Raw genomic sequence first — 111,862 nt, 5'->3', positions numbered from 1 at the left:
GCGTTGCGGGAATCCGGCGGTTCTGGCCGGGGAGCCATGTTCGAGATCGCGAACAGGAACGCCCACATTGAACCGGTGGGTTCAATTTAGCGACCTTGTTGGTACGTTGGCGACGGGCTCGTCGAGGCGGGCCTCATCGGCGGCAGAGAGGTGCACAATGGACACTTCGCGGAAAAGGGATGATCGCCGAGGCAGTCGGGAGCCGCTGCGGTCGGGGTGATTTGCGCTTGGAATCCGCATCGGAAACCGGTGGATGCCCGGAGCAGGGGGCGTTGCTGTTGACATTGCCCGTCTGCGGACGAGACTGGAGGCGTGGTCAAGACGCTGCACCCGCAGAACTACAACGACGTTTACCACGTCGGTGATTACTTCCGCCAAGGCGTGCCTGTGGTGATGGACCTGACGAGCTTGCCGAAGGCGGAGGCGGTGCGGCTCATCGACTTCGCATCGGGCATGGTCATCGGGCGGGGCGGTGCCATCGACCGGGTGGCCCCCAAGGTCTTCCTGGACACCGCCGGGGGTCGAGGCAGGAGAGGTTCGGCCGGATCCCGCGGGCGTCCCCACCTGACGGGCACGACAAGCGCCGGATCCCAGAGGTGGTTCCCAGGGACCGGCGATGCGAGGTTCGTCAGTCCGCGACCGGCACCGCTGTGCTCAGCAGGTCCTGTGACAACGGCATTGGCTTCCCGAGGTCAAGTGGGGCGGACCGCAGCGCCTGGTCGACACCGACCGCAGGTGGGAACAAGCGCGCTGGCTGCTGCACGACGACACCCTCAAGCCCGAAGATCGCGTCGCCGGACTGCTCGTCCTGCTCTACGCCCAATGGCCTTCCACGGTCAGCCGCTTCACCCTCGACCACGTCGACATCGATGAGACGGCAGTACAGCTGCGCCTCAGACATGAGCCGGTAGGCCTTCCCGAACCGATGGCCAGCCTCGTCCGCCAACTCCTGGCCAGCCGCGTCCGCCGACTCCTGGCCAGGGCCGCTCCATCGCGCTGTTCCAGCTCGCCACCGACCTGCCCGCAGCCGTCCTCGCACGCATGCTCGGCATCCATATCAGCGTCGCTGTCGCCTGGCAACGCGCCAGCAGCGGCGACCAGGCCAACTACGCCGCCGACATCAGCCGCCGGAATCAGCTGTGATCCGACAACGGGGAAGGTCGACTCAGCATGCCCACGCGACGCGATCTCGACCTGCTTCAGCTCACCGATCCAGGCGCCATCACACCCACACTGAGGCGACAACTGATCGATTGCTGGATCGAGGTGGCCAACAACGGCGGTGCGGTTGGCTTCCCATTCCCGCCGGTTGATTCGCACCAGGTCGCCCCGGTAGCCGACGCACTCATCGACAGCCTGAATCCACACCAGAACCGCCTGCTCCTCGCGCTGCTCGACGGGGCTGTCGCCGGATGGGTGGCCCTCAACCGCGATCTCAACCCCCTTATCGAGCACTGGGGCATCGTCCGGCATCTCCAAACCCACCCCGCCCACCGCGACCACGGGCTCGGATCCGCAATGATGCAACGACTTCGGCAGATCGCACGCGAGGAAATGAGCCTCGAACAGCTCCACCTGGCAGCCCGAGGCGGCATCGGACTCGAAGACTTCTACCGACGGCTTGGCTGGCGCGAAGTCGGCCGCTGGCCCAACGCGCTCCGCCTCGCCATCGACGACACCCGCGACGAGGTCCTCATGATCCTCAGACCACTCTGACCAACCAAGGCTTCAGACACATCTGATACCTGACGTCGCCAGAGTCCGTGTTCAACGAGGATGCCGTGCACCATTACCAAGAATTCCTCGATCATCGCCGAAAGGCGCGACCGAAGAACGAGTGCAAACCTGTCACCGACACCGGGTTGTCCGAGTTTGAGGAACTGTTCGACCGGCCGAAAGTAGAATTGGGTGGCTGCTCGCGACCATACGGTTCTACCGGTGATCGAACTCGCTACCTAATGCGCCAATAGCAGTCCGGGTTGAGACAGCTCGCCGAGATCGACTATCGCCCCGGCGACACGCTTGAGCGCCCAGCGAACGAAATTCCCGCTCGCTGGCCGGTGAAGGGTCCTGTCCCGAAGAAAGGCCAATATTCGGTTGACAGGCATGCCACCCTCGACCTTTGTGAACGACCTCAACGTTGCCGCAATTCGAAACCTGGCAGGCTTGGCCACACCGATGGCTCTGCGTGTCGCAGTAACACTGGGCCTGACGGACCGGCTGCGTGGTGACGGCGCCGCCGTTGAGCAAGTCGCGACCGAGCTCAAAGTGTCACCGGTGGCGCTCGAACTCCTTTTGGGTCATCTTGCGGCCCTCGGAATCGTCGAGCGTGTATCCACGAGCTACCGGACCACTGTCTACGGAGCGACGCTCTGCAGCGACGCCGACAACGGCTTGACCAACTTCCTGCACCTGGACATGGCTGGCGGCCGCAGCGAGCTTGCGTTCGTCGAACTCCTGCACAGCATCACGACCGGCGAAGCGGGCTACTCACGCCGCTACGGACAGGATTTTTGGGCCGACCTAGATGATTGATTCCGTGAAGTTGGTGTTAGTGGTCGTAGGCAATGAGTGATCGTTTGCTGGTCACGCCGGTGGTCCAGTTGTGCCAGATGCCGGCTGCCATGGCGAGCAGGCGTTGGGCGACGCGGGTGAATACGCCGGCTGGGGTGCGGCCTCCGTGATGTTCGAGGCCGAGTTGGCCTTTGAGGGTCTGGTTGACTGACTCGATCCACTGGCGTACGCCACCGAGGTTGCCGTTGCGATAGGTCTCGTCCTTGCGGTCCGGGCGCAGCAGACGCACAGCCTTTTCCTCGGTGAGTTCCTTGAAGGATTTGCCGGAGAATCCCTTGTCTGCCAAGAGGACTTGGCCGTCTCGGATGAGTGGGTGGTTGTGGTCGAGCAGCGCGGCGAGGACCTGGCGTTCGCCGATTTTGGGGTGGGCCAGGCACCACATGATCGGCATGCCGTCGCCGGTGCAGACGAGGTAGAGCTTGAGGCCCCAGTAGAACCGGGAGTGGGAGGCGCAGTAGCCGTAGCCGGCGTGCCCGGCCAGATCGGACCGTTTGACGGTTTCCCGGGACATGCCGCAGGGCACGGGGGTGGCATCGGTGATCCACAGATCGTCGAACCAGGACGGGCAGCACGAGGCCAGTATGAGAATGGTTTTGCACAGCAACGGTTCCGCAGATTTGAGCCGTTTGTGATAGCCGGACTGTTTCGGCAGGAAGCGGAACATCGCCCGCCACTGCGGAGTGCTGTGGATATGCCGAATCCAGCGGCGTTCGCTGTGGTAACCCAGCAGTACCTGGGCCACCGCCAGGCACACGAGTTCGCTGTCGGTCAGTTCGGGTCGGCGACCACGGCCGGTACGGGCTGGCGCCACATGGTCGTCGACCAGCACGTACAGTGCGGTCAGGAGGGTGTCTAGGTCATTGCTCACACATTGATCTTGGACGCCCTCCTCCCATGTCCACATCCCGGCCCCACTTCACATGATCTTCACGGAATCAATCATCTAGCCCGATATCCTCGCCTGCGCGAGTCGTTCGACCAGCAAATGACGCACCGATTCCGCGAACAGATCCCGCAGATCGTCGGCGGCTACGACTGGGACCGCTTCGCCACCATCGTTGACGTCGGCGGCGGTCACGGTAGCCTCCTCGCCGCGATTCTGGCCGCTCATCCTCGGGTCCGCGGCCACCTGGTCGACCTCGAACCCACCGCGACCGAGGCCGGCCGCACTTTCTGCGCGCACCATGTCGAGGACCGAGCCCAAGTGACCGCGGGTAGCTTCTTCGACCCTCTTCCAGAAGGGGCGCAAGCCTACTTGCTGTGCGACGTCCTGCACGATTGGGGCGATGAACACGCAAACCGGATTCTTGGCCGCTGCGTTGAGGCCGTCCGCCCCACCGGCCGCGTTCTGGTCATCGAACCGGTCGGCGGACGACGCGCCGAAACGGAGTTCGATCTGGCCATGCTCGTGATCTTCGGCGGTCGCGAACGCCGGGTCGACGAGTTTCGTACGCTCGCCTCGGCCCACGGACTGGTCCTCGACACCGTGACCGACCTGACTGACCAGCGCTGCCTTCTGGAGTTTCGCCTTGCCGCCCCCAGCTGACCCTTGACCCGAGCGTAGAGCCGCAAACCCCCAGGCGGTCAAAGCCCAACCCCTCGTTGATTCTCGTGCGCGCGCACTGGATCTTGAGTCGGAGTACTGGCGTCTGCTGGCCTGTGGGGTAGGCACTGTCGAGGCGTGTCAGCTGTTGGGGATCGGTCGTAAGACCGGGTATTTGTGGCGAGCGGAGAACGGCGGACCCCCGCCCGTGTCCTTGGCTGAGGACGCTCGGTTGAGCCGGTTCCTGTCGCAGCTGGAACGGCAACGGATCGCCACGCTGCGCCGGCAGGGCTTGGGTGTTCGGGAGATGGCGTCGCGCCTGCCGACGAGAGGCGGAACGCATCCAGGCTGCGATTGACGCTGGCACAAACGATTTCGCTGAAGCTGAAGGCTGAGGAAGCCGAGGGGGGCTCGGAACGCGGTCGGCGCATCGGGCACCGATCCACTTTCAACCGTGAGTTAGTCCGGAAAAGCTGCCAGTCGCGCGCCGGGCCGTGGCAGGTGGTGTGCGGGCTGTTCCGGCTGCGGGGCGGCGGCAGCGCTCTTAGCCTGCGGTTATGCTCGTTCAGCGATTGCAGGCGGTGGCGCTCTTCCTCGGACCGGTGATCTTCGCTGCATCGCCATTCTTCTGGGTCGACGGCCATTATGGGGTGACCGGCGGAATGCTGATCGCATTGTCCACGGTGCCGTGGGTGTACGGGCTGATCGGCGAGTACGAGCGGTTTCGGGAGCGTGTGCCCGTCCTGGCCGGACTGTGGCTGTTGCTGCTGCTGGTCGGGATGTTCGGGAGCATCGCCTTCGGGCTGCAGGGCTTCTTCGAGGGGGTGTTCGGCATCAGCGACCGGGCATCCCTGGCCGCGCTGGACGACTACCCGCCGCAGAGCCTGTTCGTGCTGTGGCTGCCAGGGCCGAGCTTCCCGCTGGCCCTGCTGGCGTTCGGCGCGATCCTCGGATGGACCCGGATGTCGCCGCGGTGGGTCGCGGTCCTGCTCTGCCTTGCTGCGATCATCTTCCCGCTGGCCCGGGTACTCCGGCTCGACTGGGTCGCGTACATCGCCGACCTGCTGATGGTGCTGCCGTTTTGCCGCCTCGCCTGGCATGCCTGGCAGCGGCCGGTAGCGGCCGACATGTCGGCTTAGCTCAAGGCGCGGAGCACCACGCCGCAGTCATCACCCACGACCGGAACACCCATACCGTCCTTGCTTCGAAAGGACGGTATGGAAGTCACCGCCGCCGCGTCGTGGCTGAGTTCCGCCGCAGCCGAACCTGCTGATCATCGTCGTCACCGGGATCATCGCCATCGCTCTGCTGTTCGTCGCCGTGCTGATGGGATGACGCGCGTGTGCCACGGGGCAGTGAGTCTGTCCGGCAGCCAAAGCAACCAAAAAGACTCACAGCCCCGGCAAGGCAGTCCGGCGAGCGGTGGTGCCTGCGAGGTCAACGCCTTTCGTCGGAGTTCCCCTCCTCGAACTCACGCTGCTCGCGAGCGCCCGGTCGGTCGGAACTGTCCCTTTCCTGGGACTGCGCCGTGCGGGGCGGCAGGAACGGGGCCGCACCGAAGGGCATTTGGGACTGGGATCCGTAGGACGCCTGGGCCGACGCCGAGCCGGGTACCGTCGATCCCGCCTGGGGCACCTGCGACGGTGCATGGGCCTGCGACGACGGCAGGTGCGGCAACGGGGACGCACCCCCCGCGTACGACGCTTGGGCCGCTGCGGTGAAGGACGCCTGGGGCGTTGCCGAGTCGGGCAGCGCCTGGGGCTGCGCCACGCCGGACACGCTCGACGGCTGGCCAGGGCTCCCGCCCGATCCCGCCGCGGACGTCGGCTTCCCGGACGTTTCGGTGCTCGCCTGGCAGCGCTCGCTGATCTGCGAGATCTTGTCGGTCAGCTTCGCCACGGCCTGTGCCGTCGAGTTGACGTGCGTCATCAGGCTCTGGCTGCTGGACAACAGGTTCTGCATGTGCCCGAGGATCCGCCCGCCGTATTCGACGGCGACCTGCACGGCCTGCGGGATCGCGGCCGCGATGCTCGCGCCGAAGGTTGCCTGGGCCGCGGCTAGGGCCTGGTTGATGATCATGATGATCTTCGCGGTCGCCTCGTTGACCAGGGTCGTGACCTCTTGGAGCGTCTTCGCGACCGCCTCGCCCGCGCCGGCCGCCGCTTCGGCCAACGCGACGCTCGCCTGGCCGAGCCCGTTGATTCCGTCCACCAGCTCCGCGCCGGTCTTCAGGTACTCCGAAGCCGCAGCACCCGACCATCCGCTGGTCTGCGAGCCGGCCGATTCCCGGTACGAGTCGGAGATCGAGGAGACGGCCTGTCCGGCGGCCTGGAAGCCCTGGGCTCCCGACGAGACCGAACTCGGGTCACCGGCCAGCTGCTGCAACGGTTCCGCCAGGAACGACACGGCTTCCGTGATGAAGCCGAAACCGGCCCCGGACAGCGCCGACAGCGGGTCGGGCACCGAGGCGATGATCTGCAGCCCCGGGCTCGCACCGCCGAAGTCACCGGACAGCCAGGACTTGCCCTGCACCGCCTGCGTGGTCGACTTCAGGTCGTCGACGACCTGGGACATGCTCGACTGCCCCAGACCCGGCTGGTTCGTCGCAACTGTAGTCACCGCAAGTCCTTCCCGAGCAGCAGAGCGGCGTTGTGCTCATCAGCGCGCTGGTAGTCCTCGGCGGTCCGCACGAGCGCTGCACTTACATCGTCCACAGCCGACGCCGCCAGCGCGATGGCGTCTGTGGCCTGGGTCATCGCGGTGCCCAACCCGGCCGTGAGGAACTGGACGAACGTACCGAGCGCGTTCTCGGCCGGTTCGCCCGGCAGGCCTCCGGCGGCGGAGGAAAGCCCGCCCGCGATACCGGAGACCGTGTTGGCGTGCTCCCGGATCTGCGCCGGATCGACCTGGAAGTTGTTGGGTGCGCTCATCAGACGATCACCCGCGGGTTCGCGAAGTAGTCCTCGTCGTTGTCGGTCGGGCGCGCACCCGACGTTGCGTCGACCCCGGTGGCGGGCGGCATGTTCTGCTTGACGAAGTCAAGCGCGGGGCCGTCGCCGACGTAATCGGTCATGATCTCGACGACCTGGGAGCCGACCGAGCGCTGCGCTTCCTGCGCGGTGGCCAGGATGAGCTTCGCGAGCTGCTCGACCTCCATCGCGCGGGCCGCCGGCGTCAGCCGGATGTCCTCCAGCGCTCCGCTGGGGCCGACCTGCACCGCAACTTCGCCGCGTGGGGAAGTGGCGGTGCCGCTCATCCGGCTCAGGGTTTCGCTCGCGGCCTTGGCGTTGGCCGCCGCCCGCACGAGCTTCTGGTCGTAGCTCGCCAGCCACTGTGCTGCTGAATCCACGGTGTTTCCTCCGACTCGTCCTGAACAGTTCGCGCTATCGCGGCCTGCGTGCGATTCCGGCCAGGTCCTCCAGCGCGAACCGGAAGTCGTCCCTTCGCAAGGGGTTGATGCTCATCCAGCCGTTTCGGGCGGGGTTGACCCGCACCCTCCCGCGCGGACCGTCCAGCCAGGACAGTTCGGTACCGGCACGAACGCTGTCGTCGCCGTCCCGGCGCGTCGCGCCGAGCTGGCCCCGACCGGTCAGCGACGAGAGCAGCCCGGCGAGGTGGTCGAGCACGTCCGGATCACCGCCGCAGTCGCGAACGAGCTCGCGCAGCAGCCTTTCTTTCGCCGCGTCGTCCGCCACGTCGCTGATCAGGTCCGGCGCGGTGCTGATCGCGCGTTCGGGCAGCGAGATCGGCATCGACCTGGCCGCCGCCACATCGGGCACCATCGCGAGCAGCGAGTCGGTCAGCGCGTTCGCCACCACCCGGCGGATCCGAACCGGGCTGGCCGGGTCGTTGTCCAGCGGTTGCTCGCAGATCAGCGCCCAGGAGCGGTAGACCATCGCCACGATGGCGGTCGCCCCGTCGCCGTCCACCAGCACGAGGTAAACGGTGCCACGGTGCTCGCGCAGCGCCGTGGCCAACTCGGCCGCGGCACCGGCCGGTCCATCCTCGTCGGCGAGACCACGGGCCTGGAGGGTCTGCCCAGCCGCAGCGAGCAGCACCTCGCGCTCACCGGCGATCCGACCGAACGACGGCACGCGGAGCGGGACCGGGAAGGGCACGCCGACGTGGGTGGCGATCAGGTCGAGCTCGATCTGTCCGAAGTGGATTCCTTCGGGGGTCTCGCGCCGTGGAGTGCGCGTAGTCGCGGCCGTCATTTCGCGGCACCGCCCGTGTTCCGCAGCGCCTGCGCGCTGTCGTCGTCGGTTTGGAGGTATCCGGTGACGGTCGCCTGCAGCGCGGTGTGGAAGCTGTTCAGCTCGGTGTCGGCGGCGCTGATCTCACCGGTGAGCCCGGAGGCGCCGGCTGCCTCGCGCAGCCGATTCGCCAGGTGCAGCGCGGGCGGCGCGGTGCCGAGCATCGGCATCCGCCCGGCCAGCTCGCCGGCGGACGTCACCAGGCCGTTGGTCCGCTCGCCGATCCCGGACAACGCCGTGACCTGCGACGCGAGGTCTTGCGGCGCGACCTGGTAGCCGCGCCCGGGGTTTCCTTCGGAGGTCAAGGTTCTCACTCCTGTCCTGCTCAGATTCCGATGACCGGGGCGCTGGCCGGCCTGTCGTCGGCGAACAACTTCTGGTCGACGGTGGGCATGCGGTTCTGGTGCACCTGGTCTTCTTCTTCCTCCGCGCCGCGCCGCGCGCCGTGCGGCATCATGCTTCCGCTGCCCGCGCCGCGTCCGGCGAGACCGGACGTGCCGCCGGCCGGTGCCATCAGCGCACCTCCGAGTGCGCCGCCGCGCAGTCCCGCGCCCAACGGGTCGGCGCCGCCGACCAGCTTCCCCCAGGGCACCCCGCCGCCCGCCGCACCTCCGCCACCGAATCCGGCCGCGGAGGTTTGCGCCGGTGCAGTGCCGAAGGTCTCGGCCACGGTCGACCCGGCCGGCGCAATCGACCCGGCCGGCGCGATCGCTCGGCTGCTGTTGCGGAGGCTCGCCTCGTAGCGCTGCATCACGTGCACCGCCTCCGCCTTCTTCTGGGCGGCATCGACGTTGGCCAGGAACAGGCTGCCGCCGCCGGCGGCTACGGCACCGATGGCGGCCCCCATCAAGGCGCCCGGGCCGGCGCCGATCCCGCCCGCGCCCGCACCGATGATGCCCCCGATGACCGCACCCGCACCGGCGCCGGCCGCGGCGCTGGACAGGGCCATCCCGGTCGGATCACCGGGCGGCGGCGGCATCGTGTTGCGCGCGACGGAGAGCGCGTCGCCGGCGTCCTGGGTGGCTTGCTGGACGGTGCTCGCGCGGGTGCCGATGTCGGAGGTCCGGTCCCCGATCTCGCCGAGCCGGTTCGTCGCCAGGTCCGCCGCCGCGCTGCTCCAGTGCGACTGCATGACGCCCCGCTGCTGGCGCATCGAGTCCGCTTGGTCGGTCAGCTCGGTACTGTGCCGCCCCCATTCGGCGGCGACCGTGCTGACCTCACCGACGTCGGCGTTCTCCCACAGCATCTGGTGGAGCTGTTCGTGGGTGTAGGCGTTCCAGTTCGTGCCGTCGGGCGGGATCGGCGAACCGAAGTATCCCTCCCACACGTTGCGCAGCGCGTTCACGACGGGCTGCGCCAGCGCGCCGGCCGGCCCGGCCTGGTCCAGCACGGAGGTGGCGGCGCCCGCCAGTTCCTGGACACCGGCGGACGCCGTGTCAACGAGATTCGCTGTTCCGGAGTCGTCGATCATTCCCGGTCTTCTGCCTTCCAATCGGTGCGCCGGCTCGCCGGCGCACCACCATCACGAGCATTTCCTGTGGTCAAGGGTGTTTCAGCCGTGCCACCGGACTTCACGGTGAACGTGAAGGTGCGCGCCGCGTCGTCCGCCCAGACCGGCTCGCTGACGACGGTGAGGCCGAAGCCGTCCTCGAAGCGTGGGGGCGCGCGCTCGCCGCGGGCACCGCAGACACGGCCGTTCCCGACGCGGCGACGAGGCCGACAAGTGCGGCGACCCAGCCGCGCAGCACGGACCTGCGCAGGAGGTTCATGCGGTGTTCCACCTTCGATGTCGGGCCCGCTTCCCCTCGGCAGGCGCCGTACAAAGATCATCAGAACCGGCCCGCAGAATCATCAGCAACATTGCTGATGTTGTCGGTATGACATGGGTACGTCGCGTTGATGTCGCCCGATTCGCCCACGTTGTGGCCGGTTGCGCGGAATGGTCGCCCAGGTTGTGCGAGCTGCTGCGACGAGCGCGCTCAACGTCGGGGCGAGGATTTTCGATGCCACCGGCATCGGTGGCGGGCATTCGGCGCTGGTGGTGGGCTCAGCCACGCTGCTCGAATCCGAGCACGATCTCGACCCGCGACGAGTAGCCGAGCTTGGCGAGGATCCGCGACACGTGCGAATCGACCGTTCGGACCGAAACGACCAGTCGTTCGGCGACCTCCCGGTTGGTGAGGCCTTGCGCGACGAGCTCCGCGACGCGCCGCTCCGCGGCGGTCAGGCTGTCCCAGCCGTGCTTCGGGCGGCGGCGGGGCCCCGTCGCGCCGCGCCGGACGCCGTAGGCGCGCAGCGCCGCGTCGGCTCGCTGGATGGCGCCGGTGGCCGTAAGCGCGGCGTACCGGTCGATCGCGGTCTGGTAGGCAGCCCGCGCATCGGTGGGTCTGCCAGAAGCGGCCAGGATCCGCGCCGCGTCCTCCGCCGCGCTCGCGGCGGAGATCGGCGATCCGTTCTGGGCGAATCCTTCGGCGGCGGTCAGCAGCAGGTCGACGTCGCTGTCGACCAAGCCCTGGCAGTACATCAGCGCATTGCGCTCGCCGGCGGATTCGCCGGCGCACAACTCCCGCATCTGCGCGAGCAGCCGGGCAGCCAGGTCGTGGTCGCCGCCCGCGACCGCTATGCGCACGATCCGGGCGCCGACGGTCGAGACCGCGTGGCCGTGGTGGACCCCAACGGCGCCGTCGGCGAGGCTGCGCACGAGCTCCAGCGCCCGCTGCGCGTCGCCTTCCGCGTCGGCGACGACAGCGCGCGACAGCACGGTGATCTGCTCGTAGAACACGGCGGCCCCGCGGCTGACGGACTGCTCGGCGAGCTCGACGTGGACGCGAGCACCGGGCAGGTCACCGCGGTTCAGCAGGATCGACGAGGCCACCCCGTGCAGCGGCCCGCCCATCCCGTACAGGTCGGGCAGGGACATGGCCGCGTCGATCTCGTCGAGCGCTCGATCCCACATCCCGTTGTTGAACGAGGCCAGCGCCGCGATGGTGTGCAGCCAGGCCAGCAGCCCCGCGCCGAACACCCGCGCGAGCGGACGAGCTTCCTCGACTGTCTGCAGCGCCGTCCGGTCCTGGCGCAGGTCTTGGACGACCGCGCGCAGCAGGCGCGACATCAACCATTGGCCCCGGTCGGAGACCGAGATGTCGAGCAGTGCGTCCGCCTGGTCCAGCAGCTCCAGCGCCCCGGCGAGGTTGCGGAACACGAAAAGACAGCAGGTACACCTCGATGAGCGGGTCGTGCGCGGCTTCGGGTGCCGCGACTTCGACGGCGCGCTCCGTGCCCTCCAGATCGCCGGCCAGCAGGCAAGCGGCGGCGTCGATCGCGGCGAGCCGTCCGGGGAGTGCCCCGTGCACCCGTTCAGGATCGAGGGCCGTGGCAGCGCCTTCGGGATCCATCTCCCGGATGCAGCTCAGGGCGAGCACCGCGCGCAGCCGGTGCCTGATCGGCGGGTCCGGATGCGCGGCCAGACTGGTGTTGGCGGCGCGCAGCGCCTCATCAATGCGGCCCGACCACATCAGCGCCTCGGCCAGCGCGGCCCGCAACGGGTGCAGGCGCGAATTTCCGGGCGGGAGCCAGGAAACGGCGCGGTCGAGCAGCTCCACGACCGCCGGGGTCGGCTGGGTGGCGAGGCGGTCGGCGTGGGCGTCGAGCCAAGCCAGGGTCCAGGCGTCCATCGGTGTGTGCGCGAGCTGTTCGGCGACTGCGGCGGGTGCGGCGCCGCGGCCCGCGAGCGTCCGCGCCGCGGAACCGCGCAAACCCACCGACGTCGCCGCCACGTCGTGGCGCACCACCGGATGCCGGAACCGCACCAGCCCGGCCTGCTCTTCGACCAGCCCGAGCGCGGCGAGCCGCGCGACCCCGGCCAGCACGTCCACCGGTGCCCTTTCGGCGACGGCGGCCAATTCGTCGACCGACGCGGGTTCGTTCAGGATCGCGGCGAAACGCAGCAGAGCGCCGTCGCCGCCCGCCAGGTCGGTCGCCCAAGCGGTCACCGCCGAAGCACGGTCGTCATCGGTGAGGCGGGTCAACAGCCACGGGTTGCCGCGTGCCTCGTCCGCAAGCCGCAGCAACGATTCCGGCGGCTCCCCACCGGTTACATCGTGGAGGACGGCGCTGACAGCGTCGTCCTCCACCGGGAGGAGGTCATGTACGACCGCCATTCGGTCGAGTCGCTCAAACCGGGCGGGAGAAGTACCGCGATGCCGCCCGGTGACGACCAGCAGCGAGCGGTCGTGGAGTCCTTCGGCGAGCTCATGCAGCGCCAGCAGCGTCGCGTCGTCCGCGCGGTGTAGATCGTCGATCACGACCACGGCGGGCTCGGTCCACTCGGGCAGACCGGTCGACAACTCCGTGCATCCGCTGGGCGGTAGCACGACAATCCGGTGCGTCCGCATGCCGATGCCGCGCGCCGTGGCAGAGTGGGCGTCCAGCAGGGCGGTCATGCCGAGACCGGGATTTGCGCGCAGCATGATGAGCCCGCCGCGTCCGGCCCGCGCTTGCGCCGCGGCGTTAGCGAGCAGGCACAACGATTCGTCTCGTCCGAATAGGTCCACCATCGTTCTCCGGCGGGAGCTTACTATCGGTGGATCTTGCTCCGGGTCGAAATGCGTAAGTTGGGCTAGCCGCAGCAACACGAGGTTGCTCGGTCCGGAATGTCGGCGGTGTGCGCCAAAATGCTGGGCATGGGAGTGCCGAGCGGTAAGTTCATGCGGATGGTGGACCGTCTCGCCGAGGTCGAGCGCGCGGAGGCGAGGGACTACACGTCGTTTAGCGTGCGCGGCAAGCGGTTCGGCTACTACTGGCCGCGAACGGAGACGGTCGGCCTGAAGCAGACGCTGTCCGAGCAGATCGCACTGGTCGCCGAGCGCCCGGACGTGTTCGAGGTGCAGTTCACGGCAGGCGGATTCGGCTGGGTGGTCGTGCATCTGCGGGGGATCGACGCCGACGAACTCAAGGAGCTCGTGTACGAGGCATGGCGGCTGTCGGCCCCTGAACCCCTCGTCGAGGAGCATCCGACTCCGTAGCCCGGGGGCCGGTCACGGGCGTGGTCTGCCCACCGAGTCGCGGTGCTTCGGCTCCGGTGCGATCAGCTTGCGCCGGCTGCGCCGGTTCTTGTCGACCGCTTTGAGCACGCGCTCGACGACCGCGTCGACGACGGTCTGCACGTCCCAGCGGTAGGTGGACAGCGCCGGTGTCAGCAGCCGGGACACCGGGTGGTCGTCGTAGCCGAGGACCGACAGGTCCGCGGGGATGGCCAGGCCGAGATCGCGAGCTGCCTCGTAGACGCCGTAGGCCATCGAGTCGGTGAGGCAGAACGCCGCGGTGGGCCGGGGTTCCTCGGCGAGCGCGGTCCGCGCCACCTCGGCCGCGCCGGTCAAGTCGTTGGGGCAGGCCAGGACGCGCAAGCTCATCCGCAGTTCGCGCGCGACCTCGTGGACGACCTTCTCGGCCGGGCGTTGGCGCATTAGGCGCGGTCCCGGCGTCAGCACCAGGACCTCGTCGTGCCCGGCGGCGCTGAGGGTCTTCAGCGCGTCGGTGACGCCCAGGCTGTTGTCGAAGACCACCTCAGCGGCGGTGGACGCCCCGGGCAGCGGGTCGCCGATCGCGACGAGCATGGTCCGCGCGGCGGCTTCCGGCCAGTGCGGGGAAGTCGGGTCGACCGGGATCGTGACGACCGCGTCGACCCGCTGGTCGAGGAGGTTCTTGGCGAGCAGGGCCTCGCGCGCGGGATCGGCGGCGGAGTCCATGAACAGCGTGTTGCGGTCCGCGGCGAGGAAGCGCCTGCCGAGCGTGGTGGCGAAGTTCTGCTGCCACAGGTCCTCGAGCGAACTGCACAGCACGCCGACCATCCCGGTGCGCCCGCTGGCCAGCGCGCGGGCGACCGGATCGGCCTCGTAGCCGAGGCGGTCGGCGACCTCCCGCACGCGCTGCTGCGTTTCCGGGGGGACCTGCAGGCCGCGGAGCGCGTATGACACCGCGGCAGGGGAGAGCCCCGTCTCCGCCGCGATGTCCTTGATCGTGGGGCGCTTGCGGCGTTGCACCTGGAAAGCCTAGCGCGTGGCGGATGGACGCGTTCGGCCCTTGACCGAACGCCCGCTGAGGCGGTTCACTGAAGCCGTTCACTGAAACGCTTCACTAAGGCGTTGCCTTGCCCGGATTGATGATCGACGTGCACCAGCACCTGTGGCCTGCGGAATTCGTCGACGCGTTGCGCGCACGGGCGAATCCGCCGCTGCTGCGCGGCTGGACCCTGCACGTGGCGGGCGAGCCGCCGTTCGAGGTGGACCCTGCCGACCACGAACCGGCGAAGCGCGCGGCCCGGGAAGACGGGATTGCGGTCGTTTCGCTGTCCAGCCCGCTCGCCATCGAATGGCTCCCGCCGGAGGACGCTGGCCCGCTGCTGGACGCATGGCATCGCGGGGCGTTGGAGCTGCCCGATCCGTTCCGGGTGTGGGCCGCGGCCAACGTGCTGGAACCCGATGCCGGGCTGGTGCGGGACGCGCTCGGCAGCGGATGCGTCGGCCTGCAGATCCCGGCCGATGCCATGCGGAAACCCGCTGATGTGGAACGCATCGCCCCGCTGCTCGCGGTGTGCGAGCAGCACGACCGACCGGTCATGGTGCACCCCGGCGCAGCGACTTGCCCGCCTGGCGTGCCCGGGTGGTGGCCGCCGGTCGTCGACTACGTGGCGCAGATGCAGGCGGCGTGGTGGTCCTGGCACGTCGCGGGCCGCGCGCTGCTGCCGGATTTGCGGATCTGCTTCGCCGCCGGAGCGGGGCTGGCACCCGTGCACCACGAGCGCCTGGTGGCCAGGGGCGGAGCGTTCGACCGCATCGACCCGGACGCCTTCGTCGACACGTCATCGTACGGGCCGCGCGGGGTGGACGCGCTGATCCGGGTGCTCGGGATCGACCCGGTCGTCCTCGGCAGCGACCGCCCCTACGCCGAGCCGACCGATCCCGGCCTGGGGGAAGCCGCCTCCCGGGCCATCCGCTGTTCGAACCCGCGTCGCCTGCTCGAAGGAGGACTACCGTGATCGGCGAATCTCATGCGGCTGTCGAGGTGCCCGCCCGGCGAGCGCTCCCGATCGGTGAGGTACCAACCGGTTTCACCCTCGAAACCCTGCCCGGCCGCTGCCTGGACCCGCGCGAGCTGCTCGGCCTGGTCGCGGACCTGGCGCGCCGACCGGAGCTGTGGCGGCACCACGTCGCTTTCAACGACGACAAGCGGCATTACGCATCGCTGCACCGGGACGCGCACGTCGACGTGTGGGTGCTGTGCTGGATGCCGGAGAACGACACGGGCTGGCATGACCACGACATCTCCTCGTTCGCGGTCGCGGTGGCCGGGGGTGCGCTCGTCGAGCACAACCTGGCGGTGGCCGGGCCGAGCTTGGCGACCGAGGTCGGCGCCGGCTTCGTGTTCGGCTGCGGCCCTGAGCACATCCACCGGCTCACGGGCAAGGAACGCAAGAGCGTCTCGATCCACGCGTACTCCCCACCGCTGTGGCGGATGGGGCAGTACGCCGTGTCCGGCGGCGTGATCCGGCGCGTTTCCGTCTCGTACGCCGAGGAGCTGCGTCCCATCAACGACACAGCCCGCATCTGACGCTGCGGGTGGAGGGAGGAGTCGTGACTGCCATTCAGGGTGCGGTGCGCGCCGGAAATCCCGTGCTCCTCGGCGGACCTGAACTGTCCGGTGAGGACGTGGTCCGGATCGCGGACGGCCTTGGGGTCGGCGCGTCACCGGCCGCGTTGGACCGCCTCCGAAAGCGTTGGCTGAACGCGCGGAAGCCCGTGCCGCAACCGGTGTACGGTCGCACCACCGGCGTCGGTGCCAACCGTGGCGAAGTGGTGCCCGGAAGCGCGGCGCACGGGATGCGGCTGCTTCGCAGCCATGCCAGCGGAATCGGGAACCTGCTGCCCGAACGAGACGTTCGGGCGATGCTGGCGGTCCGGGTGAACCAGGTCCTGCGCGGTGGCGCGCTGCAACCCGCTATCGCCGAAGCAATGGTCACCGCACTCAACGCCGGTACCTGTCCGGAGGTGCACGAGCACGGCGCCGTCGGGACCGGCGATCTCGGCCCGTTGGCCGAACTCGGAGTCGCTCTCGCGGGAGAAGCGAGCTGGGCCGGTGGGGGACGGCCGCCGGATCCGGTCATCATGACCGACGGCGACGCCCTGGCGTTGATCAGCAGCAACGCCCTGACCATCGCCCAGGCGGCGCTGGCGGCGGAGGAGGTGCGCGGGCTTCTTGATGCGACCGCGCCGATCGCCGCGCTGACCTTGCTCGCCGTCGATGGGTCGACCGAGCCGTTCGCGCCCGAGGTGCACGCCGGGCGGCCGCACGCCGGAGCGGCCCGGGTCGCCGCCGACATGCTGGCATTGCTCGGCGGGGCGGTGACGGCTGGGTGCAGGATCCAGGACCCGTTCGGTCTGCGGTGCTTTCCCCAGGTCCACGGCCCCGCGTTGGAGGCCTTGGCCGACGTCGACTCGGTCTTGGCCGTGGAACTCAACGCCGCCAGCGAGAATCCGCTGATCACCGACCAGCAGGTTCGCCACCACGGCGGGTTCCACGCCGCCCAGCTCGTCCTCGCGCTGGACCGGTTGCGGCTGGCGATGCTCTCGACCGCGCAACTCTCGGCAGGGAGGCTGTCGCTGCTCACCGATCCCGAGATGACCTGCCTGCGCCCGTTCCTGGCCACCGGCCCGCCGGGCAGCTCGGGAATCATGGTGCTCGAGTACGGCGTTGGTTCCGTCTTGGCCGAGCTGCGCAACGCCGCCTATCCCGCGACGTTGGGCCATGTGGTGCTTTCCAGGGGCGCCGAAGAACACGCGAGTTTCGCCTCGCAGGCGGCCAGGCAGTCCGGCCGCGCGGCGGAGGCGTACCGGCTCGTCCTGGCTTGCGAACTGGTGGCCGCGATCCGCGCGCTCCGGTTGAGCGGGCCTGGCCCTGCGCAACCGGTCCGGGCGGTTTACCGACGGGCTTGCGGCGCACTCGATCCGGATGCCCGGGATCGCCCGTTGTCCGCCGATGTCTCGGCCGCGGCCGCGATCATCGACGAGATCGCCCGGATCGGCCGCCGGCTCGTTCGGGCAGGAGCCGGTGCGGACTGACCGCCCGGATGCGGAAAGCCCTAGTCCGGCAACGGGTTTCAGTCGGTGTCGGTCTTGGCGAGCCGGTCCAGGACTTCGGCGGGTGCTAGCCCTCTCGCCGAGGCGCGGGAAATCTTCTCGAGCGTTCCCAGCAGTCCGGTAACGCCGACCAGCGCGGTGCCCACCAGGTACAGCGCCGTCACCAGACAGGCCGCCTGCGCGGGCGGAGACCCGAACGCAGCGCCGATCGGGATTCAGGGCCACGGCGAGCATCGACGAGTTGATCAGGTTCAGGATCGAGCCCAGCAGCACAGGGGTGATCGGCTTGCGGTCGAATCCGCCGCGCTGCGACCCCTCGGAACGCGCCGCCTGCCTCGTCACGACTGGGCCACGTCATCCAGCAATGCCAACGCCTCGATGATCATCAGCCGCTGCTCCTCGGTGCATCGCTCTTGCAACGCCCTCGCCAGCGACGCCTGACGAGCCTGCCGGTCGCCGGTTCTGAACAGCTCAGGCTGTCTTACTTCTGGTTTCGGCAGCTTCCTCGTTCGTCAGCCCTGGTTCCAGCGGGGCGGCGCGGGCGGCCACCACCTGGCCGATGAACAGGTCGTAGACGACGGCGCCGATGACGGCCCCGACGAGCGGCCCGACGATCGGGATCCAGAAGTAGTTGCTGAACCACTGGTAGCTCCCGGGTAGCGCGATATCGCCCCAGCCGGTGATGAACGTCCACAGCCGAGGCCCGAAGTCGCGCGCCGGGTTGATCGCGTAACCGGCGTTCGGGCCGAAGGTCAGACCGATCGTGGTGACGACCATGCCGATCATGAACGGCCCCATGTTGGCGGACGGAGCGGTGTTGCGCGTGTCGATGAGCGCGAATATGAGCAGCACCAGAACCGCAGTCCCGACGATCTGGTCCAGCAACGGTCCCCACCACGATCCGTCGAAGTACTTGGCGGGGAACGTCGCGAAGATCGCGAACGTGTCCAAGGACTGGTTGCGGGCGAGGCCGGCCTTGGCGTTGAACGCGTCGATCGCCCAGCTGTAGACGGAGTACACCACCGCTGCGGCCAGGAACGCGCCCACGAACTGGGCCGCCACGTACGGTACGACCTTCCGCCACGGGAAGGCCCGCCGCACCGTGAAGGCGAGTGTGACCGCTGGGTTGATGTGCGCACCGCTGACGCCGCCGGCGACGTAGACGCCGAACACCACGGCGAATCCCCAGCCGAACGCGATGATGAGCCAGTTCCCCGGCCCGAAGGCGTCGGACTGGCGTCCCGAACCGGGCAGGCCCGCGACCGCGACGGCGACCGAAGCGCACCCGAACAAGATCAGGACGAAGGTGCCCAGGAGCTCGGCTAGCAACTCGCCGCCGAGCCCTTCCCGGTAGCCGTGACGACGTTGGTTTTCCTCGGACATCGGCGACCCCAACCCGAGTCGATTTCCCCCCCATCGCGCGATCCGGTCGAAGCGTCGCGGTGGAATCGATATTCCGAGTGTAGGACCCGGGACCTGAACGTGCCGGACGCGAATGCGCTGTGCGCAACGCGGCGAACTCGAACACCCTGGCGTGGGCAGGGCCGGACCCGATGGGCCGCGCGTGATCAGTTGGGGGTTTTCGAAGACGAGTTTTCGGCATACCGTAATCTCTTGGTCGTCGAGCCGAACTACGGCTCGCGCGGGCATGTGGGACGACAGGAGGCAGTCATCAACGGGCAGGAAGCCGGGACGGCAGCACGGGTGGATCAATGGGCATGACCAAGATCGATACGGAACGGGGCCCGCGACCGGCCGTCGGGCAGGTGCTCGGACGAGGCCGGGTGCGCGGCGCACTCGCCATGTTGGGGCCGGCCTTCATCGCGGCGATCGCGTACGTCGACCCCGGCAACTTCTCGACGAACATCGGCGCCGGCGCGGAATTCGGTTACGCGCTGGTGTGGGTCGTCGTGCTGGCGAACCTGATGGCGATGCCGGTGCAGTTCCTGTCCGCCAAGATCGGCGTCGTCACCGGCAAGACCCTTCCCGAGGTTTGCCGGGAGCGGTATCCCCGGCCGATGCGGTGGGGGCTCTGGTTACAGGCGGAGATCGTCGCCATGTCCACCGACCTGGCCGAGTTCGTCGGCGCGGCCCTCGGCCTGTACCTGCTCTTCGGCATCCCGATGATGCCGGCGGCGCTGATCACCGCGGTGGTCGCGTTCGCGCTGCTGGGCCTGCAGGCGCTGGGCTACCGGCCCTTCGAGCGGGCGATCGCCGGTTTGCTGCTGCTGATCATCGCCGGTTTCGCCTACGAGCTGCTGCAGATCGGCCCGGAACCGGCCCAGGCCATCTCCGGGCTGGTGCCGGCGCTGCCCAGCGGCAGCGCCTACCTCGCGGTGGGGATCGTCGGCGCCACCGTGATGCCGCACGTCGTCTACCTGCACTCGGCGCTGATGAGCCGCCGGGTGGCGTGCTCGAACGACGACGACCGCCGCCGGGTGCTGCGCTTCGAGCGCTGGGACGTGGCCGTCGCGCTCGGCCTCGCCGGGATGATCAACCTGTCGATGCTGCTGGTCGCCGCGAAGCTCTTCCACGACACCGGGAACACGGGCATCAGCACCATCGAGGACGCGCACGCGGGCCTCGCCACGCTCGCCGGTGGTGCCGCCGCCCTGGTGTTCGCGGTCGCCCTGCTCGCGTCCGGGATCTCCTCGTCCGGCGTCGGCACCTTCGCCGGGCAGGTCGTCATGGCGGGGTTCATCAACTTCCGGATCCCGTTGCTGCTGCGCCGGTTGATCACGATGGTGCCCGCGCTCTTGGTCATCGCGCTCGGCATGAACACCACCGACGTCCTCAACTTCAGCCAGGTCGTGCTGAGCTTCGGCATCCCCTTCGCGCTGATCCCGCTGGTGCTGGTGACCCGGGACCGCGCGGTGATGGGGGAGTTCGCCAACCCGCGCTGGCTGACGACGGTGATGACCCTGATCGCCATCCTGATCGTCGGCCTGAACTGCTACCTCCTCTACGACCAGTTCGTCGGCTGACGCGACGGTTGACATTATGCAGGCATTTGCCTGCATAATGCCGGGTGTGCCCGCTGAGCTGGAGAAGGTCTTCAAGGCGCTCGCCGATCCGACTCGGCGGTACCTGCTGGACACGCTCCACGAGCGCAACGGGCAGACGCTGGGCGAGCTGTGCGAGCAGCTGGACATGGCACGCCAGTCGGTGACCCAGCACGTGGCCGTCCTCGAAGCGGCCAACCTGATCAGCACGGTCCGGCGCGGTCGGGAGAAGTTCCACTACCTCAATCCCGTTCCCCTCGGCGAGATCCAGGACAGGTGGATCCACAAGTTCGAGCGCCCGCGCGTCCAAGCGCTGAGCGAGCTGAAGCGGCGAGCGGAGGAGGCCCGCATGAGCGACAAACCTGATTTCGTGTACGTGATCTACATCGACAGCACGCCGGAGGAGGTCTGGAACGCGCTGACCGACCCCGACCTGACGGCGCGGTTCTGGGGCCACAGCAACGTGTCCGACTGGGCGGTCGGTTCGCAGTGGGAGCACCAACGAACGGATGGCACGCGCACCGCCGATGTCGTCGGCACCGTCGTGGAGAGCTCGCCGCCGACCAGGCTCGTGCTCACGGCGGCCATGCCGGGCCAGGACCGTCCGAACGGGCCGTCCCGGATCACGTTCGAGATCCGGCCGCACGGCGAGATCGTCCGGCTCACCGTCACCGAGGAGAACTTCGCCGACGATTCCGAGCGGGACGAGGCGGCTGGTGGGTGGGCGGCAGTGCTGTCCAACCTGAAGTCCCTGCTGGAGACGGGCAGTCCGCTCCCGCAAGAGCCGTGGCTGGAACCGGAGCAGCGGTGAAGCGTCAGGTTCTAGGCGCGGATTCAGTTGCTGTGGTGCGGAGTTCGCGGACTTCGGTGCGGAGTTCGCGGATCTCCGCGATGAGTTGTTGGACCGCTTCGCCCTCGGCGGTGTCTTCACTGCTCTCGCGCTCGCGGCCCACTTGGGACTCCATCGCGGACACGGCGACGGCGATGAAGAGGTTCAGGACCGTGAACGTCGTGATGGCGATGTAGCCGATGAAGAAGACCCAGGCGAAGGGTTCCTCGGTCATCACGGTGCGGGCGACCTCGGACCAGGCCTCGCCGGTCATCACCTGGAACAGGGTGAACAGGGAGTCGCCGAGGTCGCCGAAGTAGTCCGGCGCGACCGCGCTGAACAGCTTGGTGGCGATCACGGCTCCGACGTAGAGGATCAGCACCAGCAGGGCGGCGATGGAAGCCATACCGGGCACGGCGGTGAGCAGCGCGCCGACCACGCGGCGCATGCTGGGGACCACCGAGATCAGCCGCAGTGCGCGGAGGATGCGCAGGGTCCGCAGGACGCCGAAGGCTCCGGTGGTGGGCAGCAGCGCGATGCCGACGATGATGGCGTCGAAGCAGTTCCACGGGTCGCGGAAGAACCGCCAGCCGTAGGCGTGGCAGCGTGCGGCGAGTTCGAGCGTGAACATCGCCAGCACGGCCCGGTCCACCGCGTGCAGCAGCCAGCCGTAGGAGGCCACCAGGTCGGGGGATGTCTCGCAGCCGAGGGTGACGGCGTTGATGAGGATGATCGTGATGATCAGCCGTTGGGAAAGTGGCGCGTCGACCAGCGCGCGGACGCATTCACGCGTGCTCACCAAGACTCCCGGTAGACGGTCCCCGAACAAGATGTTGATCAATCTAGCGGGTGATCTCGGCGGCCGATGACCGGACCATCGCGCGGCGCGCGCCGGGAACGGATTCCCGGCGCCCGCCTGCCACGGTGATCAGAATTCTTCTTCGTCGCCCTCGAAGACCTCTTCCATGATCTCGCCCGCGACCATGCCGCCGAGGAATCCGGCGCCGGCGCCGAGCGCGGCGCCGGCGACCATGCCGCCCATCCCGGAACCGCGCCGATGGTGCTCTTCGTGGTGGCCGTGCGGGTGGTGGCCGTAGCCCTGGTGGTCGTAGCCGCCCATGTGGTGACCCATGCCGCCGCGTCGTTCGACGGCCTGCTCCAGCCAGCCGCGGATCTGCCCCGCCCAGTCGGTGGTGAGCGCTTCCTCGTGGGTGACGTGGAAGCGACCGAAGGCGTCCTGGCTCGGCGCGAAGAACCCCCCGCGTTTGTCGGCCTCCAGCACCACGTCCAGCCCGTGCGGGCTGGCGACGAAGGTCAGCTCGACCTCGTTGATGCGCCCGGCGAACTGCGGCGGCGGGAAGAACTCGATCTCCTGGAAGAACGGCAGTTCCTGGCGGACGCCGTGCAGGTGGCCGTGCTCCAGGTCGGCGCTCTTGAAGTGAAAACCGAGCTGGGAGAAGGCTTCGAGCACCTTCTCCTGCGCGGGCAGGGGTTCCACGATGACCGGGTCGAGGTCGCCCTTGTCCGCGACCTTGGCGATGGCCAGTTCGGTGCGCACGCCGAGCGTCATGCCGTGCAGGTGCTGGCCGTAGACGCTGGTGATCGGCGTTTCCCACGGCACGGGCAGCTCGAACGGGATGGTCTTGTTCTCGCCCTCGCGCAGCGCGAAGTGCCCGGCAACCACGGCGCGGTGGAACTCCACCCCGGCGTGTCCGTCGCGGCCGCCGTGCTCGGTCTCGATGCGGGTGATGAAGCCGAGCGCGACGTGCTCGACGTTGACGTCCTGGTTGCCGCCGGTGATGCGGACCTCGCCGACGAGGTTCTCGCCCGGGCGGATGTGGGGGTGCTGCAGCACGGTGTCCACCGACGGGCCGCCGACACCGAGCGCGCCCAGGAGCTTCTTGAAGACCATTCTGCTGGCCCTTCCTTCTCTCTTCGCTGTCAGTTGATTGCGGTGCGTGTTCTCGAATGGGTAGCGGGTGATGCGGCTCCTCAGTCGATCGGAGATTCGGCGCGGCCCGGTCAGCGTGGTTTTGCGGGGCCGCGAGCCTGCGCGATGCGCTTCGGAGCTTCCGCGTTCGACGTCCCGGCAGGCCGAGGGGGCATGCGGGGGCGCAGGAAGGGGGAGTTGGTCGTCCGGGGGAGGAGCGCTCGCCGGTTCTCGGCTGCACGGCGCGGAAGCGCGCAGAACTCGACTCTCCCCAGTGGCCCGAAGTGGATGATGTCCAGGTCCGTGGGTGACGTTGGCTTTCGGACGTGTGGTGGCGCGGCTCCGCGCAGCCTGTCGGCTTGCGGTGGCGTCAGCGTCCTCGTGGGGTCCGTGCTCCTCGAACTGCGAGGAGCACGGCCGGGACTGTCAGGATCATCGTCCATGTCCATTGGAACGGAACAGTAGAGCAGCGAGTTCCGGACAAACACCCCAAAAATCGTGATCAACACAACATCGCCTGTTCGGTCGAGTCGGCGCAGTTCGTGTATCTGCGCGGACTCGGTCGGCTGGGCGCGACGGCCTGCGAACGCCCAACAGTGTGACCTCGATCTAGTTTGCTCGCTGGGGTGGTACTCCATTCGGGATATACTGCGTGTCCCTTTCCTCCCCTTTGTTTTGTCGAGGAGTGACATCTTCAGTGCGCGAAGCGCAATCTCCAGAGGGCAGTACCGGGCCGGGACGTAGTCCCGGCTTTCCGCGGCTGGTGGCCGATGCCCCGTTCTGGGGTGGTCGGTGATGGACATCCTGTTGGCCGTTCTCGGCCTTGTTTTCGTTGGCGTGTTGACGTTGGGCACCGGGTTGGCGGTTGCCGCGGAGTTCTCGCTGACGTCTCTGGAACGCAGCACGGTGGACGCGCATGTGCGTCAGGTCGGTGACCGGCGTGCGAGGGCGGTGCAGAAGGCGCACCGGACGCTGTCGTTCCAGCTTTCCGGTGCCCAGGTCGCGATCACGTTGACCACGCTGGTCACCGGGTACGTGGCGGAGCCGTTGGTCGGTGACCTGATCCGTCCGGGGCTGACCGCGCTGGGGCTGCCCGGTGAGGTGGCCGGGGCGGTGTCGCTGACGCTGGCGATCCTGCTGGCCACGACCCTGTCGATGGTCTTCGGGGAGATGGTGCCCAAGAACCTCGCCATCGCCCGCCCGCTGTCCACCGCCCGTGCCGTGTCGGGCTATCACGCCCGGTTCTCGCGGGTCTTCCGGTGGCTGATCGACGCGATGAACAACAGCGCCAACCGGGATCGAACCCCAGGAAGAGCTCCGATCCGCCCGTTCCCCCGAAGAACTCGGGTCGATCGTGCGCTCCAGCGCCGAACACGGAACGTTGGACGCGTCGACGGCGCAGTTGCTCGACCGGTCGTTGCGGTTTGGCGACCGCACCGCCGAGGAGTTGATGACCCCACGCGTCCGTGTGGAGTCCCTGACCGCCGGCGACAGCGTGATGGACCTGCTCGACGTCGCCCGCCGCACCGGGTTCTCCCGCTTTCCGGTGCACGGCGGTGATTTGGACGAGATCCACGGCGTTGTCCACGTCAAGCAAGCATTCGGGCTGCCAGCCGGGGAACGCGAACGGACCACCGTCGGATCACTCGTTCAGCCTGTTTCGACGGTGCCGGAGACCTTGGCCGGTGACGCGCTGTTGGAGACGTTGCGCGGATCGGGGTTGCAGTTGGCGGTGGTGGTCGACGAGTACGGCGGTAGCGCGGGCATCGTGACCCTGGAGGACGTCGTCGAGGAGATCATCGGCGACGTCCGTGACGAACACGACCGCCGCGAAATCGCCGCTGTTCGGCACATCGGCGACAACACCTGGATCATCTCCGGCCTGCTGCGCCCGGACGAACTCGTGGACGCAGTTGGGGCTCCGTTGCCGGACGGGGATTACGAGACTGTCGCGGGTTACGTGCTGGGTGAACTCGGCCGCATACCCGAGGTCGGCGACAAGCTGCTTCTGGATGGTTGGGTGCTGACGGTGACGCGGATGGATCGCAACCGCATCGCAGATCTCCGTCTCACTCGCGAACCCGGCAACACCGGGAGCGCCGAGGCCGTGGAGGAGGTTCGATGAGCGACGGTTTCGCGATCGTGCTGGGTGTTGTCCTGTTGCTGCTCAACGCGTTCTTCGTGGGCGCGGAGTTCTCCCTGCTGTCCTCCCGCCGGGACCGGCTGGAAGCACTGCTGGCCCAAGGCAAAACCCGCGCCCGAGTGGTGATCAAAGCCAGCCAGGAAGGCTCGCTGATGCTCACCAGCGCCCAACTCGGCATCACCCTCTGCTCCCTGGGCCTGGGCCGCCTCGGCGAACCCGCCGTCGCCCACCAACTCCAAACACCCTTCACCACCCTCGGCATCCCCGACACCATCACCCACGCCGTAGCGTTCACCATCGCACTAGCGATCGTGGTCGTACTCCACGTCCTCGTCGGCGAAATGGTCCCGAAAAACCTCGCCATCGCCGAACCCGAACGACTCGCCCTCTGGCTGGTCCCACCCCTGGTCGGCTTCGTCAAACTCGCCCGGCCACTGATCGCCGTGTTCAACATGATGGCCAACACCGCGCTCCGCCTACTACGCGTAGAACCCAAAGACGAACTCGACACCGCCTACACCTCCGCCGAACTCGCCGAACTCCTCGTCGAATCCCGCCGCGAAGGCCTCCTCGAACCAATCCGAACACCGCCGACTCGCCCAAACACTGTCCTCAGTGGAACACACCGTCGCAGACGTCCTCGTCCCCCTACCCGACCTCACCACACTCCCGCAACACCCCACCCTCGGCGACGTCGAACAAGCCGTCGCCCACACCGGATTCTCCCGATTCCCCCTCCGCCGCGACGACGGAACACTCACCGGCTACCTCCACATCAAAGACGTCCTCGACCAAGCCGGACACGACCCCACAACCCCCATCGCCCCCACCCGCATCCGACGACTCCCCACCGTCCCCGCCCACGCCCGCCTCGACCACGCCATGACCTCCCTACGCCGCACCGGCAGCCACCTCGCCACCGCAACCGACACCACCGGCCAACCCATCGGCATCGTCGCCCTCGAAGACCTCGTCGAGGAATACGTCGGCACCGTCCGCGACGCCACCCACGTCGAGTGATCCGAACAACCCGGCGATAGGTGGTGCGGACGTGCACGTCGACAGGCATGCCCGGCCGCACCACCGGTAGCCTCGAGACCGCTCGGGACGTTCCCGCCAGGGCCCTGACCCGGCCGGGTTCTCAAGGGGCCGGATCGGTCCGGCCGGGCCTACGCTGAGCCCGTGCCGCCGTCTGAAGTGCTGAAACGGTCGCTCGTCGGCCGACCGGTGCGCAGTGACCGGCTAGGGGAGACGCTGTTGCCGAAGCGGCTGGCGCTGCCGATCTCCGCCAGCGACCCGCTGTCCTCAGTCAGCTACGTCACCCAGGAGATCCTGCTGGTGCTGTCGCTGGGCGGGCTGGTGTGCCTGCACCTGACGCCCTGGGTCGGGCTCGCGGTGGTGGTGCTGTTGTCCTAGGGCCGCCGCGACTCGCCGCGCTTGCGCGCCTGAACCCAGCGCGAGGCGTTGTTGACCAGTCGTAGGGCCTTGCGCGCAGCCGGGTGCTGCGTGAGAACGTGCTGTTGGTAGCGCCAAGGCGGCTGCAAGCTGTTCCGGGAGGACATCGCGTAGCAGAAGTCCACGGCATTGCGATCCGTGTAGCGGTCGGCGTTCTCGAACCACGCCATGCTGGTGCGCGCCGAGGTCTGCGCCACGCGCAGCGCGGCGTGGCCTTCCAGGTCGAACTCCTTGAGCGCCGTGGCCACTTGCTCGCGCTCCAGCAGTTTCTGCGCGAGCACGACCGCATCGCTGATGGCCAGCCTGGTGCCGGAGCCGAGCGTGAAGTGCGTGGTGTGCGCGGCGTCGCCGATCAGGATCACGTTGTCGTGTCGCCAGGTCTCGTTGTAGACCTGCGTGAACCGGTGCCACGACGCGGGTTTTCCCCGAGACGAGCTGATCAGCGAGTGCCCGGCCAGCGGCGTGTCGAAGATGTCCTCCAGCAGCCGCATGCTCTCGTCGGCGCCGAGCTGGTCCAGGCCGAGCCCGTACCAGGTTTCCTCCTTGCATTCGACGATGAAGGTGCTGATCCCGGCGCTGGAAGGGTAGGCGTGGAACCAGATCCAGCCCTGCGGTGTCTCCTCGAAGTCGAAGGTGAACTTGTCGAAGACCCGGTCCGTGCCCAGCCATAGGTAGGGGTTGCGCCCCTGGGACACCTCGGTGCCGAACTCGTAGGCGTACTGCTGCCGGGTCCGGCTGTTGGCACCGTCGGCCACCACGATCAGATCCGCATCGGAGAATTCCGACAGGTCCTCCACGGCCCGCTCGTACTGGATGTCCACCCCGAGCATCGCGGCCCGATCGGCGAGTATCTCCAGCAGCGGCGCGCGGTTCATGCTGTAGCCGTACCCGCTGATGTAGGCGTGTTCGGTGCCGCGCAGTGAGACGACCTGTTCCTGCCAGAGCGTGGATGCGGCGCGGATCCGCTCCGCGCTCTCCCGGTCGTTGAGGTATAGCGTGTCCATACACGACGCCCCAGCCGTAGGTGGCGCCCGGTGGATCGCGTTCGATCACCGTGATGTCGTTGTCGGCGTCGCGCAGCTTCGCCGAGATGGCCAGGTAGAGGCCGGCAGGTCCGGCCCCGATGCACACGATCTTCATGAGCGTCTCCCACGAGCGGCGGAACGAGCGGTCAAGCCCGGTGGCCCCGTGCCGAATGCCCGTGAGGCACGAGCGGCCCAGCACCAGCGTGGGTCGGGTAGGCCTCCGTTGTACCCCGGCCGGAAGCTGGTCGCACCTGACACACGCCCACCCCAACGCTTCCACGTCATTGACGTGGCAGGACTAGGGACTTTGGGCCTGAATCACCTAGAGCGCGAGCGTTTCGGGCCGTTGCAGCGACCCGAAGCACTCACGGTCCCAGGACTCAGTCCGCGCGTAGTTCGACGACCCGCACGCCGTAGGCGGAGGGCGGATCTTGGAAAGGTCTTCACCGGTTTTGAGGTTGTGCAGTGAACATCCGCCCGTGAGCGTTCTGTAGCACGACGCCGAAACACCCGCGGATCGTCGACCGTGATCGGTCGTTCGACACCGGCGATCTCGGCTAGCGCCGAGTAGGTCCGGTGCGTGTCCTCCGGGTTGACGCGTGCGTTCCGCGCGGCGAAGTGCTCGACCGGATGCGGGCACGTCGGTGCACTTACAGCGATCGATGTCTACAGTGGACAGGGTTTCGGCGAACGCCGCCAGTTCGTGCAGAACGGCAGCGAGAACGCCAGGTAGGTGATGACCAGGCCGAGGTGGCTGCCGTGCAGCGCGATGCCGGTCACCTGGCCGACCGTGGCGTAGATCAGGGACAGCGGGAGCAGGAACAGGATGCCGGGGACGTCTGGGTCGACAGCACGACGATGCGGCAAAGGTTCCGGCCACGGAAGCGGAATCTGCGGATCGCGTACGCGGCGAACACGGCGATGGTTACCGGCAGCACCGCCGGGCCCAGAGCCACCTGACTGCGCTCAAGCGCGGTACGTGTGGAACCTCGCAGTGGAGCAGCACTCCGGCGCGACGAACGCGGTGAGGCGGTCCAGGTTCCAGCGTACTCGGCGTGGGTTTGTGCCTGTCGCACCGAACCGTGCGACGCGACGGCGCGCCGCTGATCCACTGTGGATCGCTGATCGACGCGCGGTGCGCAGTCGGGGCTCGTAGGCTTGTCTGGTGGCGAATCACAGCGGTGGCTTGGCCACACCCGGGGCACAGGCTGGTCGGCTGCCGCAGGGGCTGGTCGTGCTCTTGGGGATGGCCTCAGCGGTCGTGGTCGTCGCCGGGGTCAGGGCGGCCGCTTGGCTGATCGCGCCGACGTTCCTCGCGCTGGTCATCGTGATCGCAACGAACCCGGTTCCGGCGTGGCTGGTCCGGAAGGGCTGTCCACGCTGGCTGGCCACCGCGGTGCTGGTCGTTCTGGTTTACGCGGTGCTCATCACGTTCGCCCTGGTGGTGTTCGTCTCGGTGGCGCGCTTGGCGGAGGTCCTCCCACACTACGCGCAACGCGCCGACGCGCTCACCGCCGAAATCGCCCAGACGCTCGCGAAGTTCGGTATCGGGCCGGAGCAGATCAAGACCGCCGCGAGCAGGGTGAACTACACCGAGCTGGCCGGGTTCGTCGGCGGTCTGCTGTCCGGTGTGGCGAGCGTGAGCACCAACCTGGTGTTCCTTTTGGCGTTGCTGTTGTTCCTGGGCATCGAGACCAGCGGGGTCGGCCGCAGGCTCGGAATCGTTTCCGCCCGGCATCCGCGGATGGCCGAGGCGCTGGTCGGTTTCACCCGCGGCACCCGAAGCTACTTGGTGGTCTCCACAGTCTTCGGGCTGATCGTCGCGGTGCTGGACACCATCGCATTGGCGCTGCTCGGGGTGCCGCTGCCGGTGCTGTGGGGGCTGCTGGCGTTCGTCACCAACTACATCCCAAACGTCGGGTTCGTCATCGGACTGGTGCCGCCGGTCGTCCTCGCCCTGCTCCAAGGAGGTTGGCAGCTGGCTGTCGTCGTGGTCGCTGTCTACGCGGTGCTCAACTTCGTTGTGCAGAGCCTGGTGCAGCCGCGCTTCGTCGGCGACGCCGTTGGGCTTTCGGTCACCGTGACCTTGTTGTCCCTGGTGTTCTGGACATGGGCGGTCGGGCCGCTGGGGGCGGTGCTGGCCATCCCGTTGACGCTGCTGGTAAAAGCGCTGCTCGTGGACAGCGACCCGCGCGCGGAGTGGGCCAAAGCCTTCCTCGTCTCGGACCGGGTCAGCACAGAGGAAATCAACCGCCGGTAGCGAGGAGGAGGGAGATCAGGTAGAGCAACAGCGGCAGCGCGGCGAGGAGCGCCGAGCAGACCTGTCTTGAACGCGGTGTTCGGGTCGCCGACAGCTGTGTGCTGAGCCATTTCGGTTCCGCCGTCTTGCGCCCCAGGTGGTTCCGCACCGCGACCAGCACCAGCCGGGCGATGAGCTCGATCTGTTGCCTGCCTTGAGCGCTCGCCCTCCGGCGACTCGCCATCAACGGGCAGGCGCTGCCGAGCCGTGCAGCCGATACGCGAGCGTTCAGCACGCCGCCGGTCGTCGCCAGGACCATGCCGGTGAGGACGCGACGGACACCCGCACCGCGCGGGACTTGGTCGCGAACACGATCGCCGACATGATCTGCGGTCCCGCCATCATGGTGATGGCCAGGGGCAGGACTTGCAGGTGCACTGGTCGCCTCCCCGCCGCGGGATCCGCGGACTACCTGCGGCTGGCCTCTCGGCCGTGGGCGGCCAATGCGTAGATCACGATCACGTCGAGCACGATCACGACCGCAGACCACAGCGGATACGCCGTGAAGAAGGCGAGGTTGGCCAGCACGCTGATCAACGCCATGACGATGGCCACGGCGCGTGCCCAGGTGCGACCGCCGAACAGCCCGATTCCGGTGAGGACGAGCACGGCACCCGTGATCAGGAAGCTCCAGCCGACCCCGGCGTAGTTGATCTGGACCGCCCCGGCCGGCATCACGTACGTCGTGCCGGAGCGGGCGAACGCGATCACCCCGTTGATCACCTGGATGATTCCGGCCAGCAGCAGGACGACCGCCGCGAAGTACACCCATCCCACCCATCCGGTGTGCGTGCGTCGTGCTCCGTGCGTTGTCATGTCGCCGTCCCCTCCGCTCGCCCGGACTGCTCGGATCAGCAGGCCGACCAGGCATGCGCTCTGTCAGTAAGTCACCGTGCGGGAGCCGGAGCTGCCGGTTCCAGGGGCCAAAGGCCCCGGCTCGCAGATCGGGGACGGCGCAGAGTCGCCGTGCCGGGAAGCTGGTCCGATGCATCCAAGCGCCGAGGTGCCGATGCCGTGCGCCCCCGCCTCCAACGGGGCATGGCGGCCGACCGCGCCCGCACGCAGCAGCTCGGTGAGGCGTGGGCGAACCCGGGAGCGTGGCGGGGCACCTCCAACGGCGCCGGCGTGGACCTGCCGAACGAGGTCTGGGGCAAGATCGCGCTGACCGAGTTGGTCGTGCACGACTGGGACCTCGCCAAGGCCACCGGTCAGCCCTTCGGCCTGCCCGAAGAGACGCTGCGGGCCTGCTTTGACCACGTGGCCGAATTCGTCCCGAACGCCCCGGTCGAAGGCCTGTGGGGCGCTGCGGCGGAGGTTCCCGCCGACGCCCCGCGGCTCGACTGGATCGTGGACATCACCGGCCGCAACCCGAAGATCTGCCCCGACGGTCCCAGTAGGCCGCGGCCCGCTTCTGGAGCAGTTCTCGGTACTGGCGCGTGGTGTTCTCGTGCAGCTCGCCGGTTCCCCAATCGACGATCACGCCGTATCGCCTGATCGAATCGAGCATGTCCAGTTCGCCCGCGCGATACCGGCGGGCCACCACGTGCGGGTCCTCCGCCAACCAGCCCCGCCGCTCCGCGGCGATGGACCTCCGTAGCTCCTCGGTGGCGGCGATGTCCACTTCGTACCGGTCCAACTCGGGGTCGACCGGTTCGACGACGACGCCGTAATCCTTGGCCGCACGCTCGATCGAGACGTACCCGTCGATCACGTCTTCGACCACGAGAGCGGGATCCCGGGTCAGCGGATCCCCGTGGCCCCCGCCGCCGGCCGATGGCCGGGTGAACGCATCGCCGGGCTCGATCGCGACGTTCGAGAACGTCGCGCCGAGAAACCGCTCGTCCTCGGTGCCCTTGTTCAGCCAGACACCGTGCGGCAGCGAGGGCAGGCCACCGGCGATGCCCCAGGTGATCGACCGCGCGCGGTCGCAGCAGTACGACATCACGGTGCTCTCGCAGTCGGTGAGTACGCCGCCCTTCTCCAACCCGCAGCCGCCGCGATGGCGTCCCGGACCACCGGAGTCTGTCACGATGGTGTGCTCGGTGGTCAGCACGGGGGAGAGCCGTTCCTGGCCTTCGACGGGCTGCACGGCCAGGCCCGGCCCGAAGACGGGCGCCGTCGCTCCCGAGCCGTCTTTGGTCGCTCGGCCGCCCCAGCCGCCGGCCATCCAGTCGTACCACATGAAGTAGGGGCGGTCCGCCGTGCGGCCGTCCTTGCCGCCGACCAGCAGGTATTCGAGGTTGAACGCGCAAGCCATAGCCCGCTCGGGCATGACCTGCGACCAGATCTCGAACAGCGCGTTCATCAGCTTCTCGTAGGGGCCGGAGCAGAATCCGGTGACCGCGGTCGGCCAGCTGGCGTTGACGACTGTGCCCTCGGGGCCAAGTTCGGCGTGCACCACCCGGTACAGCCCGGAGTTGAGCGGCACGTCCGGGAAGAACGTCTTGGTTCCGGCGTACAGCGCAGAATGTGTTGTGCCGTAACCGGAATTGAGGAACGTGGACACCGCCGGCGCGCTGCCGGACAGGTCGTAGTGGATGCCGTCGTCGTCGATGCGCATCTTGACCGAGATCGGCACCAACCCTTCCGGCTTGCTGGGGTCGGCGTCGAGGTAGTCGACCGTTTCCCATTCGCCTTTGGGGAGTTCGGCCAGCTTGTGGCGGACGATGCGTTCGACGTAGTCCTGGGCGCCGCCCATCGCTGCCACGACGGTGTCCCGGCCGTAGTGGTCGACCAGGCGGAGGATTTCGCGCTCGCACACCGCCGTGGCTTCGGCCTGCGCGTTCAGGTCGCCCATGCAGCTGTACGGCGATCTCGTGTTGGACACCAGCAGCTGCGCCACGTCGCGGAGCTGGCGTCCCCGGTGCCACACCCGGACCGGGGTGATGCGGAGACCTTCGCTGAAGTGCTCCTTCGCGTTTACGTCGAAGGAACCGGGGACGTTGCCGCCGATGTCGGCCCAGTGGCCCTTGTTCTGGGCGAACCCGATGATCTCCGCTCCCACGAAGATCGGCCGGATGAAGCTCACGTCGTTGAAATGTGTGCCGCCTCGGTAGGGGTCGTTCACCGCGAAGACGTCACCGGGATTGATGTCGTCGCCGAACTCCTCCAGGACCGCCTTGCACTGGAAGTGCAGCGTGCCCACGTGCACGGCGATGTCGGCGCTGCCTTGCATCACGGTGTTCCCGTCGGCGTCGCACAGCGCGGAGGAGAAGTCGCGCGCGTAGATCACGAAGGAGTAGCAGGTGCGCATGATCTGCTCGCTCATCAGGTCGACCGCGGTGACGAAGGCGTTCTTCAGCACCTCGAAGGTCACCGGGTCGAGGCCCGCGGGGGTCACCGCGCCGGATGGCGCCGGCCGCTGGTCGGTCGTCATGGTTCAGGCCTCCGTCAGGTGGATGCGGATGTTCAGCCATTCGTCGATCTCCACCCGGGCATCCGGCGGTACGACGGTGGTGGAGTCCAACTGCTCGATGACCGCAGGCCCGGTGAGCCGGCACCCGGCGGGCAACGCGGCTCGGTCGTGGACGGGTGTGTCGACCCATCCCGTGCCTTCGAAGTACACCTTGCGGTTCTGCTGCGCTGTCGGCGCCGCACCGGGCGTGACCTCGTGCGGAGCGACCACCGGTTTGGGTGTGACGCCGATCGCGGTCAGCCCGAGCTGGTAGATCTGCACCGGCGTCTCGTCCCTGCGGAACGAGTACTCCCGCTCGTGCTGCTCGTGGAACAACTCGATCGCCTCGCGGAGGGCATCGGGCCCGCTGCCGCACTTCACGGTCAGGGACCGCCATTGGCCCAGGTAGCGCATCGAGACGGTGCGCTGCAGAACGCCGTCCTCGGCGTTGACGCCCTCGTGCCGCAGCCGGGCCGATGCCTCGGCTTCCAAACCGGCGAACGCGTTCTCGAACTCTTCGACGTCGGCCTCGTCACCAACGGCGTCGAACATCGCCGACAGGTCGTGCCGGATGTCGACCAGCAGGCACCCGAGCGCCGACGTCACACCCGGGTTCGGCGGGACGACGACGGTCGGGATGTTGAGCTCGCGCGCCACCTCGGCACCGTGCAACCCGCCCGCACCGCCGAAGGCGATCAGGGCGAAGTCGCGGGGGTCGTAGCCGCGCCGGATCGAGATCAGGCGGACCGCGTCGGCCATGTTGGCGTTGGCGACCCGCAGGACGGCGCTCGCCGACTCCTCGATGGTGAGCCCGAGCGGCTGGGCAACCTGGTCGCGGAGGGCGTTCTCGGCCAGTTCCGGGGACAGCACCTTCGCCCCGCCCGCCAGGGCGGTGCCGAGGCGGTTGAGCACCAGGTTCGCGTCCGAGTTGGTGGGCTCGGTGCCGCCCGTGCCGTAACACGCCGGGCCGGGCGAGGCACCGGCCGACTGGGGGCCGTTGCGCAGGGAGCCGGCCTCGTCGAGGTGGGCGATGGAGCCGCCGCCGGCGCCGATGGTCAGCACTTCGATCGACGGGAAGATGATCGGGTACCCGTACTCGACCGACCACTCCTTGGTGACCCGGAGCTCACCGCCGTGGACCAAGGCGATGTCGGTGCTGGTGCCGCCCATGTCCAAGCCGATGGCGTTGGCGTAGCCGCATTGGGCGGCGACGTGCCGGGCGGCGATGGCGCCCGCGGCGATGCCGGAGGCGGCCAGGCGGACCGGGTACCGCTCCACCATGCGCGGGGTCATCGACCCGCCGCCGGAGTGCAGCAGCAACAGGTCTCCGCGATAACCGCCCGCGCTCAGCTCTTCGGCCAGCCGGTTGACGTAGCCGCTGACGAGCGGTGCGAGGACGGCGTTCGCGACCGTGGTGTTGAACCGGTCGTGCTCGAAGATCTCCGGGAGGATTTCCGCGCTGGTGGAGATCGCGACCCCCGGCAGTTCCCTTTCGAGGATCTCCCTCATCCGGATCTCGTGGGCGGGATTGGCGTAGGAGTTGACGAAGCAGACGGCCACGGTCCGCGCCCCGCGCTTGCGGAGCAACGCCGCCACGCGCCGCGCCTCGGTCTCGTCGAGCGGTTTCACGACGTGGCCCGCGTAGTCGATGCGTTCGGGGACCTCGAAGCGATCCCGACGGCGGATGTACGGCGGGGACACGTCGTGGTAGGCGTCCCACAGGTCGTCCTTGGTCCCGTCGCGGATTTCGATCACGTCCCGGAAACCGGTCGTCGTGACCATCGCGGCGGGCTGGAAGTTCCTGGTGATCAGCGCATTGGTGGCGACCGTCGTCCCGTGCGAGAACAGCGACACCTCGGAGAGGTCGATGCCGCCGCGTTCTACGCCGCTCAGCACGGCGCGCATCGGGTCGTCCGGGGTGGACGGGACCTTGGTGACTCGGATGCTCCGGGCGTCCTCGTCGAACACGCACACGTCCGTGAACGTGCCGCCGACGTCGACGGCCACACGCTGCTTTGCCATGTGGAGATCTCCTCGAAAGTCGTGCGGGACGGGCTGTTATCCGCCGCTGGCTGCGGTTGGAAAAGAAGGTTGCCCCACGCTGTAGGCGCTGTCACTGTGAGAATTACAAATGCCGGGGAATTGATCTGTCCGGTAGCACAGTTCCTGTGCCTGGGCGTGGAGAGGACGCGGATGAGCACCGATAGCCGCGGCGGCTGGCCGCAGCTGACTCTTCGCGACCTCGTCGACGAGCCGAGCCTGCAGCTGACCGTGGAGGAACCCGGCGACCTTTCGGCGGTGGTCCGCTCTGCGCACTCGATCGAGATCGCCGACGCCGCGAGCTGGCTGCGCCCGCGCTCGATCGTGCTCACCACCGGCCTGCAGTTCGCGGCCGCCCCGGACGATCCCGCGCCGCAGAGGCGGCTGATCGCCGACCTCGTCTCGGCCGATGCGGCCGCCCTGCTGTTCGGCACGGGCGTCCACTTCGATCAGGTTCCGCGAGCTATCCGCGCCGCCGCGCGGGAGCGGAACTTCCCGCTGCTGAGCGTGGGAGGCGGGAGCCGGTTCGCCGCCATCGAGGACTTCATCAACCGCGGCGCGCTGTCCGCGGAGACCTACCTGCTGAAGCGGGCGGTCTGGCTGCAGAACGACCTGCTGCACGCGTTGTCGGCCGCAGACCCGGTGAGTGCACTCGTGGTCCGGCTCGGCACGCTGTGCAAGGGCGCAGCGGTCCTCTACGAGGGCGCGGGGCGGATCGTCGCCTCGACCGGCCACGGGCCCCTGCGGCTGGTTTGGGAGGAGATCAGCGCGCGCGAGCCAGGACCGCAGCGCTTCGTGGTCGGGCAGTGGATGGTCGCAACCCGGCCGTTTCGCCTCCGGGGATCCGGCTTCCAGTTGGCGGTGGCGTCGCGGAACAGGTCGCTGCTCGACGACATCAGCCCAGAACTGCTGGAAACGGCGGAACGGGTGCTCGCGGCGGCCAACGCCTCGCGGTCACTGGTGATCAGCCAAGAGCGAGCGGAGGCCGCCCGAATCGTGTCGGCGCTACGCGGTGGCGTGACCACCTCGCAGGTGCGCCAGACCTGGGACCGGTTGCGGGCGTTCGGTTTTCGGGTCGGCGACGCTCTCCGTCTCGTGGCCGCGAGCCCGATCGGCGACCGGGCCGCACGCGGGGCGGCGACCACCGCCGAAGCCCTCCTGGAAGCGGCCGAGGCCGAGGGCGTGCCGCTGGTCCTGTCCGACACCCGCGACGCCGAAGACCCGACGACCGGTCTGACGGCAGTCATCGCGGAGCGAGACGCCGCGGCTGCCTGGCTCGGGGTGCTCGCGCGCACCCATCTGGTCGGGGTGAGCGGCGCCTTCTGCGATCTCACGGTGGCGAGCCGATACGCACACGAGGCCGAGACGGCTTGGCACCTTGCCGGTCGCCGCCATGATCGGGGCAGTGACCAGACGATCGTTCGACTGGACGAGGTCGATTTCGCCGCATGGCTGCTCACGCGCCGTGACGACGCACAGGTGGCCGACCGGTTGGAAAGGCACTTCGGCGCCTTGATCAAGTCGCCGGATCTGCTCGAAACAGCGGTGCTCTACCTGGCTTGCGATCAGGACGTGAAGCGAACCGCCGAGTTGCTCTTCATCCACCCGAACACGGTGCGCTACCGCCTCCGCAACGTCGAACAGCTCGTCGGAGGCCGGATCACGTCCGCGCAGGTCGTCGCGAACCTCTACCTCGCCTTCCAGGACGACATCCTCGCCCGCACCGAGCGGGATCCCGGCCGACAACGACGATGAACGCCGCCGACGCCGCGGCCCGCGTCGGCCAACCATTCCGACGTGGACGGTCTACGCCGTGGTGGACGCCGTGTTGACCGAAGCTCCCGTCGCTCGTGACAGGAGCGGGAGGCCGTTTTCGAGGAGGATGATGAGTTCGGCTTCGGGGACCGGGCGGGCGAACAGGAAACCTTGGTAGACATCGATCCCGACGCCGCGGAGCAGTTCGAACTGCTCCGCGGTCTCGATGCCCTCGGCGATGCTCTGGCAGCCCAGCGCGCGGGCGAGGTCCGCCACCGCCCGGGCCACCGCCAGATCCCGGGAACCGGCGCCGAGGTCGGCGACGAAGCTGCGGTCGGCCTTGATGATCTGCGCTGGCAGGTCCTTGATCCGGGCCAGCGACGAGTAACCGGTGCCGAAGTCGTCGACGGCGAACTGGACGCCGCGCTCGACGAGGTCGAGCATGGCGCGGCGCGGTTGGGGCGGCAGGTCGACCAGCACCGTCTCGACCAGTTCGAGCACGACCCGGTTCGGATCGATGCCGGACTCGGCGATGGCGTCGGTCACCTCGGCGGTGAAGCCGTGGTCATCGGGCAGCAGCCCGGCGAGGTTGACGGCGATGCCCACCGGACGCCCGCCGACATCGGGCCAAGCGGCGGCGTGACGCAGTGCCGTGCGCAGCACCCACCGGTCCAGGTCGCGCATCAGTCCGCCCTGTTCGGCAACGGGCAGGAAGACGTCCGGGGGGAGCAGACCGTGTTCGGGATGCATCCAGCGGACTAGCGCCTCGGCAGACACGACGGTGCCCGCGGCGTCCACGACGGGCTGGTAGTGCAGCACGAGACCGTCGTTGTCGATGGCGTCGCGCAGCTCCACCTCGAGTCGCAGCTGCCGGTTGATGGACTCGGCCAGGCCTGGATCGGCCAGCGCCACGCGCCCCGGTCCGTGCCGCTTCGCCCGGTACATCGCGGCATCCGCGAAGCGGAGCAGGTCCTCGCCGTACGCCCCGGCACCGTCGAGCACCGCGCCGCCGACCGCTGCGGACACCTGGACCTGCTGGTTTTGGAGCCGCACCACGGTGCGCAGCAGGCCGGATACGGTCTCGGCCAGCGCTTCGAGCCCGCCCACCGCCTCGACGTCGGGGCAGACCACCACGAACTCGTCGCCGGAGAGCCGGGCCGGGGTGCACCCTGCGGGTACGCCGCCCTGCAGCCGTCGGGCCAGGCTCGCGACCAACTCGTCGCCGGCGTCGTGCCCCAGGGAGTCGTTGATCCGCTTGAAGTTGTCGATGTCGCAGAACAGCACGCCGACCCGGTCGGCGCGGGGACCGCGCACCAGTTCGTTCAGGAGCTCATTGACCGCGCGACGGTTGAACAGGCCGGTCAGCGAGTCGTGGGTAGCCTGATAGTGGAGTTCTTCGGCCCGCTGGTGCCGTTCGGTGATGTCCTGGAACGCCACCAGCCAGAACAACCGCCCATCGTCCTGCACGGCCGCGGTGCAGCGGAGGTCGCAGTGCACCGGATGGCTGTCGGTCCGCTTCAGCACGCGATGGGTGGGGGCGTCGGCGATCGGGGCCCGCGAGATCATCGGCTCCAACCGGTCCTGCGGGTGCAGCAGGTCGTTGGCCCGCGTGTCGTGCAGTTCGGAGATCCCTGCGCCGAGCAGGTCGCACAGCGCGTCGTTGGCCCGGGCCAGGCGGTGCGATTCGTCGAACAGCGCGATGCCCACCGGCGTCAGGCCCATCAGGTTGGTGAATCGCTCGCTGGAGCGCTCCAGCCGGGCGCGGGGTTCGGTGTCGTCCCTTACGACCTTCGCGTAGCCGCGCAGGCTTCCGTCGGACGACCGCAACGCGGCGGTGACCACGTGGGCCCAGAACCGGCTGCCGTCCTTCCGGACGCGCCACCCCTCGCCTTGGTGGTAGCCGGTGCGCGCAGCGTGCTCCAGCTCCCACTCCGGGGGTTTTTCGGCGAGCCGCTCGGGCGGGTAGAACACTGAGATGTGCTGCCCGATGATCTCGTCGCTGCGGTAGCCCTTCAAGCGCTCGGCGCCGGGGTTCCAGCTGGCCACGCGCCCGTCTAGGTCGACCATGAAGATCGCGTATTCGTTGATGGCGGTCGCCAGCAGGTCGAGCCCGACCTCTTGCGTCCGCAGGTGAGGAGGACCGGCATGCCCCGAACGGGTCAGCCCATCGCACGTCCGCAGGTTAATCACCTCCTGAATGCGCCCGGCGTCATGAGGTTGCCCCCACCGAGAGTAGCCATGACCCGGACCGGGTGACAGCCTTCGGGCGGCGTAACGCCCAGTAAACGTGTGCAACGACACTGTGCCAGGTCGGCTCCGCGTCTCGCCGATGGCCCGACGCCGCCGCGCGCTTGATCTACTGTGGACCTTGAGGCGGCGAATTGACCGCATTGCTCGTCGCGAGTGAATTCCCAGTGCTTTCTCAGCGTTTTCCAGCGGGACGGCGCGATGTCGCCGGTAGCTTGGAAGGCGCAAGCCCGGTGGGTGACGAGCGGCCGGATGGGCCGCGGCGCCGGAGTGAGGCAGGGCTTGGCGGGTTCCCCGGCGACCCGGAATTGGCAGCCATCGCGTGCGCGCGACGGCGAACCGGATCCGTCAGGAGAGTGACATGAACCAGCGCAGATTCGGTACGGCGGTGCCGCCTACGGAAGCTTTCCGCGACGTGCCGCCCGCTGCGATCCCCGCGGAGGCAGGCGTCGACACACCAGCACCACGTGCCGCAGCGGCCCCGACTGGTAGCAGCGCGGAGCTCGTAATCGCCCGCGGCCCGCAGGCGGGCACGGCCATCCCGGTCACGGGAACGCCGCTGACGGTTGGTCGTAGCCGGGATTGCGACATCACGCTCGACGCGCCGACCGTCTCCCACTTCCACGCCCAGATCTGCCAAGACGGCGAGCAGTGCACGATCACGGATTCCGGCTCATTGAACGGCACCTACGTCAACCACGCCCCGGTCGACCGGGCCGAACTGGCAGACGGGGACGAGGTCTGGATCGGAACCTTCCGTTTCACCTTCCGCACGAAGTAGGCGATGGCGATCTCGGGATCTGCGCGGACTTCGCACGGCTAGGCTCGGTGGAGTGGCTGATCATTCGATCTACCGAGAACACGCCGCAACTTACGCGACGTTCTCCGAACGCAGCGCCCCCAACGCCCACTACGACCGCCCCGCGATCCTGCGGTTGGCAGGCGATGTCGCCGGCAAGCGGGTATTGGAACTCGGGTGCGCCTCGGGCGTGCTCACCGCGCAGCTCGTCGAGCGCGGAGCCGACGTGCTCGGCCTGGATCGGGAGCCGCGGCTCGTCGAACTTGCCCAGCAACGACTGGGTGGGAGCGCCCGTGCGGAAGTGGCCGATCTGGAACGACCTCTGGACGTCGTGCCGACCGGCGGCATCGACGTCGTGGTCGCTTCGTTGGTCCTGCACTACATCGAGAACTGGGCACCGCTGCTCGCGGAGCTGCGCCGGTGTCTGGTGCCCGGCGGTGTGCTGGTCTTCTCGGTGCATCACCCCATCACGGGCTGGCTGTTGTCCGACAGGGCGGATTACCACCGCACCGAACTCGTCAGCGAGGACTGGGACTGGGGTGGGCAGTGCGTGACTGTTACCTTCTACCGGCGATCGTTGTCCTCGATCTTCGGTTCGCTGCGGAAAGCGGGGTTCGAGATCGACGTTGTGGACGAACCGCGGCCGGGGGAAGCCGCGAATGTCGCCCCGGAGCACGTCGAGGTGCTCAACACCCAACCGGTGTTCCTGTTCGTGAGGGCCCAGTCCGGCGCAGTGTTATGAACCCGTCACTCGCATACCGAGAAATGTCCACATTGGAATCTTGTGGCCGCTGGTTCGAGGAATGGCGCCACGCGGGCTCAACAACCACTTGTAACCGTGGAACGCGACGAAGTCCAGATTCGTTGCGTCGGGCAAGCTCAGCACTCCCCGCTTTGGGTTGCGTCGACGAACTGCTGCGCACCCACCTGCTTGCACCGCGGAGTCAGGAAGCGCACAGCCTGGCGCTGCAAACCTTTCTCGCGCCAGCGAAGAAGCAGGCGTCCGGCGAGGCGCTCGCGCTGGCCCACCGGACGGCCTGCTGGGGCAGGTCCTCGAGTGTTCAGTGGGCGCCGCTGGTCGCGACGTCGTCGGTGTTGCCGGAGTGGTCGGGTGCTGCCACCGGGATCATCGCGAGCAGCCCGATCAGCAGGATGAGGACGATGCCGCCCATGCCTGCGCGTTGGGTGCCGAACAGGGCGATGAAGCCGCTGAAGGCCAGTGGTCCGAGGAAGCTCACGGCTCGTCCGGTGGTGGCGTACAGGCCGAACACCTCGCCTTCCCGGCCGGGGGTGGCGATGCGGGCGAGGAAGGTCCGGCTGGCCGATTGCGTCGGTCCGAGGAAGATCGCCAGCAGCAGCCCGCCCACCCAGAACGACGGTTTGCCGGGCAGCGCCACCAGGGTGCTGCCGACCACGACCAGCCCGATCAGTGCGGCGAGGATGACGGTTTTCGGGCCGAACCGGTCGTCCGCACGCCCTCCCAGGAACGCGCCCAGGCCGGCCACGAGGTTCGCAGTGATCGCGAAGACCACCACCTCAGTGGCGGTGAAGCCGAAGGTGCCCGCCGCGATCACGCCGCCGAAGGTGAAGATCGCGGCCAGACCGTCCCGGTAGAGCGCACTGGCGACCAGGAACCCCAGGGTGCGCCGCTCGGTGCGCCACATCCGCGCCAGCCGTTTGCCGAGCACGATGTAGCTGCCGAGGATGGCGTGGCGTAGCGGCTCGCCGGACGACTCCGCCTCGGGGACGAAGAAGAAAAGCGGCAGCGCGAACACCGCGAACCACGCGGCCGCGAACACCGCGACGACGCGGATGTTCAGGCCGTCCTGGGAAGTCACGCCGAACAACCCGACTTCCGGTTGCACGAAGCCGATGAGCACGATCACCAGCGCGATGAGGCCCCCGAAGTAGCCCATGCCCCAGCCGAATCCCGAAACGCGGCCGATCGTCGCCGGCGTCGAGACCTGGAGCAGCATCGCGTTGTAGTTCACCGTCGCGAACTCGGAGAACACGCTGCCCACCGAGACCAGCACCAGCCCCAGCAGCAGGTACTGCGGGGCGTCATGGACGAAGAACAGTCCGGCGGTACTGGCCACGACCAGCGCGGTGTGCACCGCCAGCCACCTTTTGCGCCGTCCGCCGGCGTCGCTGCGCTGACCGGTCACCGGCGCCACCAGTGCGATGCACACGCCCGAGATCGTGAGCGCGAGGCCCAGGGCCTCCGACCCGCTCTTCGGATCGGAGGCCACGCTCTCGGTCAGGTACACCGTGAACACGAAGGTCAAGATCACGGTGTTGAACGCCGCGGAACCCCAGTCCCACAGCGCCCAGCTGATCACCCCACGCACGTCCCGCTGAGCTGCGGGCGGGGGATTCGCAGACATGCCCACGTCACGATCAGACCAGCAGACACCGGGCGCAGCCAGTCGAAACCCCGCCGGAACCCGGACCGCGCGACGGCCGACACGCCGATAACGGTTGAAAAGCATCCGGATGGTTGACCGGTGCGTGGCCCAGAACGCTCAGGAGTTCGACGACGCCGGTCAGCGTCGCAGTCCAGTGTGGATGGTGCGGTGTCACCGCCGGTCGGCAGGCGGTGGGAACAGCTCGCCGATCGGATATGGTTTGCCCAGGTGGTAGCCCTGCCCCTGGTCGCAGCCGAGATCGCGGATGATGGCGAGCTGGGCGGCCGTCTCGATGCCCTCAGCCACGACGTCGAGACCGACCGCGTGGGACATGGCGACGATGCCTGCGACGATGACCTCGACCTCGTCGCAGGTGCCGAGGTCGGTGACGAACGTCCGGTCGATCTTGAGGATGTCCACGGGCAGCCGCCGGAGCTGCGCCAGCGAGGAGTACCCGGTCCCGAAGTCGTCGATCGCCAGGAAGATGCCCAGCTCGCGCAGGGCGGTCAGGATGCGGGTCGCGGCGGTGGTGTCCTGCATGATCGCGTTCTCGGTGATCTCCAGGCACAGCGCGTGGGCCGGCAGCCCCGAATCCGCGAGCGCGTGCTGCACGTGGTCCAGTAGATCGGGATCTTCGAGCTGGCGCGGTGAGAGGTTCGCGTTGAGGTGCAGGTCGAGGTCGTGGCGCTCGCGTTCGGCGGCGATCTGGCGCGTCGCGAGGCGCAGCATGTGCGCGCCTATCGGGACGATCAGGTCGCTCTCCTCTGCCAGCGGGATGAATTCCCCCGGCGAGACCGTTCCGTGCAACGGGTGCGACCACCGGAGCAAGCCCTCCACTGCGACCATGCGGTCGCCGCGCAGATCGACGACGGGTTGGTAGGCCACCCAGAGCTCGTCGTTCGCCACGGCGTGGCGCAGGTCCTGCTCCAGCACCATGTGCCGCTGCACGCGTTCGCGCAGGTCGACGCCGAAGAACGCGCAGCGGCCGCCGCCATGCGCCTTGGCCTGGTACATGGCGACGTCGGCGTCGCGCAGGAGGTCCATCCCGGAGCGGGTGTCGCCGGGGCCGACCAGCACCACGCCGATGCTGCCGTTGACGTGCAGTTGCCTGCCCTGCACCCGAACCGGTTCGGTGAGGACAGCGAGCAGCCGTTGGACGAGCCTGTGGAGCACGGCGTGGTCGCTCTCGCCGTCGACCAGGACCACGAACTCGTCCCCGCCGAGGCGACCGACCAGCGCTCCGTCGGGCGTCGCGCGCACCAGGCGTTCCCCGGTTATCCGCAGCACTTCGTCACCGGTGCCGTGGCCCAGGGAATCGTTGATGCGCTTGAAGTTGTCCAGGTCTATGAACAGGACTGCCGTCGGGAGCGTTCGTCGCCGCGAGACCTCGAGGTGCCGCAGGACCAGCGTGCGGTTTGCCAGCCCGGTCAGCGGGTCGTGGGTGGCCTCGTGCTCCAGGCGTTCCCGGGCGGCCCGGCTCTCGGTGATGTCGGTGAACGAGGCGACGACTTTGTGCGGCGGGCGGTCCTGGGGGTTCAGCGGGCTGCACGTGACCCGCAGCCATGTCTTGCGGCCGTCCGGCAGGTCCACGCGGACCACTCGCGAGTTCTCCGGTTTCCCGGTCTGCCGGGGCATCACCGACGGGTGTTCCTCCGGTCGCAGCGTCACCCCGGACTCGTCGGACAACGGCCAGGAAGTCGGTGATTTGCCGACGATCTCGGCCGCGGGCACTCCGGTAATGCGCTCGGCGGCGGGGTTGGCGGACTCGACGACCCCCGTCCGCCCCATCACGATGACGCCTTCGTCCAGGGCGGCGACGACGGTCGCGAAGTCCTGCTCGGCCTGCCGCCGCGCAGTCTCGTCGGCGCACACCAGCACGTACCCGGAGTCCATCTCCGCCGCCGAGATCCGGATGATCAGGGCGGATCCGTCCTGGTGGCGGTGCACGGCCTCGGTGACCCCGCCGCCGGCGATCAGGGCTTCGGGGCGCAGCGGGGCGCCGACGAGCGTCGCGACGTGCCGCCCCAGTGCCTGGTCGGCGGCCACTCCGTAGACGGTTTCGGCGGCCGGGTTCCAGCTGGTGACCACCCCGTCGCGGCTGGTCGCGATGATCGCGTTGTTGACGTGCTGCACGAGCGCCGCTTGGTAGCGCAGCGCGGCTTCGGCCGCTTTTTGTGCGGTGACGTCCCGCCCGATGACCTGCACGGCCGGGTGTCCCTCCCAGGTGGTGTGCACCGCGACCAGCTCCACCGGGACCGGGGTGCCGTCCACCCGCCGCAGATCGGCCTGCGCTCGCGGCGTGGCGGTGCCGGCGGTCGTCAGCGACCGGATCCGCTCGTGCATCTCGGCGATCGAGTGCGGGGCGACGAAGTCGGCGACCGGCCGCCCCAACAGCTCTTTGCTGGACTCGGCGCCGACGATCGTGCTCATCGCGGCGTTGGCGTACTTGATGATTCCCTTCTGGTGGACGCAGATCGCCTCCGGGCTGAGCTCGACGAGCAGCCGGTACCGGCTGGCGAGGTCCGCCAGGGCCTGCCTGTCCCGGTGTTGATCGGTCACCTCCCGGACCAGCCCGATGAGGCCGGCGGCTTGCCAGCCGCCGAACGGGCGGGCGTGGAACTGCAGCAACCGCGTTCCGCCGTCGGCGGTGGTGATGGGTTGCTCCAGGTCGAGGTCCTGCCACTGCGTGGTGGTCTCCGCCGCCACGGTCCACGGCTCGATCAGCTCGGCCAGTCGGGCCCGCAGGGTGTCCTTGGGGGCACCGGACATGCCCAGGAGCGTGTCCAAGCCTGGTGTCCAGGTGATCCGCTGGTCGACGAAGTCGAACGTCCACCCGATCGCGCCCTGCGCGGACAGCGCGAGGTCCAGGAACTCATCGTTGAGGCCCGAACCGTTCGGGAACCCGCCCCCAGGATCGATCTCCATGATCCGTCCAATTAAGAGACCTCGCCCCGCCGCTCGCCGCGTGAGCCGCGCCCGTCGTGGCCACAGCGCCATTTTTTCCCATTCGACCTAGCAGTTCCCACAACTGCTGGCCACCAACCGCTCGTGCTGAGCAGCACGCACCGTGGCCGATGACGAGCGAGCCCCCGATCACGAGCGAGCAGCCACCTCAAATGCCAACACGAATTTAGGCGAAAAGTGCAGCCATTTCCGATCTTCATTCATCCGTGTGAAAAACCGGAGAGCCGAAACACATATCGTGGCGATCAATTGCATCGATCTTAACTCTTGTGGGTGTTGTTCGGGATCAATTTTCTCATGCGGTGAATGGTATTCGATCTGGACGCGCCGCGGTCCCGAGCGATTCACCACGACGGTCGTGGTGGCCGGTTCGGAGGAAGACGAGCAAATGGGCGCGCAGCACTGCGGAATCAATGGCATCGGCGCGGTGACCGGCTACGGCTGGGGCCGCGAGGCCTTATGGGACGGACTGGTCGGCGGCGAGGTGGCCGCGCGACCGATCGGCGGGCACGGCCCCGACCGGGACCAGGCGGCGTGGGTCGCGAACGTGCCGGACGGCGGCGACGAACTGGACGGTCCGAGCCGCTTCGCCAGGGCCATGCGAGCCGCTGCGCGCGAGGCGATCATCGACGCCGAGGGCCGGGGCTGGCGACCCGGGCGGCGGGTGGGGCTGCTGCATGCGGCCGTGCTCGGGGACCTGGAACTGTGGCGGAACTTCTACGCCACCCGGGGCGCGGACGTACCGGTGCGCGACTACCTGTCGCTGATGCCGTCGACCCCGGTGTCGACGTTCATGCAGGAGTTCGGCTTCCACGGCCCGGCGATGAACGTTTCGGCGACCTGCGCCTCCGGCAACGCGGGCCTGCTCTCCGCGAAGGCCTGGCTGGATGCCGATGTGGTCGACGACGTGGTCTTCGTGGCCACCGACCTGTCGTCCACGCCCGAGACCGTGCTGCACTTCAGCCGGCTCGGGGTCGCGATCACCGACGCCGAACCGCTGCAGGCCTGCCGACCGTTCCAGGAGGGCAGCCGCGGCTTCATCATGGGCGAGGGCTCGGTCGGGATGGTGCTGTCGAAGCGGTCGCCGAACCCGTACGCCCGCGTGCTCGGCGGCGCGATGTCGCACGATGCGCACCACGTGACCTCGGTCGACCCGAATCTGACCCAGCTGGTCCGCTGCTTCAGCGAGGCACTGGCCAACGCCGGTGCGGAGCCGTCGCAGGTGCGCTACCTCAACGCCCACGGGCCCGGCACCCGGCAGTGCGACCGGGCCGAGGCGGCCGTATTCGAAAAATTGCTCCCGACCGACGCCGAGCTCTACTCGGTCAAACCGCTGGTGGGCCACTGCATGGGAGCGGCCTCGGCGGCGGAGATCTCCGCGACCGCACTCGGGTACGACCGCGGCCTGATCCCCGCGCCGCCTAAGGTCGCGCCGGGCCACCCGAAGCTGCTGGACGGCCCGACTGCACCGGCCGACGGGCTCACGCTGAAGTCCTCGCTCGGGCTGGGCGGCCACAACTCAGCGGTGGTGCTCGCACCGCCGGCGTGACCGCCCCGGACCCCGGGCCGCCTACGGCTGACCAGCGCCGTGGCGCCCGTAGGGCACGGCACGCATCAAGGTCACCTGCACGGTCCCGCCGTTGGGGACGCAGTAGGTCCGCTGCTCTCCCTGCGTGGCACCGGACAGCGCGGCGCCGAGCGGTGAATCGGGCGAGTAGACGGTGAGCCCGTCGAGGTCGGAGCCATCACGCGCGCCGAGCAGGAACGTCTCCGTCTCGTCGTCGTCGAAGCGGACGGTGAGGACCATGCCGGGTTCCGCGACTCCGTCGTCCGGTGGTGCCTCGCCGACAACCGCGTTCCGGAGCAGTTCCTGGATCTCCCGGATGCGTCCGCGGCGACGACCCGCGTCCGCGGCGAAGTCCTGGTCGTTTGCCGTGCCTTCGGCGGAGCCGCCCTGGCGTCGGTCGAGCAGCTCGGCGAGCTCTTCCCGGAGCCGGTCGTGGGCGTGCTGGGTCAACCAGAGGCGTTGCGTCGTGGCCATGTGGCATGTCCTCGTGTCTGTTCATCGGTGGCGTCCCGGATCGGCGGATGCCGGGACCGTTCGGCGTATGGCGGCAGGGCGGCGAGCACGATTGCTGCGAGCGGGAGAACGCGGTCCGGGCTCCGCTAGGGCGACGATCGACTGCCCGAGATTCGAATGCGGTGCGGCAGCACGGCTAAACGGCGTGGCTCGCTCAGTGGGGTCGCTGGCGGCTACCGGCCTGCGTGGTCCCACGAGTCCGGGCCACCGCGTCGACCCGGACGACGGCGATTACGTCCAGAGCCACCGCGCTGCGGTGCGAGCGCAACCGGGCGCATCCGTCCGGACCTCGGTCACGGCCTGCGGATCACGGCTGTGACCTGTGCTCTCGCCGTCCACGACCAACCTCCGTGATTGGAACTGCCGAACCGTTCCAGACCGAGGATGGCCGACGGTCCGTCGGTACTGGTTGTCCGAACCGAACAAATCCGCTCCCGATCTTGTCCGGTTTTGTCAGTTCCACTCGCCGGAAGAGATGATCTCTCGGCTGATCGGCTTCACGGAATCTCCCCGCACGGGACAGCGAAGCGCGGGTGTGGAGGCTGCTGGAAGCCGCATGCCGGGGTGCTGGCTCCGGCAGGTCGGGCGGGGATGGACGTGTCGAGCGAGCACACTCGGTGCGAGGGCTAGCGCTCGGCGGCTTGGTGTCGGCCGTCAACCCCGGTCGGCTTGCCGCGCCACGTTTTCGAGCCGGTCCCGGTAGGCCTGCCACCACCCTTGGTCGCCCGGTGCCATGTTGTCGTTCTCCCGGCGCAGACCGGTGGCGCCGTCGATGAGCTCCCGGATGATGTCGGCATGGCCGGCGTGCCGGTGGGTCTCGGCGATCATGTGCACCAGGACCCGGTGCATCGTGATCCGCTTCCGGTCGTCCGGCCAGTGCGGTACCGTGCCCGCGTCATCCAGCGCCAGCTCGTCGATCGTGGCGTCCGAGTGCGCGCACACCCGGCGGTACAGCCCGACGATCTCCTCGCGCGATTCATCCGCGGTCGCCCACATGTCCACGTTGGGTTCGGCGTCGTGGGTCAGCCAGGGCAGCGGCTCGTCGAACGGGCGTCCGAAGGTGATGCCGAAGTACCCCAGCTCGCAGCCGGTCAGGTGCTTGATCAGCCCCAGCAGGTTGGTGCCGGTCGGTGTCAGCGGTCGGCGGATGTCGTACTCGGACAGCCCGTCCAGCTTCCACAGCAGGGCCTCGCGCGCGGACCGTAGGTAGAGGTGCAGGTCGGACTTCGGTCCCGGCTCGGCCATGCCGGCGAGAGTACCGCGAGGTAACCGGCGAACGGCCCGGAAACGGGAAGATCACCGCCAGCGGAATTCATGCCATCGGGCGGACTGCGGGACCGGTTGCTCGGTTACCCCCAGGAGAACAGCGGGAGACGCTGTTCTGGTTCGGGGGGAAACCAATGGACATGACGAGTCCGGCAGCAGGTGGTTTGATCAACTACGTGCGCACGGTGGCGGGCGACCTGGGCGACGACGTGTACGAGGTGGACGTCGACCTGGAAAGCGGGTTGGCCACGGCGATCATCCTCGTGCACTCCAAGGTGCCCACACTCGTGGACTTCCCGCTCCTGCTCACCTGGGACGAGGTCAGCGGCTGGGCGCTGCGGGTCGAGACCGACGGCCGGGGGGACACCACGGCCATCGAATTCATGGGTGAGGACATCCTGCCCGATCCCGGCTTGGTGCGGCACTTCCTGCAGGAGGCGATCAGCGGCCGCAACCCGGGCATGCTCCAGCCGCCGTCGTTTCGCATGCCGAACGCGGGCGACGACCTGGAGGACCGGCTCGCGCGCTTCGCAGCTTGACCGGGCGCGCGTGACGCAATGGGCAACTCCCGGAGTCGTCCGGTCCGTGGCAACCGCGTCAAGCGCGCGTGCGGTGGAAGATCAGGCGGTAGAGAAGCAGCAGGATCAGCGATCCTATGACCGCCCACACGAAACTCATCACGTTGAAACCGCTGATTCCCGCACCGCCTGCAAGGCGGGTTGAGATCCATCCGCCGAGCAGTCCACCGACGATCCCGATCACGATGGTCACGATGATTCCGCCGGGGTCGCGGCCCGGCAGGATGAACTTGGCGATCGCCCCGGCGATCAGGCCGAACAAGATCCAGCTGAGAATTCCCATGACGAAGTCACTCCCAAGCACGAGTTCAACATCCGACCCAGGTGTTCCCCGCGCGGGCACGGCTCAAAGGTGCGCTCGTCGCCAGGCCGGAATCGGATGAGCAATGTGGACGGTGTTGCCAGTGGGTCAGCTGTGGTCCAGTTGGAAGTGCCAGACGATCGTGGCCGGAACTCCCGCGTTGGCAGCCTCCGCCGCGTCGGGAACCAGGGCCGCGAGGGTCCAGCATCCAGGGCGACGCCAGTCGGCAGCGCTTCGATGATCTCGAGCACCGGCCCGTCGAAGTCGAACGCCGCGTTCGGCACCTCGTCGTACGTCGCCGACCAGGCGCGGTAGCCGTCGACCACGCCCATCCGGTCGACCTCCACAGCCGAGTTCGCCAGCGACTCCTCGTCGAGCAACCGCCGACCTCGGCGATGCGGGACTCGACGAACGTGCGGTCGAACTCCCCGGTGAACCCGCGCAGCAGCGCTATGCCTTCGAGCCCGAGCAGGTAGGCCAGCGGATGCTCGTAGATCATGTGTCATGAGGCTAGCGGCGCCCATCCGGCGGCAGCCACCGAATTCCCGCCGCTGCCCCTACCGCTCAGGCATTCGGGAAGGAGCCCGAGCGCGTTTCGGGTTTCTGGCCGCGCCTGCGCGGGTACGCCAAAAGCGCACCACTGTGACGAGGAGTTTCCGGTCGTGCGTCGGGGAATCGGATGTCGGTCGGCGCGGATCGGAAACGGTACAACGCAATTGGGATGATCCAGATGATCCGGGAGGAGAGCGCGGTGCGGACCGACGTCGAAAAATCCGGGGATGTACCGCCGACGGCCAGCAGCTCGGCTCCGGAACCACCCGAGGGCAACGACGAGGACGACGTGATCACCCTCGGCTATGACTGAAGGAAATCGCACGTCAGGGCCGGTCCCTGCCGTGCTGCCACATCGCCCGAACTGTCCTAAGAGGATCGTCGGGCTCGATTCCCGGAGGTCGGCCGGGCTACGCGCGGCGAGGTGCCCAGACATCGGCGCCGCGAGGAGGGGCGTGGCTAAGGTGCTTTCGCAGGGCTGCGAGTCCTGGATGGGCGTTCTCGGCCCGTCATGCGGCGGCTGAGGACGTCCACGCGCAAGGCGCGGCAGACCCGTCCGCGCGGATTGCCCAACCCCTGTCCGAGTGGACCATCAGCAGCGGCCTCACCGGTGCCGCGCTGACGTTTCTCTGGGGGCTGCTACCACGCCATAGGCACCCGCGTCGCCATCGCGATCGCCAGCGTGCTCATCCTGGGCATGCCGGTCCTGCTGCCCCGCCGGGAACACGCTGATCCACGCCCCGAGCTCTCCGGGGATCGCGCATGACCGGTCGAAGCTCGTGGAAGTCCAATGTTGCCAACGAATTCTGACCTCGTCTCAGCTGCGGGCGAACCTGCGCGCCGAGGTGCTCGCGCGTACTGGTAGCTGCAGGTGTTCGGCAACACCATGCATGCCTTCATGGCGCCGCAGGCGAACAGCCCGGAGCTGGGGATCCAGTACGACGAACGCTCCGCTGAACGCTCCTGGTCGGGGCTGAAACGATTCCTGACTGAGCGCCTGGCAGCTCCGTCGAAGTCGTGAGCGACCCGCGCCGTCAGGAAGTCCACATAGGACAACGGCGACTAGCCCGGGTAGCCGGGAGGCAGGGGAGTGGGCCGCAGCGCGCGGTCCACTCCGATGGCGATGAGTTCGGACACCACCGAACCGTGTGCTGCCGGAGCAGCATCCCCGTTCGGGGATCCGACGACTCTTCCAGGACCGCACGCCGTCGGGGAGGGGCTCGACCTGCAGATCGATTGGCTGGTGGTGCGCGAAGAGCTCCGCGAACAGCGGGTCGTGCTGGCGGATCGGGTCGCCCCGGTCCAGCCGCCACTTCATCCGATCGAGGTGGGTGCGGATGTGCTCGGCGACGTGCCGATCGGCGTTGGTGGTGGTCGTTCGGACCGCGTAGGAGAAGTGCTCCACCTTCCCGCGAGATGTCCCGGTGTTAGACGAGCAGCTCGTCGATCACTCGCTCGTCGCGCACGAAGTCGGGGTCGGCCGCCGGATCCGGGGTCAACATCCACGGCGGCGCACCCGTCGGGGTTTGCTGTCCGGCGACGGACTGCTTCGAGCACGCGGCCAGCGGCACTGCGACGGCGGCGTAGGCGAGGAACTGCCGTCGCGAGCATCCGCGGTGCTCATCGGTCATCTGCGGTCCTCGTCGCGCGGGCTTGGCCGGCGTGGTGGAGCAACTCGACGACTTCGGCATCGGGGGTCTGGGTGAAGTCCCGGTACCACTGGCCGATCGCCATGAACCAGCCCGGAGTCTCCAGGCAGACCTGCTCGTCGGTCACTTCCTCAAGTCGTTCCAGCGCTTGCGGCGGCGCCACGGGCACGGCCAAGACCACGCGGGCGGCGCCCTGCTCGCGGGCCACTCGGCAGGCCACGTGCGCGGTGGAGCCGGTGGCGATCCCGTCGTCGACGACGATCGCAGTTCTGCCGGTCACGTCCACGCGTCGGCGATCGACGCGGAACAGCCGCGCGCGCCGGTCGAGTTCGACCCGTTCGCGCCGCTCCACCTCGTCCAGTTCCCTCGCGCTGACCCCGGTCTTCCACAGCACCTCGTCGTTGATGATGCGAACGTCGCCTTCCCCGATGGCGCCCATGCCAAGCTCGGGATGGGTGGGCACGCCAAGCTTGCGAACCACGATCACGTCCAGCGGCGCGCGCAGCGCCTGCGCCACTTCGAACGCCACCGGCACCCCACCGCGCGGCAATCCGAGGACCACGACGTCCGCGCCGCGGAAGTGCCGCAACTGTTGCGCCAGCCGACGACCGGCGTCCCTCCGGTTCTGGAACGGCACGCCGAGCACCCCCTCACCAGCCCGCGCACCAAGAGTGGCTCAGATGTGAGGTGGCGGAACAGAGGCCATCGGCACTCGGTGTCGGTTCAGTCGCGAGTCGCGTCCGCTCGGGAACCTGTACGCCGACCGTGGTCGAGCATTCGCAAGGTCCGCCGCGGAGACATCGCCGAACAGGTCCGCAGCCTGATCAGCCTGGACGTGCATCATCATGGGCGCGGCGACGTAGCGGCCGTCCGCAAGGACGTCGGGCAGCGCGGTGGCGCTGCGCTGGAGTCACGGCGAGCGCGCGGGTTACATCCCGCTCGGGCGAGGATCCGCGCTGTTAGAGCTGCCGGAGCAGGTTCTCGCGTGCCCGGCCGGGACCGCGCTCGCACCCGTGACCTGGTGAGCTCGAGCGCGCTGATCTCAGGCGAGGTGGCCGAACACGATCAGGTTGTCCTCGTAGCTGCGGCGCGACTTGTCGAAATCCCCGCCGCACGTGATCAGCCGGATCTCCGGGCGGGGCACGTCGCCGTACACGGCGTCGGTGGGGAACTTGTCCTTCGGGAACCGCTCGATGCGGTCGACCAGGTAAGTGACCTGCGACCTGTCCCGGCGCTTGACCTGGATCCGGTCACCGGTGCGGAGATCGCGCAGCCCGTAAAACACCCCGGCCTCGGTGTAGGAGTCGACGTGGCCCAGCACGACGAACGGGCCGACCTCGCCCGCGCCCGGCCCGCCGTCGTACCAACCGGCCTGCCTGGGCGTCTCGATCGGGGGAACTTGGACCGAACCGTCCGCGTTCAACCCCAGCGGCACGAGGCTCGACGCCACCCGGATGGACGGGATGGCGATCCCGATCGGATGGGCATCGCCCGGCACCGACGTCGCCGGTACCACCGGCGCGGGGGCCGCGGCCGGCGGCGGTGCGGAATCCGCGCCCGCCGGGCCGAAGACCGCCGCGACCGCCGCGGACAGCAGCAAGGTGATCCACACGGCTAGAACTGCAGCTCTCACGTTCCACCTCCGTGCTTCCGCGACGCCGAGTTCCGCCTGTGTGCGGGCAGTCGTGCGGGATGGTGGTGTGCGCTTCCTGAGCGCACACCACCATCCCGGCTGGATCAGCGCTGCGACTCGGCACGCCGACGTCGGTGCGCGTAAGCGCCACCAGCCGCCAGGGCGACGACAGCCGCGCCGCCTGCTGCCAGCAGCGGGCCGGAGACGCCAGAGTCGTCCTGTGCCGTGGCCCCGCCACCCGCCGGAACGGCGCCGACCGGCTTCTGCACGACCTGCGGCGTCGGCGGGACGGTGGGCTTGGCCGTCGGGACGACCTGCGGCTTGGCCGATGTCGGCCTAGCCGACGGCCGCTGTGCTGGCGACTGCGCAGGTGGCACCGCTGCCGGTGGCACTGCTGCCGGTGGCACCGCTGGCGGCGGCACCGCTGCCGGTGGCACCGCTACTGGTGGTGCAATCGGAGGCGCGACCTCCTCCGGCGGGCAGTTCTCCACGCACGGAGGCGGGCACTCTTCGAAGTTGCACGGCAGCAGCGGCGGCGCTGGTGGGCAGACCCCAGGTTTATCGCACTTGTCGTCGGCCGTGCGGACCAGCGGTGGTGTCGCCGAATTCACTTCGGCGCTCCCCAGTGGAGCAAGACCGATCGAAGTACCCAACACGAAGGCGGCAATCCCGCCAAGGCGAACAAGCGTTGAGGACACTCGAGCCTCCTTTTGATCAATGCGCGAGAATCCCGCATTCGAGATCATTTTCCCCAAATCGCCTCGCGAGATCCGGAAGGCGACTATTCGTAACGGTAAACACGGTCTTTCCGGTCGGCAGCCGCAGGAATGCATGATCATACGATCGTGGTGCCGTTGATATGTCCAATTGGGAACACTACTCACTCAAGGTGAGATCGACACGTTCGCGGCGCCTCATGTGTCCCCTGTACGTTGATCGAGGATGCGAGATCAGGGGATGCAGTCACAGATCGTCACCATCGAAATTTTTCCAGGCGTGGCGATCGTCCACATAGCTAGATCGATCGCATTTGTGATCTGCCGCCTTCGGAGATCAATTGTTCAAGGTGCCTGAAAATGACTTTGAAAAAAATGATCGACGCCGTGATCGAATTGTTCGGAGAAATTCTCGATCAATTCGTCCGGGATGTCCTCGGGAGTGGCGGGCGAAAGTCGGAAAGGTGTCTGTAATCGGATCGCTAGGCCAGGCCGTGCCGCCAGATTTCGGCGGTGATCAGGTATCTGTGGTGCGGCCTGCCGTATTCGAAACATTCGCCGTGTGACCGGAATCCGAGCCTGTCGAGCACGCGCGCCGAGGCGGGGGTTCCGGGGATCGACGACCGCCGTCAGCTCCGGCAGGTGGAGTTGGTCGAATGCCGCGGCGAGGCAGAGGTGCCCGACCTCGGTGGCGAGGCCCTGACCCCACGACTGGCGGGCCAGCGTGTAGCCGAACTCGGCGCCGACGTCGCGCGCCTCGAACCCGGCGTCGCCGATGAGACGGTCCGTCGAGCGCTCGATCACTGCCCAGAACGCGTAGCCCCGTGCATGCGTTGGTGCCGGATGTAGTCGTCGACCATCGCCGCGCTCTCCGCCGTCGAGACCGCGTTGCCGTAGGCGACGTAGCGCATCACCTCGGGGTCGCCGTAGACCGCGTGGATCGCGGTGCGGTCCTCGGTTCGGAACGGGCGAACCTGCAGGCGAGCGCTCATCAGCGGGAACTGGATGGTCACGAGGTCAACTCTTTCCCGTCCACGTCCCGCTGGGCACGCCAATAACCGAGCTATAGTGACCGGAATCGACGCTCTGGTCACTACGAGGAGGTGTGGTCCGGTGCCGCGGCCGCTGATCCCCAACCGGGTGGGCGCGATCCTCGACGCCGCCGAAAGTCTGGTGCTGCGCGACGGTTTCGACGGAGTCACCGTCGAGCGGATCGCTCGCCGAGCGGGGATCGGCAAGGGAGCGATCTACCGCGAATTCGGGAGCAAGCGCGAGCTGATGGACGCGCTGCTCGCACGGTGCGCGCGGCGTCTGGTCGACCAGGTCCGCCAACGCGTCGTCGAAGCGTCGACGCCGGTCGGGTTGAGCGCCGCCTACCGGTTGGGGATCGTGGCGTTGCTTGACGATTCGCTGCTGACCGCGGCATTCCTGGACGACGAGGCGGTTCTCGGATCCCACATGCCCGCCGTCGGGGGCGACCGATACCGGCAGCGCTTCGCCTGGATCACCGAGTACGTCGAAGCCCTCCACGAAGCCGGATCGTTGGCATCCGACGCCGCCCCGGAGGCGATCTCCATCGCCCTCTCCTCTTTCACCATCGGCTTGCTGTCGGCGAGCTCCGTGCTCGGACCACTGACCCGGGACCAGCTCGCGGCGGCGCTGGACGTGGTTACCACCTTGATCGAGCGGGGATTGGAGTCGCTGCCGGATGCGGGCGCGCCCGCCGCGAACGACGCCCATCTGCTGCTCCTGGGGCGCATGGCCGGCCAGTTCGACGCCGATACGGAGGAGCACCGGTGAACGGCTTCGTCACTGCCACCGATCTAGACTTCGCCCGCGGACCGATGCGGCCGTACCCCGCGGGGGCTGAGGAGAACGAACCGGTCCTGCTCCTGCACGGCGGGGTGCTCGACACCGTCGAGCTCACCTGGCACCGCGTCCTCCCGGCGCTGGCCGACACGCACCGCATCTACGCGATCGACCTGCCGCGGCGCGGCGGTAGCCAGCCGTGGCAGCGGATGGTCGACCAGGAGCTGTCCGATCTCCTGGTGGACGAGCTCCTCGACCACCTGCTCGCTCCAACGGGTCGCGTTCGTCGGCCGCTACATGGCCAAGTCCGTCACCACGATCCGCAGGCCGATGGTGCGGAACCTCGCCGCTGGTTCGGCCACGGACAACTTCGACGGGCTCGTCGAGTTCGCCCGGGCCGAAGCGGAGGCCGAGGCACGGCATCGCGAAAATGCGCTCGACGACTGGCAGATCCTCGCCCGCGGGCCGTTTTCGATGCGGCTCGACTTCCTGCCGAGGGCTCGGAAGGCTGGCCGTTCCGGGCTTGTGGTTGCGGGGAGCGGACGATCCGCTGGTCGGCGACGGAAAGTGCGGCGGGCGGCTGCGGCAGCCCCTCGTGGGCGGTTGGAGGTCATCCCCGGTGCCGGGCACCTGCTGCCGTTCGACCGACCTGACGAGTTTCACCCGCCCACCCTCGACTTCTCGACCGAAGGCCGCTACTAGGGTCTGTTTCAGATGTCAGAGCCACTCGTTGATAGACGCGATGACCACCGTGGCCTCGTAACGGACAGCGAGTTTGTCGTACCGGGTGGCCACGGCCCGGTTCCGCTTGAGCCGGTTGATTCCGCATTCCACGGCATGACGCTGCTTGTAGATCTCCGTGTCGAACGCCGGCCGGCGACCACCGCGCGAACCTCGGTTCTTGCGGTGACGGATCTGGTCCGCTTTCTCGGGAATGGTGCACCGAATGCCCCGTCGCCGCAGGTACGAGCGATTGGCGCGCGAACCGTACGCCTTGTCGCCCAGCACCCGGTCCGGACGTGTCCGCGCCCGGCCCCGACCAGTGCGGGGCACGCTGATCCGCTCCAAGACCGGCTGGAACTGCGGCGAGTCACCCCGCTGCCCCGCCGTGACCACCAGCGACAACGGCTTCTGACCCTGCTCAGTGGCCATATGCAGCTTGGTGGTCAGCCCGCCCCGCGACCGGCCGATTCCGTGATCATCCGGTTCGGTGTCAACCCCGCCCGGCGGTTCCCGCTGTTCAGCCCCTTTTTTCGCGCACCGGCGGCGTGCTGGTGCGCGCGAGCGACAGTGGAATCCACGCTGACATCCCAGGTGATCAGGCCTTCGGCGTCGGCCTGGGCTTGCAGCCGCGTCAGGATTCGCTTCCAGGTCCCGTCGCGCTGCCAGCGCCGGAACAGCCCATACACGGTCTGCCACGGGCCGTATCGCTCCGGCAGGTCACGCCACTGCACACCCGTGCGCACCCGGAACCGGATACCGTTGATCAGCTGCCGTTTCGGATGCTTGGGCGGGCGGCCCGACTTCTTACCCTTGGGCAGCAACGGTTCCATCTTCGCCCACTGCTCGTTCGTCAGATCACCTCGACCCACACGAAGATCATCTCAAACCGAGATCAACTTCTGAAACAGGCCCTAGAAGCAGCATCGGCCTCGCCGTCAGAGCGGGCTGCCGGTGGTCGCCGCGTCGGTGCGTTGGGGGGCTCGGACCGGAATCATCGCGAGCAGGCCGATCAGCAGGATGAGGACGATCCCGGCCATGCCTGCGCGTTGGGTGCCGAACAGCGCGATGAAGCCGCTGAAGGCCAGCGGTCCGAGGAAGCTCACCGCCCGACCGGTGGTGGCGTAGAGGCCGAATGTTTCGCCTTCCCGCCCCGGCGGCGCAATGCGGGCGAGGAAGGTCCGGCTGGCCGATTCCGTGGGTCCCAGGAAGCCCGCCAGAAGTAGCCCGCACACCCAGAAAGCGGCCTTGTCGGGTAGCACCACCAACGAACTGCCCACCACGACAAGGCCGAACAGCGACGTGACGATGATGGGCTTCGGGCCGAACCGGTCGTCCGCACGACCACCCAGGAAAGCGCTGGCACCGGCGATCAGGTTCGCCGCGATCGCGAAGACCACCACCTCGCCGGGGCTGAAGCCGAAGGTGCCCGCCGCGATCACGCCGCCGAAGGTGAAGATCGCGGCCAGCCCATCCCGGTAGATCGCGCTGGCCGCCAGGTATCCCAACGTGCTCCGGTCGGTGCGCCACATACAGGCCAGCCGTTTGCCCAGCACGAGGTACCCGGTCAGGAAGGACCGCTGGACTTGATCCGCAGGCGACGGGGCCTCGGGAACGAAGATGAGCAATGGCAGCGCGAAGAGTGCGAACCACGTGGCCGCGAACAGCGCGACGACGCGGATGTTGAGTCCGTCCTCAGAGGTCACGCCGAACAGACCGATTTCGGGTTGCACGAACCCGAACAGGACGATCGCCAGTGCGACGAGACCCCCGAAGTAGCCCATCGCCCAGCCGAATCCCGAGATTCGGCCGATCGTCGCCGGCGTCGAGACCTGGAGCAGCATCGCGTTGTAGTTCACGCCCGCGAACTCCACGAACACGCTGCCGACGGCGACCAGCACGAGGCCCAGCAGCAGGGAGGACGGAACGTCCTGGACGAAGTACAGCCCGGCCGTGCTGACCACTACGAGGGCGGTGTGCAGCGCCAGCCACCGCTTGCGCCGTCCGCCGGCATCGCTGCGCTGCCCGGTCACCGGCGCGATCAGCGCGATGCACGCTCCGGCGATGGTGAGCGTGACACCGAGCGCTTTGGACCCGGTCTGCGGGTCGCTCGCCACCGAGCCCGTCAGGTACACGGTGAACACGAAGGTGAGGATCACGGTGTTGAACGCCGATGATCCCCAGCCCCAAAGCGCCCAGCAAATCACCGAACGCCAGTCCCACCGAGCCGCAGCAACCGGATTCGCAGCCACATCCATCCTGCGATCAGACCAGCTCGCCGCCACCCGAGCCACTCGAAAGCGCCGCGTTGGGGCCGAACTTAGCGGTGGTCTTCGGGTGGTCGAACGGCCGTCAATCGGGCAGATTGGGCGGCAGTCCAGGTTTCACGGCGCAGTCTTTGCCGTCGGCACGACCGGGGAAGACCTGTGCTTCGTTCTGCCGGTTGGCCCGGGTGCCTCGGCGGTCGGACCACCGAGGCACCCGGCGTTCACCCCTTGACGCAGACGACCTGCTTCAGGTGGGTCACCACCTCGACCAGGTCGGTTTGCGCGGCGATCACCGAATCGATGTCCTTGTAAGCGGCCGGGATCTCGTCGACCACGCCGGCATCCTTGCGGCACTCCACGCCGGCCGTCTGCGCTTCCAGGTCAGCGGCCGTGAAGGTCTTGCGGGCCTTGTTCCGCGACATTCGCCGGCCGGCGCCGTGCGAGGCGGACTGGAACGACCGCTCGTTGCCGAGGCCGCGCACGATGTACGAACCGGTGCCCATGCTGCCCGGGATGATGCCGAGATCACCCGCGCCCGCCCGGATCGCGCCCTTGCGGGTGACGAGCACCTCGACCCCGTCGTAGCTCTCCTCGGCCACGTAGTTGTGGTGGCACGAGATCGGCGTGTCGAACCTGGTCCCCGGCACCGTTTCGGCTAGCGCCCGCTGCACCAAGGCCAGCATCGTGGCGCGGTTGCGCGCCGCGTAGTCCTGCGCCCAGAACAGGTCCCGGCGGTAGGCCTGCATCTCCGGCGTGCCCGCGACGAACACCGCGAGGTCCGAGTCCGGCAGGTCCGCGTTGTGCGGGAGGCGCCGCGCGATGTCGATGTGCCGCTTCGCCAGCTCGTTGCCGATCCCGCGGGAACCGGAGTGCAGCATCAGCCACACGCGGTCGGCGTCCGGGCCGTCCTGCTCCAGGCAGACCTCGATGAAGTGGTTGCCGCCGCCGAGGCTGCCGATCTGCGCCCGCGCCCGGTCCTGGAGGTTCTGCACGCCCGGGTGCAGTTCCCCGAAGACGGACCAGAAGTCCTGCCAGCCGCCCAGCCCGGGTACGCGCGACGGGTTCACCGGGGTGCGGTGCATGGCGAAGCCGACCGGCACGGCCGATTCGATCCGGCCGCGCAGCACGCGCAGGTCGTCCGGCAGGTCGGCAGCGGTCAGGGACGTTCGCACGGCGCTCATCCCGCACCCGATGTCGACGCCGACCGCCGCCGGGGACACGGCGTTGCGCATGGCGATCACGCTGCCGACGGTGGCGCCCTTGCCGTAGTGCACGTCCGGCATCACGGCGAGTCCGTGCACCCACGGCAGGTTGGCGACGTTGTGCAATTGGCGCATGGCGGCGTCTTCGACCGACTGAGGGTCAGCCCACATCCGGATCGGCACCCTCGCACCTTCAACTGCCGCGTACATCGTTCTTCCTGCCTCTCGGTGACCTTGACGCAGCAATGATCTACGGTTTTCCCGCGCCACGCCACCGAATTAATCCAACTCGACGCACTCGGCCGCACTAGGCCCACGTTGGACGGTTGCGACCCGCTGCACGACACCACGGCGCGCGAAATCGTCCAATAAGGACAATTGTGCGCTGGATCCGACGTGGCTCGGGCAACGCGGGGCCGCCCCGGAGGTAATCCACCGGTGGGCAGCTCGGGCAAGTTGGCGAGGGTGGGGGTCCGAGGTCACGGAGGTGACGCGAACCGGTCGCCCCCGCGACACTGGTTTATAACCGCAGCGTTCTGAAATCGGCGGTAACCTCCTCTGCATGACGCGCAGGATCGAGTACCGGACCACCTACGAGTGGCCCACCGCTCGGGTGTTCGCAGCGCTGACCGGCCCCGACTGCCTCCGCGAGCGGCTGCGAGTGCTCGGCGGTGACAACGAGCTGGTCGAGCACGAGGCAACCGAAACCGGCGCGCGGTTCCGGATCCGGCAGGGCGTGCGCGCCGAGGTGATCCCCTCGGTAGCACGCGCAGTCGTCGGCGGGGACCTCTCGATCGACCGCAGGGAGATCTGGCGTCGTGAGGCCGATGGTAGTTACGCGGGCGAAGTGACGGCGGGTGCGTTGACCGTGCCGCAGGCGATCACGGCTTCGCAGCGGCTGCGGGACTTGCCGCCGGCGGGGTGCGAGTTCGTCGTAGAGGGCGATGTGAAGGTGGGCATCCCGCTGCTCGGTGGCAAACTGGAAGACCTCTTCGCGGGTGAGGTGCAAAGCCTCCTGGCGGCCGAGCACGAATTCACGGTCGACTGGTTGTCCCGGCACGGCTGACAACCTGGTTCTGCTTCCGCGTTCGGCCAACGGCGCGTCGACACCGCGCATCTCCCCGGCTGTACGGGGCGAGTTCTCGCAGTTCAAGGTCGAGCAAGTGATTCGTGCCCTTGAACGGGTGCGACCTTGACCCCAAGGCCGTGCCGCCAGGCGTCAGCTGTGCCGTCACGCGGCACAGATCGCTGGTGATCATGCCGCTCGCACGGGCTCTGTTGTCGGTGGAACACCCGACGGCGTTGGTGGGTACGTCCGGTGGCCTGCTCCGCAGCGGGATCTGGAGTATCGGCATGGCATGGCATGGCATGGTATGGCACGGGCGCTGGTTCGCGGTGAGGCGCGCGGCGAGCTTCGTCGCCCTCGCGCGCCATGAGGTGCACGGTTTCGTCATTCTTGCGGCGGAGTTCGTGCATGATCGCGGTGGAGACGTCGTGCACGCCGATGTCCGCGATGACGCGCTGTTCGATGTGGAGTGCTCTCGTGGTCAGCACCCAGCGGGTGACTTCCGTGCCTTCCGGGCGAATCCAGCCAGCCGTCCACAGTGTCCGGAGCGCGCGTCGCACCATGATCTTCGGCATCTTGGGCTTGGGCGCGAGTTCGCCGCCGCCAGCGGGCTGCGCTTAGGCCACTCCTTCGGACACGCGAAAGGCCGGAAATGCGGTCCGCATGCCCTCGCTCATGCCGGCATCACATCCAGCGCCGACCGGCGAGCCTGCCCGCCGAGCAGACAGGCCCCACCGATCTCACAGCTGGCCCGGCGCGACGAAAACGGTCCAGGTCAGCACCGGAGCGACCGCGAGCATGCTCATTAGGCCACCATCCCTGTTGCAGCCCGAACGGATAGAGTTGACCACTCGGTCCCGGTAGGTGCATGGCCTGATTCGCGAGCCGCTGGACGGTCGGCATGAGTATTGCCAGCCCACCGAGCCGAGGCCGCTTGACCGGGGAGCATGCCCGACCTGGTCGAGGGCCGATTAATGAGCTTCCGGTGGGCGTCCTCACGACCGAGCGGGTCCTTCTCCAGTGCAGAAGGAGCACCGCGCGCGTGTTCGCGGAATGGGACTGGGCCACCGGATCGCACGATGTGACCGTGATCGACCAGGCCGGGGCCAGGCAGGAGCAGGTGGGCGCTGGCCCACACCGAGACCGGGATTGCCGGCACTCCGGCCCGGCCACCGGAATGTCCCAGCCGGCCGCTGCCGGGCGAGGCGTTGTCCAGCAGCGGCCGGTCGGGTCAGCGTCCCGAATCCGCCGGCCGGTCGGCGAAGATCCCTTCGAGCATCCCAGTGGCCTGGCCGACCTCGATCAGGTAACCGTCGGGATCGCGCAGGTAGCAGCGGATCTCGGCCTTGCGGTCGATGGGTTCGGTGAGGAACTCGGCGCCCTTCCGGCGCGCCTCGGAGTGGAAGGCGGCGATGTCGGCCACGCGCACGTTCATGAAGGCCGACACCGTGGTGGGCCGATCCGGTGGCTCCAGGACGACGTCTGGTTTGTCGGGAGTGGGACCGCCACCCGGGTTCATGATGATCCACGAGTTGGCGACCTTGACGATCGCCGGGTTTTCCTCCAGCACGACCCGCCCGCCGAAGATGTCGGCGTAGAACTCCCGTGAGCGGGCGACGTCGCGCACGGTGAGGAAATGCGTGATGACGAGGCCTTCCTCGGGTGTCGGCCAGTCCTCTCGAAGCATGAGGCTCCTTTCAGGAGATCGGGTGCCGACCAGTACCTGAATCGGCATTCGGCTCCGCGAGCGGTGGGTGGACCCCGACCAACAATGGAACACCCGGTAGGCGGCGGACGCAGCGCGACCGCCGCCGATGCCTTCCCGTCTCGGGGATTCAACGCACTCCCAGGTCCAGGCGCGGTCTTCGCCTCGTGGTGCTGCCGAGGCCAATCGCGGAGGGTCGCGGGCGCGGATCTTCGAACCGTTCGTACCGGATGTGGTGGGCATCCGGTTGACCATCGCTGGCACGCTCGCTTCGTTCGTCACCTTCTCGGTCGGTTCCTCGCGCGACCGCTGGGTGATCGCCGGGCACATCGGGGACTGCTTCGGCCGCAAGCCGCCGCTGGTCGGTTCGATGGTTGGTCATGGGCGCCGTGACGTCCGCCATCGGTACCCTCCCGGGCTAGGCCTCGATCGGCATCTGGGCACCGGTGCTGCTGATGGTGTTCCGCCTCGTGTTGGGCCTCGGCGTCGATGCGCAGCGGGGCGGCGCGGCACTGCTGCTGGTCGAGCACGCGCCGCTGCAACGGCATGTTCCTCGTGCTGACCTGGACGTTGTCCGACGGCGCGTTCGAGAGCTGGGGCTGGCGGATCCCGTTGCTGTCCGGGCTGGCGCTGGCCGCGATCGGCATCTACGTCCAACTCCAGTACGTGGACGACGGCCGTGGGACGAACTCGCCGCCTTGTTCACCCCCGACGGCGTCTTCGTCGCGCTGTCCACGGCGCGCGGGCGGGACGAGCTGAGGGGGTTCTTCGCCGGACTCCAGGAAGGGGCGCTGACGGCCTGGTGGCACTTAAGCGCCAACGAAACCATCTCGATCGACGACGGCGACGACGCCGAAGGCGAGACCTGGCTGGACCAACCGTGGCGTCGTCAAAGGCGAACCGCACGTCGGGGCCGGCTGGTACCACGCCCTGACCTGGCGCCAGCCGGACGGATCGTGGCTGTTCGTCGAGCGCCAAGGTCAACTTCTTCTGGGGGCCGATGAGATTTGGCTGGGCCCCCGGCGGGTGGAGTGGCCACCGGCCGCCGACGCGCTCGAAACCCGCGCTATGCAAGGGTTTGACCGCGCCTCCGCCAGCTCGATGTCTGAAGTGGACAGCCAGCCGGTTGCTGCTTGATGTCGGCTCGCCGTCCACTTCGGCACCGCCCGGGCGTCCCCGGCTGGGCAGCGATCCGCAAAACCTGGTGGCACCGCCCGGAGCCCTGTTGCTACGGTGGAGTGGATTGCGAGTGAGGGAGATCAGACATGGTTGGTGACGACGACATCTCCGGGTGATACCCGGACGTGATCTGCCACCTGCAGGCGCTCGTGCGCGCTGCGGTCGTGGCCATGTAGTCGTTCCACCGTTCTCCTCCGGGCCACTTGGTGCGCCCGCATCACCCACGAGGACTCTCACACATGTCCGATGCGTTCATCACTTGCTCCAACTTGTCCTTCTCCTGGCCGGACGACACGCCGGTCTTCCAGGACCTCTCCTTCACCGTCGCTGGCGGCCGCACCGGCCTCGTGGCGCCGAACGGCGCGGGCAAGAGCACGCTGCTGAAGCTGATCGCCGGCGAGTACCGGCCCACCGGCGGTTCCGCGTCCGTCGAAGGTGTCCTCGGCTACCTTCCGCAGAGCTTGCCCTTGGACGGCGATCCGACCGTGGCCGAGCTCCTGGGCATCGCGCCGGTGCTCCGGGCTCTCGCCGCCATTGAGTCCGGGGATGCGAGCGAGGAGAACTTCGCCGTGGTCGGCAACGACTGGGACATCGAGGAACGCACCCGCGCCCAGCTGGAACGGCTTGGCCTCGGGGACGTCTCCTTGACCCGGCGCCTGCACACCCTCAGCGGCGGCCAGGTCGTCTCCCTCGGCCTGGCGGCACAGCTGCTGAAGCGGCCCGACGTGCTGCTGCTCGACGAACCGACCAACAACCTCGACGTCGACGCGCGCCGCAAGCTCTACGGCGTGCTCGAAGACTGGCAGGGCTGCCTGCTGCTGGTCAGCCACGACCGGACGCTGCTCGACCGCATGGACCGCATCGCCGAACTGGACCAGGGCGAGATCCGGTACTACGGCGGAAACTTCACGGTGTACGAGGAGACCGTGCGCGCAGAGCGAGAGGTCGCGGAGAAGAACATCCGCAGCGCGGAGCAAGAGGTCAAGCGCGAGCAGCGGGAGATGCAGCAGGCCCGCGAGCGGGCGCAGCGCCGGGCCAGCAACGCCGCCCGCAACATCGAGAGCGCTGGGCTGCCGAAGATCCTCGCCGGGGCGCGGAAGCGACGCGCCCAGGAGTCGGCGGGGAAGGCCGACGAGACGCACGCAGCGCGGCTCAACGAGGCCAAGGCGCGGCTCGACGAGGCCGAACGTGCGTTGCGCGATGAGCAGCGGATCGCGCTGCAGCTGCCCGGGACCAACGTTCCGGCCGGCCGCACGGTCTTCCTCGGCGAAGGGATGCGGATCCGCCGCGGGGAGCGAGACCTCTTCGCTGGCGAAGGCATCGACCTGGCGATCCGGGGGCCCGAGCGGATTGCGCTGACCGGGCCCAACGGCGCCGGGAAGTCCACGCTGCTGAGCGTGATCAACGGCGATCTGGAGGGCGGCAGCACGAAACGCGCCGATGGCCGTATCGCCTACCTCTCGCAACGGCTGGACCTGCTGGACCTCGACCGCACGGTGCTGGCGAACCTGGTCGCCTTCGCGCCGGAAATGCCGGAGTCGCAGCGGATGCACTTGCTCGCCCGATTCCTGTTCCGCAGCACCCGCGTGCATCTCCCGGTCGGGGTGCTCTCCGGTGGCGAGCGGCTGCGCGCGACCCTGGCCTGCGTCCTTTTCGCCGAACCGGCCCCCCAACTCCTGCTGCTCGACGAACCGACCAACAACCTCGACCTGGTGAGCGTCGGGCAACTCGAAAGTGCGCTCAACGCCTACGAAGGCGCGTTCGTGGTGGTGAGTCACGACGAGCTGTTCCTCGCGAACATCGGCGTGAACCGGTGGCTTCGCCTCGCCGACGGCAGCCTGGTGGAAACCGGCGCACCAGCCTGAAACGGGCGCTGGCAACGCCGACCGTGAGTCTTCTGGGTTGCCGTAGCAGTCCAGAAGACTCACGGCGCTACCAGCCGGCCGCGGTGTGGACGTCGGCGGCGAGGCTCGCTGGCGGCTCGTGGGAGGAGTCCAGGACGAGGTCGTCGAGTCCGGCCGCGTCGAGGATCTCGGCGAGTTCGTTCGTGCGGTCCAGGTGCCAGCGCAGGCTGGGTTCGTCGTCGGCGTGCCGGTCCCGGAGACGGTCGCGGGCCACGGAGGGTCGACGACGAGCCGGACCAGCAGGATGCCGGTCGAGTCCAACGCCGCCTGGTAGCGGCTGATGGCCGAACGCGCCGGGTGAACCCGCGCCGCGATGCGGGTGGCGGAAGAGCGCTGGAGCTACGCCGAGAAGATCTTGCGCCGATCGAGTTGGGCGTTGTCTCATGGGCCTCATGCGCAGAATGGACGCTATCGCGCTGATCGCCGCACTCGCCGCCGGATCGTTGATGTTGGGCAACTCCGGGGCCATCGGCCGGGAGTCCGCCTCCACGGTCGGGGCCGACCTCGGCACTGTGACGATTCCCGAACTCCAGGACTGGATGTCGAGCGGGTCGCTGACTTCGTCGGCGCTGACCGCCGCCTACCTGGGGCGGATCCGCGCCGTCGACCCCAAGCTCAACGCGGTGCTGCGCACCGACCCGACGGCGATGGTCCAGGCGGCCGCGAGCGACGTCCGGCACCGCCGGGGTGCGACCCTCGGGCCGCTCGACGGAATTCCCGTTCTGCTCAAGGACAACGTGAACACCCGGGATCTGCCGACGACGGCCGGGTCCCTGGCGCTGGCGGGGAGGCCGCCGCGCTCGGACGCTGCTGTGGTGAGCCGGCTGCGGGACGCGGGCGCGGTCATTCTCGGGAAGACGAACCTGTCCGAGTGGGCGAACTTCCGCGCGGATACGCCCACTTCCGGCTGGTCGGCGGTCGGCGGGCAGACCCGCAACCCGTACGTGCTGGACCGCAATCCGTGCGGTTCGTCGTCGGGTTCCGCCGCCGCGCTCGCCGCGTCATTGGCGCAGGTGGCGATCGGCACCGAAACCGACGGCTCCATCGTGTGCCCAGCCGGGATGAACGGGGTGGTCGGCCACAAGCCGAGCCTCGGCCTGGTCAGCCAGGAAGGCGTGGTGCCGATCTCGGCGGAGCAAGACACCGCGGGCCCGATGGCGCGCAACGTCATCGACACCGCGCTGACCCTGGCGGTGCTGCAGGGCGCGGACGGCGCCGCTGCGTTCTCGCCGCCGATGAACCTGCGCGGCAAGCGGATCGGCCTGTGGCGGCTGCCGGTGCTGGGACCGGAGGTCGACGCCGTGATGACCCGTGCGGAGGAGAGGCTCCGCGCCGCCGGCGCCGAGGTGCTGGAGGTGACCCCGTCCTACCAGGACCGGCTCGGCGAGCTGGAGTTCCCCGCGCTGCTGAGCGAGTTCCACCGTGACATCGACGCCTACCTCGCCACCCGCGAGGGCCCCCGGGATCTCGCCGAGTTGATCGAGTTCAACCGCCGGACGTCAGCGGAGCAGACCTGCTTCGCCGGCCAGGAGCTCTTCGAACAGGCGCTCGCCGCGCCGCCGACGACCGATCCGCAGTACCAGGCGATGCGCGCCGAGCTGGCGGATCTCTCGCGGCGTTCGATCGACGAGACCCTGGCCGCGCACCACTTGGACGCCATCGCTTCGCCGGCGAACCCGCCGGCGTGGACCACGGACTGCGAACGAGGTGACGACGACGTCATCCCGTCCTCGACCCCGGCGGCGGTGGCGGGCTTCCCATCGGTGTCGGTGCCCGCCGGTTCCGTCGGCGAGTTGCCAGTCGGGTTGCTGCTCATGGCGGGCTACCGGCAGGACGCCGAGCTGCTGTCGCTGGCGGCGGTCGCCGAGCGCGAGCTGAACGCCTGGCGGGCGCCGCGCTACCTGCCGACCGCCGGGCCCGGGCCCACTCCCTGACGCGCTCGGTCACGAGCCCAGCAGCCCCAGTTGTCACTTCCGAAGCACACGTCGCCGCCTGTCGTCCGATTCGGTAGCGGTGTCGGCCCGGGTGTCTCCGGACCCGGGCGGCATCGCATTTCCGGCGTTATGGTGCGCAAGTCCGTGGTGCTTCGCACCGCGTGCTTGGGGGAATCGAATGCTGGTTCGTCGTGCGCCGCCAGGTCGTCGAGACTCCCGTGGACGCGCCGTCCGCGCGTTCGCGGGCAGATTGCCCGAACGCGCATTCGAGTTGGCGTTTCACCTGGAAAGGAATGGATCGTCGTGACCGACGTCGCAGAGTTCGCGCTGTCCAGCCTCGCAACGGTGGTCCGGATCGAAAAGCCCTGGGGCTACGAGGAGATCTTCGCCGTCGTGGAAGGCCGCTACGTTGGCAAGGTGCTGCACATCCGCGCAGGTGAGGCACTTTCGCTGCAGTACCACGAGAAGAAGGAGGAGACGGTCGCCGTCCAGTCCGGCTTCGCGCTGCTCGACCTCGGGCCCAGCCGGACGTCGCTGGTCCGGATGGAACTGGGCCCCGGCCAGACGGCGAGCATCCCGTCCGGGGTGGTGCACCGGATCATCGCCGTGTCCGACGTGGTCCTGCTGGAAGCCTCCACCGCGGATCCGGGGTGGCAGGCGGACGTCGTCCGCCTGGAAGACCGCTACGGCCGCGCCGTAACCGCGTAGCCCGAAACGGTCAGGCCGGCACTTCGGAGCGGTCTGCTGCCCAGAGGGTGTGGAACGAGCCTTCGAGGTCGGTGCGGCGGTAGGTGTGGGCACCGAAGTAGTCGCGTTGGCCTTGGGTGAGTGCGGCCGGGAGCCGGTCCGCGCGCAGCGCGTCGTAGTAGGCGAGTGCCGCCGCGAATCCCGGTGTCGGCACGCCCTGGGTGGTGGCGGCGACCAGTACCGCCCGCCAGTCGTCCTGGGCGGCGGCGATCTCCTGCGCGAACGTCCGGTCGGAGAGCAGGCTCGGCAGGTCGGGGCGCGAATCATAAGCGGCGCGGATGCGGTCTAGGAACGCGGCGCGGATGATGCAGCCGCCGCGCCAGATCGAGGCGATCGCACCCAGGTCGATGTTCCAGTCGTATTCCGCGCTGCCTGCGGCGATCTCGTGGAAGCCCTGTGTGTAGGACACGATCTTGGACGCGTACAGCGCCTGCTCGACCTGGTCGGCGAACGCGGCCGCCTCGGAGCTGCCCAGCGGTTTCGCCGCGGGGCCCGCGAGCCCGCGGGAGGCTTCGCGCAGGGCGGTGTGACCGGACAGCGAGCGGGCGAAGACCGCTTCGGCGATGCCCGGGACCGGCACGCCCAGTTCGAGCGCGAGCTGCACGGTCCAGCGTCCGGTGCCCTTCTGCTCCGCCTGGTCGGCGACCACGTCCACGAACGGCTTGCCGGTCGCGGCGTCCACATGGGACAGGACTTCGGCGGTGATCTCGATCAGGTAGGAGTCGAGGCGGCCGGTGTTCCAGGTGCGGAAGACGTCGGCGATCTGGGCGGGGGAGAAGGCAGCGACCTCGCGGAGCAGCTGGTAGGCCTCACCGATCAGCTGCATGTCCGCGTATTCGATGCCGTTGTGCACCATCTTCACGAAATGGCCCGCCCCGTCGGGGCCGATGTGCGTCACGCAGGGTGCGCCGCCGGCGGCCTTCGCGGCGATCTTCTCCAGCATGGGTCCGAGGGAGTCGTAGGACCGCGTGGATCCGCCGGGCATGATGCTGGGCCCGTGCAGCGCGCCTTCTTCGCCGCCGGAGATGCCGGTACCGACGAAGTGGATGTCGTGCTCGCGCAGTTCGCGCTCGCGGCGTCGGGTGTCGGCGAAGTGCGCGTTGCCACCGTCGATGATCATGTCGCCTGGTTCCAGCAGGGGCGCGAACTCCTGGATGACGGCGTCGGTGGGATCACCGGCCTTGACCATGATCACGAGGCGGCGGGGGCGTTCCAGCGCGGCGACGAAATCGGCCGGGGTTTCGGTCGCGACGAAGTCGCCTTCGTGGCCGAATTTGTCCATGAGCGCGCGGGTCTTCGACGCGGTGCGGTTGTGCACGGCGACCGCGTAGCCGTTGCGCGCGAAATTGCGGGCGAGGTTGCGCCCCATGACGGCGAGCCCGGTGACGCCGATCTGCGCGGAAGTGCTCATGCGGATAGCTCCTGTCGGTAACGTCGTCGACGCGGCGCGGGTGTGGTGACCCCAATTCTCGAACAGCAGCCGACCCGGCGCAGGGTTCCCGACCGGGTGCTTCGCCGGGAGGCCCGGTTGCGAGTTCAGCTGCGGGAAAAGGGTTTCCGGATCTTGCGGGGTCACGGGCGGAGTTCTCCGAACATCTCCAGGCGGCGTTCGTGGTAGGCGACGTCTTCCGAGTCGTGGACGGTTCCCTGTAGCTCCTGCCGCTGGAACGATGGAGCCTCGCGGCGCAACTGGTGCCGGATCAGCTGGACGAGGGTTTCCTCTTCCAGGAGCCCGGCCGGGCCACCGGCCTCGGCGTACGCGTGCAGGAAGGGCCGCATCGGCGCCAAGCCGGTCGCGGATCCGCGCCCGGTCCACTCCAGCGCGGCGTAGCGGGAAAGCTGGTTAGCCTCCGTTGAGGCGCGGTTCGCGGATCACGCTTGCGGGTTGCCCGCGAGCAGACCCCGGGCCGCGAGGTTGGTCATCAGCGCGCGGATACCGAACGTCCAGTCCGGTGCGGCCTCCGCGGTGCTGACGACGTTGATCAAGGCTCCCAGTGCGGGGGAGGAGATGCATACGACGTCACCGGGCTTGTGGGTGAAGCCCTGGCCGGGGACGTCTCGGTCCTCGGTGGGGGCGAACATCGTGCCGGTGAACAGCACGAACCCGTCCGGGTACTGATGGTGGCGCCCGTGGGCGTGGTCGACGAGTTCGCGCACGTCGCGGCTGATCTCGCTGACCGGGCTGACCCCGTCCAGCCGGTAGCCGTCGGTGCCGGTGATCTCCAGGCCAATCTCCACGTTCCGCGCGTCGTCCAAGGTGAACTCGTCGTCGAACAGCCGGAGAAACGGGCCGATCGCGCAGGACGCGTTGTTGTCCTTGGCTTCGGTCAGCAGCAGCGCGCTGCGTCCCTCGAAGTCGCGGAGGTTGACGTCGTTGCCGAGCGTCGCCGCCACCGGCACACCGCGCGAGGTCACCGCGAGCACGAGTTCGGGCTCCGGGTTGTTCCACACCGAGCGCTCCAGCACACCGACCTCCGCGCCCGTGCCGACCGCGGACAGCACCGGGGCCTTGGTGAAAATCTCCGGGTCCGGGCCGATGCCGACCTCCAGGTACTGCGACCAGAGACCTTCCGCGACGAGGACCTCCTTGATCCGCCGCGCTTCCGCGGAACCCGGTCGGACCTGGGAGATCCGGCCTTCGATGACGCTGCCGAGCTTGGCGCGGATCTCCTCGGCCCGGCGGAGGTCGCCTTCGGCGCGCTCCTCGATCACCCGCTCCAGCATGCTCCGGACGAAGGTCACGCCCGCGGCCTTCACGACCTGCAGGTCGACAGGTGCCAGGAAGTGGGGCCGCGTGCGATCGTCGGCGAGCGTGGCGTCCAGGAGGTCGGACAGCTGCCAGCTCCGGCCGCCTTCGTGCGTTCGCGCGATGTGCACGGCGTCGGTGCGCTCGAGTAGCCCGGAAACCGTGGGCTCGACGCCGGTCAAGTCGACGACCGCCGACCCGCGCACCGCGGCGACGCACGGCCCTCCGCACACCGGGTCGAAGACGCGGGCGACCAGCGTCGATCGGACGACGTCGTCGGGGAGAACACGGTGGGAGTAGGAGGAGGGGTTCAACGTGCCTGCCTTCATTGGAGATGCGTTGCGGCTGAGGACTCCACGGTCGATCCAAGTCAGGCGCGACTACGGCTCGTCACCCGGTGTGACCAGGGATTCCTGTTGCGAGATCACGCGGTTCAGGTGCTGGCGCGAATTCCGGCGCGCTGCCGCTGCGTCGCCAGCAGTGATGGCATCGAGGATGGCGCGGTGCTCGGCGAAAGTCCTCGGGAGGCTCGCGAGGTAGGCGCGTTCGTTCTTGTAGGACTCGCGCAGGCAGGTGTTCACCGGAGCCATGAACCACGAGAAGAACGGGTTCCCGCAGGATCGCGTCACGATCTCGTGGAACCGAAAGTCCTCCCCGAGGCAGAGATGGTATTCGCCGGGGTGTCGTTCGGCGCTTCCAGCGACGCGTTGAGGTCGGCCAGGTTCTCGTCGGTGCGGCGCTCGGCGGCCAGGGCCGACTGGGCGTCGTTGCAGGCCCTGAAAGCCCCATCCAGGTGGACGCTGGGTCGAGACATTGTGGACGCTTCCCCAACTGGACGCCTTGGGCGGCCGGTGGAGAACAGCTTGCTCAGCGCGGCAACCCGAACGCGGATCGACATCAGACGGTGGCAGCAGCCCCAGCTCGTCGTAGAGCCGCAACGCCTTCGGCGGCAGGCCCGATGCCTGTGCGAAATCGCCGATGCTCAGCCTGGCCATGATGGCTCCCTCCCCGTCCCGGGCACCTCGCCCGGTGATCAGACCCTGCGGGTTGTCCCTGGGTGAAGGTCAAACCCCAGTCGACGACAGGCGGTCAGAAGCCGAACGTGGTGACCCGGGGGAGGGTGCCTGCGCACAGGTGCTGGAGGATGTACTGCTCGTGGGGCACTGTCGGATTCGGCGGTGCGTCCAGCGGGAACCACTGCAGATCGGCGGTCTTCTCAGGCTCGGCCCGTCTGGGCCTACCGGTCCAGCGGTGGCATTCGAAGAAGAAGTCCACCCGCTCGTTGATCGCCCGGTGGTCGCCCTGCGTTCGGTGCATGACCGACAGCGGTACGAGGTCTTCGGCGGAGATGTCGATGCCGAGTTCCTCGGTGGCTTCCCGGCACGCGGCGTCGATGACGGATTCACCGGATTCGACGTGGCCCGCCGCGGCCAGGGCCCAATGCCCGTCCATATATCCGGTGTTGCGGCGCAGCTGCAGCAGCACCTCCTCGCGGGCGTCCGACCTGCGAAGCGCGATGTAAACGGAAGGAACGACCTGAAACCGATCAACCATGGAACCGACCCTAGTCCCAAGATTTCGGGGCTGTTGGCGACGTCGGCCGCCCAGGAACATGCGGAAGCACGAGCCCGCTCGTCGCGGAGGTGGTCTGGTCGTCCTGGCCAAATGGCTTGTTTTTGGGGCTCTCCTGACGTATGTGTGGGTTAAGTGCGCCCGGGGAGGGTGAGTGTCGGGCCGCCGAGGTTGAGCATGACGAGGGCGATCAGGGCCTGGGGCGTGTGGAACCCGAAGGCCATGCGGGTGAAGAGTCTGATCTTGGTGTTAGTGGACTCGATCAGGCCCTGAGACAGCCCGTGCTCCAGGCTGGCCTCGATGGACGCGCGGATGCGGACCACGGACTTGCAGAGCTTCTGGATGGGTTCCAGGGTGCTGCGCCCGGCCTCTTTGATCCAGGCGTCGAGGATGCGTTTGCCCTGCTTACCCCTGGCTTGGAAGACGATGCGGAGTTTCTCTTTGAACGCGTAGGCCTCGTGGAGGCGGGGGCTGGAAGCCGTGATCCACTTCAGGGTGAGGCTTTGGTCCTGGGTGAGGTTGTCGGGATTTTTCAGCAGGGAGTAGCGGGCGTTTTTGAACTCCCTGGCCAGGTCCTGCCGTGGGGTTTCCGGCTTCGGATCATCGGCAGTGGGGCGGCCGACACGACGGTCCTGTTCTGCGCGTTCGGTGTCGGCGAGTGCTTTGAGGGCACGCCATTCCTGGCGGCGGACGGTATCGATGGCGTCGGTGGCCCAGGCCACGATGTGAAACGGGTCGGCGCACAAGATCGCTTGCGGGGCGCGTTGTGTGACCGTCGAGGCGATCCAGTGCGCCGCGTCAGCGCTGACGTGGGTCAAGGCCGCGGTGCGTTCGGGTCCGAGTTCGTCGAAGAACGTGCTCAACGTGGCGGCGCCCAGGCCCGGCGCGGCCCAGATGACCCGACCGGTGTCGTGGTCGACCACGATCGTCAGATAGCGATGGTTCTTCTTATAGGAAACCTCGTCGATCCCGATCTTGCGGACCCCGTCGAGCAGGTCGATCTCAGCGGAGATGTCGGCCCAGACCCGGTCGATGACCGACCCGACCGTTTTCCATGCGATTCGCAGCAACTCCCGCACGGTTGACTTCGAGGTTCGCACCGCCAGCCACGCCACCTGGGCGTCAAAGACAAGCGTGTGCCCGGCACCATGCCGAGCCCAGGGCACCCGAGCCACAGTCACCCCGTGCTCGGCACAGCGCACCCTGGGCGCGTCGGCTGCCAGCCACATCTGCGTCAGCCCGCAATCCACACTCCGCCACTCACGGCGCCTCCCGCCGTCGTATCCAGGGCTTCTCCGACCGCACCGGCCGCACCGGTCATGCTCGCCCTTACGGCGGCTGGGCCGCACATGCAGCACTACCCGCTCTGCGGCCAGGACGGCCTTCTTCGAAAGCCACACGCTCGATCACGGTCCTGTCGTCCAGACCCGCCATCGCGCGCCATACACTGACATCCGGCACGTCGTTCGCTCCCTGATCAGCTTGTTGATCTCGCAACCAACAACCTAGCCCGAAGCGAGGGCGTGCCTTCATCTTCCGGACCCAACCCCAGGCCACACGCCCACTAATCGATCACAAGAGCCGTTTTTGGTGGCCGATCGGCTGCGGGGCAGGGCTCGGCCTGACGGATGATCCGCGATGTGGGTGGTCGCGGCGATCCTGGTAACGATCGCACTCGGCGGTGGGCCGGGTGGGCTGCGATGTCAGGAGGAACACGTGTAAAGCTCAGCGGTCGGTGCTGGGGTGCTGAAGCCCTTGGTCGGTGACCGTGGTTCTCATGCGCCGGCAAGTGGTTCGCGGCGGTGGACTACTTCGAGAGCCGCGAGATCCCGTTCATCGTGCGGTCGCGGCTCTGCTGGGCGGGTCTCGGGCGCGCGGTGGAAACTCCCGAGGTCTGATACGTGATGTTCGGCAAGGCGCAGGGCGTGGTGGTCCCGAAGGGCGTGATGACCCCGCAGCAGCAGGCCGAGTTCGCGGACTTCGTCGCGCGGCTGCGGCCCGCCCCGGCCCGACGACCGGGCCCGCACATGTCCTTTCCCCGCACGGGTTTTCACCGCTGGCGCTAAGATCACCCGGTAACGTCACATTGGGCCAGATGGGATGGGGGTGGGTGCCTCGTGGGCGATGAGGGCGAGACGAACAACGAGCAGAGCGGCACGGTCAACGGGCCGGTTGCGCAGGTGGGTGCCGTCTACGGCGGTGTTCACTTCGGCGGACAGCACCAGGAGCCGGTGGTGCCGCGGCAGCTGCCGCAGGCCGTTGCCCCGTTCACCGGGCAGGCGGACGAACTAGCTGCGTTGCACGCCGTGCTGGCGGATTCCGCCAGGGCTGTGGTGATCTCGGCGGTCGAGGGCACCACGGGCATCGGCAAGACGGCCCTGGCGGTCCACTGGGCGAATCAGGTGGCGGACCGGTTCCCCGGCGGGCAGTTATACGCGGACCTGCGGGGTTCTGACCCTTCCGGCTGGCCGGCGCGACCCGGCGATGTGCTCCGGAGCTTCCTGGAAGCCTTGGGAGAAGACAGGATTCCGTCGGATGTTGCTGCTCAGGCGGCCCGGTACCGCACGTTGCTGGCCGACAAGCCGGTTCTGGTGGTGCTGGACGACGTCCGCGACGCCGAGCAGGTGCGCCCGCTGCTGCCCGGTGGTTCCAACTCCTTCATCGTGCTGACCAGCCGAAACCCGCTGACCGGCCTGATCGCCGAGGGCGCCCGCTCGCTGATGCTGGACGTGCTCAGCGCGGTCGAGGCGCGCGAGCTCCTAGTCCGCCGGTTGGGGGAGGACCGGCTGGCGGCCGAGCCGCAGGCCGCCGACGAGCTGATCGTCGTGGCGGCCAGCGCGGCGGGCGTGCCGTTTTCCGCGTTGGCAGCGGAGTTGCGGAACGCGGTCAGCCCGCCGGGCGTCGGCAACCTGTCGGCGAGGATGGCGGCGGTGCTCGACTGGGCCCGCGCGCGAACGGCGCCACCGCCGGTCGATGGGGACTGGCGCAGCCGTGTGCGGACTCCGGTGTGGCTCCGCAGCCCGAAGGTGCTTTTCGCGGCAGCCGCGGCGGTCGCGGCGACCACGTTGTTCGTTTCCACCCCGATGATCGCCGCTTCGAGTTTCCTGGGGCTCGGCTACTTCTTGATCCGGTTCGCCATGCTGTTCGCCGGGTTGGTGCTGATGGAGCGCCCCAGCGGACGAGGCGCGGTCGGTACCGGGCTGGTCGTCGCGAACGCGGTCTACTGCCTCGTGGACGCGCTCGCCTCGATCCACGCCGAGGCCGATGTGTGGGTCTGGCTGGAGTTCTTCTCCGTGATCGCCTTCACCGTCCTGCTGGTCATGCGGCTGGCGCCGTTCGACGTGCTGCCCCGGCGCGCCCGCATCGTGCCGCCGACCCGGCGGCCGCTCGCCTACGTCGTGGTGGGCGCAGCCGCCGCGCAGTTCATCCTGCTGTTCGCCGGGATCCCGCACGAATACGGCAGCATGACCGTGCTGGCCGGGGTGGGAGCGCTGGCGGCATTGCTGCCGGTGGTCGCTATCGGCGGGCTGTGCGCGGCCACCGCGCTCACGGAGCCCGGCGACGAATCCCAGCGGGCCTTCGTCGCCGCGACCGTCGCCGCATACCTCGGCCCGGAACTGCTGCTCCTGCTCGGCTCCCTGCTCCTAGGCCCCCGATTCACCTACCTCGGCAACGCCTTCTGGTCCGACGGCGCATATCAGGGTTCCTGGGGCACCTTCGCGGTTGCGCAAGCCGTCGCGGCGGCAGCGCTGCTTGCGTCGACATGGGTGCTGCTCCGGCGCGCAGCCGCGCGGGCCTGACCTGGACCAGCCTACGCTGAGCGATCCAGCCGTTCGGCGGCTTGGGTTGCCTTTTCCCTGGTTGCGCGACCGACTGTGTCGCCAACGCCCCCAGCGGAGCAGCGCCGAGCACGCGCGTCAGATCGACGCCCTCCTCCCACCGTGCGACGGTGAATGTCTTGACCTCGAGCAGCGTCTGCTTCGAGCCGGTCCGTCACCGCTGTCGTCCTGAAGTGTGAGATGTCTTCTGCGGTGGACTGTTCTTGCGTGCGCGGTGATCGGGGCCGTGCCATTCTCGGCGCCGCATGATCGTCTCGTCCGAGGAGTGGATCGGTGCCATCGGTTCGTGCATGTTCGGCTGTCGCGCTGGCGGGGGTGCTGGGTGCGGGGATCCTGCCCCCGGCGGCTTCCGCGCAACCGGAGCCTCAAGACCTGGAAGTTCTCTTCGTCGGGGCGCATCCAGACGACGAAGCTTCGCTGCTGTCCACCTTCGGCCGCTGGCGGCACGACCACCAGGTGCGAACCGGTGTCGTGACCATCACCCGAGGTGAAGGGGGTGGCAACGCGGTCGGACCGGAGGAAGGACCGGCGTTGGGCCTGCTGCGCGAAGGTGAGGAACGCCGTGCTGTCGGAGGTCTCGGCATCTCGGACGTGTACAACTTGGACAAGCCCGACCTCTACTACACGGTGAGCGCCCCGCTGACCGAGCAGGCCTGGCACCACGACGAGGTGCTGGCGAAGCTCGTCCGCGTCGTGCGGCAAACCCGGCCCGAGGTCGTGGTGACCATGAACCCCGCGCCCACGCCGGGCAACCACGGCAACCACCAGTACGCGGCACGGCTCGCGCTTGAGGCCTACCGCCAGGCCTCCGATCCCGCGGCGTTCCCGGAGCAGATCAGCGACGAGGGTCTCTCGCCGTGGTCCGTGCGCCGGGTGCTGTCCAACGCGGCCGGGGCGGAGGAGGAAGTCCAAGGCGAGGACTGCGAGAAGCGCACCACGTCGGTGGATTCGCCGGGGCCTGAGTACTACGTGTACGGGGTCGTCGGGGACACCAACTGGGAGCAGCGGGAACGCGTCGCCGAACGCGAATACAAGAGCCAGGGGTGGGCCACCCGGCCGGACGTCCCGCGCGATCCCGCGCAGATCGGATGCGACCACCTCACCGAGATGGCCAACCGCGCCGCGCACATGCCAGGGGCACAAGGCGCGGATGCGCCGTTGCTCGGGGCACTGCTACCGATTCCCGGCGGCTTGCCGGTCGGAACCGGGCTGACCGCGACCGCAGAGCGCTCGCGGATCACCGCCGGTGCGAGCACGCCGGTTCACGTCGAGGTGACCGCACCGGCGAACACGGCGTTGCAGGCGGGCCGGGTCGCGCTGGATCTTCCGCCAGGATGGGAACTCCAGGGCGACGGCGCCTTCGGGCCGCTGGAACCGGGGGAGACCGCAGGAGTCGACCTAACGGTGGCGGTTCCCGGCCGGCACAGATCCGAGCGGGTTCAGGTGCCGGTGCGCGTCGAATCCCCGCAGGGCCGTGGGGAAAGTGAGCTGCGGTTCGACGTCGTGCCACCGGTAGTGGCCGAGCAGGCACCGCTGCCGGGTGTCGCGGAGTTCCAGCGGTGGACCACCGACGCGCAGCTTCCGTTGCTGCAGAACGAGGTCGCCCCGGTCCAAACGGTCCCGGCCCTCGGCAAACGCGACGTGCAAGTGGTCGTGCGCAACTACAGCGCGAAACCCCGTTCCGGCACGGTTCGGTTCGTGCCGCCTCAGGGGTTCGAGGTGCCGAACGCAGAGCAGCCGTTCCAGGCGACCGCTGCCGGGGAGACTTCGGTGCTCACCTTCGAGGTGCGCGGCACGGACCCGGAAATGCCCACCGGAATGCACGGCGGCGATCACCCGTACACCCTGATCACCCGCACCGATGACGGCGCGACGGGCGAGAGCGCCGCAGCCTTGGAACTGGTTCCGGCCACCACGATTCCGCAGTCCGGCACCGAGCCGGTGGTTGACGGTGAAGCGGGACCGCAGGAATATCCGGGCGCGCCGCTCGACGCATCCGCGCTGTGGGAAGGGGAGGGGTGCGCGGCGCCGGATTGTGCTGCCACCGCAAGGTTCTCCTGGCGCGGTGAGACGCTGTACGCACTGGTCGACGTGGTGGACGAGAAGCAGGGCGCGGTCCTGGCACCCGAGGACTGCAAGCGGCACTGGCGCACCGACGCCGTCGAGATCACCATCGACCCGAAGGCGGATTCGGAGAACACGTCGAGCACGTTCAAGGTCGCGGTGCTGCCGACCACCAGCGGATCCGGGGCACCCTGCCACGCCAGGGACGCCGACAACCACCAGGGCCCGGGCGAGGAGACGGCGCCCGGCGTCAAGATCGCGTCCAAGCTGCGCGAGGGCGGGTACACGGTCGAGCTGGCCATCCCGCTGCAAGTGCTGCCCGGTTCGGTCGATCCCCGGAAGCTGGGTTTGAACGTCCTGGTGTACGACTCGGACACCCAGGACCTGACCGGCCAGTCCCGGATCGGCTGGTCCACCTGGGGAGGCGTGCAAGGCGACCCGTACCGCTGGGGCCAGGCGATCCTCCAGGACCGGCCCGCAGGCCGGCCCGCCCCGCCACCTGCCTCGGTGCTCCCGCTGAACGCGCTGTCCTCGGTGGATTCGCCCCGGTCGATCGACCAGGCGGTACTGCGGAACACGTCGCTGGGCGGCGCGCGGCCGGCAGGCGATGCGGGAACGAGGCTCACCGGTGCGCAAGCGGAGCAAGGTGAGGTCCACGCCCGCCTCGAAGTGAACGGACCGGGCCGGGTACACCTGTTCGTGCTGGACGCCAACGGCGCAGTCCTAGCGGACCAGGGGCTCGACGTGAACGGCCAAGGCGAAAGAAACGTCCCGATCAAGATCCCCAACGGCACCCCGGCAAGGGTCCTGGCCGGGTTCACAACTCCCGGAGGAGCCACAAAAGCCTCCGCAACCGATGTGCCGTGACCAGCCATAACCTCGTTCAGGTGTGGCATTTCAGCGGGGACTTGCAGCTCGCGCAGCAGATCGTGCCCGGTCGCGTGGAGGTCAGGGGTTCGCGCTGCGGCCGCGGAGCAGCGGTAGGTACACCTCGTCGACGATCTCGACGATGGTGCTGTCGGGCGCTGTCGCGAGCCCGCGGGTGATGTACTCGTTGCGCAGCAACGTGATTGCCACGGTGGCGACTCGTGGATGCAGCACTTCGGGGCGGATCTCGCCGCGGGCGACTGCGCGTCCCAGGATCGTCAGCCACACGCCCGCTCCGTCGGTGAGCTGTTCGTGCAGCTGCGCCAGCAGTTCCGGTTCGTCGCCGATGCTGGACAGCAGGCCGCGGACGATTTCGCCCTTGGGGGAGGACAGGTCGCGGTTGATCCGCCGCAACAGGGTGAGCACGTCGCCGCGCAGCTCCCCGGTGTCGGGGGCCTTCATCTCGGTTTCGACCATCTGCCGGTACGCGGCAACGCCGAGTGCTGCCCGGTTGGGCCAGCGGCGGTAGATCGCGTTCTTGTTGGTACCCGCGCGTTTTGCGACGCGGTCCATGCTCAGCCCGGGATACCCGGACTCGACGAGCTCGTCGGCCGCAGCGCGCAGGATCGCCTGCTCCAGGGCGGCCCCGCGCCGCCTGGTCGGGGCTGGGCCGGGCGATTCGTCCGTCATGTTCCCTCCCGAATTCGGTACGGATCGTACCGATTCTCTCAGGAGAAAACATGACGGCAGTTGCTCGGTCCGGTACGTCAAGTGTCTTATTCCTCGACGTCGTCGACCAGCACTGGAACCGATCTCTTGCCGCCGGGGTCAGCGCCAGGAACCAGCCGGGGAACGTGCGTAGGCTCCCGGTTGCAAGTTGGTCGTGGAGCACAGCGGGGAGTTGTCGTGGGATCGGAAGCGCAGTCGATCACGATCGGGGTGCCTGGTTCGTTCGCGTGGAAGGTGTTCCACGAACGCCACCCGGCCATGATCGAGCAGTTGTGCGCCGCGTTCCCGTTCGGGGCCGGGGTGCGTGACAGGCTCGCGGAACTGCTGCGCGAGACGACCGGGGGAGTCGTCGAACCGCTTGACGACGACGCGCCCGACCACGGCGCCTGGGCGGCTTGGGCGGAAGACCGGCTGGGCAGGCCGTGGTCCGAATGCTCGTTCCTGTGGGCGGAGAGCTACTTCTTCCGCAAGCTGCTCGCCGCCATCGGGTACTTCGCGCCCGGTCCGTGGCGCGGTATAGATCCGTTCGCCGAAGAATGCCGAGCTCGGCAGCGCGGGTGCGGCCGAAGCGCTGGCTGCCTTCAACGAGCTGCCGCTGCTCGGGGAGCGCGGCCGCGACGACGCGGTGGTGCAGGCCGCGGTGTGGGGAAACCAGGCCGACCTCGCGTTCCGGATGTCGGTGGACGCCGAGGGCGCTGCGGCGGGGTTGGTGACCGGCGACAGCCTGCTGTTCTGGTCGCTGTTCGACGCGCCCGGTCCGGTCCACCTCGTCGCCGACAACTCCGCTGGTGAACTGGCCGCCGACCTGGTGCTGGTCGACCACCTGCTGACGACCGGCCGCGCGGACCGCGTCGTCCTGCACGTCAAACCGACCCCGTACTACGTCTCCGATGCCACGCCCGCCGACGTGCTCGGCGTCCTGCGCCACCTGATCGAGCTGGCCGGGGAGGTGGGTGCGATCGGGCGGCGCGTCTGGGACGGCCTGCGGGCCGGTCGGATCGAGGTGCGCGACCACCCGTTCTTCTGCGCTCCGCTGGACTACCGTGGCATGCCCTACGACCTGCGCGAGGAGTTCGCGTCCGCCTCGGTGACCATCATGAAGGGCGACCTGAACTACCGACGGCTCGTCGGTGACCGGTATTGGCCCCCTACCACGTCCTTCGTCGATGTCACGTCGTACTTCCCGGGCCCGGTCGTCGCCTTGCGGGTCCTGAAATCCGAGGTCGTGGTGGGACTCGACGAAGCGACAGCGGCGACGTTGGACAAGACCGGCGATGCCTGGCGGACCAGCGGCTCGTACGCACTCATCCAGGCGGCCCGGCCGGTCTGAACGCCGATCGGCCGGCGCAGTCGTGCGGGGTACGAGCCATGCACGATCCGCCTGGCAGCTTCTTCGCACGTTTTGACGTTCCCCGGTGCTTGCGGATCGGGGTGCGGCGGATTGCCCGCATCGGTTCTCGTTCTGTTATGGGGATTTGCCACCGGGCGCGTAGATCTGGTCGCCGAATTCGCAGTTGGAGCTCGCTATCCGACCCTCCGGGTTGTTGCGCCTGCTGGCAGCAGAACGGACACCGCTCTCGGTGCGGTCCGACCCGCTGGCGCGCACAGTGGCCGGGAACTGCTTGGAGGGGAACGCCGTTGCGGCGAGGTCGCGGCAGGTGGTTGCGCCGCAACGGGTTTCCAGGTCAGCTTCCGGTTGGGGACTCGCGCACGCGCCGGGCGATGTCGGCGAGCCCGAGCTGGTCGAAGGCTTCGGCGGCGATGTGGCTACCGATGAGCAGGCTCGAAGTCGCCGCTGGCGACGGGGCATTGAGCACGTGGATCGCGCGCGGGGTGTGGCTGATGACGAAGTCGTCGACCAGCTCGCCCGTGGCCTTGACGGCCTGCGCCCGCACGCCGCTGCCGTGCCGGCGCAGATCTTCGCTGTTGATCTCCGGGAGCATCCGGCGGACTTCGCGGACGAACAGCGGCCAGATCAGCGATCGGCTGATTTCCGCGAGGCCGTAGCGCCAGTAGCGTCGCGCGAGCCCGTGCAGGGCGGGATCGTGCAGCAGTTCGGCCAGCATGCGCGGGTCGACGTCGCGCCACCGGTATCCCTGTCGCGCCAGGGCGGGCACTGCGTTGGGTCCTACGTGCACGGTGCCGTCGAGCATCGGTGTCACGTGCACGCCGAGGAAGGGGAGGTCCGGGTCGGGAACCGGGTAGACCGGATTGTTGATCAGCCTGCGGCGGGCCGGGCGGATCTCGGCGTACTCGCCGCGGAAGGGCATGATCCGCACCGGCGGCCGGTGCCCGGCGGCTTCGGAGATCTTGTCGCTGTGCAGGCCCGCGCAGTTGACGATGACCCGGGCCCGGACCTCGCCGGTGGGTGTGTGGACGGCGGTCCGGTCACGGCCGACGGTGAACGACCGCGCTGGCGAGTTCGTGCGCAGGTCGGCGCCGAGTTCGGTGAGTTCGGCCGCGACGGCGCGGCACACCTGGCCGAAGTCGGTCATCGCGGTGTCGGCGACCGCCAACGCGCCAACCCCGGCGACGTGCGGTTCCCGCTCGGCGATCTCGGCGCGGTTCAACCGCTGCACCGTGACGCCGTTCTCCCGGCCTCGGACTGCGAGCGCGTCCAGCCGCGGCAGCTGGTCCTCGGCCGTGGCGACCACGATCTTGCCGGTGCGCTTGACCGGCACGCCGTGCTCGGTGCAGTAGCGGATCATCGCCTCTCCGCCGGCGCGGGCCAGCCGCGCTTTGAGGCTGCCCGGGGCGTAGTAGAGGCCACTGTGGATCACGTTGCTGTTGTGCCCTGACTGGTGCGCGCCCCAGCGCGATTCCTTCTCCAGGACGGTCACGGAGGCATCCGGGTGTGCGCGCAGCACCGCCCTCGCCGTTGCCAGGCCGAGCAATCCACCGCCGATGATTGCGACGTCGACCTCACCGGACATCCGGGAACCTTCCTCTCGCATTGAATCGCAGCGAATGTATACAGTCGCTGCGGATTGGCCAAGCGTTATCACTGGCGCAGTGACTCGCGGGCAGCCCGGACCAGCAACAGCGCCGAGATGATCGCCGCGCGGCTGCGGAAATCCATCCGGCGTGGCGAGCTCCTCCCCGGCACCCGCCTGGTCCAGGAACAACTGGCCGGCGAAATGGAAGTCAGCCGCATCCCGCTGCGCGAAGCCCTGCACGCACTCGCCGCCGAGGGCCTCATCGAGGTGCAACCGCAGCGCGGCATGATCGTCGCCGAGCTCAGCCACGGCGACATCACCGAGCTCTTCGAACTGCGCCTCCAGCTCGAACCTAATCTCGCCGACGAGATCGTGCGCGGCTGCCGTGAACGCGACATCGACGAACTGCAGGTCATGGCCGATCAGATGCGCGAGAAGTGCGCCGACGCGGCGGGCCGCGCGTTCCTCAACTACCAGTTCCACCGCCGGATCTACGACCTGTCGAAAGCGGCGGCTGGCGCTCCGCTTCATCGACCAGCTGCTGCACCTCGTCGAGCCCTACAGCCGCCGCTGGGTCCGCTCCGGGCTCGGTCCCTGCTTCCCGGTGACCTGGTGCTGACCAGCTGCCTCTGGTACTACGAACCGGCCGACAGCCGCCCGTTCGCCGCCGCGTTGGCACGCAGCCAAGCAGCGGGCCTCATCGTCTGGCTGCTCGTCACCAGGGCGATGCCCGCGGGGCTGGTAGCCGCGTGCGCCGAACTCGACCTGCCGCTGCGGTGATCGCCGAGGACCGGTCGTTCACGCCGGTCTGCGAGACCGTGCTAGCGAAGAAGCAGCGGTTCTCCCTGGAACAGCGGCAGATCGCAGACCTGGTCGGCGCGCTCGGCATCGCTGTGATCGGCGGGATCGTGGTGTTCTTCCCGGCGCTGGTGAACCCGGTGTTCGGCCTGCGCTCCGCGCCGCGCCCGACGATCGACCTGGTCACGGCCTACAGCGGAGGCAAGATGACGATGATCCGCAAGGTCGCCGTCCCGGCCGCGCTGCCCGCGCTGCCCGGATCGCCGTGCCTGGTGCCTTGATGGGAGCTCTGATCGCGGAGTGGCTGGCCAGGGCACCGTGGCAGCGATCCTGCGCGCGGTCGGAGGTTTCCGCTACGACGAGCTGTGGGCCTCGGCCGTGGTCCTCACGGCGGCATCGATCGTCCTCTACACGGTGGAGGGCCTGATCGAAACGGCAGTGGTGACCCGCTTCTTCCCGGATCGGGGAGCGAAGAACCAGGAGCGCGCCCGCCGGTCAGATCCGCCCGTCGCGGAACTTTTCGATCATCCGGCGGTCGCGTTTCGTGGGCCGGCCGGTGCCCCGCTCGCGGCGGGCCACGGGCATCGAGACCTCCGGCGGCGGGGCCGGCGTCCGGTCGATGTAGCAGGTGGAGGCATCGGCCGCGCCGACGCGACGCTGGATCACCCGCACCACCTCGACGATCCGGGTCCGGTCACCGACGCGCGCTCGGATTTCGTCGCCGGGGCATACGGTGGTCGCGGGCTTGGCGGGGCGGTCGTTGACGCGCACGTGCCCGCCGCGACACGCCGCGGCGGCGTCCGGTCGGGTCTTGGTCAGCCGGACGGCCCAAAGCCAGCGATCGACACGGGTGGACTCCACAGCACTACATGATTGCACGACCAGCCAAGGCCCGAAGCGGGTGCGGTCGGCGGGCGTCAGGTGAATCCCTGACACGGCAACGGGGCTGTGAATCTTTGGGCTGCCACGAGACTCACAGCCCCGTGCGGATCAGGCCGCTGGCTGGGCGGAGTGTGGAAGGTCGAACTCCCCGGCACGGACCCCGGCGACAAAGGCATCTCACTCGGCGACCGTGTAGGACAGCGTTAACGAGCGTGCGGGGAGCGACTGGAGATCGGCCCGTCGTCCCATCGGCAGCTCTCCCTGTGTTCTTGGGGCGGTCGGCCGACTGCCGATCTCAGTATCACAAGCGGCCAGCGTGTACCCGATGGTTTGAGGCTCGGTCTGCCCCGAGCTGTCCGGGAGTGCACGGACTGCATCGTGTCCGCCGCATTCGGAAGCGCTGGTGGGCAAGGAGAATCCGACGCTTTGGCGGCGGACGGCATCCCGGCGCGGATCGACACTCCTGGACAAATGGTGTCCGCCATGCGCTTGCTCCAGGGCGACCTCGCCTGTGAAGCGGAGCAGATCTCCCTCGGTGATGTCGATACGGCAAGCCTTGGATGCCTGGCCGACGAAACGGAGTGGTTTGCCCGCGCGCTCCGTCGGTTCGGGTGGCTCGCTGCGCAGCGCCAGTCGTAGGGTCGCGCACTGCCAGGCCGTGGCGTTCTCACACTGGTCGGGCGCGATTTCGTGAGCAAACGCGTGCACGTTCGTAAGTGTGCTCCGCAGCGCGGTGGGGCGGCCGGAAATGCACACTGGGCCCGTCAGGTCAGGCGTGCCGGGGGGCGGCTATGACGGGTGTTCGAGATTCGGTCGGGGATTGGCCTTCGCTGCTCGTGCAGGATTGGGCCGAGACTCGCGACACGCTGCACATGTGGACCCAGGTCGTGGGGAAGGTCCGGTTGGCGATGGAGCCCATGCTCAACCACTGGTGGCAGGTTCCGCTGTACGTCTCGGCTCGCGGGCTGACCACCTCGGTGATGCCGCACGACGGGCGGGCGTTCGACATCGAGTTCGACTTCTGCGCACACCAGCTGCACATCCGATCGAGCAGCGGCGACGCCCGGCAGGTCCGATTGGAACCGAAATCGGTCTCGGAGTTCTACCGGGAGACCATGACCGCGCTCCGCGAGCTAGACCTGCCGGTTTCCATCTGGACGATGCCGAGGGAGATCGAGCATGCCATTCCGTTCGAGGAAGACAGCGAACACGCCTCCTACCACCCGGAGCACGCGCGCCTGTTCTGGCGGCAGCTGCTCGCCGCCCACCGGGTGCTGACCGCGTTCCGGTCCCGGTTCGTGGGGAAGGTCAGCCCGGTCCACTTCTTCTGGGGCGCGATGGACCTGGCGGTCACCCGGTTCTCCGGCCGCACCGCGCCGGAACATCCCGGCGGCGCACCCAACTGCGCGGACTGGGTGATGGTAGAGGGTTATTCCCACGAGCTCAGCAGCTGCGGGTTCTGGCCGGGCGGACCCGGTGAGGGCACCTTCTACTCGTACGCGTACCCCGAACCCGCCGAGTATGCTCAGCACCCGGTCTGCCCGGAGGACGCCTTCTACAGCCCCGAGGTCGGCGAGTTCCTGCTGCCGTACGAGACCGTGCGAACCGCGGCGGACCCGGATGCAACCTTGCTCGAGTTCCTGCAGACCACCTACGAAGCCGCCGCCGAACGCGGTGGCTGGGACCGCAGCCAGCTGGAAACCACCCGGTAGTCGAGGTGTGGTGCGTGTGGGGCGTCGATTGCCGAGGCGACTCTTCGGCTAGGTGAGCAGTTCGCGGATCCTTTCTGCGTTCAGGCCTGCACCGAACAGATTGCCCTCGTCCATCATCTTTACTTCCTGCATCGTGGTCAGCACGTGCTCGCAGTTGAACGAGACCGGGCAGTCGCACTTGCCTTTCGCGAATCCGAGAGACGCGCCGCCGAGCTCGCGGAAGTACGCCACCGGCTGGTAGAAATCGCCGTCTCGGCCATGCACGGTGCCGGCACGGGCGTTTTCCGGATCGTCCCAGTGCATCCGCACAACCGCGTGCTGCTCGGCGTACCGCACACCACGCGCGTACGAACGATTGTCGACAACGGCGAGCATGGCGTCGAGATCGACACCGTGCAAAGACACGAACTGATGCGGGCAAATTATCGTTCGCCTTTGGTGGCCTGCGCCGGTGGCATCGGCCCGGCTGGGTCAGCCGAGGGCCCGGTCGAGGTTGAATGCGGCGCTGATCAGGGCGAGGTGGGTGAATGCCTGGGGGAAGTTGCCCAGTTGCTCGCCGGTGTGGCCGATCTCCTCCGCGTAGAGGCCCAGGTGGTTTGCGTAGGTGAGCATCTTCTCGAACGCCAGCCGTGCTTCTTCGAGGCGTCCGGCGCGGGTCAGCGCCTCGACGTACCAGAACGAACAGATCGAGAACGTGCCCTCGGTGCCTGGCAGCCCGTCCGGGCTGGCCTGCGGGTCGTAGCGGTAGACCAGCGAGTCCGACACCAGGTGCTCGCCCAGCGCGTCGAGCGTCGACAGCCACTTCGGGTCCGTCGGGGAGACGAACTTGGCCAACGGCATCATGAGCACCGCGGCGTCGAGCACGTCGTCGTCCTCGTGCTGGACGAACGCGTGGCGCTTGTCCGACCAGCCGCGCTTCATGATCTGCCGGTAGATCGTGTCGCGGGCCTGCCGCCACCGCGGGATGTCGGCAGGCAGACCCCGGTGGTTGGCCAGCCGCATGGCGCGTTCGATCGCCACCCAGCACATCAGCCGCGAGTACAGGAAGTTCTTGCGTCCGCCGCGGGTTTCCCAGACGCCCTCGTCGGGGCGGTCCCAGTTGGCGCAGACCCAGTCCACCACGTCGACCACTTCGTCCCAGCGCTCGCTGGAGATCGGCGCACCCCACTTGTCGTAGAGGTAGATCGAGTCGATCAGCGCCCCGTAGATGTCCAGCTGGAACTGGTGGACGGCGGCGTTGCCGACGCGCACGGGGGCCGAGCCCAGGTAGCCGCTGAGGTGGGGAATTTCGCGTTCGGGCAGTTCGCTGCGCCCGTCGATGCCGTACATGATCTGCAACGGTCCCGACGAGTCGCAGTGGCGGAGGTCGACGTACTTGGACAGGAACCCCATGAACGCCTCGGCCTCCGCGGTGAACCCCAGCCGCAGCAGGGCGTACACGCAGAACGCGGCGTCGCGAATCCACACGTAGCGGTAGTCCCAGTTCCGCGCGCCGCCGATGCTCTCCGGCAGGCTCGTCGTCGGCGCGGCCACGATCGCGCCGGTCGGCGCGTAGGTGAGCAGCTTCAGCGTCAGCGCGGATCGGTGCACCATCTCTCGCCACCGACCGCGGTAGCGGGACGCGGACAGCCACTGCCGCCAGAATCGCACCGTGGCGGCGAACTCGCGTTCGGCCTCGGCCAGCGGGCACGTCCGAGGCATCACGTCGCCGCCCACCTGGTCGAGTGCGAACACCGCGACCTCGCCCTCGTGCAGCTTGAACGCCGACCAAACGTCCGTTCCATCGGGCTCGACCGGCACGCTTGCGGTCAGCGCCAGGGACAGCGACGCCGACTCGAAGATCGCGTGGCAGCCCTCGACGCGCAGGGTGTGCGGACATGTGGCGTAGTCGAGCCGAGGCGCCACCCGGGCGCGGAACGGCAGCGACCCCCGCACGCACACCACCCGGCGGATCAGCCGGTGCCGGCCGGCCTCGCGCGAATCGTCCACGATCGGCATGAAGTCCTGGATCTCGCCGACGCCGTCCTCGGCGAAGAACCGGGTGATCAGCACGTTTGTGTCCGGGAAGTAGAACTGCTTGGTCCGCGCGGGCACGTCGGCCGCGAGTTCGAACGAGCCGCCCCGGTCGGCGTCGAGGATGGCCGCGAAGACGCTCGGACCGTCGAAGCGGCCGCAGCAGTACCAGTCGATCGTGCCGTTGGTGCCCACCAGCGCCACGCTGCGCAAGTCACCGATCAACCCGTGGTCGGCGATCGGCAGGAATCCCGAAGGTTGTTGGCTCGGAGTCACGGGCACCTCCCGTGCGGCACTCCCGTGCGCCTGCTCGCCGGCGCCGGGTCCGACACCCTCGTTCTACTCTGCGCCCGGGCGGTGCACCAGTGCGAACGAGCGTGGCCCGGCGGAAACCGCCGGGCCACCGCTGCGCCATGCCTGGGAGGTGCGTCAGGTCAGCTTGATCTGCCGGTTGACGTCCTTGTAGAGCAGGTAGCGGAACTTGCCCGGACCACCCGCGTAGCAGGCCTGCGGGCAGAAGGCTCGCAGCCACATGAAGTCTCCGGCCTCGACCTCGACCCAGTCGTCGTTGAGGCGGTACACCGCCTTGCCTTCGAGGACGTAGAGGCCGTGCTCCATCACGTGCGTCTCGGCGAACGGGATCACCGCACCGGGATCGAACGTCACGATGTTGACGTGCATGTCGTGCGAGAGGTCGTTCGGGTCGACGAACCGAGTGGTGGCCCACACACCGTTGGTGTCGGGCATCGGCGTCGGCTCGATGTCCTGCTCCTGCACGGCGAACGCCTTCGGCGTCGGATAGCCCGCCACCGGCTCGTAGGCCTTGCGGACCCACTGAAAGGTCGCCGCTGCGTCGGACTCGTTGGCCACCGACCAGCTGCCGCCCGCCGGGAGGTACGCGTACCCGCCCGCGGTGAGGACGTGCTTCTCGCCCTCGATGACGACGTTCAGCGTGCCGGTGAGCAGGAACAGCACCGACTCGACGCCGCTCTCCGGTTCCGGCTCGGCGCTGCCACCGCCGGGCGAGACCTCGACGATGTACTGCGCGAACGTGGTGGCGAACCCGGCGATCGGCTTGGCGAGGATCCACGCGCGGGTGCTGTCCCACCCGGGCAGGTTGCTGGTGACGATGTCGCGAAGCACGCCACGAGGGATGACGGTGTACGCCTCCTTCACGACCGCCCGGTCGGTCAGCAGCGTGGTCTGCGACGGCAGGCCGCCCTCGGGGGCGTAGTACGTCGGCTCGCTCAAGTTGCAACTCCTGTCTTGATCGACGTTCACACGCTGCCGTGCAGTGCTTGCCGGGTGCGCCGCGGGCGGAGCGTTGTGTGATGTGCACAGCGTAAGACCCCGAAGTGGCTCGGGACAGCTGCCCGAGGTCTACGTATACATGACACTCGGAGCTTGCTGAACCGCTGAACCGCGCTGAATCGGTTTGGCTCGGGACTGTCGCGAGTCGTGGGGCGGCCACTCCGGCCGTTTCCCGAAGCGCGCCCGGACGTCCTCGCGGTCGGCGAGCTGGGCGGGGAACCCGGGGCCGAGTTCCTTGTGACCGAGTCGGCGGTCAGCGGTTCCGCGCAGCCGGGCGTTGAGGGTGTTGCGGGCCAGACCAGGGATTGCTGGAAGTCGTCGAACCGCCGGATCCCCGCGAAAGGCCTCGCCGTGTTCGCTGGCCTGCATGGTTTCGCCAGTCTGGCGGCCAGCGGCATGCTCCTGGACACGAGCATCGACGCCGCCCTCGACCGCGCTGGACGACTACATCACCTGGTTCAACACCACTCGAGGCCACACACACTGCAAGGGCCTGAGCCCGGTGCAATACCGGGCCCAGACCCTCGCGGCCTAGACTCTTACTTAACGAGTCCAACTTCCGGGGACCATTTCAGGGCGCGGGTGCCCCTCACCTGGTCCATTCCCTCCGGCGGGCCGCCTGCGGCGGGAGCGGTCATGCTGATGTTGTGTCCCAGCGATCCTTGGATGTCACATGAGGGCGATGAGCTACCAGCAGTACGGTGATCCGGAGGTCCTCGAACTCGCCGAGCTGCCGATGCCGAAGGTGGCGCCGGGCGAGGTACTGATCCGGGTGCGCAGCGCCGCGGTGAACCCGGTGGACTGGAAGCTGATGGCCGGGTACCTCGACGGCGCGATGCAGACGTTCTTCCCGGTGGTGCCGGGCTGGGACGTCGCAGGGGTGGTCGAGTCGGTCGGGCTCGATACACCGGAGTTCCTGCCCGGCGAGGAGGTCATCGCGTACGCGCGTAAGGACTTCGTCCACGACGGGACGTATTCGGAGTTCATCCCGGTGCCGACGCGGTCGGTGGCGCGGAAACCGGCCGCCGGGGACTGGGACCAGGCCGCCGGGCTCCCGTTGGCGGGGCTGACCGCCTACCAACTGCTCACCCGGCTCGGCACCGAGTCCGATGACATCGTGCTGATCCACGCCGCCGCCGGGGGAGTCGGGGTGCTCGGTTCGCAGATCGCGCTGGCCAAGGGCGCACGCGTGATCGGCACCGCCTCGGAGCGAAACCATGAGTTCCTCCGGTCGCTCGGCGTCGAGCCCGTCGCCTACGGCGAGGGCCTGGTCGAGCGCGTGCGCGCGTTGGCGCCGGTCGGCGTCGACGTGGTTGTCGACTTCGCCGGGGGAGCTCTGCCGGTCACGCAGGCGGTCCTGCGGGACGGCGGGCGCCACGGCTCCATCGCCGACGCCTCCGTCGCGGACGCGGGCGGGACCTACGCGTGGGTTCGCCCCGACGGCGACGACCTGCAGGTACTCGCCGATCTGGTCGATGCAGGCAAGCTGACCGTGCCGATCGCCGAGGTCTTCCCGCTGGAACAAGCGGCCGAGGCGCTGCGGCTGAACCAGACCGGCCACGTCCGGGGCAAGATCGCGATCAACGTTAGCCGCTGAGGAATCCTCGACTCCGGGATCGCCGATTTGTGTATGACCAATGACGCGGCTTCGGGGCTGTCCTCGTGAAAAGGCGTCCGAGAACCCGCTGCGGTGCAAGTTGCACAGGTGGGCTACGCAGCTTCGCTCTTGTCAAAGACAAGAACCGGGCGCTGCGTGGCGAGGGGCTGTCGGCCGATCCGGGCGCCGATACGATCGGCGCATGAGGCTCGCGATCTCGATCCCGCAGTTCTTCGCCGACGGCGAGTTCGACGCCTCCGGCTTCGCGGCGCACCTGAAGCGCGTCGAGGAGCTCGGCTTCGAAAGCGCTTGGACCCAGGAGCAGGTGCTGGGCACGATGCCGCAGCTGAGCCCGATCGAGACGATGACCTTCGCGGCTGCCTGCACCGACCGGCTGCGGCTGGGCTGCGCGGTGCTGGTGACCACCCTGCACAACCCCGTGCACCTCGCGAAGAGCCTGAGCACGCTGGACCAGCTGTCCCGAGGCCGCCTCGAAATCGGCGTCGGCACGGGCGGCAAGGGCCGGATGTTCGCCGCGTTCGGCGTCGAACCCGAGCGCTTCGTCGGCCGCTTCACCGAGGGGCTGGAGCTGATGAAGCAGCTGTGGACCCGGCCCCGGGTGACCTTCGACGGTCGCTTCTGGCAGCTCGAAGACGCCGCGATGGAGCCCAAGCCGTTCCAGAAACCGCATCCGCCAATCTGGTTCGGCGGCAGCAGCCCGGCGGCGCTGCGCCGCGCGGTCCGGCACGGCAACGGCTTCTTCGGCGCCGGATCATCGCCCACCGCGCAGTTCGCGGAGCAGGTCCGGACCGTCGTCGCCGCGCTCGCCGAGCAGGAGCGGGACGCGGCCGAATTCCCGATCGCCAAACGCGTCTACGTCGCGGTCGACGAATCGCCCGAGCGAGGGCGGGAGCGGATGAACGCGGCGCTGGAAAGGCTTTACGGCCGCCGCTCCTCGACCATCGAGGCCGCCGCGGTCGCCGGAACGCCGGAGGACTGCGTGCGGGCGTTGCGCGAGGTAGCAGCCGCCGGTGCGCAGCGCATCCTGCTCAGCCCCATGTTCGACCACGCCGAGCAGACCGAACGCCTGGCGGCCGATGTCCTGCCGCAGCTGCGTTGATCCGCGCGATGGCTCTCACGAAGCGGCCCGAACCAGGCGGAGTTGGCCGATCTCGGCGGCGTTCTTCATCAGTTCCGCGTTGATCCAGCCGACCATGTGGGCCACGGTCATCTCGGGTCGTTCTGCCACGGGAACGGCGCGGCGGCGTCCAGGTCTGCGTCGGCGAGCTCGTCCAGCACCGCCAGCCAGTCCGCGCGGAGCCCTCGCAGCCAGTCGATGGTCGGCTGCCCGGCACCGGGCCATTCGACCTCGGTACGGTCGCGCGGCGTCTGGCCCTGCGCGCGGTCGATGGTCACGCTCCACCACCACCCGATGTGCCAGGTGACCCAGCCGATGGTCGGGACCGGGATGGGGTCGGGCTCGGTATCGGCCCAGTCCGGCACCCACGCTCCGCCGTCGCCCAGGCGCATCGTCCAGCAGCACTTCGCGGGTTCCCAGAGGAAGTCCTCGGGGCTCAGCTGTTCCAGGTGCAGCTCGAACAGCGACCAGGTCAGGTCGAACTGCCAGCGCAGCAGTTCGCGACGGGATGCAGGCATGGGATGATCTTGTCATCTCGTCCGCGCGGAGTGGCAGCGCTTTCCGAAAACCGTCCACGATGGACTGTCAGGAGAACGGGGTGCGCGGCTGCTCCTGAAGTTCGCCGTCGATGGTGATCTCCACCCGCTCGTCGTAGAAGCAGGCGAGACCGGCGATCTTCTGGCTCTCCGGGAACGGCGCGCGGTAGGTCCAGACGATGTCGGCGTGTTCGGTGCCGTCGATCATCGCGTTCCAGTACGTCGCGGTTCCCTTGTACGGGCATTGGGTTCGCCGGTCAGACGGCCGCAGCAGGTCGGTCCGGAGGTCGGTCAGCGGGAGGTAGTAGCGCGGCGGCAGCCCGGTCTCGAACAGGACGAGTGGGCGGTGCGAGTCGGCCACGACGACGCCGCCAATCCGCACGGTGACGTGCCGCGAGCTGGCCAGGACGTCGACCCGCTTGTACGGGTCGCGGGGGTGCACGTACACGGGCTCGTCCTCCTCGAACCACTCGTCCAGCGCGCCCCATTCGAGCCGCACCAGGTTCGGTGCTGCGGAGGAGTCCGGGAACCGGACGGCGGCGCCCTCGGCGACGGTTCCGTCGACCAGCACGTCGTGCACGTCGCCGTCCCCGACGCGGTCGATGTGGCGGGTTTCACCGGTCGGGCGCAGCGTCGCCTTGACGTCCTCCGCCGGTAGGTAGTAGGTCGGGTAGTAGGGGTGCTCCCAAACGAGCATCGGACCCCTGGTGTCCGCGACCAGCCGGCCGCGGAGGTAGGCCCGCACCCGTTTGGGCGATCGCTGGATCCTCGGCTGCTCACCGGTGTTGTCGGTCATCGCGCCCTCCGATGTCGTGCGGTACCCCCATCTTGGCTCTCTGGCGCGTGGCGGGCCAACTGTCCTAAGTGGATGATTCATCGCGGCGGGACTCGGCCGTTCGGACGCGCCTGCTGGGCGCACTGTCCGAAGTCGGCCGGGCACGCGGCGCAGCGTGGGGCGAACGCGCCATTTCCGGGGTGGTCGGAAGGCTTGATCTCGCGCGCGGCCTTGGGCAAGCTGTTCGCGCAGAACGGGCGGGTCGGGGGCTCAGGCGTGGCACGCCGGGCAAGCGTCCGAGAAGTCGACGCGGCATGCCCTGGAGGCACGAGGAATGCTCAACCCCGACGACGTGCACAACGTTGCGTTCGCCAGGACGTGGCGGCGCAACCGCGGCTTCGACGAGGCAGAGGTCGACGAGTTCCTCGAACGCGTCGAGGAGACGCTGCGAGGGAAGCGGCTGGTGACCGTGCGCGATGTGCTGACCGCCCGGTTCAGCCCGGGCAAACCTGGGCGGGCCTACAAGAAGACCCAGGTCGCTGAGTTCCTGGACCAGATCGCGCTGACCCTGATGAAGCTGGAGGTGCGGGAATCCGAGCGCCGCGGGCAGCGGGGGAGCGGCACGGCGAGCGAGCGGAACACCTTGGTCCGGCGTGCCGACCGGGCTGTGGCGGCGCCGCGGCCCGAACCGGTGCAGCGGGCCGCCGAGCGCATGCCACCGGGACGCGTCGAGGTCTTCCACGGGCACGCGACGTCGCAGTCCGCGCTGGACAAGGCCGAGGTCGACGCGTTCATGGACCGCGTCGAAGCCACCCTCAGCGGCGCCGACACCCTCACCGCGCAGGACGTGCTGGGCGTCCGGTTCAATCCTCCCGGGCCGGGCCAACCCGGTTACCAGGAGGCCAGCGTCTTCGCCTTCCTCGTCATGGTCTCCACGATCATCAAGAACATGACACCGCGTCAGGGGAACCTTCCGACGCAGCGCATCCCGGTCGCCCGCGCCTTCCCGCGACCGGTGGGCCCCGAGACGCCCCAGCTCACCTCGGAGGCGATCGGCAGCGTGGTGCTGAGCGGTTCGACGGCGGGCAAGCGCGGCTACGACGAGGACCAGGTCGACGACTTCCTGGACCGCGTCGCCGCGACCCTGCGCGGCACCGACACGTTGACCTCGAACGACGTGCAGACCGTCGTCTTCCGCGAGCAGCCCGAAACCGGCGCCGGCTACGACCAGGCGGAAGTCGAATCGCTGCTGGACCTCATCGCGGACCGCCTGGACAGCGACGCCCCGCCAGCACCGGTGGGCGTTCGCCCCGGACGGAACCGGGGTGAACGCCGACGCCGTTGATCACAAGCCAGTGCCATCAGCTGCGCAGTGCCTTGCGGTACAACAAGTTGCCCAGGCGCTGGGCCGCCTGCACCAGCACGCTGATGATCAGCACCGCGACCCCGGTGCTGCCCCACTCGAAGCGCTGGTAGCCGTAGGTGATGGCGAAGTCCCCAAGCCCGCCGCCGATCGTGCCCGCGACGGCCGTCATGTCGACGGCCGCGACGAACACGAAGGTGTAGCCGAGATCAGCGGCCCGAGCGCCGGCCCGGTCCCGGTGGTCCTCCGCCCTTATGCGGGCAGCACGGATGCAGGCGTCGGCTGGTCGGGATGGCAGGATGAGGCCGTTATGCTCGACTTCCCCGAACTTCCCGTCCGTTCCGCGCTCGACGACGTCACTCGTGCGCTTTCCAAGCACGGCACGGCGGTGCTGGTGGCTCCGCCGGGCACCGGGAAAACGACGTTGGTCCCGTTGGCGCTCGCCGAGCAGGGCCTGCGCGTCGTGGTCGCTGAGGTTGGCGACCCGAACCGCGGCGGAGCGCATGGCGAGCCTGCTCGGCGAGAAGGTCGGGCAACGCGTGGGGTACTCGGTTCGGGGCGAGCGCCGTCGTGGTGCGGAAACGGTCGTCGAGGTGGTGACCTCCGGCCTGCTGGTGCGGCGGCTGCAATCCGACCCCGAGTTGTCCGGGGTCGACGTGGTGATGCTCGACGAATGCCACGAGCGGCATCTCGATGCGGATCTCCTCCTGTCGTTGCTGCTGGACGCGCGGGACGGTCTGCGGCCCGATCTCCAGGTGCTGGCGACCTCGGCCACGGTGGCGGCCGGCCGGGCGGCGGAACTGCTCGGCGCCGCCCCGGTGCTGGAGGCGCACGCGCGGACGCACCCGGTCCGAACCGCATACCTGCCGCCGGCGCGAGGCGAGCGGATCGAGTCGTGCGTGGCGCGGGCGGTGCGCACCGCGCTGGCCGAGCAGGACGGCGATGTGCTGGCGTTCCTGCCCGGGGCCGCCGAAATCCGCCGCGTCGCGGGCCAACTCGAAGGGTCCGATGTGGACGTTCTGCCGCTGCATGGGCGGCTCAGCCACGCGCAGCAGGATTCGGCGCTGCGGGCGGGGGAGCGGCGCCGGGTGGTGCTGGCGACGGCGGTCGCGGAATCGAGCCTCACCGTGCCCGGGGTGCGCGCCGTCGTGGATTCGGGCCTTTCCCGGGTGTCGAGGGTGGACAACCGGCGCGGCCTGGCCGGGCTGGCCACGGTTCGGGTGTCGGCGGCGGTGGCCGAGCAGCGGGCGGGCCGCGCCGGTCGGCAGGGGCCGGGCGTGGTGTACCGGTGCTGGCCGGAGCACGAGCACAGCACGCTGCCCGCCTACCCGGAACCGGAGATTCGGACGGCGGACCTGACCCGGCTGGCCCTGGAACTTGCGTGCTGGGGAACGCCTGACGGATCGGCGCTGACGTGGTGGGACGAGCCGCCCGCCGGTGCGCTTGCGGCGGGTCGGGAGGTGCTGCGCGGGCTCGGCGCGTTGGAACCTTCCGGCGCGGTGACAGATCGGGGCCGCCGGATGGCCGAACTCGGCCTGCACCCGAGGCTGGCCCGGGCCTTGCTCGACGGCCGCGAACTAGCGGGTGTGGACATCGCCACCGAGGTCGTTGCCCTCCTCGACAACGACGCCCTGACCAACGAAATCGACGTGACAACCGCACTTTCCCGATTGCGGCGGGGCGCGCCGGGCAGCGATCGGTGGCGCCGCGAGGTCCGCAGGCTGCGTGCCTCGGTGCAGCCGCATCCCGGAACCTCCGATCGCGACGATGCGGCGCTGGTCGTCGCGCTGGCGCAGCCCGAGCGGCTCGCGCGGCGCCGGGGCGCGGAGTCGGCGGTGTACCTGATGGCGTCCGGCACGGCAGTGGAGCTGCCCGGCAACTCCGGGTTGCGCGGTTCGGAATGGCTTGCCGTGGCTGTCGCCGACCGGTCCCCTGGCAGCGCCTGCGGCACCGTCCGCATGGCCGCACCGGCAGACGAGGAGCTGGCCCGGAGCGCGGCGCCTGCCCTGGTGACCACTGGCGACGAGATAGGTTGGGTCGACGGCGATGTGCGCGCGGTCCGGATCGAGCGGCTCGGCGCGATCGTCCTGAGCCAGCGGCCGATCCGCTGTCCGGAACCCGCCAAAGTCCGGGAGGCGCTGCTGGCGGGCCTGCGTGCCGAGGGGCTGGAACTGCTGTCCTGGAGCGAGGATGCGCGGCGGCTGCGCCAGCGGCTCGGGTTCCTGCACGCCCCCCCACCGACGACGGAGCGCTTCTGTCCGCACGGAGCGCTTCTGTCCGCAGTGGACCATTGGTTGGAGCCGGAGCTCTCGGCGGCGCGGCGGCGGCGGGCCGATCTCCGGATTCCGGCGGGCGTCGCGTTGCGACGGCTGATCCCCTGGTCGGCGGCGGGTTGGCTGGACGAGTTCGCGCCGGATCGGATCGAGGTCCCGTCCGGCTCCCACATCAAGGTGGACTACCGGGACGACCGCCCCGCACTGCCCGTGAAACTGCAGGAGGTCTTCGGCTGGCAGGACGTGCCCCGCATCGCCGACGGCCGGGTTCCGGTCGTGCTGCACCTGCTGTCCCCGGCCGGGCGACCGGCGGCGGTCACGGCCGACCTCGGCTCGTTCTGGCGCAACGGGTACCAGCAGGTGCGCGCGGAACTTCGCGGTCGTTATCCGAAGCACCCGTGGCCGGAAGACCCCGCCACCGCGACCCCCACCCGCCGCACCCGGAGGTGAATCCGTCTGCTCGTCGTGCCGGGGATCGCTCGATTGGCTCGAATCGCGGCGGGTGACGAGTAGCCGATAGCGGTGCGTTTTAGCGTTGGCGCCCATGACCAGTAGCGTGAAGAAGATCGACCCCCGCACCTCGCGCAGCCAGCACCTCCTGGAAGAACAGGTGGCCAACGAGTTCGGCACCGCGCAGCAGTACCTGGCGATCGCGGTCTGGTTCGACCAGCGGGATCTGCCCCGCCTGGCGACGCACTTCTACCGGCGCTCGTCGAAGAAGCGCGACGACGCGCTGCGGATCGTGCAGTACATGATGGACAGCAGCACCGAGGTGGAGATACCGGCCATTCGGGCGGTGCGCAACGACTTCACCGAGCCGCGGGAGCTCGTCGCGCTCGCCGTGGCACAGGAGCGGTCGGTGACCGCCGAGGTCGCCGCGTTGACCCAAACGGTTCGCGAGGACGGCGACTACCTGGGCGAGCAGTTCATGCGCTGGTTCCTGGCCGAACAGGTCGATGCGGTCTCGCGGCTGTCGACGCTGCTCGACGTCCTGGACCGGGCTGACGGAAACCTGTTCGACGTGGAGGACTTCCTCAAGCGCGAGGACATCGGAAGCAGCGCGAACGACGCGCTGGCTCCGCGGGTCGCGGGCGGTTCGAGCTAACTTGCATCGGCGCTTGCTGCGAGTGACGGCTGCTGTCACCCGGTCGTGGGGCGTCGCCGGAGGTTCGGCACCCTTCGTGTTGTGATGCGCGCGAAATGTCATCTTCCCTGGTGATCTCGGTTTCGGTCGTAGCGTGGGAGACGGCCTGCTGCGGATTCCCGCTACGTGGCCGACCGCTCGAATCCCGAAGCACAGGGGAGGCTGCACATGCCCTTCGCCGAGTTCGGCCGGACCGAAGTTCCGGCGCCGCGCACCGAACGCAGCGCGGAAGACCTCGCGCCCAAAGCCGAGAAGCTGAGCCTGCGCACCACGCGCCCGGCACCCGGCGTCATCGTCATCGAAGCGGCCGGAATCCTGGACATGAACAGCGCTACGCAATTCGCCGAGGCGGTCCGCGCGCACCTGACGGCCGCCACCCGAACCGCCGTCCTGGACCTCTCCGGACTGTCCTTCCTGTCCACCGACGGGGTCGTGGTGCTGATGGAAGCCGGGCACCGAGCCCTGATGCGTCAGGCGAATCTGGTGCTGGTCTCCCAGAACCGGATCGTCGACCGCTTGCTTGGGATACTCGACATCACCGACCGGTTCACGTACGCATCCACTGCGGACGCTGCGATCAGCGCCGCCGACGCGACACCCGCCTTGGGCGAGCCGGTGTCACGCCTGTGAGGCTGCGGCGTGCGCATCGAGATCGGTCAGGGTTAGTTGTTGGCGCGGCGGGTGGTCCACGACGAGCTCTCGCGTGACCGCTAGTGCGCCGTCGGCGTGCAGCAGTTCCCCGGGCCGCAGTTCCCGCCAGCCTAGGTCCTCGTCCATCCGCTCGCTGGCCACCACCACCGCCGGGGTCTCGGCCAGCTGACCGCTGCGGGCGCGGATGCGCCCGGCGGCACTGGCTTGGTTCAGGTACCGGTCGCGGTGCGGACCGCCTGCAGCGCGCTCCAGCACGCATAACCCGTGCGTGTCCGGATAGCGCAACGCCCACATCTCGGTCTGCGTGGCGAGGACCAGGTTCAGCGCATAAACCGGGAGCGAGTCGGCGACCCACCGCGTGGCGGCGGCGATCCCGGCACCAACAGCACCGCCGTTCGCGTTGATGTGCTTGGTGATCAGCGCGAAGAAGCGCTCGGAATCGGTGTCCCCCGCGACGAGCGTCCGGTAGTCGCCGACTTCGTCCTCCAGCGCCGGGAGATCGCCGATCACGCCGTCGTGCGCGAACAACCGGCCCTGCTGCTGGAAGGGGTGGGTGTTGCGCGGTTCCAGGGCACCCGTGGAGGCGTAGCGGATGTGTGCGATGAACGTGCTCGACTTGCATTGCTTGGCTTCTTCGGCGAACGCCCGGTCCTCGTATGCGGCCAACGGGCGCTTGTCGACCTCAGGTTCACCTTCGGCGGTGAATGTGCCGAGCCCTGTCCCGTCCGGTTCGCGACGGCTCTGCCGCGCGAGGCTGTCGGGCGCTTCCAACAACCAGAACGTGGCGTGCACCCGCGTTGGTGCGGCGGACAACCCGAACAGCCGGCACATCGCAACCCTCCGCACGAATCCGCACCACCATGTGGGAATACCCGGAACTGCGGCAGCGCAATCAAGACGTCAGGGCAGCGCGCCCCAGCGCCGGGCGACGACGACCGCCTCGTGCCGGGTGTGGACGTCCAGCTTGCGCATGGCGCTGCGCAGGTAGGCCTTGACTGTTTCCGGCCGCAGCGAAAGCCGCCTCGCCGCCTCCGCGTTGCTGCACCCCAGCGCGATCTGGGAGAGCACGTCCAGCTCGCGCTGCGCCAGCGAGGGCGCATCGACATAGTCGCGGGCGGCTGTGAGATGGGCCAGCCGTGCGCACGCCCGGTGCAGGCGGTCGCGGAGGGCCGCGTCGTCGAGCCCCTGGGCGATGGCGCGGAACTCGGCGTGCAGCTCGCGAACCTCTTCGCTCGCCATGCCGTCGCGAGGCACCGCGCGGTCGGCCTCCACCACGTCCAGCAGTCGCAGCCGCCGGTCGACCTCGTCGCGGATTGTGAGCTCACCGGCCAGGTGCAGGGTCGCGTCGACCACGGTATCGAGCACCCGGTCACCGAGCGGGAACGCACCGCGCGCGGCACCGTAGAGCACTCCGCGAACGGAACCGCGAACCGTCACCGGCGCGGCGACCACCGAGCTGATCCCTTCCGCGAGTACCGGCGCGTCGTAGTCGTGGCTGATCGTCACGGCAGACCGGTAGTCCTGCACCGCACCGGGACGCCGGGATGCCAGGACCTGGCCGCCGAGCCCGGCTTCAGCGCGCACGCGAAGTCCTTTCAAGGCGGCAGTGCGCATGCCAGCGAACTCCGAGAGCCGCACGGAACCGTCCGCGACCTGCCCGCCGAAGACGACCGGCACGTCGGCCCGCTGCCGCACCACCCGCAGGGCCTGCCGGAAAGCATCCCCATCGTCCGGGCGCAAGTACACGATCCCCACACCCCTTCCGGGGGTATCGCGGCGTGATGTGTGGCGCGGAGCATAACCGCTGGCGATGCCGGGGCAAAGGAGCGCACGGCGGGAAGGACCTTTGGTGAGCATCGAGTCGAGTGCCGCGGCCAGGACAACAACGCAGCCGGAACGGGTAACCGAGACTGCTCGCGCGCGGGTAGGCGTGCGCGGCGAACTTGCGTTTCACCAGTTGCTGGAGGTCCGCGACCAGCGAGTCGTCGCGGTGAGGTAAGCGTCCGTCGGCGGACAAGCGTTCGGCGGTCTTCTCCGGTGCGGCGGTGCAGGCGGAGAACCACATGAGCGGGCTGTCCGCGACGTGGAGCGCGATGCCCCCGGCAGTGCGCGGGGGCGCGGGCTCGTCCCTGTCGTCGTCCAGCACCTCGGCGCGCCATCCCGGCAGCACCGCGCCCATCGACCCCGGTTTGACCGGCTGGCGAACGCCGCCGGCCAAGCCGTTGCTGCGCCGGCAGCGCCGGGCCGACGGCTGACTTCGGCACCCACCGGATCTGATGCCGGGCCGCCGGGCCCGGCCCATCATGGCGGGTGTTGCCCATCATGGCGGTTGTTGCCGACGAAATCAGGTGGGAGTCATGGAGATGCCTCTGGTGAACAAGTGCACCGCCGGAAACTGCGCGTTCAACCACGGCCAGAACTGCCACGCCCTCGCCATCACCATCGGCCATCCGCTCCGCGCGCAGTGCGACACGTTCTGCACCGCTCCGGTCGAAGGCGGCGTGCCTGACGTGGTCGGCCACGTGGGCGCGTGCAAGATGTCCGACTGCCGGTACAACGACCACCTCGAATGCCAGGCACCCGGCATCTCCGTCGGCTACGAGCAGGACATCGTGGACTGCCTGACCTACCAGCCCGCTTGAGCCGCCCGAGTGCCGATTCTTACGATGCGGAAAGCCTCAACGTTCCGCTGCGCGTCCGATACGCTGAGTAACGAAGCCGCTCTGTCGAGAGGACGAGATGAGTTCTCCAGCCGAACACGAGCTCGATCCAACCTTCTACCGCAGCCCGGGCGAAGCCATCGCCGCGCCCGCCGAACGACTGGCCTACGTCGTCGCGTTCGACCGGACCGGTGCGCAGCCGGACGCGCTCACCGTCGTGGACACCGACCCGGAATCGGCGACCTACGGCAAGGTGGTCGGCTGGGCAGACCTGCCGACCCGGGGCGACGAACTGCACCACTTCGGTTGGAACGCGTGCAGCAGCGCGTTCGCCCACGCCGGCCACCACACCGACGGCCTGCAGCGCCGCTACCTGCTGCTTCCCGGACTGCGGTCGTCGAACATCCACATCTACGACACCCACCCAGATCCGAGCCAGCCGAGGCTGGTGCGGACCGTGGCGGCCAGCGAACTCGCGGCCAAGGCCGGCTACTCCCGGCCGCACACGCTGCACTGCGGCCCGGACGGGATCTACCTGTCCTGCCTCGGCGGCGCCGACGGAGCCGACGGGCCCGGCGGGATCGCGGTGCTCGACCACGACACGTTCGACGTCGTGCGTGCGTGGGAAACCGACCGGGGACCGCAGCACCTGGCCTATGACGCCTGGTGGCACCTCAACCAGAACACCCTGATCACCAGCGAGTGGGGCACACCCTCGATGATCGACGACGGAGTCGTCCCGGAACTGCTGCTGAACAACGAGTACGGCCACGCCCTGCATTTCTGGGACCTGGCCGAGGGGCGCCACCTCCAGCGGGTCGACCTCGGCGCGCAGCACCAGATGGTGCTGGAGCTGCGGCCGTCGCACGATCCCGGAGCCACCTGGGGCTTCGCTGGCGTGGTCATCAGCACCGAGGACCTGTCCGCGTCGGTCTGGCGCTGGCACCGGGAAGGCGGCGACTGGCAGGCGGAGAAGGTGATCAGCATCCCCGCCGAGCCCGCCCCCGCCGACGAGCTCCCGCCCGTGCTGAAGCCCTTCGGCGCGGTGCCACCGCTGGTCACCGACATCAACCTGTCCGTCGACGACCGGTTCCTCTACGTCTCTTGCTGGGGCACCGGCGAGCTGAAGCAGTACGACGTCAGCGATCCGGCGCACCCCCGCGAGACCGGGTCGGTCCGCCTCGGCGGGATCACCGGGCGCGTTCCGCACCCGGCCGCGCCGGACGAGCCGCTGGCGGGCGGGGTGCAGATGGTGGAAGTCAGCCGCGACGGCCGGCGCATCTACCTGACGAACTCGCTGTACGGATCGTGGGACGACCAGTTCTACCCCGACGGCGTCGGAGCGTGGTTCGCCAAGATCGACACCGATCCGGACGCCGGCGGTGGCCTGTCGGTGGACGAGCGCTTCTTCCCGCGCGGCGACGAATTCCGCGGGCGGCGGGTCCACCAGGTGCGCCTCCAGGGCGGCGACGCATCCTCGGACTCGTACTGCCATGCTTGACCCCGTTCCTCCGGTCGTGGGGAACAACCAAGCAGGACAAGGATGTTGACCCGAAGGTGACCACTTCATTCGCCGTCACCTGGGACTACCGCTGCCCGTTCGCCCGCAACGCACACGAGCACCTGCTCACAGGCCAGGCAGCCGGAGCCGACTGGCAGGTCCGGTACCTGCCGTTCTCCCTGGGCCAGGCACACGTCGAAGAAGGCCAGCCCAGCGTCTGGGAGAAGCCGGAGCAGGACAGCGGAATTGTCGCCCTGCAAGCCGGGGTGGTGGTCCGGGACGAGTTCCCGGACCGGTTCCCCGCGGTGCACCGGGCCCTGTTCGAAGCGAGGCACGACGGCGGACTGCACCTGGAGGACCGCTCGGCCATCGAACGCGTTCTCGCCGACCACGGGGTTCCCGCCGACACGGTGTTCGCCCGCATCGACGACGGTGCCGCGCTGGAGAAGGTGCGCTGCGAGCACGAGGAGTTCGTGGCCTCGCACAACGTTTGGGGCGTGCCGACCTTCATCGCCGACGACCAGGCCGTGTTCGTCCGGCTGCTGAACAACCGCGCGCCGCAGGGCGCGGACCCGGCGGCGTCGATCAAGGCGGTCGAGCGCGTGGTGGACCTGCTGACCGGGTGGACCGACCTCAACGAGTTCAAGCACACGTACATCCCGCGCTGAGGTCGAAGTCCGCAGTGGAGCGGCATCCCCGTCAGCCGGATCGTGGGGCACCCCGCCGCGGCGTGTCCCCGGTGACCGGACCGGCCTGCGGTCGGGTCACCGGGGGAGCGGTCACCAGCTTTCCTTCTTCGTGCTGCCCCAGTGGACGTCCTCGTCGTCCCAGGTGACAGGTCGCGAGGGCGGTTCCGGCGCGGGTTGCTCGGCTTCGCCTTCGATGCTGATCAAGTAGTCGCCAACCGCGGCCGCGACTTCCGCACCGCACCCGGCCTGGATCGCGAGCATGCCCTGCCGCAGGGAGTCCGTGCCGGCTTCGTTGCTCAGCCGGGAGATCTCCGCGGCCAGCCCCGCGGGGCCCAGCGCGAGCGCCCGGTCGTCGAGTTCGAGTCCGACCAGCAGCCCCTGCAAGTCCACCGCCACCGAAACGCCTTCACCGCGCGCGGTTCCGCGAACGGCGTCCAAGCCCGCGGCGAGCCCGTTCGTCCGGGGCATCCCCTCGGCGATCTCGATCAGTTCGTCGATGCTGCGTTCGTCCATCAACGCCTCCAGGAGCCTGCTGCGGCTGTGTCGTCGGTGCCGGCGTCCGCGTCGTCCTGGGGGAGCCCCAACACGGCCAGGACGTCCGGGTGCAGCTCGCCGGACTCCGCGCGGATGGCTTCCCCGGCCGCCCGGTTCGCCTTCGCCGCCGCAGCCCGGACCAGCGCCACGATCGTGCGCGCGAGCCGTGCGGCCCCGAACTCCAGCGCCTCGGGGGCCAGTTCCAGGGACTGCAGCGCGCCACCGGGGACAACCTCGACCGAAACCCCGTTGCGCTGCGCACGTCCGATGATCATCACTTCGGATGCACCCCTCCGTAGAACCGGTCGGCGTCCTTGGGCAGCGTGTAAGTGCGACGGGCTACCTGATCGCCGGAGTTGCCTTCGATGGTGGTGATCTTGTTGCCCTCGACCTTCTCGATGAGCCCGATGTGCTCGCTCTGGCCATGACCGGGGCCGGTGCCGAACAGCAGCGCGTCACCCGGCTGCGCGTTCTTGAGCAGGTCGTGCTGGCCATATGCGGTGCCGTGCTGTTCGCCCCATTTGTAAACGTCCCCGGTATAGCCGTACTTCGGGATGTCCACGCCGGCCTCCCGCCACATCGAGGTGGCGAAGTAGGCGCACCAGGGCTGCCCGCTCGGGCCCCACTTGTTCTGGTTGTTCGGGCCCTCGTGGTAGCCGATGTGCTTGCCGGCGTTGTGCAGGATCTCGTCGGCTTTGCTGGACCCCTTGCCTTTGCCGGGACCGTCCTCGCCGCCCTCAGCACCGTCTTCGCCCGGCTTGCGCAGCTGCTTCTCGGGATCGGCGACGCCGTCGGAGTCCACCTCCTCCAGCAGCGCGCGCAGTTTCCGCGCCGCCTCTGCCATCTCGTCGCGGGCATCCTTGAGCTCGCCGCCGGACTGCTTGATGTACCCGCCCGCGAGGTCGGCGACCTCGGCGACCGCCCGCATCAGTCCCGCCGGTGCCGCGACACCGGCGACGGCCACCCCGGCCTGGATGACCTGTCCTGCCTTGGTGATGAAGTCCTCGACGAGCGACCCGACCGCGCTATGCCGGCCGTCCAGGGCCTTGGTGACCTCCGCGACGATCTTGGCGCCCTTAGCGCTGGCGTCTGCGGTCGCGGTGAGGTCCTGGTCGAACTTCGTCGCCTTCTTCTGGAAACCATCCGTGGCCTCGCTCTCCCAGTTGCTCAGCAGCTTGTCGGCTGCCTTCTGATGCGCCTCGCGCTGGTGCTGGATGGCGTTGGCCGCCGACTCCAGGGCGGCCTGCGCGCGCTGCACCTCGCCCACCTTGCCTTCGAGCTTTCCTTGGTGAGTGAACAATTCGCTGGCGAATCTCGATGCGATGTCATCAACATCCACTTCGGACTCCTCGGATCAAGTCAGGAGTTTCTTGAGCTCCCTGGCGGATTCCTCGTCGGTGTCCCGGTAGGCCTTCGCGGCGTCTGTCGTCGCGGCGCCCAGCTTGCGCGCGTTCGCTCCAGTCGCGTTGACCTGCTTTTCCAGGCTCTTGCTGAAATCGCCCAGGGCGGCGGAGAAGCCGGTCTCCTGGCCGACCGCGCCGAAGCTGTCATTGGCGATGCCGGTCACGGAGTGCACGGTCTTCGCGCCGGTGTTTGCCAGCTGTCCGGCGATGTCGTCGGCTTCCTTGGTGTAGGCGAGGAGTTGGTCCGGGGCCACCTTGAACCCATCGCCGCCGGGCTTGCCCCCACCACCGTCACCAGGGGAGCCCTCCGGCGCCTTGGTCTTGCCACCGTTCCCGGTGACCGCCTTGGCCGCAGCCTCGGCTTCGTCGAGGTGCTTCTTGTAGGCCCCGTTGGTGTAGGTCGACCAGGGGTCGAAGGACTTGCCCTGGTTGGAGATCGCGTAGGCGGCTTTGGCGTTCTCGTCCGGATTGAACAGGTCCTTGTTCGAGTCGAGCCCGAACTGCTTGCGCCGCTCCGGGCCCATGTCCCCGAGCATGTTGACCTGCCACAGACCGTAGGAGTCGTCTGGCGGGGTGGGGTTGTGGGAGCGGGGGTTCCCGCTGGACTCCGCGAGAGCAACCGCCACCGACGTGGTCAGGGCCTTGCCGCGGAAGCCGGCATCGTAAGCATGTTGGGCGATCTGCTCGGCTGTTAGTTCGCTCACGCGGGCAGTATGGTCGCGAACTCGTTCGCCGTTGACAAGTTTGCGCAGCACATAGCCCTGACGGACTAGCGCGACGGCCCTTGCTCCGACGACTGGCGCAATGCCGCGCAGGAATTGGGAGCATCGGTCTCGGCGTGAACGGATCGCGCGGAGATCGGCGCGAAGGGCGAATTCACGTCGCCGCCTGCGGAGCATTTCGACGGAGGGGCACGGCACTCATGCGCTCTTGAAATGCTGTAGCGGCATGTGCTTCGCCGAACAGCAAGACGAAGCCCCGACGCGAACGCGATTCGCCGACGTCGACTACCCCGAGACTCCCTATCCTGGCGCCCGCCCGGACTTCTCGTAGGTGCATCTCGACGGCATCGACTGTGCTGGCTTACGGCTCGAACGCCTGCCCGGAGAAGCAGGCCGGCCGCCCGCGGGTACGGTGTCGTCGGACGGTTTCGTCCCAGGAGATGTCGAAGTAGTAGAAGTGGGTCGTCCCGAGGTGATCCCGGCGGAGTTCATCGCGCATGCCGGTGTAGCGCTTGGAGCTGAGGATGCCGTCGAGAATCACGTTCCACCCGTGTTCCAGCGCGTAGGCGAGTGGTGTTCGAGATCAGCCCGATGTTCGCCCGACTGGCCGTGGCTTGCTCGCAGATGCTCGAGTCGAGGGTGGCGCGGGGGAGTGGTGGGGTTGGTGGGCGCGACCGTGGGCGATGCGGCCGGTGTGGCCTGGTACTGTTCGGTGGCTCGTGGTCGAACTCGGATTGACGTGCGCTTTCGCGCATGTGCTGGGGTGGGCTGGAGCCGTGTTGACAAACACCTGGGGCGGTTCCAAAATGTGGTCACGCCGGGTTTGACTAACACGATGCGCTAACACGGCGCAACTGCGGGCTGAGAGGCGCTGCAACGGACGTTTCGTCCGCCACGCTCAGCAAGCGGCTCAAGGATCACGGTAAGGGCGCCTCCTACGGGAGGTGTCTTTTTTGATGAGTGGCTTGAGATTCCGGCCCGGGAGCGGTCCTTCACATTCGATGTCCGCTTGAAGCCGGGCCACTTCGAATCCGTCTGATTGGGCACCGCGGTTGACGCGCACAGGCCCGAGCACACGTGTTGCCGGACGGTCCGGGCGTTCTACTTTGGACGGTCGTGCCCGAATGAATAGTTCCGCAAGGGAAAGGTAGTTATGAGCGTCGAGTTGCAGAAGGTCAACGGCCTGGAGTTCGCTGTCCGGGATTTGGGGTTGGCTGAGGCCGGGCGGCATCAGATCCGGTTGGCTGAGCATGAGATGCCGGGTTTGATGGCGACGCGTGGGGAGTATGCGTCTTCGCAGCCGTTGAGGGGTGCGCGGATTGCGGGTTCGTTGCATATGACGGTGCAGACGGCGGTGTTGATCGAGACGCTGGTCGCGTTGGGTGCTGAGGTCCGGTGGGTGTCGTGCAACATCTTCTCGACCCAGGACGAGGCTGCCGCTGCGGTTGTGGTGGGCGCGGATGGGACGCCGGAGGCGCCTGCGGGTGTGTCGGTGTTCGCGTGGAAGGGTGAGTCGCTGGAGGAGTACTGGTGGTGCACGGACCAGTTGTTCCAGTTCGGTGGTGGTGAGGGTCCGAATATGATCCTCGATGATGGTGGTGACGCCACGTTGTTGGTGCACAAGGGTGTGGAGTTCGAGGCGGCTGGGGTGGTGCCGCAGGCTGGCGAGGATGACCCGGAGGAGTACAGGGTCATTCTGGAGACGCTGCGCGCCAGCGTTGCCGCGGATGGCAAGCGGTTCACGAGGATCGCGGGTGAGGTCAGGGGTGTGACGGAGGAGACCACGACCGGTGTGCACCGGCTGTATGAGCTGGCCAAGACGGGGGATTTGTTGTTCCCGGCGATCAATGTCAACGACTCGGTGACGAAGTCGAAGTTCGATAACAAGTACGGGTGCCGGCACTCGCTGGTTGACGGCATCAACCGTGCCACGGATGTGCTCATTGGCGGCAAGGTCGCGGTGGTGTGTGGTTATGGTGATGTCGGTAAGGGTTCGGCGGAGTCGTTGCGGGGTCAGGGTGCGCGGGTGATCGTGACCGAGATCGACCCGATCTGCGCGTTGCAGGCGGTGATGGACGGTTATCAGGTGACCACGCTGGATGATGTCGTGGAGATCGCTGACATCTTCGTCACGACGACGGGGAACTTCGACATCATCACCGCGGAGCACATGTCGCGGATGAAGCACCAGGCGATCGTGGGCAACATCGGTCATTTCGACAACGAGATCGACATGGCGGGGTTGGAGAAAACGCCTGGTGTCCGTAAGCAGGAGATCAAGCCGCAGGTCCATGAGTACGTGTTCGCGGATGGGCATTCGATCATCGTGTTGTCTGAGGGCCGGTTGCTGAACCTGGGCAATGCTACGGGGCATCCCAGTTTCGTGATGTCGAACTCCTTCACCAACCAGACGATCGCGCAGATCGAGTTGTTCACCAAGCCGGGTGAGTACGACAAGCAGGTGTATGTGCTGCCCAAGCACCTGGATGAGAAGGTGGCTCGTCTGCATCTGGACGCTCTGGGTGTGAAGCTGACCAAGCTCTCCAAGGAGCAGGCCGCCTACATCGGTGTCGACGTCGACGGCCCCTACAAGCCCGACCACTACCGCTACTGATCAAACTCCCCGGAACCCGCCGCAGCGCCGCCGCGCCTGCGGCGGGTTCCGCGTTCAAGCCGCGCCTGTTATTGCTTATAGTCACTATCGCTTCAGTGTTGATCGAAATTATTTCTCGTCGGCCCTAACCGGGCAGGGTGTGTCGGGGTTGGCCACTACGCTGCACCCATGACCCCGCAGGAGCTCAAGAACGCATGCCTCGCGCTGGCCGGGACGCGCGAAGAGTTCCCCTTCGACGAGGCGAACAGCGTTTTCAAGGTCTCCGGGAAGATCTTCGCGATCAGCAGGCTGGGCGGTGATCCGCTGAAGGTGAGCCTCAAGTGCGAACCGGAACTGGCGGTGCATCTGCGCGCGCAACACCCGGCCATCACGCCCGGCTACCACCTCAACAAGCGGCACTGGAACACAGTCGTCGTGGACGGTTCGGTGCCCGATCAGCTCGTGCTGGACATGATCGAGGATTCCTACGACCTCGTCGTCGCAGGTTTGCCGAAGCGCGAGCAGGAGAAGTTGCGCTGGAGTGCGCTCAGCCGCGAGGAGTGACGTCTCCTCTCACCACTCGATTCGCCGGAGTTTCTCCGCCCGCCGCACCAGGTTCATCCGAGCTGCCCGTCCAGGTCAGTCCACCTGGCTAGAGTCCTGGCACTTCGAGCACGAAAGGCAAGGGTGGATCTGCTGAGCAGACGCGGTTTCCTGGCCCGCAGGCGGTGTCATCGCGGCGGCGAACCTGCTGCCGGGCGTGGCTTTCGCCGAGCAGACCACAGGGCGGGATGAACTACCGGGTCGACATCACCGGCTCGGCCGGTGCGATGTTCAGCAACCTCAACCGGCACAAGCCCCGCACGTACCGGCTCGCCCGACCGTCGCCGGGCATCACCAGCGTCGGCCGCGTCAGGGCACGCCCGTTGTAGCGAGTGGCCAGCAGCGCCGCGCAGGCGCCGAATTCCGGATCGATCTCAGCCAGTGACAGCACGACCTGGAAACCGTCCTCGGACAGCGCGAGCACGATGACGTTGAGCTGCCCCATCTTGTGCCGCCCGTCGAGCTGCGGAGGCATTTCCGTGAGCACTTCGTGCAGCGGAATTCCCTGCACCGAGTGCAGTTCCCGGCGGCGCCGGGTGACGTAGCGGACCTCCTGCCGAATGTGCGCGCGAGCGTCGAGATCGGCCGTATCGAGCACCCGGTCGCGGACCACGTCGCCCGTGATCAGCACCTGCCCGGGACCCGGCGCGATGCGCTGGGCCGGAATCACGGGCTCCCCGATACCGCGCCCAGACGGCTCCATGCGCTCACGGTAGAGCGGGCCCCGGCCGAGGCACATCGACCGTTCGGGTCTAGTGCAGTTCCTCTGATGCGTGAAATTTTCGGAAAAAATACCGCTTCTGCGGTTTGAGTAGGTGAAATACTCCGCAGTTGCGGATCTATTGAGTGGCGTCCATCCGAGGCCTTCCGCGAGTTGCCAGGTGGTCAATTCCTGAACAGTTGCGCAGCCTCCTCGTTCCTAAAGTGATCGTCGCCATACCCGGACCCGGGATGACGACGATCTCTCCCAACGCAGCTCATACAACTTCGGCGTCACCACGCAGCTGCTCAACGAGATCCCGCTGGAATTCCACACCGGCAGCATGCGCAACGTCTACTCGCCCAACGTGCGGTGCGCGCAGGAACTCGTCGTCGACCAGCTGGCGGCCAAG

113 protein-coding genes and 6 pseudogenes (1 of these 119 cut by a window edge) are annotated in these 111,862 nt (G+C 68.4%); 54 read left to right on the top strand and 65 right to left on the bottom strand.

What is annotated here, in order from left to right; translation table 11 throughout:
• Window positions 1–312 precede the first annotated feature (312 nt).
• Window positions 313–495: pseudogene (sepF, locus tag SSPN_RS62495) on the top strand (cell division protein SepF); the annotation flags it as partial.
• A 133-nt stretch (window positions 496–628) separates the two neighbouring features.
• Here sepF and SSPN_RS59460 read toward each other — a convergent pair.
• Window positions 629–901 carry a hypothetical protein gene (locus SSPN_RS59460; RefSeq protein WP_143539623.1) on the bottom strand — a complete coding sequence of 91 codons (273 nt, stop codon included), beginning with the start codon at window positions 899–901 and terminating at the stop codon, window positions 629–631.
• A gap of 269 nt (window positions 902–1,170) precedes the next feature.
• Between SSPN_RS59460 and SSPN_RS0107880 the strand changes: the two genes are divergently transcribed.
• Both SSPN_RS0107880 and SSPN_RS42935 read left to right on the top strand, forming a co-directional pair.
• The gene (locus SSPN_RS0107880; RefSeq protein ID WP_010693420.1) at window positions 1,171–1,716 is read left to right on the top strand and encodes a GNAT family N-acetyltransferase; all 546 of its coding nucleotides are present in this window, start codon (window positions 1,171–1,173) and stop codon (window positions 1,714–1,716) included.
• A 390-nt stretch (window positions 1,717–2,106) separates the two neighbouring features.
• Window positions 2,107–2,535, top strand: coding sequence for a methyltransferase family protein (locus SSPN_RS42935; protein ID WP_143539624.1), 429 nt, complete (start codon window positions 2,107–2,109; stop codon window positions 2,533–2,535).
• A gap of 16 nt (window positions 2,536–2,551) precedes the next feature.
• On the opposite strand, the gene SSPN_RS0107870 is transcribed toward SSPN_RS42935, so the two are convergent.
• Window positions 2,552–3,442: an IS982 family transposase gene (locus SSPN_RS0107870; protein ID WP_010311571.1), complete on the bottom strand. Its 891-nt coding sequence runs from the start codon at window positions 3,440–3,442 to the stop codon at window positions 2,552–2,554.
• Between the two features lie 3 nt (window positions 3,443–3,445).
• Here SSPN_RS0107870 and SSPN_RS42930 point away from each other — a divergent pair, with 3 nt between their 5' ends.
• Both SSPN_RS42930 and SSPN_RS0107860 read left to right on the top strand, forming a co-directional pair.
• Window positions 3,446–4,120: a methyltransferase gene (locus SSPN_RS42930; protein WP_337466319.1), complete on the top strand. Its 675-nt coding sequence runs from the start codon at window positions 3,446–3,448 to the stop codon at window positions 4,118–4,120.
• A gap of 554 nt (window positions 4,121–4,674) precedes the next feature.
• The gene (locus SSPN_RS0107860; protein WP_010693417.1) at window positions 4,675–5,256 is read left to right on the top strand and encodes a hypothetical protein; all 582 of its coding nucleotides are present in this window, start codon (window positions 4,675–4,677) and stop codon (window positions 5,254–5,256) included.
• A gap of 298 nt (window positions 5,257–5,554) precedes the next feature.
• On the opposite strand, the gene SSPN_RS48700 is transcribed toward SSPN_RS0107860, so the two are convergent.
• The 7 genes from SSPN_RS48700 to SSPN_RS0107825 form a co-directional block, all read right to left on the bottom strand.
• Window positions 5,555–6,736 (bottom strand): hypothetical protein, encoded by a 1,182-nt coding sequence (locus SSPN_RS48700; protein WP_143539625.1) that lies wholly within the window; start codon window positions 6,734–6,736, stop codon window positions 5,555–5,557.
• Entirely contained in the window at window positions 6,733–7,047 is a 315-nt protein-coding gene (locus tag SSPN_RS0107850; RefSeq protein ID WP_010693415.1) for a type VII secretion target, read from the bottom strand. Before SSPN_RS0107850 ends, SSPN_RS48700 begins: the two co-directional genes overlap by 4 nt.
• A complete protein-coding gene (locus tag SSPN_RS0107845; RefSeq protein WP_010693414.1) occupies window positions 7,047–7,466 on the bottom strand; it encodes a YbaB/EbfC family nucleoid-associated protein in 420 nt (139 codons plus the stop codon). The genes SSPN_RS0107850 and SSPN_RS0107845 overlap by 1 nt, the downstream gene beginning before the upstream one ends.
• Before the next feature lie 34 nt (window positions 7,467–7,500).
• The gene (locus SSPN_RS0107840) at window positions 7,501–8,331 is read right to left on the bottom strand and encodes an ESX secretion-associated protein EspG (RefSeq protein WP_010693413.1); all 831 of its coding nucleotides are present in this window, start codon (window positions 8,329–8,331) and stop codon (window positions 7,501–7,503) included.
• Window positions 8,328–8,684, bottom strand: a complete 357-nt coding sequence (locus SSPN_RS0107835) for a hypothetical protein (RefSeq protein ID WP_420187476.1) — start codon at window positions 8,682–8,684, stop codon at window positions 8,328–8,330. The genes SSPN_RS0107840 and SSPN_RS0107835 overlap by 4 nt, the downstream gene beginning before the upstream one ends.
• Window positions 8,685–8,695: 11 nt before the next feature.
• Window positions 8,696–9,841: a WXG100 family type VII secretion target gene (locus SSPN_RS56520; protein WP_010693411.1), complete on the bottom strand. Its 1,146-nt coding sequence runs from the start codon at window positions 9,839–9,841 to the stop codon at window positions 8,696–8,698.
• A gap of 576 nt (window positions 9,842–10,417) precedes the next feature.
• Entirely contained in the window at window positions 10,418–11,572 is a 1,155-nt protein-coding gene (locus SSPN_RS0107825; RefSeq protein ID WP_010693410.1) for a helix-turn-helix transcriptional regulator, read from the bottom strand.
• A 34-nt stretch (window positions 11,573–11,606) separates the two neighbouring features.
• Between SSPN_RS0107825 and SSPN_RS0107820 the strand changes: the two genes are divergently transcribed.
• Window positions 11,607–12,662 carry a hypothetical protein gene (locus SSPN_RS0107820; RefSeq protein ID WP_010693409.1) on the top strand — a complete coding sequence of 352 codons (1,056 nt, stop codon included), beginning with the start codon at window positions 11,607–11,609 and terminating at the stop codon, window positions 12,660–12,662.
• 390 nt (window positions 12,663–13,052) lie between these two features.
• Window positions 13,053–13,394, top strand: a complete 342-nt coding sequence (locus tag SSPN_RS0107815) for an MmcQ/YjbR family DNA-binding protein (RefSeq protein ID WP_029535083.1) — start codon at window positions 13,053–13,055, stop codon at window positions 13,392–13,394.
• Window positions 13,395–13,406: 12 nt separating this feature from the next.
• Here the strand turns inward: SSPN_RS0107815 and SSPN_RS0107810 are convergent, their stop codons facing one another.
• The gene (locus SSPN_RS0107810; RefSeq protein WP_010693407.1) at window positions 13,407–14,411 is read right to left on the bottom strand and encodes a LacI family DNA-binding transcriptional regulator; all 1,005 of its coding nucleotides are present in this window, start codon (window positions 14,409–14,411) and stop codon (window positions 13,407–13,409) included.
• Window positions 14,412–14,518: 107 nt separating this feature from the next.
• Here SSPN_RS0107810 and SSPN_RS0107805 point away from each other — a divergent pair, with 107 nt between their 5' ends.
• Genes SSPN_RS0107805 through SSPN_RS0107795 form a run of 3 tightly spaced genes read left to right on the top strand, consistent with a single transcriptional unit; the run spans window position 14,519 to window position 17,486 of the window.
• The gene (locus SSPN_RS0107805; RefSeq protein ID WP_202798802.1) at window positions 14,519–15,406 is read left to right on the top strand and encodes an amidohydrolase family protein; all 888 of its coding nucleotides are present in this window, start codon (window positions 14,519–14,521) and stop codon (window positions 15,404–15,406) included.
• On the top strand, window positions 15,403–15,978 hold the full coding sequence (locus SSPN_RS0107800; protein WP_010693404.1) for a cysteine dioxygenase: 576 nt from the start codon (window positions 15,403–15,405) through the stop codon (window positions 15,976–15,978). Before SSPN_RS0107805 ends, SSPN_RS0107800 begins: the two co-directional genes overlap by 4 nt.
• Before the next feature lie 23 nt (window positions 15,979–16,001).
• Window positions 16,002–17,486 (top strand): aromatic amino acid ammonia-lyase, encoded by a 1,485-nt coding sequence (locus SSPN_RS0107795; protein ID WP_010693401.1) that lies wholly within the window; start codon window positions 16,002–16,004, stop codon window positions 17,484–17,486.
• 38 nt (window positions 17,487–17,524) lie between these two features.
• Here SSPN_RS0107795 and SSPN_RS57560 read toward each other — a convergent pair whose 3' ends face one another.
• Window positions 17,525–17,668: a hypothetical protein gene (locus SSPN_RS57560; protein ID WP_010693399.1), complete on the bottom strand. Its 144-nt coding sequence runs from the start codon at window positions 17,666–17,668 to the stop codon at window positions 17,525–17,527.
• A 307-nt stretch (window positions 17,669–17,975) separates the two neighbouring features.
• Window positions 17,976–18,887, bottom strand: a complete 912-nt coding sequence (locus tag SSPN_RS0107780) for an MIP/aquaporin family protein (RefSeq protein WP_010693397.1) — start codon at window positions 18,885–18,887, stop codon at window positions 17,976–17,978.
• A gap of 329 nt (window positions 18,888–19,216) precedes the next feature.
• Between SSPN_RS0107780 and SSPN_RS0107775 the strand changes: the two genes are divergently transcribed.
• Window positions 19,217–20,488, top strand: coding sequence for an Nramp family divalent metal transporter (locus SSPN_RS0107775; RefSeq protein ID WP_010693395.1), 1,272 nt, complete (start codon window positions 19,217–19,219; stop codon window positions 20,486–20,488).
• Between the two features lie 16 nt (window positions 20,489–20,504).
• Window positions 20,505–21,317 (top strand): ArsR/SmtB family transcription factor, encoded by an 813-nt coding sequence (locus tag SSPN_RS0107770; protein WP_237710482.1) that lies wholly within the window; start codon window positions 20,505–20,507, stop codon window positions 21,315–21,317.
• Between the two features lie 4 nt (window positions 21,318–21,321).
• Here SSPN_RS0107770 and SSPN_RS0107765 read toward each other — a convergent pair whose 3' ends face one another.
• A complete protein-coding gene (locus SSPN_RS0107765) occupies window positions 21,322–22,134 on the bottom strand; it encodes an ion transporter (RefSeq protein WP_044573589.1) in 813 nt (270 codons plus the stop codon).
• Window positions 22,135–22,263: 129 nt separating this feature from the next.
• A complete protein-coding gene (locus SSPN_RS0107760) occupies window positions 22,264–23,247 on the bottom strand; it encodes a sporulation protein (protein ID WP_010693389.1) in 984 nt (327 codons plus the stop codon).
• A gap of 813 nt (window positions 23,248–24,060) precedes the next feature.
• Between SSPN_RS0107760 and SSPN_RS42920 the strand changes: the two are divergent.
• The 3 genes and pseudogenes from SSPN_RS42920 (at window position 24,061) to SSPN_RS0107745 (ending at window position 26,824) form a co-directional block, all read left to right on the top strand.
• Window positions 24,061–25,390 (top strand): annotated as a pseudogene (locus tag SSPN_RS42920) (hemolysin family protein).
• A pseudogene (locus SSPN_RS42915) lies at window positions 25,387–26,428 on the top strand (hemolysin family protein). Before SSPN_RS42920 ends, SSPN_RS42915 begins: the two co-directional pseudogenes overlap by 4 nt.
• A 162-nt stretch (window positions 26,429–26,590) precedes the next feature.
• The gene (locus tag SSPN_RS0107745; RefSeq protein ID WP_029535079.1) at window positions 26,591–26,824 is read left to right on the top strand and encodes a hypothetical protein; all 234 of its coding nucleotides are present in this window, start codon (window positions 26,591–26,593) and stop codon (window positions 26,822–26,824) included.
• Here SSPN_RS0107745 and SSPN_RS42910 read toward each other — a convergent pair.
• Both SSPN_RS42910 and SSPN_RS50555 read right to left on the bottom strand, forming a co-directional pair.
• Window positions 26,821–27,867, bottom strand: a complete 1,047-nt coding sequence (locus tag SSPN_RS42910) for an FAD-dependent monooxygenase (protein ID WP_237710481.1) — start codon at window positions 27,865–27,867, stop codon at window positions 26,821–26,823. The genes SSPN_RS0107745 and SSPN_RS42910 overlap by 4 nt on opposite strands.
• A gap of 687 nt (window positions 27,868–28,554) precedes the next feature.
• A complete protein-coding gene (locus SSPN_RS50555; RefSeq protein ID WP_010693382.1) occupies window positions 28,555–28,755 on the bottom strand; it encodes a hypothetical protein in 201 nt (66 codons plus the stop codon).
• 298 nt (window positions 28,756–29,053) lie between these two features.
• Here SSPN_RS50555 and SSPN_RS0107730 point away from each other — a divergent pair, with 298 nt between their 5' ends.
• On the top strand, window positions 29,054–30,148 hold the full coding sequence (locus SSPN_RS0107730) for an AI-2E family transporter (protein WP_237710480.1): 1,095 nt from the start codon (window positions 29,054–29,056) through the stop codon (window positions 30,146–30,148).
• On the opposite strand, the gene SSPN_RS48695 is transcribed toward SSPN_RS0107730, so the two are convergent.
• The 5 genes from SSPN_RS48695 to SSPN_RS0107705 all read right to left on the bottom strand — a co-directional run bounded on the left by SSPN_RS48695 (window position 30,135) and on the right by SSPN_RS0107705 (window position 35,603).
• On the bottom strand, window positions 30,135–30,422 hold the full coding sequence (locus tag SSPN_RS48695) for a hypothetical protein (protein ID WP_010693375.1): 288 nt from the start codon (window positions 30,420–30,422) through the stop codon (window positions 30,135–30,137). The two genes, SSPN_RS0107730 and SSPN_RS48695, sit on opposite strands and share 14 nt — an antisense overlap.
• The gene (locus SSPN_RS56515) at window positions 30,416–30,565 is read right to left on the bottom strand and encodes a hypothetical protein (RefSeq protein ID WP_010693373.1); all 150 of its coding nucleotides are present in this window, start codon (window positions 30,563–30,565) and stop codon (window positions 30,416–30,418) included. The genes SSPN_RS48695 and SSPN_RS56515 overlap by 7 nt, the downstream gene beginning before the upstream one ends.
• Window positions 30,566–30,595: 30 nt before the next feature.
• Window positions 30,596–31,003 carry a DUF7144 family membrane protein gene (locus SSPN_RS0107715; protein ID WP_029535077.1) on the bottom strand — a complete coding sequence of 136 codons (408 nt, stop codon included), beginning with the start codon at window positions 31,001–31,003 and terminating at the stop codon, window positions 30,596–30,598.
• Between the two features lie 538 nt (window positions 31,004–31,541).
• Window positions 31,542–33,563, bottom strand: a complete 2,022-nt coding sequence (locus SSPN_RS0107710; protein ID WP_010693370.1) for a hydantoinase B/oxoprolinase family protein — start codon at window positions 33,561–33,563, stop codon at window positions 31,542–31,544.
• A 3-nt stretch (window positions 33,564–33,566) separates the two neighbouring features.
• Window positions 33,567–35,603, bottom strand: coding sequence for a hydantoinase/oxoprolinase family protein (locus SSPN_RS0107705; RefSeq protein ID WP_010693368.1), 2,037 nt, complete (start codon window positions 35,601–35,603; stop codon window positions 33,567–33,569).
• Window positions 35,604–35,774: 171 nt separating this feature from the next.
• Here SSPN_RS0107705 and SSPN_RS0107700 point away from each other — a divergent pair, with 171 nt between their 5' ends.
• Window positions 35,775–37,376, top strand: a complete 1,602-nt coding sequence (locus SSPN_RS0107700; RefSeq protein WP_010693366.1) for a helix-turn-helix domain-containing protein — start codon at window positions 35,775–35,777, stop codon at window positions 37,374–37,376.
• Window positions 37,377–37,427: 51 nt separating this feature from the next.
• Here SSPN_RS0107700 and SSPN_RS0107695 read toward each other — a convergent pair whose 3' ends face one another.
• Window positions 37,428–39,566: a putative bifunctional diguanylate cyclase/phosphodiesterase gene (locus SSPN_RS0107695; protein WP_010693365.1), complete on the bottom strand. Its 2,139-nt coding sequence runs from the start codon at window positions 39,564–39,566 to the stop codon at window positions 37,428–37,430.
• Between the two features lie 418 nt (window positions 39,567–39,984).
• Here SSPN_RS0107695 and SSPN_RS0107690 point away from each other — a divergent pair, with 418 nt between their 5' ends.
• Window positions 39,985–40,404 carry an FHA domain-containing protein gene (locus SSPN_RS0107690; RefSeq protein WP_010693358.1) on the top strand — a complete coding sequence of 140 codons (420 nt, stop codon included), beginning with the start codon at window positions 39,985–39,987 and terminating at the stop codon, window positions 40,402–40,404.
• A 52-nt stretch (window positions 40,405–40,456) separates the two neighbouring features.
• Window positions 40,457–41,164: a class I SAM-dependent methyltransferase gene (locus tag SSPN_RS0107685; protein WP_010693357.1), complete on the top strand. Its 708-nt coding sequence runs from the start codon at window positions 40,457–40,459 to the stop codon at window positions 41,162–41,164.
• Between the two features lie 319 nt (window positions 41,165–41,483).
• Here the strand turns inward: SSPN_RS0107685 and SSPN_RS42900 are convergent, their stop codons facing one another.
• Both SSPN_RS42900 and SSPN_RS0107670 read right to left on the bottom strand, forming a co-directional pair.
• Window positions 41,484–42,806: an MFS transporter gene (locus tag SSPN_RS42900; protein WP_063713918.1), complete on the bottom strand. Its 1,323-nt coding sequence runs from the start codon at window positions 42,804–42,806 to the stop codon at window positions 41,484–41,486.
• A gap of 192 nt (window positions 42,807–42,998) precedes the next feature.
• The gene (locus SSPN_RS0107670) at window positions 42,999–45,752 is read right to left on the bottom strand and encodes a sensor domain-containing protein (RefSeq protein ID WP_010693350.1); all 2,754 of its coding nucleotides are present in this window, start codon (window positions 45,750–45,752) and stop codon (window positions 42,999–43,001) included.
• 427 nt (window positions 45,753–46,179) lie between these two features.
• Here SSPN_RS0107670 and SSPN_RS0107665 point away from each other — a divergent pair, with 427 nt between their 5' ends.
• Window positions 46,180–47,340, top strand: a complete 1,161-nt coding sequence (locus SSPN_RS0107665; RefSeq protein ID WP_029535074.1) for a beta-ketoacyl synthase N-terminal-like domain-containing protein — start codon at window positions 46,180–46,182, stop codon at window positions 47,338–47,340.
• Between the two features lie 21 nt (window positions 47,341–47,361).
• Here SSPN_RS0107665 and SSPN_RS0107660 read toward each other — a convergent pair whose 3' ends face one another.
• Both SSPN_RS0107660 and SSPN_RS0107655 read right to left on the bottom strand, forming a co-directional pair.
• A complete protein-coding gene (locus SSPN_RS0107660; RefSeq protein WP_010693346.1) occupies window positions 47,362–47,832 on the bottom strand; it encodes a GreA/GreB family elongation factor in 471 nt (156 codons plus the stop codon).
• A gap of 693 nt (window positions 47,833–48,525) precedes the next feature.
• Window positions 48,526–49,116: a DinB family protein gene (locus SSPN_RS0107655; RefSeq protein ID WP_010693344.1), complete on the bottom strand. Its 591-nt coding sequence runs from the start codon at window positions 49,114–49,116 to the stop codon at window positions 48,526–48,528.
• Window positions 49,117–49,277: 161 nt separating this feature from the next.
• Between SSPN_RS0107655 and SSPN_RS0107650 the strand changes: the two genes are divergently transcribed.
• Entirely contained in the window at window positions 49,278–49,676 is a 399-nt protein-coding gene (locus SSPN_RS0107650) for a DUF6292 family protein (RefSeq protein WP_237710479.1), read from the top strand.
• Window positions 49,677–49,734: 58 nt separating this feature from the next.
• Here SSPN_RS0107650 and SSPN_RS0107645 read toward each other — a convergent pair whose 3' ends face one another.
• Both SSPN_RS0107645 and SSPN_RS59455 read right to left on the bottom strand, forming a co-directional pair.
• Window positions 49,735–49,998 carry a GlsB/YeaQ/YmgE family stress response membrane protein gene (locus tag SSPN_RS0107645; protein WP_029535072.1) on the bottom strand — a complete coding sequence of 88 codons (264 nt, stop codon included), beginning with the start codon at window positions 49,996–49,998 and terminating at the stop codon, window positions 49,735–49,737.
• Window positions 49,965–50,396, bottom strand: a complete 432-nt coding sequence (locus SSPN_RS59455) for a hypothetical protein (protein WP_010693339.1) — start codon at window positions 50,394–50,396, stop codon at window positions 49,965–49,967. The genes SSPN_RS0107645 and SSPN_RS59455 overlap by 34 nt, the downstream gene beginning before the upstream one ends.
• Before the next feature lie 341 nt (window positions 50,397–50,737).
• On the opposite strand from SSPN_RS59455, the gene SSPN_RS59450 reads away from it, so the two are divergent.
• Both SSPN_RS59450 and SSPN_RS56510 read left to right on the top strand, forming a co-directional pair.
• On the top strand, window positions 50,738–50,881 hold the full coding sequence (locus tag SSPN_RS59450; protein WP_170121578.1) for a hypothetical protein: 144 nt from the start codon (window positions 50,738–50,740) through the stop codon (window positions 50,879–50,881).
• A gap of 558 nt (window positions 50,882–51,439) precedes the next feature.
• Window positions 51,440–51,589: a hypothetical protein gene (locus tag SSPN_RS56510; protein WP_010693335.1), complete on the top strand. Its 150-nt coding sequence runs from the start codon at window positions 51,440–51,442 to the stop codon at window positions 51,587–51,589.
• A gap of 406 nt (window positions 51,590–51,995) precedes the next feature.
• Here the strand turns inward: SSPN_RS56510 and SSPN_RS0107625 are convergent, their stop codons facing one another.
• The 6 genes from SSPN_RS0107625 to SSPN_RS58280 all read right to left on the bottom strand — a co-directional run bounded on the left by SSPN_RS0107625 (window position 51,996) and on the right by SSPN_RS58280 (window position 55,579).
• Window positions 51,996–52,199: a hypothetical protein gene (locus SSPN_RS0107625; protein ID WP_010693334.1), complete on the bottom strand. Its 204-nt coding sequence runs from the start codon at window positions 52,197–52,199 to the stop codon at window positions 51,996–51,998.
• The gene (locus SSPN_RS0107620) at window positions 52,189–52,854 is read right to left on the bottom strand and encodes a phosphoribosyltransferase (RefSeq protein ID WP_044573579.1); all 666 of its coding nucleotides are present in this window, start codon (window positions 52,852–52,854) and stop codon (window positions 52,189–52,191) included. Before SSPN_RS0107620 ends, SSPN_RS0107625 begins: the two co-directional genes overlap by 11 nt.
• Before the next feature lie 405 nt (window positions 52,855–53,259).
• Window positions 53,260–53,850: a class F sortase gene (locus tag SSPN_RS56505; protein WP_029535071.1), complete on the bottom strand. Its 591-nt coding sequence runs from the start codon at window positions 53,848–53,850 to the stop codon at window positions 53,260–53,262.
• Window positions 53,851–53,954: 104 nt separating this feature from the next.
• Window positions 53,955–54,461, bottom strand: coding sequence for a hypothetical protein (locus SSPN_RS56500; RefSeq protein ID WP_158309534.1), 507 nt, complete (start codon window positions 54,459–54,461; stop codon window positions 53,955–53,957).
• 450 nt (window positions 54,462–54,911) lie between these two features.
• Entirely contained in the window at window positions 54,912–55,370 is a 459-nt protein-coding gene (locus SSPN_RS58285) for a GNAT family N-acetyltransferase (protein WP_010693324.1), read from the bottom strand.
• The gene (locus tag SSPN_RS58280) at window positions 55,367–55,579 is read right to left on the bottom strand and encodes a GNAT family N-acetyltransferase (RefSeq protein WP_010693322.1); all 213 of its coding nucleotides are present in this window, start codon (window positions 55,577–55,579) and stop codon (window positions 55,367–55,369) included. The genes SSPN_RS58285 and SSPN_RS58280 overlap by 4 nt, the downstream gene beginning before the upstream one ends.
• Before the next feature lie 100 nt (window positions 55,580–55,679).
• Here SSPN_RS58280 and SSPN_RS0107600 point away from each other — a divergent pair, with 100 nt between their 5' ends.
• Window positions 55,680–56,366 (top strand): TetR/AcrR family transcriptional regulator, encoded by a 687-nt coding sequence (locus tag SSPN_RS0107600; protein ID WP_010693320.1) that lies wholly within the window; start codon window positions 55,680–55,682, stop codon window positions 56,364–56,366.
• Between the two features lie 23 nt (window positions 56,367–56,389).
• Here the strand turns inward: SSPN_RS0107600 and SSPN_RS58275 are convergent, their stop codons facing one another.
• Entirely contained in the window at window positions 56,390–56,635 is a 246-nt protein-coding gene (locus tag SSPN_RS58275) for a hypothetical protein (RefSeq protein WP_010693318.1), read from the bottom strand.
• A gap of 37 nt (window positions 56,636–56,672) precedes the next feature.
• Between SSPN_RS58275 and SSPN_RS58270 the strand changes: the two genes are divergently transcribed.
• Window positions 56,673–57,077, top strand: a complete 405-nt coding sequence (locus SSPN_RS58270) for an alpha/beta fold hydrolase (RefSeq protein ID WP_010693316.1) — start codon at window positions 56,673–56,675, stop codon at window positions 57,075–57,077.
• Window positions 57,078–57,092: 15 nt separating this feature from the next.
• Here SSPN_RS58270 and SSPN_RS50535 read toward each other — a convergent pair.
• The 3 genes from SSPN_RS50535 to SSPN_RS0107575 form a co-directional block, all read right to left on the bottom strand.
• Window positions 57,093–57,967, bottom strand: a protein-coding gene (locus SSPN_RS50535; RefSeq protein ID WP_170121539.1) for an IS5 family transposase whose coding sequence is annotated in 2 segments (ribosomal slippage) — window positions 57,093–57,620 and window positions 57,623–57,967 — 873 coding nt in all. Because the reading frame shifts where the segments join, the coding sequence is not laid out codon by codon here.
• 66 nt (window positions 57,968–58,033) lie between these two features.
• A complete protein-coding gene (locus tag SSPN_RS0107580; RefSeq protein ID WP_029535070.1) occupies window positions 58,034–59,353 on the bottom strand; it encodes an MFS transporter in 1,320 nt (439 codons plus the stop codon).
• Window positions 59,354–59,583: 230 nt separating this feature from the next.
• Window positions 59,584–60,774, bottom strand: a complete 1,191-nt coding sequence (locus SSPN_RS0107575) for an RtcB family protein (RefSeq protein ID WP_010693311.1) — start codon at window positions 60,772–60,774, stop codon at window positions 59,584–59,586.
• Between the two features lie 352 nt (window positions 60,775–61,126).
• Between SSPN_RS0107575 and SSPN_RS0107570 the strand changes: the two genes are divergently transcribed.
• On the top strand, window positions 61,127–61,630 hold the full coding sequence (locus SSPN_RS0107570; RefSeq protein WP_010693310.1) for a DUF2505 domain-containing protein: 504 nt from the start codon (window positions 61,127–61,129) through the stop codon (window positions 61,628–61,630).
• A gap of 185 nt (window positions 61,631–61,815) precedes the next feature.
• The gene (locus tag SSPN_RS54385) at window positions 61,816–62,439 is read left to right on the top strand and encodes a hypothetical protein (RefSeq protein WP_143539626.1); all 624 of its coding nucleotides are present in this window, start codon (window positions 61,816–61,818) and stop codon (window positions 62,437–62,439) included.
• A 422-nt stretch (window positions 62,440–62,861) separates the two neighbouring features.
• Here the strand turns inward: SSPN_RS54385 and SSPN_RS0107560 are convergent, their stop codons facing one another.
• Window positions 62,862–63,317, bottom strand: coding sequence for a VOC family protein (locus SSPN_RS0107560; RefSeq protein WP_029535069.1), 456 nt, complete (start codon window positions 63,315–63,317; stop codon window positions 62,862–62,864).
• Between the two features lie 564 nt (window positions 63,318–63,881).
• On the opposite strand from SSPN_RS0107560, the gene SSPN_RS59445 reads away from it, so the two are divergent.
• From SSPN_RS59445 to abc-f, 3 genes are all read left to right on the top strand, one after another.
• The gene (locus SSPN_RS59445) at window positions 63,882–64,094 is read left to right on the top strand and encodes a hypothetical protein (RefSeq protein ID WP_010693306.1); all 213 of its coding nucleotides are present in this window, start codon (window positions 63,882–63,884) and stop codon (window positions 64,092–64,094) included.
• Window positions 64,034–64,339 carry a hypothetical protein gene (locus SSPN_RS62490; protein WP_394378913.1) on the top strand — a complete coding sequence of 102 codons (306 nt, stop codon included), beginning with the start codon at window positions 64,034–64,036 and terminating at the stop codon, window positions 64,337–64,339. Before SSPN_RS59445 ends, SSPN_RS62490 begins: the two co-directional genes overlap by 61 nt.
• Before the next feature lie 414 nt (window positions 64,340–64,753).
• Window positions 64,754–66,379, top strand: coding sequence for a ribosomal protection-like ABC-F family protein (gene abc-f / locus SSPN_RS0107550; RefSeq protein WP_010693304.1), 1,626 nt, complete (start codon window positions 64,754–64,756; stop codon window positions 66,377–66,379).
• Between the two features lie 67 nt (window positions 66,380–66,446).
• On the opposite strand, the gene SSPN_RS42875 is transcribed toward abc-f, so the two are convergent.
• Window positions 66,447–66,632: a hypothetical protein gene (locus SSPN_RS42875; protein ID WP_010693302.1), complete on the bottom strand. Its 186-nt coding sequence runs from the start codon at window positions 66,630–66,632 to the stop codon at window positions 66,447–66,449.
• A gap of 178 nt (window positions 66,633–66,810) precedes the next feature.
• Here SSPN_RS42875 and SSPN_RS0107540 point away from each other — a divergent pair, with 178 nt between their 5' ends.
• Both SSPN_RS0107540 and SSPN_RS0107535 read left to right on the top strand, forming a co-directional pair.
• The gene (locus tag SSPN_RS0107540; RefSeq protein ID WP_029535068.1) at window positions 66,811–68,352 is read left to right on the top strand and encodes an amidase family protein; all 1,542 of its coding nucleotides are present in this window, start codon (window positions 66,811–66,813) and stop codon (window positions 68,350–68,352) included.
• 303 nt (window positions 68,353–68,655) lie between these two features.
• Window positions 68,656–69,060 carry a cupin domain-containing protein gene (locus SSPN_RS0107535; protein ID WP_010693298.1) on the top strand — a complete coding sequence of 135 codons (405 nt, stop codon included), beginning with the start codon at window positions 68,656–68,658 and terminating at the stop codon, window positions 69,058–69,060.
• Between the two features lie 10 nt (window positions 69,061–69,070).
• On the opposite strand, the gene gndA is transcribed toward SSPN_RS0107535, so the two are convergent.
• The 8 genes and pseudogenes from gndA to SSPN_RS42865 all read right to left on the bottom strand — a co-directional run bounded on the left by gndA (window position 69,071) and on the right by SSPN_RS42865 (window position 74,878).
• Window positions 69,071–70,510, bottom strand: coding sequence for an NADP-dependent phosphogluconate dehydrogenase (gndA, locus tag SSPN_RS0107530; protein ID WP_010693295.1), 1,440 nt, complete (start codon window positions 70,508–70,510; stop codon window positions 69,071–69,073).
• 161 nt (window positions 70,511–70,671) lie between these two features.
• The gene (locus tag SSPN_RS42870; RefSeq protein ID WP_170121579.1) at window positions 70,672–70,887 is read right to left on the bottom strand and encodes a hypothetical protein; all 216 of its coding nucleotides are present in this window, start codon (window positions 70,885–70,887) and stop codon (window positions 70,672–70,674) included.
• Between the two features lie 84 nt (window positions 70,888–70,971).
• Window positions 70,972–72,174, bottom strand: coding sequence for a fumarylacetoacetate hydrolase family protein (locus tag SSPN_RS0107520; RefSeq protein WP_010693293.1), 1,203 nt, complete (start codon window positions 72,172–72,174; stop codon window positions 70,972–70,974).
• 51 nt (window positions 72,175–72,225) lie between these two features.
• Complete coding sequence (locus SSPN_RS59440) at window positions 72,226–72,474, bottom strand: FCD domain-containing protein (RefSeq protein ID WP_010693292.1); 249 nt, start codon at window positions 72,472–72,474, stop codon at window positions 72,226–72,228.
• Window positions 72,471–72,659, bottom strand: coding sequence for a hypothetical protein (locus SSPN_RS59435; RefSeq protein WP_237710662.1), 189 nt, complete (start codon window positions 72,657–72,659; stop codon window positions 72,471–72,473). Before SSPN_RS59435 ends, SSPN_RS59440 begins: the two co-directional genes overlap by 4 nt.
• Window positions 72,660–72,756: 97 nt before the next feature.
• A pseudogene (locus SSPN_RS59430) lies at window positions 72,757–72,840 on the bottom strand (MerR family DNA-binding transcriptional regulator); the annotation flags it as partial.
• A gap of 94 nt (window positions 72,841–72,934) precedes the next feature.
• Entirely contained in the window at window positions 72,935–73,399 is a 465-nt protein-coding gene (locus SSPN_RS0107505; protein WP_010693290.1) for an NUDIX hydrolase, read from the bottom strand.
• Between the two features lie 149 nt (window positions 73,400–73,548).
• A pseudogene (locus SSPN_RS42865) lies at window positions 73,549–74,878 on the bottom strand (ISL3 family transposase).
• A 440-nt stretch (window positions 74,879–75,318) separates the two neighbouring features.
• Here SSPN_RS42865 and SSPN_RS56490 point away from each other — a divergent pair.
• The 3 genes from SSPN_RS56490 (at window position 75,319) to SSPN_RS0107475 (ending at window position 80,187) form a co-directional block, all read left to right on the top strand.
• Window positions 75,319–75,483: a hypothetical protein gene (locus SSPN_RS56490; protein WP_010693288.1), complete on the top strand. Its 165-nt coding sequence runs from the start codon at window positions 75,319–75,321 to the stop codon at window positions 75,481–75,483.
• 51 nt (window positions 75,484–75,534) lie between these two features.
• Entirely contained in the window at window positions 75,535–77,217 is a 1,683-nt protein-coding gene (locus SSPN_RS48675) for an NB-ARC domain-containing protein (RefSeq protein ID WP_010693287.1), read from the top strand.
• A gap of 312 nt (window positions 77,218–77,529) precedes the next feature.
• A complete protein-coding gene (locus SSPN_RS0107475) occupies window positions 77,530–80,187 on the top strand; it encodes a sugar-binding protein (protein WP_010693286.1) in 2,658 nt (885 codons plus the stop codon).
• 81 nt (window positions 80,188–80,268) lie between these two features.
• Here SSPN_RS0107475 and SSPN_RS0107470 read toward each other — a convergent pair whose 3' ends face one another.
• A complete protein-coding gene (locus SSPN_RS0107470) occupies window positions 80,269–80,877 on the bottom strand; it encodes a TetR/AcrR family transcriptional regulator (RefSeq protein WP_010693285.1) in 609 nt (202 codons plus the stop codon).
• Between the two features lie 667 nt (window positions 80,878–81,544).
• Between SSPN_RS0107470 and SSPN_RS59425 the strand changes: the two genes are divergently transcribed.
• Window positions 81,545–82,246, top strand: a complete 702-nt coding sequence (locus SSPN_RS59425; protein WP_272941728.1) for a damage-control phosphatase ARMT1 family protein — start codon at window positions 81,545–81,547, stop codon at window positions 82,244–82,246.
• A 355-nt stretch (window positions 82,247–82,601) separates the two neighbouring features.
• Here the strand turns inward: SSPN_RS59425 and lhgO are convergent, their stop codons facing one another.
• On the bottom strand, window positions 82,602–83,849 hold the full coding sequence (gene lhgO / locus SSPN_RS0107460; protein ID WP_010693282.1) for an L-2-hydroxyglutarate oxidase: 1,248 nt from the start codon (window positions 83,847–83,849) through the stop codon (window positions 82,602–82,604).
• A 117-nt stretch (window positions 83,850–83,966) separates the two neighbouring features.
• On the opposite strand from lhgO, the gene SSPN_RS42850 reads away from it, so the two are divergent.
• Together SSPN_RS42850 and SSPN_RS48670 are read left to right on the top strand one after the other, a co-directional pair.
• On the top strand, window positions 83,967–84,632 hold the full coding sequence (locus SSPN_RS42850; protein ID WP_010693281.1) for a GntR family transcriptional regulator: 666 nt from the start codon (window positions 83,967–83,969) through the stop codon (window positions 84,630–84,632).
• On the top strand, window positions 84,629–84,931 hold the full coding sequence (locus SSPN_RS48670) for a hypothetical protein (RefSeq protein WP_010693280.1): 303 nt from the start codon (window positions 84,629–84,631) through the stop codon (window positions 84,929–84,931). Before SSPN_RS42850 ends, SSPN_RS48670 begins: the two co-directional genes overlap by 4 nt.
• Before the next feature lie 214 nt (window positions 84,932–85,145).
• Here the strand turns inward: SSPN_RS48670 and SSPN_RS0107440 are convergent, their stop codons facing one another.
• Window positions 85,146–85,511 carry an RNA-binding S4 domain-containing protein gene (locus tag SSPN_RS0107440; RefSeq protein WP_010693279.1) on the bottom strand — a complete coding sequence of 122 codons (366 nt, stop codon included), beginning with the start codon at window positions 85,509–85,511 and terminating at the stop codon, window positions 85,146–85,148.
• A gap of 399 nt (window positions 85,512–85,910) precedes the next feature.
• Here SSPN_RS0107440 and SSPN_RS0107435 point away from each other — a divergent pair, with 399 nt between their 5' ends.
• Window positions 85,911–86,171 (top strand): hypothetical protein, encoded by a 261-nt coding sequence (locus SSPN_RS0107435; RefSeq protein WP_143539629.1) that lies wholly within the window; start codon window positions 85,911–85,913, stop codon window positions 86,169–86,171.
• Window positions 86,172–86,323: 152 nt separating this feature from the next.
• A complete protein-coding gene (locus tag SSPN_RS0107430) occupies window positions 86,324–87,244 on the top strand; it encodes a DUF5996 family protein (protein WP_010693277.1) in 921 nt (306 codons plus the stop codon).
• A 48-nt stretch (window positions 87,245–87,292) separates the two neighbouring features.
• Here SSPN_RS0107430 and SSPN_RS0107425 read toward each other — a convergent pair whose 3' ends face one another.
• The 3 genes from SSPN_RS0107425 to SSPN_RS0107415 all read right to left on the bottom strand — a co-directional run bounded on the left by SSPN_RS0107425 (window position 87,293) and on the right by SSPN_RS0107415 (window position 90,508).
• Window positions 87,293–87,649 (bottom strand): hypothetical protein, encoded by a 357-nt coding sequence (locus SSPN_RS0107425; protein WP_010693276.1) that lies wholly within the window; start codon window positions 87,647–87,649, stop codon window positions 87,293–87,295.
• Window positions 87,650–87,715: 66 nt separating this feature from the next.
• On the bottom strand, window positions 87,716–89,533 hold the full coding sequence (locus SSPN_RS0107420) for a glycoside hydrolase family 15 protein (protein WP_010693275.1): 1,818 nt from the start codon (window positions 89,531–89,533) through the stop codon (window positions 87,716–87,718).
• A gap of 153 nt (window positions 89,534–89,686) precedes the next feature.
• Window positions 89,687–90,508 carry a bifunctional allantoicase/(S)-ureidoglycine aminohydrolase gene (locus SSPN_RS0107415; protein ID WP_010693274.1) on the bottom strand — a complete coding sequence of 274 codons (822 nt, stop codon included), beginning with the start codon at window positions 90,506–90,508 and terminating at the stop codon, window positions 89,687–89,689.
• A gap of 427 nt (window positions 90,509–90,935) precedes the next feature.
• Here SSPN_RS0107415 and SSPN_RS59420 point away from each other — a divergent pair, with 427 nt between their 5' ends.
• The 3 genes from SSPN_RS59420 to SSPN_RS0107405 all read left to right on the top strand — a co-directional run bounded on the left by SSPN_RS59420 (window position 90,936) and on the right by SSPN_RS0107405 (window position 93,285).
• On the top strand, window positions 90,936–91,103 hold the full coding sequence (locus SSPN_RS59420) for an IS3 family transposase (protein WP_083821619.1): 168 nt from the start codon (window positions 90,936–90,938) through the stop codon (window positions 91,101–91,103).
• A 138-nt stretch (window positions 91,104–91,241) separates the two neighbouring features.
• Complete coding sequence (locus SSPN_RS0107410) at window positions 91,242–92,165, top strand: NADP-dependent oxidoreductase (RefSeq protein ID WP_044572690.1); 924 nt, start codon at window positions 91,242–91,244, stop codon at window positions 92,163–92,165.
• Window positions 92,166–92,367: 202 nt separating this feature from the next.
• Window positions 92,368–93,285, top strand: coding sequence for an LLM class F420-dependent oxidoreductase (locus tag SSPN_RS0107405; protein WP_010693272.1), 918 nt, complete (start codon window positions 92,368–92,370; stop codon window positions 93,283–93,285).
• A gap of 107 nt (window positions 93,286–93,392) precedes the next feature.
• Here SSPN_RS0107405 and SSPN_RS42840 read toward each other — a convergent pair whose 3' ends face one another.
• Both SSPN_RS42840 and SSPN_RS0107395 read right to left on the bottom strand, forming a co-directional pair.
• Window positions 93,393–93,821: a DinB family protein gene (locus SSPN_RS42840; RefSeq protein ID WP_010693270.1), complete on the bottom strand. Its 429-nt coding sequence runs from the start codon at window positions 93,819–93,821 to the stop codon at window positions 93,393–93,395.
• A 67-nt stretch (window positions 93,822–93,888) separates the two neighbouring features.
• A complete protein-coding gene (locus tag SSPN_RS0107395; RefSeq protein WP_010693269.1) occupies window positions 93,889–94,635 on the bottom strand; it encodes a DUF427 domain-containing protein in 747 nt (248 codons plus the stop codon).
• 313 nt (window positions 94,636–94,948) lie between these two features.
• Between SSPN_RS0107395 and SSPN_RS48665 the strand changes: the two genes are divergently transcribed.
• Window positions 94,949–95,959, top strand: a complete 1,011-nt coding sequence (locus SSPN_RS48665; protein WP_010693268.1) for a DivIVA domain-containing protein — start codon at window positions 94,949–94,951, stop codon at window positions 95,957–95,959.
• A gap of 16 nt (window positions 95,960–95,975) precedes the next feature.
• Here SSPN_RS48665 and SSPN_RS0107385 read toward each other — a convergent pair whose 3' ends face one another.
• The gene (locus tag SSPN_RS0107385) at window positions 95,976–96,170 is read right to left on the bottom strand and encodes a hypothetical protein (RefSeq protein WP_029535063.1); all 195 of its coding nucleotides are present in this window, start codon (window positions 96,168–96,170) and stop codon (window positions 95,976–95,978) included.
• Between the two features lie 117 nt (window positions 96,171–96,287).
• On the opposite strand from SSPN_RS0107385, the pseudogene hrpB reads away from it, so the two are divergent.
• The 3 genes and pseudogenes from hrpB (at window position 96,288) to SSPN_RS48660 (ending at window position 100,024) form a co-directional block, all read left to right on the top strand.
• A pseudogene (gene hrpB, locus SSPN_RS42830) lies at window positions 96,288–98,700 on the top strand (ATP-dependent helicase HrpB).
• Between the two features lie 94 nt (window positions 98,701–98,794).
• Window positions 98,795–99,355 carry a ferritin gene (locus SSPN_RS0107375; RefSeq protein ID WP_029535062.1) on the top strand — a complete coding sequence of 187 codons (561 nt, stop codon included), beginning with the start codon at window positions 98,795–98,797 and terminating at the stop codon, window positions 99,353–99,355.
• Between the two features lie 207 nt (window positions 99,356–99,562).
• Window positions 99,563–100,024, top strand: coding sequence for an STAS domain-containing protein (locus SSPN_RS48660; RefSeq protein ID WP_101376715.1), 462 nt, complete (start codon window positions 99,563–99,565; stop codon window positions 100,022–100,024).
• Here the strand turns inward: SSPN_RS48660 and SSPN_RS0107365 are convergent.
• Both SSPN_RS0107365 and SSPN_RS0107360 read right to left on the bottom strand, forming a co-directional pair.
• Window positions 100,013–100,891: a class II glutamine amidotransferase gene (locus tag SSPN_RS0107365; RefSeq protein WP_237710478.1), complete on the bottom strand. Its 879-nt coding sequence runs from the start codon at window positions 100,889–100,891 to the stop codon at window positions 100,013–100,015. The two genes, SSPN_RS48660 and SSPN_RS0107365, sit on opposite strands and share 12 nt — an antisense overlap.
• A gap of 54 nt (window positions 100,892–100,945) precedes the next feature.
• Window positions 100,946–101,791, bottom strand: coding sequence for a helix-turn-helix transcriptional regulator (locus tag SSPN_RS0107360; protein WP_237710477.1), 846 nt, complete (start codon window positions 101,789–101,791; stop codon window positions 100,946–100,948).
• Between the two features lie 317 nt (window positions 101,792–102,108).
• On the opposite strand from SSPN_RS0107360, the gene SSPN_RS56480 reads away from it, so the two are divergent.
• From SSPN_RS56480 to SSPN_RS0107335, 4 genes are all read left to right on the top strand, one after another.
• Window positions 102,109–102,300, top strand: a complete 192-nt coding sequence (locus SSPN_RS56480) for a hypothetical protein (RefSeq protein WP_010693251.1) — start codon at window positions 102,109–102,111, stop codon at window positions 102,298–102,300.
• 102 nt (window positions 102,301–102,402) lie between these two features.
• A complete protein-coding gene (locus SSPN_RS0107345; protein WP_010693249.1) occupies window positions 102,403–102,687 on the top strand; it encodes a DUF1540 domain-containing protein in 285 nt (94 codons plus the stop codon).
• Window positions 102,688–102,784: 97 nt separating this feature from the next.
• Window positions 102,785–104,206, top strand: a complete 1,422-nt coding sequence (locus tag SSPN_RS0107340; RefSeq protein ID WP_010693247.1) for a selenium-binding protein SBP56-related protein — start codon at window positions 102,785–102,787, stop codon at window positions 104,204–104,206.
• A gap of 56 nt (window positions 104,207–104,262) precedes the next feature.
• Window positions 104,263–104,874 (top strand): DsbA family oxidoreductase, encoded by a 612-nt coding sequence (locus tag SSPN_RS0107335; protein WP_010693245.1) that lies wholly within the window; start codon window positions 104,263–104,265, stop codon window positions 104,872–104,874.
• Window positions 104,875–104,985: 111 nt separating this feature from the next.
• On the opposite strand, the gene SSPN_RS42820 is transcribed toward SSPN_RS0107335, so the two are convergent.
• The 5 genes from SSPN_RS42820 to SSPN_RS42810 form a co-directional block, all read right to left on the bottom strand.
• The gene (locus SSPN_RS42820; RefSeq protein ID WP_010693243.1) at window positions 104,986–105,408 is read right to left on the bottom strand and encodes a hypothetical protein; all 423 of its coding nucleotides are present in this window, start codon (window positions 105,406–105,408) and stop codon (window positions 104,986–104,988) included.
• Complete coding sequence (locus SSPN_RS42815; RefSeq protein ID WP_044573557.1) at window positions 105,408–105,704, bottom strand: hypothetical protein; 297 nt, start codon at window positions 105,702–105,704, stop codon at window positions 105,408–105,410. Before SSPN_RS42815 ends, SSPN_RS42820 begins: the two co-directional genes overlap by 1 nt.
• The gene (locus SSPN_RS0107320) at window positions 105,704–106,768 is read right to left on the bottom strand and encodes a CHAP domain-containing protein (protein WP_010693239.1); all 1,065 of its coding nucleotides are present in this window, start codon (window positions 106,766–106,768) and stop codon (window positions 105,704–105,706) included. The genes SSPN_RS42815 and SSPN_RS0107320 overlap by 1 nt, the downstream gene beginning before the upstream one ends.
• A 15-nt stretch (window positions 106,769–106,783) precedes the next feature.
• Window positions 106,784–107,536 (bottom strand): transglycosylase SLT domain-containing protein, encoded by a 753-nt coding sequence (locus SSPN_RS0107315; RefSeq protein ID WP_010693237.1) that lies wholly within the window; start codon window positions 107,534–107,536, stop codon window positions 106,784–106,786.
• Between the two features lie 379 nt (window positions 107,537–107,915).
• Window positions 107,916–108,095 (bottom strand): P-loop NTPase family protein, encoded by a 180-nt coding sequence (locus SSPN_RS42810; RefSeq protein WP_010693235.1) that lies wholly within the window; start codon window positions 108,093–108,095, stop codon window positions 107,916–107,918.
• Window positions 108,096–108,707: 612 nt separating this feature from the next.
• On the opposite strand from SSPN_RS42810, the gene ahcY reads away from it, so the two are divergent.
• The gene (gene ahcY, locus SSPN_RS0107305; protein WP_010311525.1) at window positions 108,708–110,168 is read left to right on the top strand and encodes an adenosylhomocysteinase; all 1,461 of its coding nucleotides are present in this window, start codon (window positions 108,708–108,710) and stop codon (window positions 110,166–110,168) included.
• A 168-nt stretch (window positions 110,169–110,336) separates the two neighbouring features.
• Window positions 110,337–110,711, top strand: a complete 375-nt coding sequence (locus tag SSPN_RS0107300; RefSeq protein WP_010693232.1) for an MmcQ/YjbR family DNA-binding protein — start codon at window positions 110,337–110,339, stop codon at window positions 110,709–110,711.
• A gap of 232 nt (window positions 110,712–110,943) precedes the next feature.
• On the opposite strand, the gene SSPN_RS0107295 is transcribed toward SSPN_RS0107300, so the two are convergent.
• The gene (locus SSPN_RS0107295; RefSeq protein ID WP_237710476.1) at window positions 110,944–111,453 is read right to left on the bottom strand and encodes a molybdopterin-binding protein; all 510 of its coding nucleotides are present in this window, start codon (window positions 111,451–111,453) and stop codon (window positions 110,944–110,946) included.
• 340 nt (window positions 111,454–111,793) lie between these two features.
• Between SSPN_RS0107295 and SSPN_RS57555 the strand changes: the two genes are divergently transcribed.
• A protein-coding gene (locus SSPN_RS57555; protein WP_187764600.1) for a hypothetical protein crosses the window boundary here: on the top strand, window positions 111,794–111,862 show its start. Its footprint extends 561 nt past the window's final position; only the first 69 of its 630 coding nucleotides appear in the window; it begins with the start codon at window positions 111,794–111,796; the stop codon falls past the right edge of the window.

Origin of the sequence: Saccharopolyspora spinosa NRRL 18395 (genome assembly GCF_000194155.1) — a bacterium.
In the GTDB taxonomy this organism is placed as follows: domain Bacteria; phylum Actinomycetota; class Actinomycetes; order Mycobacteriales; family Pseudonocardiaceae; genus Saccharopolyspora; species Saccharopolyspora spinosa.
This window is presented reverse-complemented; position numbering and strand designations above follow the sequence as displayed.

Bases quoted from the DNA above. Each gene is read 5' to 3' on its own strand.
- SSPN_RS56520 (WP_010693411.1), bottom strand. From the start codon at position 9,841: ATGATCGACGACTCCGGAACAGCGAATCTCGTTGACACGGCGTCCGCC.
- SSPN_RS0107505 (WP_010693290.1), bottom strand. From the start codon at position 73,399: ATGGTTGATCGGTTTCAGGTCGTTCCTTCCGTTTACATCGCGCTTCGC.
- SSPN_RS0107570 (WP_010693310.1), top strand. From the start codon at position 61,127: ATGACGCGCAGGATCGAGTACCGGACCACCTACGAGTGGCCCACCGCT.
- ahcY (WP_010311525.1), top strand. From the start codon at position 108,708: ATGAGCGTCGAGTTGCAGAAGGTCAACGGCCTGGAGTTCGCTGTCCGG.
- SSPN_RS0107880 (WP_010693420.1), top strand. From the start codon at position 1,171: ATGCCCACGCGACGCGATCTCGACCTGCTTCAGCTCACCGATCCAGGC.
- SSPN_RS0107655 (WP_010693344.1), bottom strand. From the start codon at position 49,116: ATGGCCGAGCCGGGACCGAAGTCCGACCTGCACCTCTACCTACGGTCC.
- SSPN_RS0107700 (WP_010693366.1), top strand. From the start codon at position 35,775: ATGAGCACCGATAGCCGCGGCGGCTGGCCGCAGCTGACTCTTCGCGAC.
- SSPN_RS0107300 (WP_010693232.1), top strand. From the start codon at position 110,337: ATGACCCCGCAGGAGCTCAAGAACGCATGCCTCGCGCTGGCCGGGACG.
- SSPN_RS0107470 (WP_010693285.1), bottom strand. From the start codon at position 80,877: ATGACGGACGAATCGCCCGGCCCAGCCCCGACCAGGCGGCGCGGGGCC.
- SSPN_RS59435 (WP_237710662.1), bottom strand. From the start codon at position 72,659: ATGTCTCGACCCAGCGTCCACCTGGATGGGGCTTTCAGGGCCTGCAAC.
- SSPN_RS0107625 (WP_010693334.1), bottom strand. From the start codon at position 52,199: ATGACCGATGAGCACCGCGGATGCTCGCGACGGCAGTTCCTCGCCTAC.
- SSPN_RS0107650 (WP_237710479.1), top strand. From the start codon at position 49,278: ATGACGAGTCCGGCAGCAGGTGGTTTGATCAACTACGTGCGCACGGTG.
- SSPN_RS0107780 (WP_010693397.1), bottom strand. From the start codon at position 18,887: ATGTCCGAGGAAAACCAACGTCGTCACGGCTACCGGGAAGGGCTCGGC.
- SSPN_RS59445 (WP_010693306.1), top strand. From the start codon at position 63,882: ATGTTCCTCGTGCTGACCTGGACGTTGTCCGACGGCGCGTTCGAGAGC.
- SSPN_RS59450 (WP_170121578.1), top strand. From the start codon at position 50,738: ATGATCCAGATGATCCGGGAGGAGAGCGCGGTGCGGACCGACGTCGAA.
- gndA (WP_010693295.1), bottom strand. From the start codon at position 70,510: ATGAGCACTTCCGCGCAGATCGGCGTCACCGGGCTCGCCGTCATGGGG.
- SSPN_RS0107395 (WP_010693269.1), bottom strand. From the start codon at position 94,635: ATGACCGACAACACCGGTGAGCAGCCGAGGATCCAGCGATCGCCCAAA.
- SSPN_RS0107850 (WP_010693415.1), bottom strand. From the start codon at position 7,047: ATGAGCGCACCCAACAACTTCCAGGTCGATCCGGCGCAGATCCGGGAG.
- SSPN_RS0107410 (WP_044572690.1), top strand. From the start codon at position 91,242: ATGAGGGCGATGAGCTACCAGCAGTACGGTGATCCGGAGGTCCTCGAA.
- SSPN_RS42935 (WP_143539624.1), top strand. From the start codon at position 2,107: ATGCCACCCTCGACCTTTGTGAACGACCTCAACGTTGCCGCAATTCGA.
- SSPN_RS0107575 (WP_010693311.1), bottom strand. From the start codon at position 60,774: ATGTACGCGGCAGTTGAAGGTGCGAGGGTGCCGATCCGGATGTGGGCT.
- lhgO (WP_010693282.1), bottom strand. From the start codon at position 83,849: ATGTCCGGTGAGGTCGACGTCGCAATCATCGGCGGTGGATTGCTCGGC.
- SSPN_RS0107540 (WP_029535068.1), top strand. From the start codon at position 66,811: ATGCGCAGAATGGACGCTATCGCGCTGATCGCCGCACTCGCCGCCGGA.
- SSPN_RS0107715 (WP_029535077.1), bottom strand. From the start codon at position 31,003: ATGACAACGCACGGAGCACGACGCACGCACACCGGATGGGTGGGATGG.
- SSPN_RS42820 (WP_010693243.1), bottom strand. From the start codon at position 105,408: ATGGACGAACGCAGCATCGACGAACTGATCGAGATCGCCGAGGGGATG.
- SSPN_RS42910 (WP_237710481.1), bottom strand. From the start codon at position 27,867: ATGGACACGCTATACCTCAACGACCGGGAGAGCGCGGAGCGGATCCGC.
- SSPN_RS0107840 (WP_010693413.1), bottom strand. From the start codon at position 8,331: ATGACGGCCGCGACTACGCGCACTCCACGGCGCGAGACCCCCGAAGGA.
- SSPN_RS42900 (WP_063713918.1), bottom strand. From the start codon at position 42,806: ATGTCTGCGAATCCCCCGCCCGCAGCTCAGCGGGACGTGCGTGGGGTG.
- SSPN_RS59460 (WP_143539623.1), bottom strand. From the start codon at position 901: ATGTCTGAGGCGCAGCTGTACTGCCGTCTCATCGATGTCGACGTGGTC.
- SSPN_RS48665 (WP_010693268.1), top strand. From the start codon at position 94,949: ATGCTCAACCCCGACGACGTGCACAACGTTGCGTTCGCCAGGACGTGG.
- SSPN_RS42840 (WP_010693270.1), bottom strand. From the start codon at position 93,821: ATGCCTGCATCCCGTCGCGAACTGCTGCGCTGGCAGTTCGACCTGACC.
- SSPN_RS0107705 (WP_010693368.1), bottom strand. From the start codon at position 35,603: ATGGCAAAGCAGCGTGTGGCCGTCGACGTCGGCGGCACGTTCACGGAC.
- SSPN_RS58270 (WP_010693316.1), top strand. From the start codon at position 56,673: ATGGCCAAGTCCGTCACCACGATCCGCAGGCCGATGGTGCGGAACCTC.
- SSPN_RS0107775 (WP_010693395.1), top strand. From the start codon at position 19,217: ATGGGCATGACCAAGATCGATACGGAACGGGGCCCGCGACCGGCCGTC.
- SSPN_RS0107375 (WP_029535062.1), top strand. From the start codon at position 98,795: ATGACCAGTAGCGTGAAGAAGATCGACCCCCGCACCTCGCGCAGCCAG.
- SSPN_RS0107405 (WP_010693272.1), top strand. From the start codon at position 92,368: ATGAGGCTCGCGATCTCGATCCCGCAGTTCTTCGCCGACGGCGAGTTC.
- SSPN_RS0107345 (WP_010693249.1), top strand. From the start codon at position 102,403: ATGGAGATGCCTCTGGTGAACAAGTGCACCGCCGGAAACTGCGCGTTC.
- SSPN_RS0107560 (WP_029535069.1), bottom strand. From the start codon at position 63,317: ATGCTTCGAGAGGACTGGCCGACACCCGAGGAAGGCCTCGTCATCACG.
- SSPN_RS0107665 (WP_029535074.1), top strand. From the start codon at position 46,180: ATGGGCGCGCAGCACTGCGGAATCAATGGCATCGGCGCGGTGACCGGC.
- SSPN_RS59420 (WP_083821619.1), top strand. From the start codon at position 90,936: ATGGTTTCGCCAGTCTGGCGGCCAGCGGCATGCTCCTGGACACGAGCA.
- SSPN_RS0107295 (WP_237710476.1), bottom strand. From the start codon at position 111,453: ATGGAGCCGTCTGGGCGCGGTATCGGGGAGCCCGTGATTCCGGCCCAG.
- SSPN_RS0107760 (WP_010693389.1), bottom strand. From the start codon at position 23,247: ATGGTCTTCAAGAAGCTCCTGGGCGCGCTCGGTGTCGGCGGCCCGTCG.
- SSPN_RS48660 (WP_101376715.1), top strand. From the start codon at position 99,563: ATGCCCTTCGCCGAGTTCGGCCGGACCGAAGTTCCGGCGCCGCGCACC.
- SSPN_RS0107660 (WP_010693346.1), bottom strand. From the start codon at position 47,832: ATGGCCACGACGCAACGCCTCTGGTTGACCCAGCACGCCCACGACCGG.
- SSPN_RS0107430 (WP_010693277.1), top strand. From the start codon at position 86,324: ATGACGGGTGTTCGAGATTCGGTCGGGGATTGGCCTTCGCTGCTCGTG.
- SSPN_RS0107340 (WP_010693247.1), top strand. From the start codon at position 102,785: ATGAGTTCTCCAGCCGAACACGAGCTCGATCCAACCTTCTACCGCAGC.
- SSPN_RS0107860 (WP_010693417.1), top strand. From the start codon at position 4,675: ATGCTCGTTCAGCGATTGCAGGCGGTGGCGCTCTTCCTCGGACCGGTG.
- SSPN_RS0107580 (WP_029535070.1), bottom strand. From the start codon at position 59,353: ATGGATGTGGCTGCGAATCCGGTTGCTGCGGCTCGGTGGGACTGGCGT.
- SSPN_RS0107645 (WP_029535072.1), bottom strand. From the start codon at position 49,998: ATGGGAATTCTCAGCTGGATCTTGTTCGGCCTGATCGCCGGGGCGATC.
- SSPN_RS0107670 (WP_010693350.1), bottom strand. From the start codon at position 45,752: ATGGAGATCGATCCTGGGGGCGGGTTCCCGAACGGTTCGGGCCTCAAC.
- SSPN_RS42815 (WP_044573557.1), bottom strand. From the start codon at position 105,704: ATGATCATCGGACGTGCGCAGCGCAACGGGGTTTCGGTCGAGGTTGTC.
- SSPN_RS0107690 (WP_010693358.1), top strand. From the start codon at position 39,985: ATGAACCAGCGCAGATTCGGTACGGCGGTGCCGCCTACGGAAGCTTTC.
- SSPN_RS0107770 (WP_237710482.1), top strand. From the start codon at position 20,505: ATGCAGGCATTTGCCTGCATAATGCCGGGTGTGCCCGCTGAGCTGGAG.
- SSPN_RS0107815 (WP_029535083.1), top strand. From the start codon at position 13,053: ATGGGAGTGCCGAGCGGTAAGTTCATGCGGATGGTGGACCGTCTCGCC.
- SSPN_RS0107520 (WP_010693293.1), bottom strand. From the start codon at position 72,174: ATGAAGGCAGGCACGTTGAACCCCTCCTCCTACTCCCACCGTGTTCTC.
- SSPN_RS0107710 (WP_010693370.1), bottom strand. From the start codon at position 33,563: ATGACGACCGACCAGCGGCCGGCGCCATCCGGCGCGGTGACCCCCGCG.
- SSPN_RS56480 (WP_010693251.1), top strand. From the start codon at position 102,109: ATGAGCGGGCTGTCCGCGACGTGGAGCGCGATGCCCCCGGCAGTGCGC.
- SSPN_RS42850 (WP_010693281.1), top strand. From the start codon at position 83,967: ATGATCGCCGCGCGGCTGCGGAAATCCATCCGGCGTGGCGAGCTCCTC.
- abc-f (WP_010693304.1), top strand. From the start codon at position 64,754: ATGTCCGATGCGTTCATCACTTGCTCCAACTTGTCCTTCTCCTGGCCG.